The organism is Arthrobacter sp. MYb221 (assembly GCF_002979835.1).
GTDB lineage: Bacteria > Actinomycetota > Actinomycetes > Actinomycetales > Micrococcaceae > Glutamicibacter.
The window spans coordinates 1-112,897 of sequence record NZ_PCPW01000001.1; the positions used below are offsets into that span (position 1 = coordinate 1).

Annotated in this window: 113 protein-coding genes and 1 tRNA gene (1 of these 114 cut by a window edge); 83 read left to right on the forward strand and 31 right to left on the reverse strand. The window is 62.2% G+C overall.

What is annotated here, in order from left to right; translation table 11 throughout:
• The first annotated feature begins 437 nt into the window (after positions 1–437).
• Positions 438–896 carry a GatB/YqeY domain-containing protein gene (locus CQ015_RS00010; protein WP_105552232.1) on the forward strand — a complete coding sequence of 153 codons (459 nt, stop codon included), beginning with the start codon at positions 438–440 and terminating at the stop codon, positions 894–896.
• Between the two features lie 293 nt (positions 897–1,189).
• A tRNA-Ala gene (locus tag CQ015_RS00015) sits at positions 1,190–1,262 on the forward strand.
• Between the two features lie 499 nt (positions 1,263–1,761).
• Here the strand turns inward: CQ015_RS00015 and CQ015_RS00020 are convergent.
• Positions 1,762–2,304, reverse strand: coding sequence for a hypothetical protein (locus CQ015_RS00020; RefSeq protein WP_105552231.1), 543 nt, complete (start codon positions 2,302–2,304; stop codon positions 1,762–1,764).
• Positions 2,305–2,386: 82 nt separating this feature from the next.
• Between CQ015_RS00020 and CQ015_RS00025 the strand changes: the two genes are divergently transcribed.
• The gene (locus CQ015_RS00025) at positions 2,387–2,662 is read left to right on the forward strand and encodes a hypothetical protein (RefSeq protein ID WP_105649067.1); all 276 of its coding nucleotides are present in this window, start codon (positions 2,387–2,389) and stop codon (positions 2,660–2,662) included.
• A 176-nt stretch (positions 2,663–2,838) separates the two neighbouring features.
• Here CQ015_RS00025 and CQ015_RS18625 read toward each other — a convergent pair whose 3' ends face one another.
• Positions 2,839–3,072 (reverse strand): hypothetical protein, encoded by a 234-nt coding sequence (locus CQ015_RS18625; RefSeq protein WP_146112405.1) that lies wholly within the window; start codon positions 3,070–3,072, stop codon positions 2,839–2,841.
• A gap of 230 nt (positions 3,073–3,302) precedes the next feature.
• Between CQ015_RS18625 and CQ015_RS00035 the strand changes: the two genes are divergently transcribed.
• Both CQ015_RS00035 and CQ015_RS00040 read left to right on the forward strand, forming a co-directional pair.
• Complete coding sequence (locus CQ015_RS00035; protein ID WP_146112404.1) at positions 3,303–4,064, forward strand: hypothetical protein; 762 nt, start codon at positions 3,303–3,305, stop codon at positions 4,062–4,064.
• 20 nt (positions 4,065–4,084) lie between these two features.
• A complete protein-coding gene (locus tag CQ015_RS00040) occupies positions 4,085–5,191 on the forward strand; it encodes a hypothetical protein (RefSeq protein WP_105649069.1) in 1,107 nt (368 codons plus the stop codon).
• Between the two features lie 133 nt (positions 5,192–5,324).
• On the opposite strand, the gene CQ015_RS00045 is transcribed toward CQ015_RS00040, so the two are convergent.
• Both CQ015_RS00045 and CQ015_RS00050 read right to left on the reverse strand, forming a co-directional pair.
• Complete coding sequence (locus tag CQ015_RS00045) at positions 5,325–6,197, reverse strand: DUF4232 domain-containing protein (protein WP_181150318.1); 873 nt, start codon at positions 6,195–6,197, stop codon at positions 5,325–5,327.
• Between the two features lie 75 nt (positions 6,198–6,272).
• A complete protein-coding gene (locus CQ015_RS00050) occupies positions 6,273–6,668 on the reverse strand; it encodes a hypothetical protein (RefSeq protein WP_105649071.1) in 396 nt (131 codons plus the stop codon).
• Between the two features lie 190 nt (positions 6,669–6,858).
• On the opposite strand from CQ015_RS00050, the gene CQ015_RS00055 reads away from it, so the two are divergent.
• The 4 genes from CQ015_RS00055 (at position 6,859) to CQ015_RS00070 (ending at position 9,840) form a co-directional block, all read left to right on the forward strand.
• Positions 6,859–7,953, forward strand: coding sequence for a magnesium and cobalt transport protein CorA (locus CQ015_RS00055; protein WP_258133455.1), 1,095 nt, complete (start codon positions 6,859–6,861; stop codon positions 7,951–7,953).
• 16 nt (positions 7,954–7,969) lie between these two features.
• Positions 7,970–8,596, forward strand: a complete 627-nt coding sequence (locus CQ015_RS00060) for a GyrI-like domain-containing protein (protein WP_105649072.1) — start codon at positions 7,970–7,972, stop codon at positions 8,594–8,596.
• A 13-nt stretch (positions 8,597–8,609) separates the two neighbouring features.
• Entirely contained in the window at positions 8,610–9,083 is a 474-nt protein-coding gene (locus CQ015_RS00065) for a protein-tyrosine phosphatase family protein (RefSeq protein WP_258133454.1), read from the forward strand.
• 67 nt (positions 9,084–9,150) lie between these two features.
• On the forward strand, positions 9,151–9,840 hold the full coding sequence (locus tag CQ015_RS00070) for a DNA alkylation repair protein (RefSeq protein ID WP_105649073.1): 690 nt from the start codon (positions 9,151–9,153) through the stop codon (positions 9,838–9,840).
• Between the two features lie 75 nt (positions 9,841–9,915).
• On the opposite strand, the gene CQ015_RS00075 is transcribed toward CQ015_RS00070, so the two are convergent.
• The 3 genes from CQ015_RS00075 to CQ015_RS00085 form a co-directional block, all read right to left on the reverse strand.
• Positions 9,916–11,304, reverse strand: a complete 1,389-nt coding sequence (locus tag CQ015_RS00075; RefSeq protein ID WP_105649074.1) for an amino acid permease — start codon at positions 11,302–11,304, stop codon at positions 9,916–9,918.
• Complete coding sequence (gene hisC / locus CQ015_RS00080) at positions 11,301–12,368, reverse strand: histidinol-phosphate transaminase (RefSeq protein WP_105552220.1); 1,068 nt, start codon at positions 12,366–12,368, stop codon at positions 11,301–11,303. The genes CQ015_RS00075 and hisC overlap by 4 nt, the downstream gene beginning before the upstream one ends.
• A 226-nt stretch (positions 12,369–12,594) precedes the next feature.
• The gene (locus tag CQ015_RS00085; protein ID WP_146112403.1) at positions 12,595–13,104 is read right to left on the reverse strand and encodes an Lrp/AsnC family transcriptional regulator; all 510 of its coding nucleotides are present in this window, start codon (positions 13,102–13,104) and stop codon (positions 12,595–12,597) included.
• Positions 13,105–13,346: 242 nt separating this feature from the next.
• On the opposite strand from CQ015_RS00085, the gene CQ015_RS00090 reads away from it, so the two are divergent.
• From CQ015_RS00090 to CQ015_RS00105, 4 genes are all read left to right on the forward strand, one after another.
• A complete protein-coding gene (locus tag CQ015_RS00090; protein ID WP_105649075.1) occupies positions 13,347–14,216 on the forward strand; it encodes an SDR family oxidoreductase in 870 nt (289 codons plus the stop codon).
• 159 nt (positions 14,217–14,375) lie between these two features.
• The gene (locus CQ015_RS00095; RefSeq protein ID WP_105649076.1) at positions 14,376–15,275 is read left to right on the forward strand and encodes a VOC family protein; all 900 of its coding nucleotides are present in this window, start codon (positions 14,376–14,378) and stop codon (positions 15,273–15,275) included.
• A gap of 85 nt (positions 15,276–15,360) precedes the next feature.
• Positions 15,361–16,329: an epimerase gene (locus tag CQ015_RS00100; RefSeq protein ID WP_105649077.1), complete on the forward strand. Its 969-nt coding sequence runs from the start codon at positions 15,361–15,363 to the stop codon at positions 16,327–16,329.
• Between the two features lie 51 nt (positions 16,330–16,380).
• Complete coding sequence (locus CQ015_RS00105) at positions 16,381–17,046, forward strand: pentapeptide repeat-containing protein (RefSeq protein WP_105649078.1); 666 nt, start codon at positions 16,381–16,383, stop codon at positions 17,044–17,046.
• Here CQ015_RS00105 and CQ015_RS00110 read toward each other — a convergent pair.
• Positions 17,036–17,983, reverse strand: a complete 948-nt coding sequence (locus tag CQ015_RS00110) for a LysR family transcriptional regulator (protein WP_105649252.1) — start codon at positions 17,981–17,983, stop codon at positions 17,036–17,038. The two genes, CQ015_RS00105 and CQ015_RS00110, sit on opposite strands and share 11 nt — an antisense overlap.
• Positions 17,984–18,061: 78 nt before the next feature.
• Between CQ015_RS00110 and CQ015_RS00115 the strand changes: the two genes are divergently transcribed.
• Positions 18,062–19,801: an FAD-dependent oxidoreductase gene (locus CQ015_RS00115; protein ID WP_105649253.1), complete on the forward strand. Its 1,740-nt coding sequence runs from the start codon at positions 18,062–18,064 to the stop codon at positions 19,799–19,801.
• A gap of 243 nt (positions 19,802–20,044) precedes the next feature.
• Here the strand turns inward: CQ015_RS00115 and CQ015_RS00120 are convergent, their stop codons facing one another.
• Positions 20,045–21,727, reverse strand: coding sequence for an ATP-binding cassette domain-containing protein (locus CQ015_RS00120; RefSeq protein WP_105649079.1), 1,683 nt, complete (start codon positions 21,725–21,727; stop codon positions 20,045–20,047).
• Positions 21,728–21,810: 83 nt separating this feature from the next.
• Positions 21,811–22,662: a 3-hydroxyacyl-CoA dehydrogenase gene (locus CQ015_RS00125; protein ID WP_105552214.1), complete on the reverse strand. Its 852-nt coding sequence runs from the start codon at positions 22,660–22,662 to the stop codon at positions 21,811–21,813.
• A gap of 233 nt (positions 22,663–22,895) precedes the next feature.
• On the opposite strand from CQ015_RS00125, the gene CQ015_RS00130 reads away from it, so the two are divergent.
• From CQ015_RS00130 to CQ015_RS00140, 3 genes are all read left to right on the forward strand, one after another.
• The gene (locus CQ015_RS00130) at positions 22,896–25,478 is read left to right on the forward strand and encodes an esterase-like activity of phytase family protein (protein ID WP_105649080.1); all 2,583 of its coding nucleotides are present in this window, start codon (positions 22,896–22,898) and stop codon (positions 25,476–25,478) included.
• Positions 25,479–25,649: 171 nt separating this feature from the next.
• Positions 25,650–26,114, forward strand: a complete 465-nt coding sequence (locus tag CQ015_RS00135; RefSeq protein WP_105552212.1) for a hypothetical protein — start codon at positions 25,650–25,652, stop codon at positions 26,112–26,114.
• The gene (locus tag CQ015_RS00140) at positions 26,107–26,403 is read left to right on the forward strand and encodes a transcriptional regulator (protein WP_308727274.1); all 297 of its coding nucleotides are present in this window, start codon (positions 26,107–26,109) and stop codon (positions 26,401–26,403) included. Before CQ015_RS00135 ends, CQ015_RS00140 begins: the two co-directional genes overlap by 8 nt.
• A 357-nt stretch (positions 26,404–26,760) precedes the next feature.
• On the opposite strand, the gene CQ015_RS00145 is transcribed toward CQ015_RS00140, so the two are convergent.
• Positions 26,761–27,117: a hypothetical protein gene (locus CQ015_RS00145; RefSeq protein ID WP_105552210.1), complete on the reverse strand. Its 357-nt coding sequence runs from the start codon at positions 27,115–27,117 to the stop codon at positions 26,761–26,763.
• Positions 27,118–27,511: 394 nt separating this feature from the next.
• On the opposite strand from CQ015_RS00145, the gene CQ015_RS00150 reads away from it, so the two are divergent.
• Positions 27,512–28,594 (forward strand): PLP-dependent cysteine synthase family protein, encoded by a 1,083-nt coding sequence (locus CQ015_RS00150; protein WP_105552209.1) that lies wholly within the window; start codon positions 27,512–27,514, stop codon positions 28,592–28,594.
• Here CQ015_RS00150 and CQ015_RS00155 read toward each other — a convergent pair.
• Entirely contained in the window at positions 28,591–29,205 is a 615-nt protein-coding gene (locus tag CQ015_RS00155; RefSeq protein ID WP_146112402.1) for a DUF2249 domain-containing protein, read from the reverse strand. The two genes, CQ015_RS00150 and CQ015_RS00155, sit on opposite strands and share 4 nt — an antisense overlap.
• Positions 29,206–29,340: 135 nt before the next feature.
• Between CQ015_RS00155 and CQ015_RS00160 the strand changes: the two genes are divergently transcribed.
• The 10 genes from CQ015_RS00160 to CQ015_RS00210 all read left to right on the forward strand — a co-directional run bounded on the left by CQ015_RS00160 (position 29,341) and on the right by CQ015_RS00210 (position 41,202).
• Positions 29,341–30,120: a YggS family pyridoxal phosphate-dependent enzyme gene (locus tag CQ015_RS00160; RefSeq protein WP_105552207.1), complete on the forward strand. Its 780-nt coding sequence runs from the start codon at positions 29,341–29,343 to the stop codon at positions 30,118–30,120.
• A gap of 84 nt (positions 30,121–30,204) precedes the next feature.
• Positions 30,205–31,929, forward strand: coding sequence for a ubiquinone-dependent pyruvate dehydrogenase (gene poxB / locus CQ015_RS00165; protein WP_105649081.1), 1,725 nt, complete (start codon positions 30,205–30,207; stop codon positions 31,927–31,929).
• 94 nt (positions 31,930–32,023) lie between these two features.
• Positions 32,024–32,776, forward strand: coding sequence for a YggS family pyridoxal phosphate-dependent enzyme (locus CQ015_RS00170; RefSeq protein WP_308727275.1), 753 nt, complete (start codon positions 32,024–32,026; stop codon positions 32,774–32,776).
• The gene (locus CQ015_RS00175) at positions 32,773–33,588 is read left to right on the forward strand and encodes a PfkB family carbohydrate kinase (protein WP_105552205.1); all 816 of its coding nucleotides are present in this window, start codon (positions 32,773–32,775) and stop codon (positions 33,586–33,588) included. The genes CQ015_RS00170 and CQ015_RS00175 overlap by 4 nt, the downstream gene beginning before the upstream one ends.
• 450 nt (positions 33,589–34,038) lie before the next feature.
• Positions 34,039–34,269 (forward strand): glutaredoxin-like protein NrdH, encoded by a 231-nt coding sequence (gene nrdH / locus CQ015_RS00180; RefSeq protein ID WP_096284911.1) that lies wholly within the window; start codon positions 34,039–34,041, stop codon positions 34,267–34,269.
• A 67-nt stretch (positions 34,270–34,336) separates the two neighbouring features.
• Positions 34,337–34,819 (forward strand): class Ib ribonucleoside-diphosphate reductase assembly flavoprotein NrdI, encoded by a 483-nt coding sequence (nrdI, locus tag CQ015_RS00185; protein WP_096284909.1) that lies wholly within the window; start codon positions 34,337–34,339, stop codon positions 34,817–34,819.
• Between the two features lie 2 nt (positions 34,820–34,821).
• The gene (nrdE, locus tag CQ015_RS00190) at positions 34,822–36,960 is read left to right on the forward strand and encodes a class 1b ribonucleoside-diphosphate reductase subunit alpha (RefSeq protein WP_105552204.1); all 2,139 of its coding nucleotides are present in this window, start codon (positions 34,822–34,824) and stop codon (positions 36,958–36,960) included.
• Positions 36,961–37,534: 574 nt separating this feature from the next.
• Positions 37,535–38,509, forward strand: coding sequence for a class 1b ribonucleoside-diphosphate reductase subunit beta (nrdF, locus tag CQ015_RS00200; RefSeq protein WP_105649083.1), 975 nt, complete (start codon positions 37,535–37,537; stop codon positions 38,507–38,509).
• Between the two features lie 140 nt (positions 38,510–38,649).
• Complete coding sequence (locus CQ015_RS00205; protein ID WP_105649255.1) at positions 38,650–39,921, forward strand: MFS transporter; 1,272 nt, start codon at positions 38,650–38,652, stop codon at positions 39,919–39,921.
• A 51-nt stretch (positions 39,922–39,972) separates the two neighbouring features.
• Positions 39,973–41,202, forward strand: a complete 1,230-nt coding sequence (locus CQ015_RS00210) for an FAD-dependent oxidoreductase (RefSeq protein WP_105649084.1) — start codon at positions 39,973–39,975, stop codon at positions 41,200–41,202.
• A 77-nt stretch (positions 41,203–41,279) separates the two neighbouring features.
• On the opposite strand, the gene CQ015_RS00215 is transcribed toward CQ015_RS00210, so the two are convergent.
• The 3 genes from CQ015_RS00215 to CQ015_RS00225 all read right to left on the reverse strand — a co-directional run bounded on the left by CQ015_RS00215 (position 41,280) and on the right by CQ015_RS00225 (position 44,004).
• A complete protein-coding gene (locus CQ015_RS00215; RefSeq protein WP_096254701.1) occupies positions 41,280–41,483 on the reverse strand; it encodes a cold-shock protein in 204 nt (67 codons plus the stop codon).
• A 540-nt stretch (positions 41,484–42,023) separates the two neighbouring features.
• Positions 42,024–43,028 carry a helix-turn-helix domain-containing protein gene (locus CQ015_RS00220; RefSeq protein WP_105649085.1) on the reverse strand — a complete coding sequence of 335 codons (1,005 nt, stop codon included), beginning with the start codon at positions 43,026–43,028 and terminating at the stop codon, positions 42,024–42,026.
• Positions 43,029–43,074: 46 nt separating this feature from the next.
• A complete protein-coding gene (locus CQ015_RS00225; RefSeq protein WP_105649086.1) occupies positions 43,075–44,004 on the reverse strand; it encodes an NAD(P)/FAD-dependent oxidoreductase in 930 nt (309 codons plus the stop codon).
• 77 nt (positions 44,005–44,081) lie between these two features.
• Between CQ015_RS00225 and CQ015_RS00230 the strand changes: the two genes are divergently transcribed.
• On the forward strand, positions 44,082–44,657 hold the full coding sequence (locus CQ015_RS00230; RefSeq protein ID WP_105569013.1) for a helix-turn-helix domain-containing protein: 576 nt from the start codon (positions 44,082–44,084) through the stop codon (positions 44,655–44,657).
• A 78-nt stretch (positions 44,658–44,735) separates the two neighbouring features.
• Complete coding sequence (locus tag CQ015_RS00235; protein ID WP_105649087.1) at positions 44,736–45,554, forward strand: thioesterase family protein; 819 nt, start codon at positions 44,736–44,738, stop codon at positions 45,552–45,554.
• On the opposite strand, the gene CQ015_RS00240 is transcribed toward CQ015_RS00235, so the two are convergent.
• Complete coding sequence (locus CQ015_RS00240; RefSeq protein ID WP_258133848.1) at positions 45,545–46,162, reverse strand: uridine kinase; 618 nt, start codon at positions 46,160–46,162, stop codon at positions 45,545–45,547. The two genes, CQ015_RS00235 and CQ015_RS00240, sit on opposite strands and share 10 nt — an antisense overlap.
• A gap of 121 nt (positions 46,163–46,283) precedes the next feature.
• Between CQ015_RS00240 and CQ015_RS00245 the strand changes: the two genes are divergently transcribed.
• Positions 46,284–47,021, forward strand: a complete 738-nt coding sequence (locus tag CQ015_RS00245) for a lipoate--protein ligase family protein (protein WP_258133849.1) — start codon at positions 46,284–46,286, stop codon at positions 47,019–47,021.
• Positions 47,022–47,118: 97 nt separating this feature from the next.
• Here the strand turns inward: CQ015_RS00245 and CQ015_RS00250 are convergent, their stop codons facing one another.
• Positions 47,119–47,397 (reverse strand): glutaredoxin domain-containing protein, encoded by a 279-nt coding sequence (locus CQ015_RS00250; protein ID WP_105569015.1) that lies wholly within the window; start codon positions 47,395–47,397, stop codon positions 47,119–47,121.
• A 148-nt stretch (positions 47,398–47,545) separates the two neighbouring features.
• Between CQ015_RS00250 and CQ015_RS00255 the strand changes: the two genes are divergently transcribed.
• Positions 47,546–48,271 carry an SOS response-associated peptidase gene (locus CQ015_RS00255; protein WP_105569016.1) on the forward strand — a complete coding sequence of 242 codons (726 nt, stop codon included), beginning with the start codon at positions 47,546–47,548 and terminating at the stop codon, positions 48,269–48,271.
• Here CQ015_RS00255 and CQ015_RS00260 read toward each other — a convergent pair.
• From CQ015_RS00260 to CQ015_RS00275, 4 genes are all read right to left on the reverse strand, one after another.
• Positions 48,268–48,804: a hypothetical protein gene (locus tag CQ015_RS00260; RefSeq protein WP_105649088.1), complete on the reverse strand. Its 537-nt coding sequence runs from the start codon at positions 48,802–48,804 to the stop codon at positions 48,268–48,270. The two genes, CQ015_RS00255 and CQ015_RS00260, sit on opposite strands and share 4 nt — an antisense overlap.
• 102 nt (positions 48,805–48,906) lie before the next feature.
• Positions 48,907–49,536, reverse strand: coding sequence for an MBL fold metallo-hydrolase (locus tag CQ015_RS00265; protein WP_105649089.1), 630 nt, complete (start codon positions 49,534–49,536; stop codon positions 48,907–48,909).
• The gene (locus CQ015_RS00270) at positions 49,536–50,621 is read right to left on the reverse strand and encodes an S-(hydroxymethyl)mycothiol dehydrogenase (RefSeq protein ID WP_105552193.1); all 1,086 of its coding nucleotides are present in this window, start codon (positions 50,619–50,621) and stop codon (positions 49,536–49,538) included. Before CQ015_RS00270 ends, CQ015_RS00265 begins: the two co-directional genes overlap by 1 nt.
• Before the next feature lie 155 nt (positions 50,622–50,776).
• The gene (locus CQ015_RS00275; protein WP_105569019.1) at positions 50,777–51,220 is read right to left on the reverse strand and encodes a DUF1772 domain-containing protein; all 444 of its coding nucleotides are present in this window, start codon (positions 51,218–51,220) and stop codon (positions 50,777–50,779) included.
• Positions 51,221–51,357: 137 nt separating this feature from the next.
• Here CQ015_RS00275 and CQ015_RS00280 point away from each other — a divergent pair, with 137 nt between their 5' ends.
• From CQ015_RS00280 to CQ015_RS00295, 4 genes are all read left to right on the forward strand, one after another.
• Positions 51,358–52,284, forward strand: coding sequence for an AraC family transcriptional regulator (locus tag CQ015_RS00280; RefSeq protein ID WP_105649090.1), 927 nt, complete (start codon positions 51,358–51,360; stop codon positions 52,282–52,284).
• A gap of 357 nt (positions 52,285–52,641) precedes the next feature.
• The gene (locus CQ015_RS00285) at positions 52,642–52,956 is read left to right on the forward strand and encodes a DUF6504 family protein (RefSeq protein WP_096284878.1); all 315 of its coding nucleotides are present in this window, start codon (positions 52,642–52,644) and stop codon (positions 52,954–52,956) included.
• Positions 52,957–53,027: 71 nt separating this feature from the next.
• Positions 53,028–56,483, forward strand: a complete 3,456-nt coding sequence (locus CQ015_RS00290; protein WP_105649091.1) for a DNA polymerase III subunit alpha — start codon at positions 53,028–53,030, stop codon at positions 56,481–56,483.
• Between the two features lie 9 nt (positions 56,484–56,492).
• A complete protein-coding gene (locus CQ015_RS00295) occupies positions 56,493–57,101 on the forward strand; it encodes a GrpB family protein (protein ID WP_105649092.1) in 609 nt (202 codons plus the stop codon).
• Between the two features lie 31 nt (positions 57,102–57,132).
• On the opposite strand, the gene CQ015_RS00300 is transcribed toward CQ015_RS00295, so the two are convergent.
• Both CQ015_RS00300 and CQ015_RS00305 read right to left on the reverse strand, forming a co-directional pair.
• Complete coding sequence (locus CQ015_RS00300; protein ID WP_096284872.1) at positions 57,133–57,573, reverse strand: VOC family protein; 441 nt, start codon at positions 57,571–57,573, stop codon at positions 57,133–57,135.
• Positions 57,574–57,629: 56 nt separating this feature from the next.
• Positions 57,630–59,126: an MFS transporter gene (locus tag CQ015_RS00305; RefSeq protein ID WP_105649093.1), complete on the reverse strand. Its 1,497-nt coding sequence runs from the start codon at positions 59,124–59,126 to the stop codon at positions 57,630–57,632.
• 79 nt (positions 59,127–59,205) lie between these two features.
• On the opposite strand from CQ015_RS00305, the gene CQ015_RS00310 reads away from it, so the two are divergent.
• From CQ015_RS00310 to pdxS, 6 genes are all read left to right on the forward strand, one after another.
• Positions 59,206–59,841 carry a helix-turn-helix domain-containing protein gene (locus tag CQ015_RS00310; protein WP_105649094.1) on the forward strand — a complete coding sequence of 212 codons (636 nt, stop codon included), beginning with the start codon at positions 59,206–59,208 and terminating at the stop codon, positions 59,839–59,841.
• Between the two features lie 120 nt (positions 59,842–59,961).
• Entirely contained in the window at positions 59,962–61,977 is a 2,016-nt protein-coding gene (gene thrS, locus CQ015_RS00315) for a threonine--tRNA ligase (RefSeq protein ID WP_105569026.1), read from the forward strand.
• Positions 61,978–62,000: 23 nt separating this feature from the next.
• Positions 62,001–62,567 carry an HIT domain-containing protein gene (locus tag CQ015_RS00320; protein ID WP_181148243.1) on the forward strand — a complete coding sequence of 189 codons (567 nt, stop codon included), beginning with the start codon at positions 62,001–62,003 and terminating at the stop codon, positions 62,565–62,567.
• Positions 62,568–62,742: 175 nt separating this feature from the next.
• Positions 62,743–63,045 carry a hypothetical protein gene (locus tag CQ015_RS00325; RefSeq protein WP_146113986.1) on the forward strand — a complete coding sequence of 101 codons (303 nt, stop codon included), beginning with the start codon at positions 62,743–62,745 and terminating at the stop codon, positions 63,043–63,045.
• Positions 63,042–63,638 (forward strand): hypothetical protein, encoded by a 597-nt coding sequence (locus tag CQ015_RS00330; protein ID WP_105649096.1) that lies wholly within the window; start codon positions 63,042–63,044, stop codon positions 63,636–63,638. The genes CQ015_RS00325 and CQ015_RS00330 overlap by 4 nt, the downstream gene beginning before the upstream one ends.
• A gap of 165 nt (positions 63,639–63,803) precedes the next feature.
• Positions 63,804–64,712 (forward strand): pyridoxal 5'-phosphate synthase lyase subunit PdxS, encoded by a 909-nt coding sequence (pdxS, locus tag CQ015_RS00335; protein WP_096284856.1) that lies wholly within the window; start codon positions 63,804–63,806, stop codon positions 64,710–64,712.
• Positions 64,713–64,946: 234 nt separating this feature from the next.
• Here the strand turns inward: pdxS and CQ015_RS18835 are convergent, their stop codons facing one another.
• Together CQ015_RS18835 and CQ015_RS18840 are read right to left on the reverse strand one after the other, a co-directional pair.
• Entirely contained in the window at positions 64,947–65,120 is a 174-nt protein-coding gene (locus CQ015_RS18835) for a hypothetical protein (RefSeq protein ID WP_181148294.1), read from the reverse strand.
• A complete protein-coding gene (locus CQ015_RS18840) occupies positions 65,110–65,271 on the reverse strand; it encodes a hypothetical protein (protein WP_181150319.1) in 162 nt (53 codons plus the stop codon). Before CQ015_RS18840 ends, CQ015_RS18835 begins: the two co-directional genes overlap by 11 nt.
• Positions 65,272–65,522: 251 nt before the next feature.
• On the opposite strand from CQ015_RS18840, the gene CQ015_RS00340 reads away from it, so the two are divergent.
• Positions 65,523–66,083: a dihydrofolate reductase family protein gene (locus tag CQ015_RS00340; protein WP_096284852.1), complete on the forward strand. Its 561-nt coding sequence runs from the start codon at positions 65,523–65,525 to the stop codon at positions 66,081–66,083.
• A 73-nt stretch (positions 66,084–66,156) separates the two neighbouring features.
• Here CQ015_RS00340 and CQ015_RS00345 read toward each other — a convergent pair whose 3' ends face one another.
• Both CQ015_RS00345 and CQ015_RS00350 read right to left on the reverse strand, forming a co-directional pair.
• Entirely contained in the window at positions 66,157–66,921 is a 765-nt protein-coding gene (locus tag CQ015_RS00345; protein ID WP_105649097.1) for a GNAT family N-acetyltransferase, read from the reverse strand.
• Positions 66,921–68,933 (reverse strand): M3 family metallopeptidase, encoded by a 2,013-nt coding sequence (locus CQ015_RS00350; protein ID WP_105649098.1) that lies wholly within the window; start codon positions 68,931–68,933, stop codon positions 66,921–66,923. Before CQ015_RS00350 ends, CQ015_RS00345 begins: the two co-directional genes overlap by 1 nt.
• A gap of 72 nt (positions 68,934–69,005) precedes the next feature.
• On the opposite strand from CQ015_RS00350, the gene CQ015_RS00355 reads away from it, so the two are divergent.
• On the forward strand, positions 69,006–70,145 hold the full coding sequence (locus tag CQ015_RS00355; RefSeq protein ID WP_105649099.1) for a CapA family protein: 1,140 nt from the start codon (positions 69,006–69,008) through the stop codon (positions 70,143–70,145).
• A gap of 142 nt (positions 70,146–70,287) precedes the next feature.
• The gene (locus CQ015_RS00360) at positions 70,288–70,698 is read left to right on the forward strand and encodes a hypothetical protein (RefSeq protein WP_105649100.1); all 411 of its coding nucleotides are present in this window, start codon (positions 70,288–70,290) and stop codon (positions 70,696–70,698) included.
• Positions 70,699–70,800: 102 nt separating this feature from the next.
• Here the strand turns inward: CQ015_RS00360 and CQ015_RS00365 are convergent, their stop codons facing one another.
• A complete protein-coding gene (locus CQ015_RS00365) occupies positions 70,801–71,631 on the reverse strand; it encodes an aldo/keto reductase (protein WP_258133851.1) in 831 nt (276 codons plus the stop codon).
• 211 nt (positions 71,632–71,842) lie between these two features.
• Between CQ015_RS00365 and pdxT the strand changes: the two genes are divergently transcribed.
• From pdxT to CQ015_RS00410, 9 genes are all read left to right on the forward strand, one after another.
• Positions 71,843–72,454, forward strand: coding sequence for a pyridoxal 5'-phosphate synthase glutaminase subunit PdxT (gene pdxT / locus CQ015_RS00370; protein ID WP_105569034.1), 612 nt, complete (start codon positions 71,843–71,845; stop codon positions 72,452–72,454).
• Positions 72,455–72,457: 3 nt separating this feature from the next.
• Positions 72,458–73,216 carry a YebC/PmpR family DNA-binding transcriptional regulator gene (locus tag CQ015_RS00375; protein ID WP_096284838.1) on the forward strand — a complete coding sequence of 253 codons (759 nt, stop codon included), beginning with the start codon at positions 72,458–72,460 and terminating at the stop codon, positions 73,214–73,216.
• A gap of 8 nt (positions 73,217–73,224) precedes the next feature.
• Positions 73,225–73,827, forward strand: coding sequence for a crossover junction endodeoxyribonuclease RuvC (locus CQ015_RS00380; RefSeq protein WP_105569035.1), 603 nt, complete (start codon positions 73,225–73,227; stop codon positions 73,825–73,827).
• A gap of 61 nt (positions 73,828–73,888) precedes the next feature.
• Positions 73,889–74,506: a Holliday junction branch migration protein RuvA gene (gene ruvA / locus CQ015_RS00385; protein ID WP_105649102.1), complete on the forward strand. Its 618-nt coding sequence runs from the start codon at positions 73,889–73,891 to the stop codon at positions 74,504–74,506.
• A 9-nt stretch (positions 74,507–74,515) separates the two neighbouring features.
• Positions 74,516–75,565 (forward strand): Holliday junction branch migration DNA helicase RuvB, encoded by a 1,050-nt coding sequence (gene ruvB, locus CQ015_RS00390; RefSeq protein WP_105552175.1) that lies wholly within the window; start codon positions 74,516–74,518, stop codon positions 75,563–75,565.
• A 140-nt stretch (positions 75,566–75,705) separates the two neighbouring features.
• On the forward strand, positions 75,706–76,113 hold the full coding sequence (yajC, locus tag CQ015_RS00395) for a preprotein translocase subunit YajC (protein WP_096284830.1): 408 nt from the start codon (positions 75,706–75,708) through the stop codon (positions 76,111–76,113).
• Between the two features lie 57 nt (positions 76,114–76,170).
• Positions 76,171–77,868, forward strand: coding sequence for a protein translocase subunit SecD (secD, locus tag CQ015_RS00400; RefSeq protein ID WP_105649103.1), 1,698 nt, complete (start codon positions 76,171–76,173; stop codon positions 77,866–77,868).
• Positions 77,861–78,835 (forward strand): protein translocase subunit SecF, encoded by a 975-nt coding sequence (gene secF, locus CQ015_RS00405; protein WP_105552173.1) that lies wholly within the window; start codon positions 77,861–77,863, stop codon positions 78,833–78,835. Before secD ends, secF begins: the two co-directional genes overlap by 8 nt.
• A 222-nt stretch (positions 78,836–79,057) precedes the next feature.
• Entirely contained in the window at positions 79,058–81,325 is a 2,268-nt protein-coding gene (locus CQ015_RS00410) for a bifunctional (p)ppGpp synthetase/guanosine-3',5'-bis(diphosphate) 3'-pyrophosphohydrolase (RefSeq protein ID WP_105552491.1), read from the forward strand.
• Between the two features lie 57 nt (positions 81,326–81,382).
• On the opposite strand, the gene CQ015_RS00415 is transcribed toward CQ015_RS00410, so the two are convergent.
• Together CQ015_RS00415 and CQ015_RS00420 are read right to left on the reverse strand one after the other, a co-directional pair.
• Positions 81,383–81,988 (reverse strand): hypothetical protein, encoded by a 606-nt coding sequence (locus tag CQ015_RS00415; protein WP_146112400.1) that lies wholly within the window; start codon positions 81,986–81,988, stop codon positions 81,383–81,385.
• 58 nt (positions 81,989–82,046) lie between these two features.
• Positions 82,047–83,405, reverse strand: coding sequence for a DUF349 domain-containing protein (locus CQ015_RS00420; protein ID WP_105569036.1), 1,359 nt, complete (start codon positions 83,403–83,405; stop codon positions 82,047–82,049).
• A gap of 143 nt (positions 83,406–83,548) precedes the next feature.
• Here CQ015_RS00420 and hisS point away from each other — a divergent pair, with 143 nt between their 5' ends.
• From hisS to CQ015_RS00440, 4 genes are all read left to right on the forward strand, one after another.
• Complete coding sequence (hisS, locus tag CQ015_RS00425; protein ID WP_105649104.1) at positions 83,549–84,874, forward strand: histidine--tRNA ligase; 1,326 nt, start codon at positions 83,549–83,551, stop codon at positions 84,872–84,874.
• Positions 84,875–84,946: 72 nt separating this feature from the next.
• Complete coding sequence (gene aspS / locus CQ015_RS00430) at positions 84,947–86,743, forward strand: aspartate--tRNA ligase (protein ID WP_105552169.1); 1,797 nt, start codon at positions 84,947–84,949, stop codon at positions 86,741–86,743.
• Between the two features lie 172 nt (positions 86,744–86,915).
• Positions 86,916–88,034, forward strand: a complete 1,119-nt coding sequence (locus CQ015_RS00435; RefSeq protein WP_105649105.1) for a hypothetical protein — start codon at positions 86,916–86,918, stop codon at positions 88,032–88,034.
• A complete protein-coding gene (locus CQ015_RS00440) occupies positions 88,027–88,350 on the forward strand; it encodes a PadR family transcriptional regulator (protein ID WP_105569039.1) in 324 nt (107 codons plus the stop codon). Before CQ015_RS00435 ends, CQ015_RS00440 begins: the two co-directional genes overlap by 8 nt.
• Here the strand turns inward: CQ015_RS00440 and dtd are convergent.
• Positions 88,347–88,784: a D-aminoacyl-tRNA deacylase gene (gene dtd, locus CQ015_RS00445; RefSeq protein ID WP_105552166.1), complete on the reverse strand. Its 438-nt coding sequence runs from the start codon at positions 88,782–88,784 to the stop codon at positions 88,347–88,349. The genes CQ015_RS00440 and dtd overlap by 4 nt on opposite strands.
• Before the next feature lie 45 nt (positions 88,785–88,829).
• On the opposite strand from dtd, the gene CQ015_RS00450 reads away from it, so the two are divergent.
• The 25 genes from CQ015_RS00450 to coaBC all read left to right on the forward strand — a co-directional run.
• A complete protein-coding gene (locus CQ015_RS00450; protein ID WP_258133448.1) occupies positions 88,830–90,203 on the forward strand; it encodes a replication-associated recombination protein A in 1,374 nt (457 codons plus the stop codon).
• A 190-nt stretch (positions 90,204–90,393) separates the two neighbouring features.
• A complete protein-coding gene (gene rpsD / locus CQ015_RS00455; protein ID WP_096284810.1) occupies positions 90,394–91,017 on the forward strand; it encodes a 30S ribosomal protein S4 in 624 nt (207 codons plus the stop codon).
• 124 nt (positions 91,018–91,141) lie between these two features.
• Positions 91,142–91,513: a DUF948 domain-containing protein gene (locus CQ015_RS00460; protein WP_105552165.1), complete on the forward strand. Its 372-nt coding sequence runs from the start codon at positions 91,142–91,144 to the stop codon at positions 91,511–91,513.
• Between the two features lie 11 nt (positions 91,514–91,524).
• A complete protein-coding gene (locus CQ015_RS00465; protein ID WP_096257770.1) occupies positions 91,525–91,734 on the forward strand; it encodes a hypothetical protein in 210 nt (69 codons plus the stop codon).
• Positions 91,735–91,753: 19 nt separating this feature from the next.
• The gene (gene alaS / locus CQ015_RS00470; protein ID WP_105649106.1) at positions 91,754–94,444 is read left to right on the forward strand and encodes an alanine--tRNA ligase; all 2,691 of its coding nucleotides are present in this window, start codon (positions 91,754–91,756) and stop codon (positions 94,442–94,444) included.
• Positions 94,437–94,910 (forward strand): Holliday junction resolvase RuvX, encoded by a 474-nt coding sequence (gene ruvX, locus CQ015_RS00475; RefSeq protein ID WP_105552163.1) that lies wholly within the window; start codon positions 94,437–94,439, stop codon positions 94,908–94,910. The genes alaS and ruvX overlap by 8 nt, the downstream gene beginning before the upstream one ends.
• Before the next feature lie 32 nt (positions 94,911–94,942).
• The gene (gene mltG / locus CQ015_RS00480; protein WP_105649107.1) at positions 94,943–96,268 is read left to right on the forward strand and encodes an endolytic transglycosylase MltG; all 1,326 of its coding nucleotides are present in this window, start codon (positions 94,943–94,945) and stop codon (positions 96,266–96,268) included.
• The gene (locus tag CQ015_RS00485; RefSeq protein ID WP_105649108.1) at positions 96,268–97,095 is read left to right on the forward strand and encodes a shikimate dehydrogenase; all 828 of its coding nucleotides are present in this window, start codon (positions 96,268–96,270) and stop codon (positions 97,093–97,095) included. Before mltG ends, CQ015_RS00485 begins: the two co-directional genes overlap by 1 nt.
• Positions 97,096–97,124: 29 nt before the next feature.
• The gene (gene aroC, locus CQ015_RS00490) at positions 97,125–98,324 is read left to right on the forward strand and encodes a chorismate synthase (protein ID WP_105649109.1); all 1,200 of its coding nucleotides are present in this window, start codon (positions 97,125–97,127) and stop codon (positions 98,322–98,324) included.
• A gap of 7 nt (positions 98,325–98,331) precedes the next feature.
• Positions 98,332–98,826 (forward strand): shikimate kinase, encoded by a 495-nt coding sequence (locus CQ015_RS00495; protein WP_096284796.1) that lies wholly within the window; start codon positions 98,332–98,334, stop codon positions 98,824–98,826.
• A gap of 62 nt (positions 98,827–98,888) precedes the next feature.
• Complete coding sequence (gene aroB / locus CQ015_RS00500; RefSeq protein ID WP_105649110.1) at positions 98,889–99,980, forward strand: 3-dehydroquinate synthase; 1,092 nt, start codon at positions 98,889–98,891, stop codon at positions 99,978–99,980.
• Between the two features lie 2 nt (positions 99,981–99,982).
• The gene (locus CQ015_RS00505) at positions 99,983–100,513 is read left to right on the forward strand and encodes a tol-pal system YbgF family protein (protein ID WP_105552159.1); all 531 of its coding nucleotides are present in this window, start codon (positions 99,983–99,985) and stop codon (positions 100,511–100,513) included.
• A gap of 83 nt (positions 100,514–100,596) precedes the next feature.
• Positions 100,597–101,157, forward strand: coding sequence for an elongation factor P (gene efp / locus CQ015_RS00510; protein WP_105552158.1), 561 nt, complete (start codon positions 100,597–100,599; stop codon positions 101,155–101,157).
• Positions 101,157–101,567: a transcription antitermination factor NusB gene (gene nusB, locus CQ015_RS00515; RefSeq protein WP_096284788.1), complete on the forward strand. Its 411-nt coding sequence runs from the start codon at positions 101,157–101,159 to the stop codon at positions 101,565–101,567. The genes efp and nusB overlap by 1 nt, the downstream gene beginning before the upstream one ends.
• A 420-nt stretch (positions 101,568–101,987) precedes the next feature.
• Positions 101,988–102,557 carry a bifunctional pyr operon transcriptional regulator/uracil phosphoribosyltransferase PyrR gene (gene pyrR / locus CQ015_RS00520; protein WP_105552157.1) on the forward strand — a complete coding sequence of 190 codons (570 nt, stop codon included), beginning with the start codon at positions 101,988–101,990 and terminating at the stop codon, positions 102,555–102,557.
• Positions 102,554–103,516 carry an aspartate carbamoyltransferase catalytic subunit gene (locus CQ015_RS00525; protein WP_105552156.1) on the forward strand — a complete coding sequence of 321 codons (963 nt, stop codon included), beginning with the start codon at positions 102,554–102,556 and terminating at the stop codon, positions 103,514–103,516. Before pyrR ends, CQ015_RS00525 begins: the two co-directional genes overlap by 4 nt.
• Before the next feature lie 10 nt (positions 103,517–103,526).
• On the forward strand, positions 103,527–104,831 hold the full coding sequence (locus tag CQ015_RS00530; protein WP_105649111.1) for a dihydroorotase: 1,305 nt from the start codon (positions 103,527–103,529) through the stop codon (positions 104,829–104,831).
• Positions 104,824–105,333 carry a hypothetical protein gene (locus CQ015_RS00535; protein WP_105649112.1) on the forward strand — a complete coding sequence of 170 codons (510 nt, stop codon included), beginning with the start codon at positions 104,824–104,826 and terminating at the stop codon, positions 105,331–105,333. The genes CQ015_RS00530 and CQ015_RS00535 overlap by 8 nt, the downstream gene beginning before the upstream one ends.
• Positions 105,334–106,503, forward strand: coding sequence for a glutamine-hydrolyzing carbamoyl-phosphate synthase small subunit (gene carA / locus CQ015_RS00540; protein ID WP_105649113.1), 1,170 nt, complete (start codon positions 105,334–105,336; stop codon positions 106,501–106,503).
• A complete protein-coding gene (gene carB / locus CQ015_RS00545; RefSeq protein WP_105649114.1) occupies positions 106,503–109,781 on the forward strand; it encodes a carbamoyl-phosphate synthase large subunit in 3,279 nt (1,092 codons plus the stop codon). Before carA ends, carB begins: the two co-directional genes overlap by 1 nt.
• On the forward strand, positions 109,774–110,607 hold the full coding sequence (gene pyrF / locus CQ015_RS00550) for an orotidine-5'-phosphate decarboxylase (protein ID WP_096284774.1): 834 nt from the start codon (positions 109,774–109,776) through the stop codon (positions 110,605–110,607). The genes carB and pyrF overlap by 8 nt, the downstream gene beginning before the upstream one ends.
• A 133-nt stretch (positions 110,608–110,740) precedes the next feature.
• Positions 110,741–111,076, forward strand: coding sequence for an integration host factor, actinobacterial type (gene mihF / locus CQ015_RS00555; RefSeq protein WP_047119171.1), 336 nt, complete (start codon positions 110,741–110,743; stop codon positions 111,074–111,076).
• A gap of 3 nt (positions 111,077–111,079) precedes the next feature.
• Positions 111,080–111,643 carry a guanylate kinase gene (gene gmk, locus CQ015_RS00560; RefSeq protein ID WP_096284772.1) on the forward strand — a complete coding sequence of 188 codons (564 nt, stop codon included), beginning with the start codon at positions 111,080–111,082 and terminating at the stop codon, positions 111,641–111,643.
• Positions 111,636–111,914, forward strand: a complete 279-nt coding sequence (gene rpoZ, locus CQ015_RS00565) for a DNA-directed RNA polymerase subunit omega (protein ID WP_096284770.1) — start codon at positions 111,636–111,638, stop codon at positions 111,912–111,914. The genes gmk and rpoZ overlap by 8 nt, the downstream gene beginning before the upstream one ends.
• A gap of 67 nt (positions 111,915–111,981) precedes the next feature.
• On the forward strand, positions 111,982–112,897 hold the 5' portion of the coding sequence (gene coaBC, locus CQ015_RS00570) for a bifunctional phosphopantothenoylcysteine decarboxylase/phosphopantothenate--cysteine ligase CoaBC (RefSeq protein WP_105649115.1). Its footprint extends 320 nt past the window's final position; 916 of the gene's 1,236 nt are visible here — the first part of the coding sequence; the start codon lies at positions 111,982–111,984; the stop codon falls past the right edge of the window.

Genomic DNA, 112,897 nt, shown 5'->3' on the forward strand with positions numbered 1-112,897 from the left:
GACTCAGGCGCCAAGGTTTGAGTGTCAACGATGTCGCGACTCATGTGTCAAGTATGTCGTGAATCTAGACACCCTTATCTCCACCAATGTAATGTCTCGGGACATCGGTAGAACGATGTCCCGAGACATTAGTCTTTTAACTGTCACCTATTCAGGCGAGAAATTGCTTTTTGGTAGTTCTTCGATGGCTCGATTTTGAAGTACCTGATGATTTCTCCGGTTTTTCTGTTGATGACGGTTACGTCCCGATCATCAATGAGCATCCGGACCGGAACGCCTGAATAGGTGCGTCCCATTCCGAGGTGGCGAAGCTGCCCTCCGTAACGTAGCGTCAGCTTTCCGTCCTTGTCCACGGTGTCTGTTCCGATGCGCCGTATTAAACGTTGCTTGAAGATACGAGTAGAGTCGGTCTGAGTAGTTACTAGAGGAGAAAAGCCATGAGCTTAAAAGAACGCCTTCGCGATGACAGCATAATTCACCTGAAAGCAGGGAATGAGCTGGAAAAGACCACCTTGCGAAATATCTTGAGTGCCATCGGCACCAGAGAAAAATCTGGTAAGAATCCAACGGAGATGACCGACCAAGATGTCGAGAACCTTCTCCGTAAAGAGGTCGCCAATCGAGAAGAAACTGCAAAAGTTGCGGCCGCGGATAACCGCGAGGAAATGGCCGAGCGAGAATTAGCCGAAGCTGCATTCATCTCGACGTACTTGCCGAAGGTACTGACCGAGGGTGAGGCCCAGGGCATCGTGGATCGGATTATGGCGGAACTTTCCGCCGATCATGCGCTCACGATGAAAGATATGGGCACTGCGATGAAGGCGGTAGGCGCTGAGATCGCTGGACGTTTTGATGGCAAAGCTGTATCGCAAATGGTGCGCGCCAAACTCAGCTAATAACCCCCACAATCTACTTCGGCGTTCATCCAGGATGACTGCGGTAGATACACTGCCTGCAGTCTGCAATGGCAAGTGAAATTCGGGGTACCAAGCCGCGAGCGTGGCTTGGTACCCCGAATTTTCAATTTACGCATGAGCTGCAATGCTGGTTCGTGAAAATACACGTCAAGCATTGCACGGAGCTCTGCGTGCGTGGTCATTCCGTGCTCGAAATTCCTAGAGTATTCCGGAACCGCGGAGGCATTCGTCTGATCCTCGAAGATTCAGGGGAGTAGGATCATTGTTGTTGAGGGGCTATAGCTCAGTTGGTAGAGCGCTTCGTTCGCATCGAAGAGGTCAGGGGTTCGATTCCCCTTAGCTCCACCCTTAGCTCCACCGAGAATAATCCCGCTCCCACAAGGATAAACCGTCTTGTGGGAGCGGTTTATTAGTGCCCAAAACACCTATCGGACACTCTCGTCTTAGGCCTACTTAGTACCGCTTGAAACACTTTGTTCGGTCTAAACCCGCAGGCAAATCGCAAGCTCAAGCGGCCAACCCAACCGGCAACATCTCTGTCAACTTCTAGGCCAGCGAATCTAAATCCTGGTCAAACGACCCAGTGTAATCGTCCAGCGTAATGGCAGCACTAGCTTGCCCCAACAGGCATTGCACTGCTTTCACAGATGCACCTGACTGAACCAGCCACGATGCTGCAGTGCGCCGGTGTCCCATCCTCAATCGCACTTGGTGACGACAACGTTGATCGAGTCGAGTTGAAAGAGACGATGTGCCACGCGTGTGCGTCGAAGGAATCCGCGCTCAACGACAACATGGACCGTTACCCGGGATAGATGCTCTACCGAATATGGGACGAAGAGTCCTAGTAGTTGCCCCATGACACTAGACGGTCATGCAGGTCGTCGAACGCCATCGAAATGTCAAGACCAATCTTGTGGCATTCGGTGGCGCCGGGGCAGTTAGCTTCGTCCCAAGAGTCAGCTGCTATTTCGGCTTCTTCGGAGGCATCCAACGTTTTGCTCATCACCGTGTCGAGTTCATCGGGAAGATCACCAATGTAGGCGGGAACACCCGGTTTCTTTGCGCCCTCCAATGACGCGGTGACAGTTTTTGCCTTCATTCCAGCCGAGAATATGGTCGCCATGCAGAGCGTCTCTTCGTGGGGGTCGGGCAAGTTGAAGCAATGGTATTCGTCGAAAGCGTCCAGTGTCTCTTCGATGTTGCTGGCAAGGGGCAGAGCTACAGATTTGTAATCTGCGATGCTTCCGACGTTCGGGTTTTCTGCCGCAACCGGTGCCGCGCTTGACGCTGATGACTCTACCGGCTCCAGTTGTTCTGCGGCCGCGCATCCTACGAGTGCAAGCCCTATGGCAATCGTCGAAACTCCTACTGCAACTTTCCTCATGATTCCCCATTTCTAAGTGCTGGCGATGATGCTCTGACCTTATCAGCGGCACCGGACAAATAATTGAATAGGCGGTGCCGTCTTGGCTGATAAGAACATCCGGGTCGTCGTCAAAGCGGAGATCGCATCCTTCAAGCGAGACATGGATGCGGCTTTGGCTGCTGCCAAGAAAACTGCTGCTGAAACTGACAAGGCCGGCAAGGCTGCTGAGTCTGTTATCGGGCGTTTGGCTCAGACTGCTCAGCGGCAGGAGAAGGCATGGGATCAGATTTTTACTGGTCTTGTTGCTGGCGGTACGGCTATTGTGGCTGGTCTTGGATTGGCGACTAAGGGCGCGACGGAATACGCGATGGAATAGGAGTCGGCTTGGACTGGCGATCTCAAAACTAGCGATGGTTCCAGCGCCCAGCTTCAGGTGTACGGTGGCGTTGGGTGAATTGTGTGAGTTATTGAGCGGTACGCGGACTGTATATCCGGGGACGGATCGGGTGTTGCGGTACCGGGTGAAGGGCTTAGCGGCGACTCATTAATTTTCTACCGATGTCCAGAGCCCTGCGGTTGCAGGTCGGCCGGGTAGATCGGTTTACGACCTGCTCTGACGATCCGTGGCTTGGCGGGTTTCAATGCTTCTCGCAGGGCGCAGCGGGCGTAGTCGCGGTGCCAGCCAGTGATTTCGACCAATTCATCCAGGATCCGAGTTTTCCCGGCACTATCGCCGAGCCGGTAGCTGTTCGCGAGATGTTTGGTGACTTGTTTGCGTGCGCTCATTGTCAGTCCCATAGTGCTGAGCAGATACCCGCAAAGCCCAAGAAGCAAGAGGTACTTTGGCGGAGGTTTTCTTGTGACGCAACGTAGTATCCGTGCCGGAGGTTTATTACGAGTCAACGCGGACACTAGTATGTCGACCGCCTCCGCGCTTATGATTAGGCAACGTCGAATGCTGTAGCCGGACGACACCGCATAACTGGCGCAGTGCGCATTCTGGGGGATGAGGCGACATGAGTAAGCTTGCGTCGGCAGGTGAATGGTACTGCCCTGGCTGTGGAGGTTCGGGGCGCCCGTACGGCGATAGCCACCTGCAGTGGTGCACGGTGTGCAATGGGCGCGGCACGGTTCCGTGGGATCCCGACACGCGCCAAGGCACGGACGCGAATCCTCTGGATATCGCCACCGACAGACGCTTATGGGCGATGGGGTTGCGTAACCTCGCTATCGCCATCGGTATTGCCGCTTGCATTCTCGGTCTTTTCCTGACGGTGGGGATCGTGTCGACATGGCTGCAAGCTGCTACTGGGGTGCTGCGTCCGCTCCTTGAAGTGTTGCCTGAAAGCATGGTGGCGCGGTCGATCGATGGCGAGGGTGGATCCCCTTGGATAGTAGCGGCATTGAACCTCGTTGTGCCGATTGGGCTGGTCATTTGGATGTCGGTCTTGGCCCGCAGAGCGATTCAATCTTCCCAACGCCTCAAGGCGTTGGGCTTGCTGGTGCTTCGCGCTGTAGCCGCTGTCTTCTTCATAGCACTTTCGATGATGCTGGCCGCGATCGCGGCGGGATCCGATTTACGGGGCAACGGCAGTGAAGCACCAGATACATACATCGGATTGTCGGCGCAGGTGCCCAACGGGTTCGCAGGGACGGTGATCCGAACCGATACCGTGTGGGCGATGGTCTTGGTACTGGTAGTCGTCCTTCTCCTGGGGGCCTTCAGTTATTGGCGGCTCTCGCACAGGATCAACGCGAACCGTGCGCGTTCGTTTTAGACAGATGAAAGGTGAGGGTCATGAACATTGCGGTTCAGAGGTTTTTCATATCCAGTGCGGTACTCGCACTACCGGTAGCCGGGCTGGTTGCTTGCTCATCGTCAAACGGTGGCTGCCCGCTTCCCGCTGAGACCGTCGCCGGATATTTCAACGAACAGCTACCCAATCCGCGCCACGTGGAGATCATCTCTGACGAGGAGCAACCGGGGCTGTGCTTCTACCGGCTAACACTGGATTCCGCCGAGGTCGGTACCTACCAGCAGATCAGCGTAAAAGAGGGGTTCGACAAATACTTCACCGAAGAAGACTTCCGGCAGCGGATTGCAGAGTACGAAGCGGAGAATGATTCCGAGAAGTATGTACGTCGAGTGAACGACGTACCGTATGCGGTTGATGAAGAACGAGGGGTATCGGTCGTTGCCGGCGGTGAGAATTATTGGCTGTCCTCGGCTGACTACCGCAACGGGGTTATCCATCGTCCCGCATTGGCTTCGGTTACACGCGGGCGTGACGCTGAGCCACTGGCTCAGCTGTTGATCCTGACCAATGGTGGTAAGGACCTGGACGGTTGGGTCGATGCTTCCTCCAATGAGCAGAGCAGCGAAACGGCCGAGCCGTCGGAAACTGTCGGTGATTCGGTGGCGGACTTGCCGTCTGCTCCCACCGGAACCGAGGGCGGCGTCACTCAGACAATCGGTACGCAAGCTCCGGGTGAGCTGGCGCCGCCGCCTGAGATGCCGCCGCTCCCTCCTGAGCCGTCCACCTTGGAGCAAGACAATGAGATCTCCAATGAATCTACCGAGTCTGTGCCGGGAACTGACCATGAACTTGTTGGCGCACGATTGCCCTCGCCCGATGTGTTGACCGCTGTTTTCGAGCTGTGGGAGGTGCCCGGGTACCCGTTGTGCGATGCGGTGCTTGCCGGGACAAGCTGTGTGGCAGCACCTGTATTTGATGGCGATGAGGTAGCTGTTGCCGCCCTTCGCAAGAGCATCGAGGGTGCAGACGACTATACGCGGGATACTGCCATTCTTATGTCCCGTAGCGATGATGACTCGTGGACCGTCAAGGCGTACTGGGAGACCAACGACCCGCTGGAAGAGTTTCTGCCGGACTGGGCGAAATAGCTAACGGGCTAAGCCCGAGTATCGGTTTCCGACGGCAACCTGAGGTTTCTGAACTCCTTCGAGTAAACACGAGCTGTCGGCGGAGCAGGAGTCAAGTCCGTCCTCGGCCAGCCCTCTGAACGACTGGGAACGCCTAGGTTGGCTTATTCCATCCTTCGAGGGCCTGCACCCAAGGGCTAACTTGTACCTCAGCGCCGTCGAGCACATCCAGCGAGGTGTCCTGGCCGTCTATTCGTGGAATCAATTTCACCGGTTCGAGTCCGGGCAAGAGGCTGCCCTCCAGGCTTTCGGTTTCGTCGGGATCGTTGGCCGTAGACATGGCGGCCCATTTCATCGTGGACATTGCGGTTTCTCCAGCCGGTAGGAGCACCAGTTCAGGCGAAATATTAGGGGTGGCGATAATGGTGACGTCTTCTTGAGATTCACCAAGGCCATTGAAAAATTCGATAGCCGCCAGCCCCTGAACTGCACAAGGCTGCTTGGAAACGTTCGTGGCAAAGACCGAAAGATACCGCGAACCCAATGCAGCGTCCGGGGTGCTCAGGGTGAAACGGACTTCATCGGTGGTGCAATAAGAAGCATCGGGATCTCGTGTCCAGGGTTCGACGCCCTCGGGCAGCGGCGCTGGTGACGGGATAAGTGCCGCGGGAAGTACCTCGCCGATCCAACCGTCGACAATCTTCGCAAATCCGGGAGACGAGATGGAATATTTCAGCGGTTCGTTGTTTGGAGGGGTGCGCTGCTCAAGCCAACGCCGGATAGCGCGTGTCTCGACCGAGCTATCAGGAGACGTGGTGTGAATGGACAGCGACTGACTGCCGTAAATGGCGCTCCCCACGTCCGGCAGGGCTCCGGCATCGATAACGAGCTGAACTTTTTCCAGATCGATCGTTGCCTCGGGCGTATATCGCACGGAACTGTCTTCGGCTTCGAAGCTCACCAGGTAGTTTTGCTGCACCGAGAATTCGGCAAGCGTCTTCAGGCTTTGCGAATCAGCGGCGACCACAGAAGAGTTAGTAACTCGCAAGGCCCCGGCATCTCTGAATTCATAGGCCTGCTTGAGCTCCGCCCCAAGGTCTTCCTACGGAATGATGCTCAGCGGATAATATTCGCCGGTCGTCGCGCCCGTATTAATGACTTGTGGTTTACCTACAGTGAATTGCGAGTAGTGATTCAGCGTTACGCCGGGAAGCGAAATCCCTTGAGTGATCCGCTCCGCCCGAAGTGCCGCGGCAATAGCTTCGGAGGCCACCGGATCTTCCGAAAGACCTATCGTCCACGTTGCCGTGGCTTTATCACCGTCTTTTGGATCTGCGGATGTAACGTCGTACTCCAGCTCCACCGATGCCACGCCGTTCAGTTCCTGGATTTCATCAAATTTCTCGCAGACGGACGCCGGCGCATCGCATGGATCCCAAGGATTCCAAAGGACAAGCCACGCCGCGATTAAAACCAGGGCGGCGACCAGTGCGATCACTCGAGGTTTCTTCACTTGCTCACCGTACCAAAGCGATGGCATTCGATTCGGTAAAACGCGCGTGGAGCCACAGAAAACTCCGGCGGCCATATAGCTTAGAGATACGCTACTTTGAATGCGGGTCGATAAAACGGATCGTCGCGGAATTTACCTACGACCAAAGTTCGTCGGTATTGAGATAGGAGCCTAGGTGAGGGAACCTACACGCAGGGTCATAGGCCGTACGAGCCGCGAAAATGATCTGCAGAAGTACGAGCATGCCCCGGTCATGGTCAGATTCATCGAGCATGGAACGGTGCACGCTGCCCCTGCAGGCACCACCGCGGCTAGCGCCGTGGAGTACGCTGCGAGTGCCGCCGGGAGGGCTTCGCTCAGTCTGTACCCCACGCCAGATGAGCAGGACATCCACGAGCTTGCCGAAGCATGGCAACTGCACCCGGTCTTGGTTGACGACTTGATGCACGCGCAACAGCGACCAAAGCTGGAACGCTATGGCGAGATCCTCCTGCTGGTTGTCCGCTCGGCGCAGTATCTGGATGAACATGAAGAAGTTGAGCTCTCAGAGTTCCATATCCTACTTCGGCAGGGGTCTATCGCGGTGTTATGTCAAGACCATCGGTGGATCGACGGCACCCCGGGTCTAGAGCTTGAAACTACCGTCGCCGATGAATTTGTCGCTCGCGACCGCACCTTGTTGACCGACCATAAACTACTGAGCATGGGCGCCGAAGCGGTGCTCTATCGGCTACTAGATGAGATCGTCGACGGCTATGTCCCGGTTCTGCAAGGCTTGGGAATTGATAAGGAACAGATCGAACGTCAGGTGTTCAGCGGTGATGCCGCGGTCACCGAACGTATTTACCGATTGAGCCAAGAAGTCATCGATATGCAGCATTCAACGGCTTCATTGCTCGAAGTCGTTCGCTCGCTATCCGATGGCTTCACCAAATACGATGTACCGAATGAGCTGCAGACCTACCTGCAGGACGTGACTGATCACCTGACCCGCGCACACGCCCAGACGGTGGAATACCGGGACGCGCTGTCGCAGATTTTGAATGTTAATTCGACACTTGTGGCGCAACGTCAAAACGAGGATATGAAGAAAATATCAGGCTGGGCAGCGATCCTTTTCGCGCCGACCCTGATTGCAGCGATATACGGAATGAACTTTGACGTGATGCCCGAACTGCACTGGGTGCTTGGCTACCCAGCCGCCGTCGTCTTGATGATTGGATTCGCGGCATTCCTCTACATCACCTTCCGACGTCGCCGGTGGTTCTAAGGAAACGGATACTCTCATGGATGCGAAAGTGGATCTCAAGAAAACTCTCCCGAGCTATAAGGCCAAACATGAGGCGTTCGGCTTAGTCGAGGTGCCCGAACTGCCGTATCTCATGATCGATGGGCACGGGGACCCGAACACCTCGATCGAATATGCTCAAGCCCTGCAGGCGCTGTATCCGGTGGCCTACAAGCTGAAGTTCATGAGCAAACGTGAACTTGGCAGGGACTACGTTGTCATGCCCTTAGAAGGGCTCTGGTGGGCGCAAGACATGTCGGCATTTACCGAGCGCAGAGACAAATCCCAGTGGGACTGGACCATGATGATCCTGCAGCCCGAATGGATCGACCGCACCATGTTTGAAACCATCCGTGCGCAACTGGCCGAGAAGGATCCTCCAGCTGCACTGGACAAGGTGAGATTTGAGGTATTCGCTGAGGGGCTGTGTGCGCAAACCCTGCATATTGGTGCGTATGACGACGAAGCCCAAACGCTGCACCGGATGCATCGGCAATTCATCCCCGAACAAGGACTGGAGCTGACCGGCAAGCATCACGAAATTTACCTCAGCGATCCGCGCCGCGTAGCGCCGGCCAAGCTGCGCACAATCCTTCGACAGCCGGTACGAGCCAACGCCGGATAGCGGGTTACAAGCGATGATGAACGGACGCTCACCTGACGAACCAATGAAATGGACCGGGCAAGAACATCTGGTGCGGCTTCCCGATGGGGCGCTGATCCGCGGTTCGAGCCTGAAGCAAAGCAGGGTCCTGCCGCCACCTGATTTTGGCGTGTACCTGCTTGGAAAAGATCCGCGTTTCACCGACCGTGAATACCTGTGGGTGAAATGGCGTGATTTCTCCATTCCTTCATCCACCGTGGACACCTTGAAGGCGCTGCGTGAAGCGTATGGGCGAGCGCCCGCGGAACGAGTAGAAATTGCTTGTCGTGGAGGAGTGGGGAGAACCGGAACCGCGCTGGCAGTATTGGCTGTGCTCGGTGGGATCCAGGTATCAGACGCCGTGGAATGGGTTAGACACAACTATCATCCAAAGGCAGTCGAGACCTTAGGGCAGCGTCGCTGGCTACTTACCGTCTTGCCTGAACTGACGTTGAATGATGATCACTGATCCCCAAGCCAGAAGGACTTGGCCTGGTGCAGGGGCACTGCGAGAGAATTTGAGAGAAGATGAAGGTATGAGCACCGATATTGGACTGAACCCGTCGAGCACCGCAGCAGAGGTGCAAGAGGCCTTAGCTGCCTTGGAGAACCCGAAGATGCGTGCCGTTAACGAGAAGCGCGGTGATGATTTCGGCGTAAACCTGGGCAAATTGCGAGCGTTGGCCAAAGCGCTGAAGAGCAACCAGGAGCTTGCCGTCGAACTGTGGAAGACCGGGCAAACGACGCCCCGACTGGTGGCCATTCTCATCTGCAAACCGCGTGCATTCTCGCTGGATGACCTTGAAAATTGGATCCGCGAAGGCGATCGTCCGAAGGTACAGGGCTGGTTCCTGAGCAACGTAGTGAAGAAAAGCAAGCACCTCGAAGAACTGCGTCAGCGACTGATGCAGGATCCGGACCCGGTGATCGCCAGCGCCGGTTGGGAGCTGACCGCGCATCAGGTTGTCAAGGCCCCGGAAAACCTCGACCTGGACAAATTGCTCGATGCGATCGAAGCCGAGATGAAGCAGGCCCCGGAACGGCTCCAGTGGGCCATGAATAACACGCTTGCGCAGATTGGCATCGAAAACGCAGGACTGCGTGACCGGGCATTGGGAATCGGCGAGTCGCTGCAGGTCTTGGCGGACTATCCCACGTCGCCGGGATGCACCTCGCCTTTTGCTCCCATCTGGATCAATGAGATGGTCAAGCGCCAGAAAGACTAGCTGCCGGCTTTAACGGCGCAGAGGCCGGCGGAACCTGTTGGGTTCCGCCGGCCTCTGCGCGTTATGCGCTGTGCGCTAGCGCTGGTGCGTGGCGGCACCCAGACGCAGCGCCTTGGAAACCAGCCACAGCGCACCGGTCAGTCCGAGCGTGAGCAGCAACTGGGTCCGGGCCACTGCGTCGGTCATCGCGATGCACACGATAAGCACCATCATGGCGATGGTCGCCAAGGACAGGTACGGGAAGCCCCAGAGCTTCAGCGGAAGTTCCGTGCCTTCGCGCTCGGCGCGGCGGCGCAGGATGTACTGCGTCACCGCGATGAAGCACCAGATCACGATGATTGTCGAGCCAACCACGTTCAACAGGATCGGCATAACGGCATCGGGCCAGATCCAGTTCAACCCGACGGCAATGAAGGAGAAAGCAACCGAGCTGAGCACCGCCTTGGCAGGTACTCCCTTCCCGGTCACGTGAGTCACCGAACGCGGAGCCATCTTGCGGGTGCCGAGGGAGTACAGCATGCGCGAAGCGCCGTAGATGTTCGCGTTCATGGCCGAGAGCAGTGCGATCACCACGACGGCGCTCATCAGCAATTCCACACCCGGCACATTCAGCACGCCCAAGACCGCGGAGAACGGGCCGTCAACGATGGACGGGGTATTCCATGGCAGGATCGCCACGATCACGATGATGGAACCAAGGTAGAAGAACATGATCCGCATCATCACCGATTTGATCGTGCGCTTGATGTTGCCTTGCGGGTCATCGGATTCGGCTGCGGCGATGGAAACGACTTCGGTTCCGCCGAATGAGAAGATCACGATCAGCAAGGCCGCTGCAATGCCGGTGAGCCCGGCCGGGGCGAAACCGCCATGCGAGGCGAGGTTGGCCAGGCCAACCGGTGCATCGGTCGGGATGATGCCGAACAAGACCAGCGCGCCGACGGCCAGGAAGGCGATAATCGCCGCGACCTTGATGAACGCAAACCAGAATTCGAACTTGCCGTAATTGCCCACGCCCAAGAGATTCGCACCGGTGAACAGCACCACGAAGCCCAAGACCCAGGTCCATTGCGGGAAGCCGGGGAACCAGGCGGCGACAATGGCCGCCGCGCCGGTGGCTTCTGCGGCGATCACCACGACCAGCTGGATCCAGTACAGCCAGCCCACGGTGCTTCCGGCGCTGCTGCCCATCGCCTTGTGCGCGAAGGTGCTGAAGGCCCCTGAGGACGGATCGGCTGCGACCATTTCGGCGAGCATCGACATGATCACGATGACCACGGTGCCGGCGATGAGGTAGGAGAGCAGTACGGCCGGGCCGGCAATGGAAATGGCCTGGCCGGAACCTATGAACAGGCCCGCGCCAATCGCTCCGCCCAGACCCATCATTGAGATCTGGCGCTGGCTTAGCCCTGCATGGAGTTTTGGTGAGTTATCCGCCGCGCGGACCTTGGTTTGCATGCTCATGCGCTAGCTACCTCTACCTTGCTGGTGACGGCTGCCAGGACGCGGTCAACGTCCTGAGCGCTGCCGGAGGAGATGCGCAGGCCTTCGCCCGGGAAAGCGCGGACCACCACATTGCCTTCGCTCAACAGGGCTTCCAGCTCGGCGGTGCGTTCCGCCGCCGCTACCCAGACGAAGTTCGCCTCGGAAGGTACCGCCGGGTAGCCGGCTGCCAGCAGGCCTTCAAGCATACGCTCGCGCTGTTCGACGACCTCGTTGATGCGTACGCCGAGTTCGCCGGCGGCCTCAAGGGAGGCCACCGCAGCACGCTGAGCCAGATCGGTGACGCCAAAAGGCACCGCAACCTTGCGCAGGTTCTGCGCCACCGGCTTGGGGCTGACCGCATAGCCGATCCGCAATCCAGCCAAGCCGTAGGCCTTGGAGAAGGTGTGGAGCACCGCGACGTGCGGGTACTTGCGAAACAGCTTCAGGCCATCGGCGCGGATATCCGAACGGTCAAAGTGAACGTAGGCTTCGTCGATCACCACCAGAATATTCCGTGGGACGGCGGCGACGAACTCTTCCAAGGCGTCCGCCGCAACGACGGTACCCGTGGGGTTGTTCGGGTTGCAGATGAAAATGAGCCGGGTGCGCTCGGTGATCGCGTCCAGCATTGCCGGCAGGTCATGCTTGAATTCGGCATCCAGCGGAATCTCGACCGGAACCGCGCCGGCAATGCGCACCAGCGATGGGTACGCCTCAAAAGAGCGCCAGGCGAACATGACCTCGTCGTCTTCTCCGGCGACTGCATGAATGAGCTGGGAGGCGACCTCAACCGAACCGGCACCCAGGCTGATCTCTTCCGGGTCCAGATCGTACTGGTCAGCCAACGCCGTGATCAGCTCCGGTGCCGCCATATTCGGGTAGCGGTGAATGCTTTCCAGACCCTCGGCGATACTCTGCACCACCGAAGGCAGGGGAGCGTGCGGCGATTCATTCGACGAGAGCTTCGAAGCGCCCGGGGCCGCCGATTTTCCCTGGCGGTAAGCCGGCACGGCGGCAAGGGAGGGGCGTTGATTGATGTTCATTGATTCCTCTCTAAAAGTCATGAACCGCTTGGAACATTCCGGTGGTGTACGGTTTGCCCAAAAATTTGAGACGGGCTCAAGATTTCGACATTCCCTGGGCAGCTATGGCCCAAATGGAGGTGAAGCGAGTCACAAGAAAAAACTGTAGGTGGTGGCAATCACAGGGCGCAATCGATGCGCAAAGGGCTATGCACACTGCATACCGATTGGACTTCGGCAGCGAAGATTACTGGTCGATCTGTATAGCCTTTTCCTCTGGCGGTGAATTTTTTGCGTAGGCCTTAACGAGCGGCAAGGTCCTGCCCTGGAAGTGTTCGCGCAAGGCCAGCGAGGAAGAGGTGCGCGCGACTCCGGGAACTTGGTTGATCCGATCGAAGATCGCTTGAAGGTCCACCGCATTTCGAGCGACTATGCGCAACTGCAAGTCGGAGGTTCCGGTCACCGTATACATGTCCACGATCTCCGGGATCGAATCGGCCAGGGCCGTGGCCACCGGCTCGTGGCCGTATTTCTGAATTATTTCCACCGAGCAAAAGGCGACCAGCTGGTAGTCGAAGCCCGCCGGCTGAACTTGCGGGATGATGGCCCGGATTACCCCGCCTTCGTGCAGGCGGGCCAGGCGGCTGGTGACCGTGCCCCTGGCCACGCCGAGGCGGCGGGCGCATTCCATGACTGGAAGCATGGGGGACTCGGTGAGAAGCTCGATGAGGTCGGCGTCGAGACGGTCAATACGCACTGCTTAGGTCCTCTGCTGGGTGCAAACATCGGAATGGCTGCCAGAAAAGTTTCGTCTAAGGGCGATATTTCTGATCACCCTTCAAGGGTAGCGCGAAGATCTGTGACCGAATATTCCCGGCGAGCACCTGCCCGTGGGACTTGGGGTGCCGGTGCGGGGCCAATCAGCCCGATGTAATGCAGCTCACCTTGTAGGCTAAGGCTCACTTGGCCTTTATCGGCCTACCTGGGAGAGGGGAAACGATGAGTGCGAGCACGCCATTGAAATCTGTTGCGGGACTGACCGTCTTGATTACCGGAGCCGCGCAAGGCATGGGCGCTGTCTTCGCACGAACGGCCTGCCTCGAAGGTGCGCGGCGAGTGATTTTATGGGATATCTCCAGCCAGATGCTTTCTGCCGTCTCCAAGGAGTTAGAGCAGCTGGATTCCGGAAGCGTCATCGTTACCCAGGTAGTCGATTTGCGCAATCAGGCGGCGATCATTGCTGCGGCAGATCAGTCGCTGGCCGCGGGCGCGGTGGACGTGCTGGTGAACAACGCCGGGGTCGTCACCGGCACGTCCTTTGCCAAGCATCGTACTGAACAGATCAATGACACCATGGCGGTCAATGCACTGGCGCCAATGTATCTCACCCATGCGCTCCTGGGGCAAATGGGTCAAGCCGGCGGTCCTGCCCGAATCCTTACGATCGCCTCAGCAGCCGCCTTGGTTTCAAATCCGAATATGAGCGTGTATGCCGCTTCTAAGGCAGCCGCCATGAGCTGGAGCGATTCGCTGCGACTGGAACTGGAACGGGAGGCCGATTCCGATATCAAGGTCACCACATTCTGTCCCACCTACGTTTCAACCGGAATGTTCGCCGGGGCGAGAAGCATGTTGTTCACCCCAATCATGGACACCGAGTATGTGACAGCCAAAGCGTGGAGCGCGATGCTGCGCGGAACGCCGCTGGTGCTTCTGCCGTGGACGAGCAAATTCGGTCAACTGCTGCGCGGAGTCCTTCCGCGCGGCGCGTGGGACCTGGTGGCCGATAGGGTCCTGAAGATCTATAGCTCCATGGATGATTTCACCGGACGGAAGAGGCAAACGCCTGACAACGAGCCGGTTTCCTAGTTCGGTTTGCGGTTGGCGCAGAATTCACCATCTCACTGTTTACCTGCTCGCCTACGCGGAGTAGCGTAGGCGTGGTAACCCGGAATGTGACCTCAGGCGGCTCTAGGATTTCTTGGTGGTCACTGATGCGGGATTTCCGATCACCAGGAGCGACTCGCCATGCAAAAGTTCATCCCGAATCTCTGGTTCGCTGCTAACGCCGAAGAAGCAGGACAGTACTACGCAGGTGTATTCCCGAACACCTCCGCATTTGTAGAATCGCGGTACCCCACCGAAGGGTTGCTCGACTTTCAAGAACCACTGGCCGGTGCTCCGCTGACGGTCACTCTGGACTTGAATGGTACGACGCTCACCCTGATCAACGCCGGAAACGACTTCACTCCCAACCCATCGATCTCATTCATAGTCAGCTTTGATCCGGCCAATTATTCGGGAGACGCCGATGCGACACGCGCGGCGCTCGATCAAACCTGGGATCAGCTCATCGACGGCGGCAGCGTCCTGATGGGATTGGATACCTACGCATTCAGCGCCCGCTATGGCTGGGTGCAGGATCGCTATGGCATCAGCTGGCAACTCATGCAGTCCGACGCCGGCCAAAGCGAATCATTTATTGTCCCTTCATTGATGTTCGGTGGGGCCGCGCAGAACCTGGCGGTGCCTGCGGTGGATTTCTACGTTGAGCTGTTCGAAAACGCGCAGGTAGGCAGCCGATTCCCATATCCCGAACCGACCGAGGTGGCAGTCCCCGGAGCGGTGATGTTCAGCGATTTCAAACTGAACGGGCAGAACTTTGCGGCCATGGATTCCGCCGTCGCGCAACCATTCAGTTTCAGTCCGGGGATCTCTATTGAAGTCCAGTGCGAAGACCAAGCGGAGATCGACAGGTTGTGGGAGGCGCTATCCGCAGTTCCGGAGGCCGAGCAGTGCGGCTGGCTGCAGGACAAGTTCGGCGTGAGCTGGCAGGTGGTTCCGAAGAACATGGGCGACCTGATGGCTCGGCCTGGAGCCTTCGAAAAGATGCTGAATATGAAGAAACTGGTGATCGAGGACTTCTAGCCATTGGATTCGGTCGGTTCCGAGTCCAGCGATATCCTGACACCACGCTGCGGTCCAAGCCAAACTTGGTGGATGGAGATCAAGGGTGTCAAAACGTCGTGCGGTAATCGCCGGAGCCTCCGGATTCATCGGAGAGCGACTGGTTCATGAGCTGTCGGCTCAGGGGTACGAGCTGAGCGTCATCGGCCGCGGTGGGCCGATCAGCTGGGCGGACCAGGCTGCGATCGACGAGTCGGTCGATGGCGCGCAGTTACTGGTCAACTTGGCGGGAAAGAACGTGGGCTGCCGATACAGCGATGCGGCGCGCAACGAAATTCTCGGTTCCCGGGTTGAGACGACGCGGATTTTGCACAGGGCGGTAGCTTCGGCCCAGCATCCGCCTAAGCTGTGGCTGAATGCCTCGACCGCGACCATCTACCGCCATGCTGTGGACCGGCCGAATACCGAAAGCATCGGAGAAATCGGTGAAGGGTTCTCCGTTGATGTCGCACGCAACTGGGAACGCGAGTTCTTCGCGGGGGAGCTCTCGGCCACCCGCCGGGTGGCGCTGCGCATGGCGATCGTGCTCGGCGACGGACCGGCGAGCCAGAAACTTCTTGGGCTTGCCAGATGGGGCGTCGGCGGGCCGCAAATTGATGGGTGGTGGCCAGCGCACCGAAGATACCGCGGGATCGGGCCGGACCCCACGGGCCCGGAGAAAAGCGGTTTCCATCCGACCCGGGGCCAGCAGCGGTTCAGTTGGATTCACCTCGATGATGTCATGGGCGCGATCTGGTATCTGATTGAACATCCAGAAATCCGCGGACCGGTGAACCTGAGCGCTCCGCACCCGGTGACGAACGCCGAACTCATGTCGAGCCTGCGACGCGTCGCCGGGCGCAGGTTCGGACTATCGGCGTATCGTTGGATGTTGGAACCAGCGATGTTCGTGCTCCGGGTTGAACCGGAAATGCTGTTGAAGTCTCGGTGGGTGCTACCCGAGACGCTTGAACGTTCCGGCTACGAATTCAAGTGGCCCGAGCTGCATCCCGCGCTGGCTGACGTCGCAAAATGAACACCGGTGATCCCCGGTGCAAGTTTTTGCAGAATTGAAAGGAAGCTAGGCATGGCTCGTCTCAAAACAAACGGTATGGCTCCGCGCATACGAGAGTTCCGGCTTCCGGAACTGGAAGCCGGAACCGTCGAGGACCTGCTTGGCGGCGGTTATGTCGAGGTGCTTCATTTCACCGGCTATGACCGGAATCTGCTTGATCTGACCGACGGCCGCGTAGAAGATTGCCTGTTTTCTGAACTGAATATCGGTGAACTTTCCATGCGCAACGCGCGCTATATTCAATGCGAATTCAAGCAGCTAAGCGCGCCAATCGTGGAGGGCGCCGGAGCGACCTTGAATGACGTGCGGATGATCCACAGCCGCTTCGGCTCGGCCGATCTCTCGGATTCCTCGACCGACTCGGTGGTGTTTGACTATTGCAAATTCGGTTGGGTCAATCTTCGCTCCGCGCAGCTGCGGGACGTGCTCTTCCGGGATTGCACCTTTGATGAAATTGATTTGCAGCAGGCCAAGGCGCAACGAGTGAGATTTGAAAATTGTCGTACCGGGACGCTGAGCGTGGAGCGCGCAAATCTCAGCTCGGTTGATCTGACCGGGTTGGAGATGTCGCAAGTACAAGGCATCGAAGGATTGCGCGGTGCCACGATTAGCGAGCAGCAGTTGAGTTCTCTGTCGCATGAGTTCGCCGCATATCTCGGTCTGCGGATCAAGGACTAGGTTCGCTGGCGGTCAGCAGGCTTGTGATTCGAGGCTGGCGGTCGGCCAGTGCCCGAGCCGTGCTTAGAATGATCTCCTGCATGGCAGCGGCGGCACGAGTCAATGAAACATCTCGGCGATGCGCCAGACCGATGGTGCGCGTCAATTGTGGATCTTTCAGCGCGGCGGCGCTGAGCCCGGGACGATCAACCAGTACCGTCGCCGGAACAACCGCAACCCCCAACCCGACTTCGACGAAGCGCAAGACAGCGTCCATCTCGGCGCCTTCCAAGACTACGTTGGGGGTCAGGCCCTGTGCGCGGTAGGCGTTCATCGTACTTGCACGCAGGTCGTAGCTTTGCGAAAAAACAATCTGGGGAAGCCTCGACAGCGCCTTGAGATCCAAGGATTTTCTGGCCCCAAGACGTGGTTTACCAGTCGAGTCGATGACAACAAGTTCTTCGGATAACAGTGGGAGGCTGGCCAGGCTTTTCTCCGCTACGGAGTGCTCCGAGGTAACAACCAGGGCCAGATCCAGCAATCCGCCGGCCAGCTCATCCAGCAGATTCTTCGACCCGGCTTCGCTAAGGTGAAGCTCAATGCCGGGGAACCGGCGGTGAAATACTTCGAGAACTTCGGCAACCAGCGAGACGCACAGGGTTGGGGGAGCGCCTAGCCGAACCCGGCCCTTTCGCAGGCCTGCCAGCTCTGCCATTTCGGTGCGCACATTTTCTTCATCGGCGAGCATGCGGCGTGCCAGCGGCAGCAACGCTTCACCGGCGGCGGTCAGCGTGATGTTGCCCCGCGCCCGGTGGAATAGCTGGGAGCCCAGATCGTGTTCGAGGGTGGCGATCTGACGGCTCAACGACGGTTGCGTCAGATGCAGATCCTCGGCAGCTCTTGTGAAGTGCCCCACCCTGGCGATTGTCGCGAAACCCCGCAACTGCTCTAGATTCATATCCCATAGCATACGGCTATCGAAACCATGAAGATAATTCATTGGACGTATGTTTCTTGGCGGCAGATGCTTGATGTCATGAACACTTACAGCAGCAAAGAACAGCAGATTTCAACCACCGTCCTAGTTATCGGGACCGGCGGTTCGGGGCTCCGGGCGGCCATCGAACTCGCCGAACTCGGCGTAGATGTACTGGCCGTAGGAAAGCGTCCGCGTCACGATGCGCACACCTCGTTGGCGGCCGGTGGAATCAACGCGGCCCTGGGCACCATGGATGAAGAGGACAGCTGGCAGCAACACGCTGCAGACACCATCAAGGAAAGCTATTTCCTCGCCGATCCGCGCACCGTGCAGACCGTGGCCCAGGGAGCGCAACGCGGAATCGAAGATCTCGAACGGTACGGGATGAATTTTGCCCGGGAACAAGACGGCCGCATTTCCCAGCGCTTCTTCGGAGCGCACAAGTTCCGCCGCACCGCATTTGCAGGGGACTACACCGGCCTGGAAATCCAACGCACGCTGATTCGACGTGCCGAACAACTGCAGATCCCAATCCTCGACAGCGTGTATATCACCCGATTGCTCGTCAAGGACAATCAAATCTTCGGCGCCTACGGCTTCGACGTGAACAACGGAACCCGGTATCTGATCCATGCCGACTCGGTCATCCTGGCCGCCGGTGGGCACAACCGCATCTGGCGGCGCAGCTCGTCGCGACGTGACGAAAACACCGGGGATTCGTTCCGCTTGGCTGTCGAGGCCGGCGCCCGCCTCCGCGACCCGGAACTCGTGCAATTCCACCCCTCGGGAATTATCGAACCCGAATCTGCTGCAGGAACCCTGATCTCCGAAGCGGCGCGCGGGGAGGGCGGAATTTTGCGCAACCAGCTCGGTGAACGCTTCATGAAGAACTACGATCCGGAACGCATGGAGCTTTCTACCCGTGACCGAGTTGCACTCGCGGCCTATACCGAGATCCGCGAAGGACGCGGAACGGAGAAGGGCGGGGTCTGGCTCGATGTTTCGCACCTGCCGCGCCAGCTGATCATGGAGCGGCTGCCCAGGGTGTACCAGACGATGCTCGAAGAGCAGATGCTGGACATTACCCGCGAACCCATCGAGATCGCACCGACCGCTCACTATTCGATGGGCGGGGTCTGGGTGGACCCCTATGATCATTCAACCGAAGTCACCGGACTCTATGCGATAGGCGAGGCCTCAAGCGGACTGCACGGTGCAAACCGATTAGGCGGCAACTCGCTGATCGAGCTCTTGGTTTTCGGTCGAATCGTCGGACAGGCGGCAGCCGCGTATGCCAGGGCACTGGAATCCCAGCCTCGATCCGCAGAAGCTACCGCGGAGGCTAGGCGCGACATCGAGGACCTCTTGGCCGCAGATGGCGTGGAGAACGTCCGTGCATTGCAGCGCGCCATCCGCGATGTGATGACCGAGCACGCCGGAGTGGTGCGAGACGAGCAAGGATTGCTTGCCGACCTTGCGAAACTCGACGAGATCGAAAAGCGCATGGCGAATGTCGGAATTCATCCCGACATCGCGGGGTTCCAAGACCTATCCCATGCCTTTGATCTGAAATCTTCGGCGCTGGCCGCCCGGGCCACCCTGGAAGCCGCCTTGGAACGCCGCGAAACCAGGGGCTGCCACAACCGCAGCGACTTCCCAGCCATGGATCCCGGCTTGAAGGTGAATCTCGTTTGGTCGCCCAAGACCGGGATCACCCGAGAAGCCATCGTGGAAGTGCCAGCAGAAATAGCGGCATTGATCCAAGAGGTCTCCACCGCCGGCAAGCTCGTCGAATAATTTTCACGCCCAGGCAGGGGACCGGAAAACGCCTGGTATATGGTTCGCCGGTTTCCTGCGCTCTGGCCTGGCGCATCCGCTCAGCCACAATCCATCCAGTGCGTGGACGGTTCTTTGGCGTGGGAGCTTTTTGGACGCAAAGCCTGTCGCGATCAAATTTTAGTGGCTGGTTAAGCGAGAAAGTCCCGCCTGGGGAACTAGCTCCGTTCGCTAGTTCCCCAGGCGGGACCATCCGCAGTGTGTTTAGCGCTCTCGCTGCACGCGCTTTTCGTCCCACACGGGAGTATCGGACTCGTAGACCTTGCCATCTGAGCCAAAGACCAGGAAGCGGTCAAACGATTTCGCAAACCAGCGGTCGTGCGTCACGGCGAGCACGGTGCCTTCAAAGGAATCGATCGCATGCTCGAGCGCTTCGCCGGAATGCAGGTCGAGGTTATCCGTCGGCTCATCTAGCAACAGCAGGGTCGCTCCGGATAGCTGCAAGAGCAGGATCTGGAAACGGGCTTGTTGGCCGCCGGACAGCGACTCGAACTTCTGCTCAGATTGGCCAGCCAGACCGTAGCCATCCAATGCGCCGGCGGCAGCCTCACGGGCAAGCCCCGAACGGTGCTCGTCACCGCGGTGCAGAATCTCCAGCAAGGTGCGGCCGAAGAGGTCGGGGCGGGTGTGGGTCTGGGCAAAGTAGCCAGGGCGAATCCGAGCGCCGAGCTTTACCGTTCCCTCATGAGGTACTTCGGCGAGCTGCACATCGGAAACCGGCTCGTGCTCCCGTTCGGGATCGGTGCCGCCGGCAGCCAGCAGCCGCAGGAAGTGGGATTTGCCCGAGCCGTTGGAACCGAGCACGCCTACTCGGTCGCCAAACCAGATCTCATTGCTGAAGGGTTTCATAAGCCCGGTAAGTTCGAGCTTTTCGGCTACGACCGCGCGCTTGGCGGTGCGTCCACCCTTCAAGCGCATCTTCACGTTTTGCTCTAGCGGAATCGCCTGCGGCGGGCCGGCCTCCAAGAACTTATCCAAGCGTGTCTGTGCCGCGTGATACCGGTTAGCCATATCCGATCGGAATGCCGCCTTGGTCTTATACATGATGACCAATTCCTTGAGCTTGGAATGTTCTTCATCCCAGCGCTTGCGCAGTTCCTCGAAGCGTTCGTTGCGTTCCTTGCGGACCTGCACATAGGAGCCGAACGAACCACCGTGGATCCACGCGGTGGCTCCACCATGGCCGGGCTCCAGCGTGACGATGCGCGTGGCCGCGTTGTTGAGCAACTCGCGGTCGTGGCTGATGAATAGCACCGTCTTGGGGGAGCGCTCCATCATCGCTTCAAGCCAGCGCTTACCCGGTACGTCTAGGTAGTTATCGGGCTCATCCAAGAGCAGCAGGTCGTCGTTGCCTTCGAAAAGCGCCTCCAATACGAGGCGCTTCTGCTCGCCGCCGGACAAGGTGCGCGCTTGGCGGTCCTGGGCGCGATCAAACGGGATGCCCAGCGCGGCCATGCAGACCTTGTCCCAAGTGGTTTCCAGCTCGTAGCCGCCGGCGTCACCCCACTCGATAATCGCTTCGGCGTAGCGCATGTGGACCTTTTCATCCTCGCTGACCAGCATCTTCGCTTCGCACGCTGCAACCTTGGCGGCTGCAGCAACGACGGACGGGGCGGCGGTGGAAAGCAAAAGATCCTTCACCGTCGATTCGTCGCGGACCTGGCCCACGAACTGGCGCATAATGCCCATCGAGCCCGAGCGATTAATCGCGCCCTCGTCGGCTTTGAGATCACCGGAGATGATCTTGATCAGGGTGGTTTTGCCGGTGCCGTTCGGCCCGATTAATGCGGTTTTGGAGCCGGCGGTCACTTTGAAGGTGACTCCGCCCAGCAACTGGGTGCCGTCGGAAAGGAAGTATTGGATGTCGGAAACGTCGATATGTGCCACCAGCCCATCCTAACCGCGATTGCTTTCCCGGCTGCTATGAGGAACTTGCGCATGCCGGTCTGTGGCATGCGCGCGAGGAGTGCCTAGTCGTACTTGTAGAACCCTTCGCCCGTGGCAGTGCCGAGTTTTCCGTGCTCGAGGTAGTTGGTTTTGAGCAGTTCTGCGAATTTTTGGCTGGTTTCATCACCGGAACGTGAAATGTTGTACGCGGTGTTCAGCCCGACGATGTCGTAAATTTCAAAGGGGCCCTTGGGCGCTCCGGTGCCCAGTTTCCACGTCTGGTCAATGGTTGCTGCGTCAGCGACGCCATTTACGAGCAGATGGCTCGCAGACTGCAGCAAAGGTACGAGCAGCGAATTGAGCACGTATCCCGGCTGTTCCTTCAGCACCCGAATCGGGACCATCCCGGTGCGTTCGGCGAAGTTCACCACCGCTTCGTAGGCTTCGGCGCTGGTCGACGCGGTGCCCATGACTTCGCCGGTATTGTTTTGCCAAACTCGGTTGGCGTAGTGCAACGCGAGGAAGCGATCGGGCCGGCCGGTGAATCCTGCAATAGCTGAAGGAAGCAACGTCGAGGAGTTGGTGGCGAATACGGTGCGAGCCGGGGCTGATTGCGCTAGCTTCCGGTAGGTATCCTGCTTGATTTCCAGACTTTCGGGCACCGCTTCGATCACCAGGTCCGCATCTTCGACAGCCTCGGCCAATTCACTGCTCAACCGAATGGAATCGCGTGCTGCTTGAGCTTTCGTGTTGTCGCCGGCGTCAAAGTAGTCCGCGTAAACCGGGACTAATTTATCCAGCCTGGCGGCGGCGGCTTCGAGGGCAGCGTCATCGATGTCGTAGCCGACAACGGGCAGACCATGGTAGGCGGTTTGGAAGATGATCTGGGAACCAAGTACGCCGGTACCTAAGACTGTGGTGTTGTTCAGGATCATGAGCTCGTCCGTTCTTGATTTCCTTGTGAATTTATAAGCCGCGCAGGTACACCGAGATGCCTGCGCCCACATTCACTCACATTTAGTTGAGTATATTCAACTAAATGTGAGTGAAGGAACTAGCCACAACTTGTTCAACTCCCGTTGCCCGGAATTCACCTCGCGGCTGGATTGATTTGCCAATCTTAAGAGGGAATTTATGGGAAACATCAAGCTTGATGGGGATAGGGAACGTGAACCGAGTCGCAAAGAAATCTGCAGGCATTCTCGCCGCAGCCATAGTGGTGGGCGCAGTAGGCGCTGCGCCATTGACTACGGCGGGGGTCGCAACCGCCGATACCGGGAGCTACTTTGAACGGACCGCGACATACCCGGTGTATCAGAACGACCCAGACGGGGCCGCAGCCGAAACTGCCTCCGAAATCTCGACCGTTTCCGAAGATGGCAAAACCCTGATCTACTCTGACGCGCTCGCCCGCCAGGTGGGATTCGTGGATATCAGCGACCCCGCCGCACCGAAGGGTTTGGGAACGCTCCCGCTGCACCAGCTCGGTAGCCCAGAAGACGAACCAACTAGCGTTGCCGCCTATGGCGAGTACGTTTTTGTTGTAGTCAACGCCTCGGAAAGCTACTCGAACCCTTCGGGACGGGTAGACGTTGTGCGCATTGCTGACCGTACGCTGGTCCACAGCATCGAATTGACCGGACAGCCGGACTCCATCGCGATCTCCGAAGACGGAGCCTACGCGGCGATCGCCATCGAAAACGAACGTGACGAAGACGCCGGAGACGGCGGCCTGCCGCAGGCGCCCGCCGGTGCTATCGAGATCCTGGATCTCGTGGGAGAAAACCCCGAAGCCTGGAGTGTTCGCGAGGTGCCGCTGACCACGGGGACGCGCGAAGCCCCGATTGCGCTTCCGATGCTTAGCGACGCTGGATTCGACACCCCACAGGATCCGGAGCCCGAGTACGTCACCATCAATGCCAAAAACCAATTGGCGGTAACCCTCCAAGAAAACAACGGCGTAGTCCTCATCGACCTGCCCAGCGGTGACATTACCGGCGCCTTCAGCGCAGGCAGCGTTGACCTGGAAAACATAGACATCGAAGAAGACGGGAAACTGGATCCCACCGGCTCGCTGAAAGACGTTCCGCGCGAACCGGACGCGATCGGCTGGATCCAAGATCGCTACCTCGCCACCGCCAACGAAGGGGACTGGAAAGGTGGCAGCCGAGGCTTCACCATCTTCGATTCCGAAACCGGCGAAGTTGCTTGGGACGCAGGAAACACCTTCGAACGCTTGGCGCTCTCCCAGGGGCTGTTCCCGGAGAAGCGCGCTGGCAAGAAGGGGGTGGAACCCGAGGGGTTGGCGATCGACAGCTTCAACGGCGTCGACTACGCCTTCGTCGCCTCGGAACGAGGCAACTTCGTCGCGGTGTACGAACTTAGCGATCCAACCAATCCGGAATATCTGCAGACCCTGCCAACCACCAACGGGCCGGAAGGCATCCTTCCGATCCCAGGCCGGAACTTGCTGGCCGTGGCCTCGGAAACCGATGAGGCAGACAAGGGCGTACGATCGTCGATTACGCTATTCTCCTTCGGTGCAACCGAAGCGCAATTCCCCGCGTTGGCATCCAGCATCGAGAACCTGGTGCCGTTCGGAGAGTTGAGCGGGTTGAGCGACAATCCCGAAGATTCGGAGAAACTTTACGCGGTCAGCGACAACGCCTATGAACCACGCATTTACTCCATCGACACCGCGCAGCAGCCCGGGCTGATCGAGAGCTCCATGGCGGTGACCAAGGACGGTGGCCCCGCCGAATTCGATCTGGAAGGCATCGCGGCCCGTGCTGAGGGAGGGTTCTGGGCTGGGCATGAAGGCGAGGAAGGCGCAGAAAACGCGTTGCTGCGCATTGATGAAGCCGGTGCCGTCACCGAGGAAGTGCCGTTGCCTGCGGAAGTCGTCGCGGACCTCGGCGGACAGGGGCTCGAAGGTGTCAGTGTGCGTGGTGAAGGCGCAGCAGAAGAAGTCATCTTCACCCTGCAGCGTGAAGTGCCAGGCGAAGACTTCGTCCGCATCGGCAAATATGTTCCTGGCTCTGCCGAATTCACCTGGTATGGATACCAGCTTGAGCCCGCCGGTGACGATGGATCGTGGAATGGGCTTTCGGAAATCACCGAGCTTCCGGACGGATCGTTCGCCGTCATCGAGCGCGACAAGCGCAACGGTGAGAATGCCCAACTCAAGGCCCTGTATAAGTTTGAGCTTCCAGAAGGTGTGGCTGGTGAGGTCACCATGCTGGAAAAGGAACTAGCAGTCGACGTGCTTCCGGTGCTTGAAGCGACCAATGGCTGGACCCAGGAGAAGCTCGAAGGCCTGGCCATCGCCGGTAGCGGTGATGCGTATATCGTCACCGATAATGATGCGGTGGATGATGCCAGCGGCGAGACGGTGTTCGCTAATTTGGGTGCGGCCGAAGGGGTCTTTGGGTTAAACGAGCGCCCTGTTGAGTCGCAGGCTCCGGATGAGACCAATGCACCGGACGAGTCGGCATCACCGGAGGCTTCGCCCACGGCCGAGCCTTCCCAGCACCCAGAAGTGAATGAAACCCCGAACGAAGAAACCACGGAACCCAAGCAGGAACAAAGCTCCGAACCGACCACAGAACCCTCTGAGGGGGAGTCTGAGCAGCGCAAAATCGATAGGCTCGCCGACACCGGGGTAAACAGTCTCTGGCTGATTCCGGTCGGCCTAGTTGCCGCAGGATTAGGACTCGCGGCCGCAATCAAGAACTCGCGTGCTCGTCGATAGTTCTTGAAAAACCAGCGGTAGTCATTGCAAGGCATCGGGTCTGCTTGGAGATATTTCCGAGCAGGCTCGAAATCTTGTTCAGGGCAGCTCGGCTCGGTAGGCGAGGCGCGGAGAAACCTTGACTTTCCATCATGGAAAGACAAGACTTTCCTTAATGGAAAGTAGGGTGTGATGGACAGCGGAAAGCATGTGGCGGGCAACTATGAGCCGCGCGAAGCACTGGCCGAAATAGAGGATGCTTCGGAGGCGATGGTAGGTGCCACGGAGGCGCCGCGTAAAATCATGTATGCCATGCTGGCTTTCGTGGCAACGATCTGTGCATTGGCGAACTACGTGTCATGGCCGGTCTTCTGTGCGCTGCTTCTGCTGATCATTCCTCTGGGTTTCTGGTATGTCCTGCTGATGCGCAAGCGGCCCAAGGCGCGTCCGATTCTCAGGCATTCAGGCCGCTACATGGGCTATGTTCTTCTTTTTATGTTGACCTTGCAGGTCGCTAGCTTCTGGGAACCTGGGTCCTGGGGCGAGGTGGGCCTGAAATGGCTGGCGCTATTTGGTGTTCTGTGTTTGTGCATGACCGGTATGCGCACGGCAACGATCAAGAATCGGCTCAAAGACGCGAATGAGCGCGATGTCTAATCACGGGGAGTTCAATGAACTAATTCATGCCCCAATCCGTCTGCGCATCTGCGCCAGCTTGGCTCCACTCAAATATGCCGAGTTTGCTCAACTGCGTGATTCGTTGGGAATTGCCGATTCGGTACTGAGCAAGCATTTGAAGCAGCTCTCCGAGGCCGGATTTATCGACGTGGAAAAATTCTCGAAGGGTGGGCGAAGCCATATGCGGCTAATGCTCACTCCCAACGGGCGGCAGGCTTATGTCCGCCATGTCGCAGCGCTTCGGGCGCTAACGGAAGGTAGCTACTAGTCTTTGGGCGCCCGCGTGGCGGGGCTGCCGACTTGAGGCCAGGAGGCGCGTTGGCATCACGCTATTGCTTCACGAACGTGGAGCTTGAAACGTTTCCTCATCTTGCCTCAGGTGAGCCGAGCCGTAACGTGTTTTGGCTCCGGCCGGGATTGGGCATTCTGAAAGCCGATTCGGCCGTTTGCCAACGATCCTGAGGTTTGGGACTAGCCGTGATCAGAATATTGGCGTTTTCGCTAGATAGCGGCAAGCAGCCGCTGGTAGCGCAGCCAATTGCTTTTGCTCCACGCACGCGAAAACCGTGGCTCCGAAACTTTCAGAACCACGGTCTTAGACGCTGACTAGCTTGAATGCGAGAGATTAGTGAGCGGCGCTCTTCTTCGTGCTGGAGACAACGACGGCGATAATCGCCGCAACGACTGCTCCGACCAGCAACAGCTTGCCGCTCTTGCAGGACTTCTTTGGCGCGCCCAGCTTCTGCTGCGCGGTCTTCACCGCGTTCTCAACGGATGAACGGGTGCGCTGCGCGGCCTTCGAATTGCCACTGACGCTTTCGATCAGGTTGGCGCCCGCGTTGCCGATAGCTTCACCGTTCACTCCGGAGATTGCGTTATTCCACGTCTCGCGAAGATCCTTCGGGATTTCTGCCTTGGCTGACTTAGCCAACTTGTTCAGCGATTTCTCGACTTCTTTGAAAGTCTTGGCAGTCTTTGACATTTTTACCCTACTCTCGTTGAGGATCCCGTGGTTTGTTACTTTTTGGTAACTCGGGCCACTCAATCTACCCTAGCCAGCCCGAAGATAACTCTCAATAGTGGAGGGTTTAGCTCATTGCGAACTCACAGCGTACGCGAGGCTGGTCTTGAGTTCTCGCAACCAAACTGGGCATCCAGCGTATCTGAAGATTGCGGTGCAGCGTGTTGAGCCGGTCGGCCCCGGGAGCAAAGCCAACGCGCGCCTTGGAATGCAACGCAGTTTGGTGCATCCCCGGCCAGGAAGCCACTCAATGAGCCGTCCCCATGCGGTTTGCGAGATTCCTCCAGCAAGCAGCCCGACGGCCACCCGTATAGTCGTTCTGCGCCAAGTCAAGGACAAAGGATAGAGTGGGTGCGTGACTGAGCAGACTACCAAAGCAAACCATTGGGTCCGAGCCGCGATCGCCCTACTTGACGCAGATGCGAACCGCAGTGCCGACACCCACCTCCATGTCTTTCCGCTGCCAAAGCAGTGGGGAATCGACCTGTACTTGAAGGACGAATCGGTGCATCCCACCGGATCGCTCAAGCACCGTTTGGCTCGCTCATTGCTGCTCTACGGTTTGGTCAATGGCAAAATCGGTGAGCACACCACTCTTGTGGAGGCCTCTAGCGGCTCCACCGCGGTATCCGAAGCGTATTTCGCCCGCATGCTCGGCCTGCCTTTCATTGCTGTAGTACCCCGGACTACCAGCAGGGAGAAAATTGAACTCATCGAGTTCTATGGCGGACGCTGCCACCTCGTCGATGCCGCCGGCGAAGTGGATCTTGCGGCCCGGCAGCTCGCCGAGGAATCCGACGGATATTACCTGGATCAGTTCACCTACGCCGAACGAGCCACCGACTGGCGCGGGAACAACAACATTGCCGAATCCGTGTTCTCGCAGCTTTCGGCCGAACGCCACCCGATTCCTTCATGGATCGTGGTCGGCGCCGGCACCGGCGGCACCTCGGCGACTTTTGGCAGATACGTGCGTTACCGCCAGCATGACACCCAAGTTGCCGTGGCCGATCCGGAAAACTCATCCTTCTACGAGGGGTGGCGTACCGGAAATATGCAGTACTCCACCGGGCTCGGGTCGCGGATCGAGGGGATTGGCCGGCCCAGCGTCGAGCCGTCCTTCGTGCCCGGGGTCATCGACCAGATGATCCAGGTGCCCGATGCGGGCTCGCTGGCTGCCATGTACCTGCTGCGGGCGCACACCCGGCACTGGACCGGAGGGTCGACGGGAACCAACCTCTACGCGGTCTTCCAGATCATTGCAGGCATGCTCGAACGCGGGGAAAAGGGAAGCATCGTGACGCTCATTTGCGACTCCGGCGAGCGCTACGCCAACACCTATTACAACCAGCAGTGGCTGGACGCCCAAGGTTTGGACCTCGCACCGCACCGCGCGAAGCTTGAAGGATTCCTGGACTCCGGACGGTTCGAAGGCTAATCGGCGTCCGGGCGCAGCACCGGCATCAGGCCCAAGGTCTTCTTGCGTTGATGCACCGAGAAGTACTTCAGCCCGTGGACTCCGGCGACGAAGTGCCGCCTGGAACGTGCCGGAAGGTAGAGCACGTCGCCGAGCTTCAGCGAGATCGAATTCGTTTCGGTGTGCAGCGTCCCGGTGCCCTCGAACACGTGGATGAGCACGTCCAGTTCCGGGCCGCGGTGTTCGCCGATTTCCTGGCTGGGCGCCAGCGCGATGACATTCGCATCCAGGTCGCGGCTCTCCGGTTCGAGCTTCCAGATGGCACCGTCTACCGTGCTGCCTTGTTCGCCGAGCCAGGCCGTGTTCGTCATGATGCGCGGCGCCGGGGTGCTGGCGAGCTTGGTGATGATGACTTCCCAGTCTCCGCCAATCCGTTCGGTCGCCTCCCAGATATAGGTGCCGGGGAGGTTGCGTTCGAATTCCGCGTGAAGGTTCACCGGTTCATGGTCATTGAGCAGGCTCAGGTACCCGCCGGTGGGCAAGGAGTCGTAGGCCTCCATGATTTTTCCGTGGCGTTCGGGTTTCGGGATGTTCCGCGCATCGACCACGTGACTGCTTGACTGTTCCTCCACTGCAACCTCCAAGGTTTCGCTCGCCTGCCCGCTGGTTGCCTCTAGCCTAGTTGCTATGAGCCCGGGGCCGCCCGTGGCGTATTACGATGAAGCCAGATCAGCAACATCTCCGGTCAGATGCAGGAGCAATACCGTATGAACCAGGCAACCTCGGATTCAAGCGCCGCGCCCACCGCGAACACCGTGGCGCAGTTCAAGGCAAACCTCGCCTCGGTCCGCGGGCGCATCGCGGCGGCCGAACTCGCTGCCGGGCGGGCGCCGGGCAGCGTGCGACTGCTGCCGGTGACCAAAACGGTGCCCGAAGAGCGGCTGCGCCTGGCGATCGCGGCGGGCATGGACTGGCTGGGGGAGAACAAGGTGCAGGAGGCCGCGCGCAAGGCGCAGAACCTCGCCGACATTCCGGGGCTCAAATATTCGGTGATCGGCCACCTGCAATCGAATAAGGCCAAGGACGTGGCCCGCTTCGCCGACGAATTCCAGGCTTTGGACAACCTGCGCCAGGCCACCGCGCTGCAGCGTCGGCTGGAACTCGAAGACCGCACCCTGGATGTTTTCGTGCAGGTGAACACCTCGGGCGAGGAAACCAAATTCGGTTTGGACCCAGCAGCGGCCCCTGAATTCTTGCGTTCGCTGCCGGGCCTGGACCGGCTGCGGGTGAAGGGGCTGATGACCCTTGCGATCTTCTCCTCGGACCGGCAGGCGGTGCGTACCTGCTTCACCACGCTGCGGGAACTGCGCGATCGGCTGCGCGAGCAGGCGCCCGAGGGGATCGGGTTGGAAGAATTGTCCATGGGGATGAGCGGGGATTTCGAGCTGGCCATCGCCGAAGGCGCGACCGTGGTGCGGGTGGGCCAGGGGATCTTCGGTGCTCGTGCACTGCCCGATTCGCATTACTGGCCGGGCTTCGCCGGTTAGCGGTTAGCCAGCCGGCGCTTTTCTCTCGTAGGCTGAGCGTTATCAACCGGTGGAATCCGGCCCCTTGTTTGCAGGAGGAAATTAATGCCTACCGTCGCCGAACACATGATCGAACAGTTCCACACCCAGGGTGTCAAGCGCATCTACGGGGTTCCGGGAGATTCGCTGAACGGGCTGACCGATGCGCTGCGCGAAAACGGGGAGATGGAATGGATCCATCATCGCCACGAGGAGGGCGCCGCCTTCGCCGCAACCGCCGAAGCCGAACTCACCGGGGAACTGGCCGTCTGCGTCGGTTCCTGCGGGCCGGGAAACCTCCACCTGATCAATGGGCTCTACGACGCGCAACGCTCCCGGGTGCCGGTGCTGGCCATTGCCGCGCAGATCCCCACCGACGAGATCGGGTCAAACTATTTCCAGGAAACCCACCCGGTAGAAATCTTCCGCGGCTGCTCGGTCTACGCCGAACAGGTCTCGGACCCCAAGCAGTTGCCGCGGATGCTGCGCATCGCCATGCGCGAGGCGATCGAAAAGCGCGGGGTTGCGGTGCTGGTGATCTCCGGAGACGTGGCGCTCTCCCAAATGGAACGCAGCGGAACCCAAGCGATCGTCAAGACCAACCCGCGGGTGCTGCCCGATGACGCGGAGCTTGCCCGCGCCGCGCAGCTGCTTGAATCCTCGGCCAAGGTCACCATCCTGGCCGGGGCCGGCACCGCCGGGGCGCACGCGGAGGTGATGGAGCTGGCCGATCGGCTCGCCGCCCCGATCGTGCACTCGATGCGCGGCAAGGAGCATATCGAATACGAGAACCCCTTCGACGTGGGGATGACCGGGCTGCTCGGCTTCGCCTCCGGCTACCGGGCGATCGAGGAATGCGAGGTGCTGCTGATGCTCGGCACCGATTTCCCCTACCAGCAGTTCTACCCGCAGCATGCCAGCATCATCCAGGTCGATCTGCGCGGGGAACAGCTCGGCCGGCGCACCACCGTGGATGTGCCCCTGGTGGGCACGGTGAAGGACACCGCCGCGGCGCTGTCGGCGTTGCTGCCCCGGCAGGGCAAGCGCAAGCACCTGAACGACGCGCTGGAGCACTACGCGAAAACCCGCACCAAACTCGACGAGCTGGCCACCCCCTCGCGCGGCAAGGCGGCCATCCACCCGCAATACCTGGCCCGGCTGATCGACCTGGCAGCGGATCAAGACGCGATCTTCACCGCCGATGTGGGATCCCCGGTGATCTGGGCGGCCCGCTACCTGAGCATGACCGAAGACCGCCGGCTGCTCGGCTCCTTCAACCACGGCTCGATGGCCAACGCCCTCTGCCACGCCCTGGGCGCCCAGGCAATCGACCGCACGCGGCAGGTGATCGCCTTCGCCGGGGATGGCGGGCTGACGATGATGCTCGGCGAGCTGCTGACCGCCACGCAGAATAAGCTGCCGATCAAGGTGGTGGTCTTCAACAATTCCTCGCTGAACTTCGTGGAACTCGAAATGAAGGCCGCCGGCTTCGTGACCTATGCCACCGAGCTGGAGAACCCCGACTTCGGTGCGGTGGCCAACGCCGCGGGGCTCAAGGGCTTCCGGGTGGAGGACTCCGCGCAGCTCGAGGCCACGGTCAAAGAATTCCTCGCCCACGACGGGCCGGCCTTGCTGGACGTGGTCACCGACCGGCAGGAAATGTCGATGCCGCCAAGCATCAAGGTGGAGCAGGCCAAGGGCTTCGCGCTCTATGCCATCCGCACGGTGCTCTCCGGGCGCGGGGACGAATTGTTCGATCTGGCCAAGACCAATTGGCGCCAAATGTTCTAGCACCGGGATCTATGCCTATGCTTAAAGCCGGGCCCGCGTGAGCGGGGCCGGCTTTTGCAGCGAGCACCACCAAACAGAAAGAGGCGCAGGCGCTTTGATAACTTCGCAACCGGCCGCGGCCCAGGCGGCAACCACCGAGGATTTCGCCCGGAACTTGGCGAGCGTCAACCAGAAGATCGCCGCCGCTGCCGCCCGGTCCGGCCGCGAAGCCGGCGCGGTGCGCCTGTTGCCGGTCACCAAAACCATCGAGCCTGCCCGGCTGCGTCTGGCCATCGATGCCGGGGTGGACACCTTGGGGGAGAACAAGGTCCAGGAAGCGCTGGCCAAATACGAGGAATTCGCCGCCGACTACCCGGATCTGCGCTATGCGGTCATCGGACCGCTGCAGGGCAATAAGGCGAAGTTCGTGGCCCGCTTCGCCCATGAGTTCCACGCCCTGGATTCGCTGAAGCTCGCCGAAACCCTGCAGCGTCGCCTCGAAGCCGAGGACCGCAGCCTCCAGGTCTTCCTCCAGGTCAACACCTCGGGCGAAGAAACCAAATCCGGGATCGACCCCAGCCAGGCCTCCGCGCTGCTCGAAGCCATCGCCCCGTTGGACCGGCTCATCCCGCGCGGGCTGATGACCATGGCAGCGAACACCACGAACGAGTCCTCCATCCGCGCCAGCTTCGCGCTGCTGCGCACCACCGCGGCGCAGCTGCGTGCCGGAGGAGCCCCCGAAGGCTTCGACCAGCTTTCCATGGGCATGAGCGGGGACTTCGAGCTGGCCATCGAGGAAGGCGCCACCGTGGTGCGCGTGGGCCAGGGGATCTTCGGCGCCCGCCAGTACCCGCAGGCGAACGCGTGAGCGGCTTTGAGCTAGACACCCGCCCGGTCGCCGCCGTGGTGCTCAGCTCCCAGCTGGCCTACGGTTCGGTGGGCAACAACGCCATCGCCCGAATGATCGAATTGGCCGGGCATCGCACGGTGGCGGTTCCCACCGTGCTGCTCAGCAACCTGCCGCACTATCCCTCGGTGGCCGGCGGCCCCATCTCGGATCAGTGGCTTGGCGCGATTCTGGAGGACCTGCTCAACCGCGATGCGCTGCGCGATGCCAGCTATGTGGTCGTCGGCTACCTGGGGGCGGCCAGCCAGGGGCGGATCATCGCCGACTGGTTCCTCGCCGCCCGGGCTCGCTACCCGAAGCTGCGGCTGATCCTGGATACCGCCTTCGGAGATACGGACGTCGGGCTCTACGCGAGCGAGGAGGTCGCCTCCAGCTATGCCGAGCACCTGATCGAGCATGCCTGGCTGATGACGCCGAACTGCTTCGAGCTCGCGCTGCTCACCGAAACTCAGATCCACGACGAACAAGACGCGGCCAACGCGGCCTTGGACCTCATGGAGGCCGGTCCCGCGCATGTGATCGTCACCTCCGCGCCCACCGACGACGAAGATTTCATCGGCTGCCTGCTCGCGATGGACGAGGAAGAGCTCGAGCAGTTCGACACCGGCCGGATTAGCACCGAGGCCAAAGGGGCAGGGGACTGCTTCCTGGGCCAGCTCACCGGTGCGCTGCTCTCCGGCCTCGCCCTGCCCGAGGCGGTGTCCCTCGCGGTCGCCGGAACCTCCGAGGCGTTGGCCGGGGTGCACCCGGCCTTCGCGGTGCAAGCGGGCTGAAATCACTTACCCACAGTCCGCCGGCGCGCGCCTAAAATGTCGGTTCGCCGGCGGACACTGGAGCTAGGGCACATCTTGTGTCCGGGCGTCGGGCAAGACGACGCGGAACACGCCGAGGAACATCTCACATGAAGAATTTTTAAACCACATCGACCATCCTCGAGGCTGTGGACAAGTTTTGGCCGACCGCGAGAAATCGGGGTTTAAATGACCGTTAATATCCACAGCGGCTGTGGACGGCTCGGTGGATGAATGACATACTTGTAATACATCATCTTGTGGCCACTTGACCGGCCAAACACAAGATGTAGTATTGAACCCGTTGGTGAGTGAAACACCGAAAACACCCCATAGACAGCAATTTGGGGCATCCGAGAGGGTGGCCGGAAGCACCAGGAAATGGTGGAGTCCGAGCCAAAACAAGGACTTTTAAAAAGGGGAAACAGGGAAATGGCAATCACCGTTTACACGAAGCCGTCCTGCGTGCAGTGCAACGCTACATACCGCGCTTTGGACAAGCAGGGCATCGAGTACAACAAGGTAGACATCTCGCAGGATGCCGCCGCCCTGGAGCACGTCCGCGGCCTTGGCTACCAGCAGGCGCCGGTCGTTATCACCGACAACGATCACTGGTCGGGTTTCCGCCCAGACAAGATCGCTACCTTGGCCGTAGCCAACTAGTCGGCATCCGGGCCCCGCACGGGGTCCAAGGGAACTTACTCGTCGACCACCTAGCGGAGGCGAAGAAATGCCACCAGCAGCAGTTGCCGATCGACGGCAAAACGCTGAGGCTCACGAAGCCAAGGTGTACACCGATACCAACTTGATTTACTTCTCCTCGGTATCGGAGAACACCTTGCGCTTCGTAGAAAAATTGAATTTCAGTGCGGCTCGCATCCCGGTTTTTGCAACCGAACCGCAACTGATCGCAACGGCACCGTATGTATTGCTCATACCAACCTACGGCGGCGAAAGCGGGAAGCGTTCAATCCTTCCCCAGATTTTGAAATTTCTGGGTCACGAAGAGAACCGCGCAAACTTGCGTGGCGTGATTGGCGCAGGGAACACGAACTTCGGCGAGTACTACTGCATCGCGGCCAAGAAAATTGCTGCCAAATGCGACGTACCCGTTTTGTACACATTCGAACTTATGGGAACGCCGGAAGATGTTCTCAACGTCAATGAAGGGCTTGAAACCTTTTGGGCACCAGCGTCGCACAAGAAGAAGTAACGATGAATGACACCAAAGAGCTCCCCGCAAATATGCAGGGCCTGAGCTACAACGATCTGAACGCCATGCTGAACCTCTACGGTCCAGACGGCAAGATCCAATTCGAGGTGGACCGCTACGCAGCCCGCCAGTACTTCTTGGATCACGTGAACAACAACACCGTCTTCTTCCACGACCTGGACGAGAAGCTCGAATACCTGGTGAAGCACGAGTACTACGAGCGTGAAACCCTCGACCAGTACTCGATGAACTTCATCCGCGATCTGTTCAAGCGCGCCTTCGCCAAGAAGTTCCGCTTCGAAACCTTCCTCGGTGCCTTCAAGTTCTACACCTCCTACACGCTGAAGACCTTCGATGGCAAGCGTTACCTGGAGCGCTACGAGGACCGCGTGTGCATGGTTGCCCTGCATCTGGCCCGCGGCGATGAGCAGCTTGCTACGAGCCTGGTCGATGAAATCATCGCCGGCCGCTTCCAGCCCGCAACCCCAACCTTCCTCAACGCCGGCAAGGCGCAGCGCGGCGAACTCGTCTCCTGCTTCCTGCTGCGCATCGAAGACAACATGGAGTCCATCGCCCGCGCGGTGAACTCCTCGCTGCAGCTGTCCAAGCGCGGCGGCGGCGTGGCGCTGTCCCTATCGAACCTGCGTGAGCACGGTGCTCCGATCAAGCAGATCGAGAACCAGTCCTCCGGCGTCATCCCAGTGATGAAGCTTCTTGAAGATTCCTTCTCCTACGCAAACCAGCTTGGTGCACGTCAGGGCGCAGGCGCGGTATACCTCAACGCCCACCACCCGGATATCCACCGTTTCCTGGATACCAAGCGCGAAAACGCCGACGAGAAGATCCGTATCAAGACCCTCTCCCTTGGCGTGGTCATCCCGGATGTCACCTTCGAACTTGCCCGCAAGAACGAAGACATGTATCTCTTCAGCCCGTATGACGTGCAGCGCGTCTACGGCGTGCCGTTCAGCGAAATCTCGGTCTCCGAAAAGTACGAAGAGATGGTCGATGACTCGCGCATCAAGAAGACCAAGATCAGCGCCCGCGAGTTCTTCCAGACTCTGGCGGAGATCCAGTTCGAATCCGGCTACCCGTACATCATGTTCGAGGACACCGTAAACCGGGCGAACCCAATCGAGGGCCGGATCACCATGTCGAACCTCTGCTCGGAAATCCTCCAGGTTTCTTCGGCTTCGGAGTTCGGCGACGACTTGAGCTACTCGAAGGTCGGCAAGGACATCTCCTGCAACCTCGGCTCGATGAACATCGCCAAGGCCATGGACGGCAAGGATATCGCCGGCTCGGTGGACATCGCGATTCGCGCCCTGAGCGCGGTATCGGATATGTCCTACATCGCTTCGGTGCCGTCGATTGCCGATGGCAACAAGAAGTCGCACGCCATCGGCCTGGGCCAGATGAACCTGCACGGCTTCTTGGCCCGCGAGCACATCTACTATGGCTCCGAAGAAGGCATCGACTTCACCAACATCTACTTCTACACGATCCTGTTCCACGCGTTGACCGCATCGAACAAGATCGCCATCGAACGCGGCGAAACCTTCGACAACTTCGAGAACTCGCAGTATGCCTCCGGTGAATTCTTCGACAAGTACACCTCGCAGCAATGGGCTCCGGCCACCGAGCGCGTGCGCGAACTCTTCGACGGAATCCACATTCCTACCCAGGAAGACTGGAATGCGCTGAAGGCTTCGGTCATGGAGCACGGTATCTACAACCAGAACCTCCAGGCCGTTCCGCCGACCGGCTCGATCTCGTACATCAACAACTCGACTTCCTCGATCCACCCGGTCGCCGCGAAGATCGAAATCCGCAAGGAAGGTAAGATTGGCCGCGTTTACTACCCGGCTCCTTACATGAACAACGAGAACATCGATTTCTACGAGGACGCCTACGAAATCGGCTACGAGAAGATCATCGATACCTACGCCGCTGCAACCCAGCACGTGGATCAGGGCCTGTCGCTGACACTGTTCTTCAAGGACACCGTGACCACTCGTGACATCAACAAGGCGCAGATCTACGCATGGCGCAAGGGCATCAAGACCTTGTACTACATCCGCCTGCGCCAGCTTGCGCTGGAAGGTACCGAGGTCGAAGGCTGCGTTTCCTGCATGCTGTAGCAGTAACGCTCTACAATGTGACTCATTCGCTCCTTGACTTGGAAGAGATCCGCAGCAAGGGGCGAATGACCGTTAAAAGAATTTAGGAGCCGTGGTGGTACACGACTCCTAAACCGCCTCGCTTTGCGTGGCATTCCAATAGCAACTGGAGTGTCTGACGATAGCAAGTTTTGTGCATAAAGACCAAACCTTGTGAGCGAGGCGATATAGGAAGCCACTAAAAGGTGTGCTGAATTATCGCCGAGAAATCGGCAGAAAGGAGCCACTTAAATGGCTCAACGAGTGAACCGTAGTTCAAAATCCGGAAAATTTGTCTCCAAAGCCGCTGCTGCTCGCTGGCCCGCGAAAACAACCACGGAACGTGTTGGTAGTGGTACTAAGAACGAAAATACGGTTGCGCGGTCTTCGTCGACTGGCCGATTCGTGCCCAAAGTTGAGTTGAAGACTAATCCTTCTGGGACAATTGCTCAAAAGGTCTAAGATAAACTCGTTGTGGTGAGCCTCCGAGCGGAGGTTCACCACCACGTGCTGTGTATGTCGATGCCACGTGCGATGCGTGGCTTTGGAAGGAATAATGACTGAAAAGCTGAAGCTTTCCGGACACGTCGAGGCTATCAACTGGAACCGTATCCAGGATGATAAAGACGTTGAGGTTTGGAACCGTCTAGTCAATAACTTCTGGCTACCGGAAAAGATTCCGCTGTCCAATGACATTCAGTCTTGGGGAACTCTTACCGCGGCCGAGAAGTTGCTGACCATGCGCGTCTTCACCGGCCTGACCCTGCTTGACACGCTGCAGGGTACCGTCGGCGCAGTTTCGCTGATCCCGGACGCGCTGACCCCACACGAAGAAGCCGTGTACACCAATATCGCCTTCATGGAATCGGTGCACGCAAAGAGCTACTCCTCCATCTTCTCTACCTTGGCTTCCACCAAGGAGATCGATGAGGCATTCCGCTGGTCCACGGAGAATGTGAACCTGCAGAAGAAGGCTCAGATTATCGAGAGCTACTACCATGGCGAAGATCCGCTCAAGCGCAAGATCGCCTCGACGCTACTGGAATCCTTCCTGTTCTACTCGGGCTTCTACCTGCCGATGCACTGGTCCTCGCACGCGAAGCTGACCAACACCGCAGACCTGATCCGCTTGATCATCCGCGATGAGGCCGTTCACGGTTACTACATTGGCTACAAGTTCCAGAAGGGCCTGGAAGGTGCAAGCGAAGAGCGCAAGCAGGAGCTGAAGGACTACACCTTCGAACTCATGTATGAGCTGTACGAAAACGAAGTTCAGTACACCCACGATCTCTACGATCCTGTAGGCCTGTCCGAGGACGTCAAGAAGTTCTTGCACTACAACGCCAACAAGGCGCTGATGAACCTGGGCTACGAGGCAATGTTCCCGGCAACCGTCACCGACGTATCGCCAGCTATCCTGTCGGCATTGAGCCCGAATGCCGATGAGAACCACGACTTCTTCTCCGGCTCCGGATCCTCCTACGTGATCGGCAAGGCCGTGAACACCGAAGACGAGGACTGGGACTTCTAAGCGCTTAGTCTCTTCCTGGCAACGGCCCCGTTTCTCAACGGGGCCATTGCCGTACCCGAAGAAATAAGCCCGCGGCCGGCTGCATATCGTGGATACTTGGACAGTAACGGATCCAGTGATGAGCGAACGCGGGGGTGAATGTGCAGATCGAATCAGCATCCAATGATCTGGGCACATTAGACGAGCAGCAAGTGCAACGGATTCGACGCAAATCGATTTCGGTACTTGCGGCCGGACAAATCCTTGGTGGGTTAGGCGGCGGAGCCACCTTGACGCTGGGGTCCTTGCTGATCGTCAGCATCTCGGGTCTGGACTCACTGGCAGGCATGGCCGCCACGATGAATACGCTGGGCGCGGCGCTCATGGCAATTCCGCTGGCGTTGATGGCGCAGAAACACGGCCGACGGATATCCCTCTCGAGCGGTGCAATACTGGCGGCAAGCGGCATCGTGGTCATTATCGCCGCCGCATTCCTCGACTTCTGGCCGCTCTTGATGCTGGGCATGCTGATCCTTGGCACGGGTGCCGCAATGAATCTCCAATCGCGATTCGCCGCCACGGATCTTTCCACGAAGGCCACCCGTGGACGCGATCTTTCGGTAGTCGTCTGGTCAACGACCATCGGTGCGGTCATCGGTCCGAACCTCTTTGAGCCTGGCGAGGTGATTGCCCAGTACATCAACCTTCCGCCCTATACCGGCGGATTCCTGATCGCCATGTGCGCTCAGCTAGCCGGTGCACTGGTCTACTGGATTGGGCTCCGGCCCGACCCGCTGCGAATAGCACAGCGTCAGGCTTTGGGTCGGCCGGATTCCGGGCAGGTCCGCCGCCGTGGATGGCATATATTGCGTACGTCCGTAGCCGCGCGCCGGGCGGTACTCACCGTGGCCCTGTCGCATATGTATATGGTGTCGATGATGTCGATGACCCCGATTCATATGCAGCATCATGGCGCAACGCTCACCTTGATTGGTTTCACCATATCCATGCACGTGGCCGGCATGTACGCCCTGTCGCCGGTCTTCGGGTGGCTGACCGACAAATGCGGTTCACGGGTGATCATTCTGGCGGGGCAGGCGCTACTGATCTCCGCCAGCGTCTTGGTTTGGACCAACTCCGCAGATCATGTGGTTACCACCATGGCCTTGCTTTGTTTGGGCCTGGGCTGGTCCGCCGCAACGGTTGCGGGATCAACCATGATTTCCGGTGCCGTGGGAATCAACGAACGCCCGCAACTGCAAGGTACTTCAGATCTTTGCATGAGCTTGGCCGGGGTGATGGGCGGGCTCTGCGCCGGACCGATTCTAGCCGCCATCGGTTTCCAAGGACTGGCTCTAGTCCTCCTCGCCCTCGCGATGATCATGATCATGCTGAACATCAAGAGGTCCGCGCCGGAGGCTATCCATGAGTAGGAATTAGTGCGAAGGTGAAATTCACGGACACTTGCTGAAGGGATAGCTCGCATGGCACATAGAACTCGATGCATCATCGTTGGCGGTGGCCCGGCCGGCATGGTGGCCGGACTCCTCTTGGCGCGGAGCGGAGTCCCCGTGACGGTATTTGAGAAACATGGGGATTTTCTTCGTGACTTCCGTGGCGATACCATCCACCCATCCACGATGTTGCTGCTTGAGGAACTTGGATTGATGGAAGAGTTTGAAAAGATCGGCTACAGCAAGGTGTCCTGGGCGCAATTTCCCGCACGAGACGGGGCCCGCACCACGGTTCTCGACCTGTCCAAGCTCAACCATCCCTATCCGTTTATCGCGATGGCTCCACAGTGGGACTTCCTGGATCTATTGGCTCGTGCCGGTGAGTCCGAAGCGAATTTTGACCTGCGCATGAATTGCGACGTGACCGACGTGCTCACCATGGGAGAACGCATTGTGGGCGTACGTTATTCGGGGCCCGACGGAATCGGCGAAATGCACGCGCTGTTGACCATCGCGGCCGACGGAAGATGGTCGAAGATCCGCGATGCTGCGGGGATCGCCATTAAAGAGTTCGCCGTGCCAATTGACGTCTGGTGGTTCAAGATCCCCGGAGCATTGAATCTAAAGAATGTATTGTCTCCGGCCTTCACCAGGGACAGATCTTTCGTGCTTATTCCCAGGCACGGGTACGTTCAGACAGCGATGCTCTTGCCGAAGGGGAAAGACGCAGAGCTGCGTGCTCAAGGCACCGGGCCGTGGCACCGGGCGATTGTCGAGGCCGCTCCCGAACTTGAAGAAGGGGTCCCGGCGCTGACACTTCAGGACGCTAAATTACTGGATGTGAAACTCAACCGCGCGATACGGTGGTGGCGCCGCGGGCTGTTGTGCATCGGGGATTCGGCACATGCCATGAGCCCGGTTGGGGGAGTGGGCGTGAACCTGGCGGTTCAGGATGCAGTCGCGGCGGCTCGAATACTTGCCGAGCCGCTCAAAGCCGGAACGATTTCGGATCGGGATGTGGCCGCTGTCCAGAACCGGCGCATCCTCCCGACCATCGTGGTCCAGAGCACCCAGCGGCTGATGCACCTAGGATTGCGGCGGTTGATGAAAACAAGCAATGACGTGCTCTTGCCGGGACCTGTTGCGAGAATCTTGCGTACGTTTCCCAAGCTCACTTCGATTCCAGCCCGGCTTTTGGGGGTAGGAATCCTGCGCGAACGCCCGCCGGAAGCTGCAAAGCGAAATTCAGCGGAACGCTAGGACCCCTAGAAACACCAATGGTGCAGTACCATCCGAAACGGACGGTACTGCACCAAAAGTTTGGCAGTTGCTAAAGCTTAGCGAGCCTGGATGTTGGTTGCCTGTGGGCCCTTTGGACCGGCTTCCAGGGTGTACTCAACGTTCTGGCCCTCTTCGAGGCTACGGAAACCGAAGCTCTGGATTGCGGAGTAGTGTGCGAACACATCTGCCGATCCATCGGAAGGAGCGATGAAGCCGAAGCCCTTTTCAGCGTTGAACCATTTTACGGTGCCAGTAGCCATGTTTTTATTTCCTTATTTATTCATTGGCCACTACGTGACCTTGTTGCCGAGTCGAAATCCGAAACGGAAAATTAGTGGTTACCTCGAGCAGTACTATGTTGGGCGATTTCCATGCCGTCGGTATCAGCGATCGAATGCTGATTTTGCCGATACCGGCCAAAACGGAGGTCGCTACGCACGCTAAATGTCCTTGCGGTCCATAGACATGACTGTGGAATAATGGCCAGAGTCAGTGGAGTAGAATTTGGAAGCCGCATCGTGGAAACGCTGAGAAGCGCCTGGACGAGCTGTAAGCGGTGAAGAAGAGAAGATGAAAATTCGTTTCGATAGGAGTTCGCTAATTCCGAAGAATCGTTGAACCGATTTGCTGCACAGACGATTTGCTTGTCTTGCTACAAATCTAAACTGCTAACATTCGCTGGCGGATGACTCACACCTGCAAACGTCGAGGTAACAAATTAAGCGTACCATCATTTTTCGCCCTTGTCCTACAGCCGGCCTCTCATCGAGGGGTTGGCTGCAGGACAAGGGCACCCAGGGCTACATATCGGAGTACCAGTGATCGAATGGGTTGGCGGGTTCGTCTTCGTCTTCCAGGTCATCGTCTCCGTCAAAGGATCGGCGAATCGAATCGTCGCGGGCACCCCCTTGGAAGGCCGAAGATTCCCCGGGATAATCGGAGTTTTCGCCTAGCCGGACAAATAGTGGACCCGTTGGCAGGACTCCCTGCTCGTACATCTCGTGGTGCACGTGGTTGGTCATTTGCCGCCACGCTCCAGAATCAAATGCCCGGAAACCGTGTCCGGTGAAAGAAATTTGAAAATCAGGCAAATTAGTTTTCACTGCTCCTGGTGCAATCGAGGTTTCCGCGCTTGCCTCGATGCCTGCGTGCATTCTGAATAGCGTCCCCTCCTCCGGGGCGTCCATTGTCTCGATCCAGTACCAGATCTGGTCTTTGACTTCTTCGGCCTCGGCTTCTGGCAAGAGCTTCTCGGCCAGCGCCTTTGTTGCCTGCCTGAGATTCCCGACGCTTCTGGACGCGAGCGGTACCGAAATGCTGAGCAATGCCGAGCGGGGCCCATGCGTAAAGCCGGAGCCGTCAACGTGGGGCGGCATTGGACGGAGGCATCCGCTGAGCATTGGCGGTGGCACCCTGTCGCAAACGATGGTGTGCATCGCCGAATACATCTCGGCAAAACCTGAAAGCTCATCTTCTATGCCCAAGGTTGCTGCAAGCGCACCGTAGGTTTGCAGATCCTTGGTGATCCTGTCTCGCAGTGAGTCTTTCCTGTTTTCGAGGATCGCTTCGTACGAGTCGTCATCGACTTCGTCGATAATGATCCGCTTGATAGCAGCCAAGGGGAGTCCAAGATGCTGATGCTGGCGAATCTGCATCATGGTTTCAAACTGGGCCGAGCTGTACTTTCGGTACCCAGTGAACTGATCGACCCGAGCCGGATTGAGCAGGCCGAGCTTTTCATAGTGGTGAAGCGTCTTCACCGTCACGTTCATTAACGCGGCAAATTCTCCAATGCTGTACTCCATGTTGACATCGTATTGTCTGCCCTTAGGGGAGAGTTCAAGCCGAGAGTCACTTTCTTGCCAATTTTTTCTTGGCCGATTCCATAACTAGATCAGCATTGATGGCGGCGCCTGCCATAGTTCCGGCGGCGGTTGCCAAACCAATCATTGCCCCTAGGCTCGAGGCGTTGCCAGCTGCGAAAACTCCTGGCACGCTTGTGGCTCCCATCTCGTTGACCGAGATGAACTCGCCCATGGGGTTTTGGCTCAAGTGCCCGCCGAGCTGGAGGAACAGTGACGCGTTTGCTTTCATCTGGCTTGCCACCACTACGGCCTGAGCGTCCAGGGTGCTTCCGTTGTTCAAAGCCAAGGACTGCACCTGTCCTTCATCGCTGACGGCTATGTCGGTGACTTGCGCGTCGACGATTTCTATTTCCACTGCGGCGAGCAGTGCGCGGTTTTCTTTTGTCAGCGTTTGCTGCGCATGGTTAACGTAGGTGACAGCGTCGCTGAGCTGGCCAAAGAGCAGGGCCTGATGCGTGCTCATTTCACTGACACCTAAGATGGCGATGCGCTGATCGCGCACCTCCCATCCGTGGCAGTACGGGCAATGCAGGGCCGAGGTTCCCCAGGCTTTTTGCAGTCCTGGGATCTCGGGCAGGGTGTCGGTTAGTCCGGTTGCCAGGAGGATGCGTGCGGCCTGCCATTGCGAGGACTCGGTGGATACTGTGAATCCTTCTTCGAGCGAACCGCTCAGCGACTGAATGCGGGCGGACGCAAACTCGACTCCGTAGTCCCTTGCCTCCGTGCGGCCTAGCTCCAATAGCTCATGTGGGCTGATGCCTTCATGGCCAAGCACATTGTGCGCGTGCGCTGAGACGGCGTTGCGTGGTTTGCCTTCATCGACCACAAGGACTTTGCGCCGGGAACGGGCCAGCGCGATGGCTCCGGCTAGTCCTGCGTTGCCGCCTCCGATGATGATGGCGTCGTATTTTTCCATGATGCTCTCCTTCGCGGGGGTTTTGATTCACTATCCAAACTATCGATACATTGCATTGATCGTGTATGTTTTTGCGTATGACGCAAGAATTGGATTTAGACTCGGTCATTCGACAGCGCATTCGTGCCCTTCGCCAAGGCAAGGGGTGGTCCCTGGAGGCCCTTGCGAACCGGGCCGAACTCAGCGTTTCGACGCTGAGCCGGATCGAAACCGGCAACCGGAGGATCGCCCTGGACCAGCTGGTGCCGATCGCCAAGTCCCTGGGCACCACCTTGGACGAGCTGGTGGCTCCCGCCGACGGGAAAGGCGTGATCATCGGCCCCGAACCGATCGCTGTGCCGGGAATGACGATGTGGAAATTATCGGACGACGACGCGGTCAACGGGGTGGTGGTCACGAAGATCCGCTACGACCCGCAGCAGCAGGTGGTCCCAACGGAGGACAGGGTCCACCCGGGCAAGGAATGGTTCACCGTGCTCTCCGGCGAAGTGCAGCTCCGGCTCGGCGAACGAGTCTTTCACGTGAAAGCCGGGCAGGCGGCACAATTCGACACCATGACGCCGCACTCGATTCGTGCCCTCGGCGGTATCGCCGAGGTGCTGAGCATGATGGACAGCGCCGGCACCCGCGCGCACCATCACGACGGGCATTGAGTCTAAGCCGCATCGCGGACCAAGTTTGGCTAGGCTGTGATCAAGAACCATTTAGCTTGCAGATCGGGAGATCGATTCATGACACACCAGCTCGAAGAAGAACTGGACAAGATTCTTGCCAACGGCGACTTCTACTTTGAAGAGCTGGGAGAAGGGCACTATCGGTCTTCCTGGCATACCCAGGGAGCGTGGAATCCTCACGAACAGCATATGGCGCCGGCTTCGGGGATCTTGACGCATGCCTTGGAGAACTTCCAGCCTCGCGATGACATGCGCATCGCCCGGTTGAGCTTCGAAATTCACGGGCTGATCCACGCCGGTGAATTCGAGGTCACCACGCGGATGATTCGCCCAGGCCGAACCATCGAACTGATCGAAGCCGAAATGACGGCCAAGGGGCGCACCAGCATCGTCGCCAGAGCCTGGCGAGTGATCACCGCAGACTCAACCGCGGTTGCGGGAACTGAAGATGCCGAAGTACCGGGTCCCGAGGACAGCGAACCGCAGAACATTTCCGCGCAGTGGCCCGGTGGGTACATTCGTTCCATCGAATTCCGCGCCGCTCCCGGCCGCCGCCCGGGTAAGGGCATCGCCTGGTTGCGGACCCCTTATGCGCTGCTAGATGGTGTGCGGGCCTCGCGATTGGCAAGTTTGATCGGGCTGGTGGATACCGCGAATGGCGTGGTGCCCCGCGTCGAGCCCGGCGATGGCAGCTGGATGTTCCCGAACCTGGATCTGCAGATCCACATGTACCGTGCGCCCGAAGGAGAATGGCTCGGCCTCGAGGTGCAGCAGAGCTACGGCACCGACGGCATTGGCCTGACCTCCACCGTGCTGCACGATGCCAGCGGACCCTTTGGCCGCGCCGAACAGATACTGACCGTGCGTCAGCTCTGATCTTGGATAGCCGCTAATTCGGCCAATAGCTTCTTCAGCTGCGCCTTGGGCATGATGGTGAAGCCCTTGGCACGGTAGGTTTCGCGATCTGCACCGTGGGCGCGGAACAGCGCATAGCCGCGCTTGACCAAAAACAGCACCGGCTTGCGGCGCTCGGATACGTCGCGGATGAAGCGGCGGACCGTGGTCAGCAGCGCTGGTTCGTCCACATAGTAGGCCTGAACATTGATTCCCTCGGCGCGCAATGGTTCCAGCACCTCGGAGAGGAAAATTCCTTCGGCGATAATCGGCCCGCCGGTTCCATGCACTTCGCGATGCCCGCTGTAGCTGGAGGTAGCGATCGAATAATTCGGTACCTGCGTGCGGCCTTGGCGCAGCAGCTCATCGACCGCGTTCAGGGCAGCGTGCTGATTCCATGTATGCGGATGGTCCCAATCGATTTCGCCGTATCCGGTGCGCGGGAACGACTCTGGGTGCCCGTCTTCGCTGATCTGCCGGTAGAACTCGTCCAGCGGAAGGTGCGGATTGCCGAAACGGTTGGCAAGGTATGACTTGCCAGAACCGGATGGACCGCCGAGCAGGATCACTGGGGTGGAAGAATTAGGCACCAGATTATTATCACGCAGAACCTCGCGGAACCCGAATTCTGAGCCTCTCATCACAGCCCCCGAGGGATCTTTTGAGGCATGGTGAACCGGCGTACGAAGCGGACTGAATTAGACTCTGAACATGACCCTTTGGAATCCCGAATCGAGCGCGCCGCTGTCCTACCAGTTTGAGGAAGCCAGCGGGGATCCCGAAGCTGACTTGGAACGCGGGGTTCAGCTGCTACGCGAGGTGCAGGCCGGTACGCGCGGCCCGCTGCTGCGTTTCTATCGGCCGGATCCAACGCTGGCCTTTGGCCAACGCGACGTCCGCCTGCCCGGGTTTCAGCGTGCGGCCGAGGCGGCCGAGGCGCGCGGCTTTGCCCCCTTGGTGCGCAAGGCCGGGGGACGGGCAGCGGCCTATCACCGCGGCACGTTGATCGTGGATCATATCGAACCGCATGCCGAAGCGATTATCGGACAGCAGCAACGCTTTAAGGTTTTTGCCGACCTCTACGCCCGAGCCTTCCGCCGGCTCAAGATTGACGCGCACGTGGGGCCGATCCCGGGCGAATACTGCCCCGGGGACTACTCGGTCCACGGGCTGCCCACCGCTGGGTCACGCAGCGAGGTCCCGGTAAAACTTATCGGTACCGCGCAACGGGTGATCTCCGGGGCCTGGCTGTTCAGCAGCGTCTTTGTCATCGAGGATTCCGCCCCGCTGCGTGCGGTGCTCGACACCGTGTACCGGGCGATGGAAATCCCCATGGAGCCCTCCACCGTGGGCGCCGGCGACGATCTGGTCTCCTCGGTCACCGTCGAAAGCTTTATCGAGGCATTGCTCGCCGTCTACCGGGAGCACACCGAATTGCTGGAATCCTAGCCGCCAAGGGAGCGGAGCAACAAGTGAAGCCCGGCGCTTTTTCCCAAGAGGGAAAAGCGCCGGGCTTCGAATGTTCAGTGCGGTCTACCGCAGGGCTTTAGACGCCGACGCGCTCGACGACTTCTTCGATGCGCGGGTTGGTGGCCGCAGTGCCATCGGGGAAGATCAGAGTCGGCACGGTCTGGTTGCCGCCGTTGAAGGACTCCACGATCTCGGCGGTGCCTTCGACATCTTCGATATTTACCTCCGTGTACGCCACGCCCTTCTGATCCATCAGCCGCTTGAGGTTGCGGCAGTAGCCGCACCAGCTGGTGGTGAACATGGTGACCCCGCCCGCAGCAGGAACATACTTCTCAAGATTTAATTCGTTGCTCATACCTCATGCAACCACGTGAGCTATCGATTTGTTCCACATTTCGCCCGCGGACCAGAAGAATTCTATGACGCACTAGTTGTCCGCACCGAAGCGCCGGGCGCGGACTACACTGGTGCCCACCGGATAGGTTCGAAGAGAGGCGAAAATCATGTGCGGACGCTACGTCATGGCCAAGGCGATCGGCGACCTCGTCGCGGAGGCCGAAGCCGAGGCGGATGACAACCTCCAGCTGCGCCACTCATGGAACGTCGCCCCCACCACGGATGTGCCGATCGTGCTCGAGCGGCTGATCGACGATGCCCTGCACCGCCAGGTCCACGTGGCCCGGTGGGGACTGGTTCCCGGCTGGGCCAAGGAACTCTCGGTGGGGGTGCGCGCCTTCAATGCCCGCAGCGAGACCGCGGCCAGCAAACCGACCTTCCGGGCGGCGGTCAAAAAGCGTCGCGCAGCCGTCCCGATGCAGGGGTACTACGAGTGGAAGAAGGAAGGCAGCAAGAAGCGGCCATTCTTTGTGCACCGCGAGGATGGGAAATTGATGTTCTTCGCCGGACTCTACGAATGGTGGAAGGACGAAAACGGGGACTGGATTCTCTCCACCTCGATCCTCACCATGGATTCACCCTCCGCCGAGGAACCCGGGGTGCTCGGCGAGCTTGCCGGGCTGCATGACCGGCTGCCGATCCCGCTGGACCCGGAGATGCTTTCCCGCTGGCTGAACCCGAGCGAAGCCGACGGCGAGGGGCTGATCGAAGAGGTCCGCGCTCAGGCCTACGATGTGGCCTCCACCTGGAGCCTGTACGAGGTGGACCCCGCGGTAGGCAACGTGCGCAACGATTCGGCAGAGCTCATCGAAGAGCACAAGTCGCTGTTCTAGCCCTGGCCCCGCCGCGCGGCACGCCGACCGAGCGACAGCCCGGCACCGGCACCCAGCATCGCGAAGCCGAACCCCAAGGCGAACTTTCCGAAAATCGCTGCGGCGCTCGCCGAGATCTGCCCATGGAGCTCGGCGGTGCTCAGCGGAGCGTAGGCGAACCAGCCAAAGGTTTTCACCTGGACGCTATCCCACCACAGCAGGCCACCGCCGGCGAGCAGCAGCAGCACACCGAGGCCGAGCGGGATCCAGGGTGCCATCCGGCCGAGCAGGGTGCCCCGGGAGAGCAGAAAGCCGCAGCCCACTCCGCAACCGGCGAGCCCGAGGCCAAGCAGCAGCTGTCCCAGCAGCATGGTGGGGCTGGGCCCGAAGTAAAACGTATCCTCGCGCAACGACACATAGGACCCGGAATAGATCGTCACCATCTGCTGGCCGTCCCACCAGAGCAGCGCGCCGCCCGCGAGCAGCAGGAGAATTCCGAGGCCGAAGGATAGCGCGGGGATCTTGCGCGGTGTCGGAGCTGTAGATTCTGGCATGGGAACCATCTTTCCACGTCCAGCCATTTACCGCTTGTCTCTGGAGTTAAAAACTGCCGGCCAGCTTGGAAGCTGGCCGGCAGTCAAGGAAGGCTGCGTGGTTTAGTGCCCGCGCGCGATCCATTCTTCAAGATTCGGCGCCTCGGCGCCGATGGTGGTGGCATCTCCGTGGCCGGTGTGCACCACGGTCTGCTCGGGCAAGACGAACAGCTTGCTGCGGATCGACTCGATAATCGTCTCGAAGCTGGAGTAGCTGCGCCCGGTAGCCCCCGGACCGCCGTGGAACAGCGTGTCGCCGCTGAACAGCACCCCCAGGTCTTCCGCGTAGAAGCAGGTGGAACCCGGGGAGTGGCCCGGGGTATGCAGCGCGGTCAGCGTCGTTTCACCGATGGTGAAGGTATCGCCCTCCTGGATTTCGGCATCGACCTTGCGCTCGGGATAAACGTTCTCCCAGAGCATCGTATCGGCCGGGTTCAGGTACAGCGGCGCCTCGACCGCATCGGAGAATTCGACCGCGGCGCGGATGTGGTCGTCGTGCCCGTGGGTGAGCAAGACGGCCATCACCTCGCGGTCGCCAACCTGCTCGAGGATCTTCTCCACGTCATGCGCCGGGTCGATGACCATGACCTCGGACTCATTGCCGATGATCCAGACGTTGTTATCGACCTCCCAGGTGCCGCCGTCCAGGGAGAAGGTGCCCGAGGTGACGACGTTCTCGATCTGCGCGCTCATTAAAGCTCCACCACCGAACGCAGCACGGTGCCTTCGTGCATCTTGTCGAAGGCCGCCTCGATCTCGTCCAGCTTGATGCGCTCGGTGACGAAGGCATCCAGATCCAACCGGCCCTGCTTGTACTGCTCAACGAGCATCGGGAAGTCGCGCGAAGGCAGGCAGTCGCCGTACCAGGAGGACTTCAGCGAGCCGCCGTGGCCGAAGACGTCCAGCAGCGGCAGTTCCAGCTTCATCTCCGGGGTCGGCACCCCGACCAGCACCACGCGGCCGGCAAGGTCGCGGGCGTAGAAGGCCTGCTTGTAGGTTTCCGGGCGGCCCACCGCGTCGATGACCACGTCGGCGCCGAAGCCGCCGGTCAGTTCCTTGATCGCTTCGATCGGATCGACCTTCGAGGAATCGACGGTGTGGGTGGCGCCGAGCTGCGTGGCGGTCTCCAGCTTCGTCGGGTTCAAATCCACGGCGATGATGGTGGTCGCTCCGGCCAGCTTGGCGCCGGCGATCGCCGCCACGCCCACGCCGCCGCAGCCGATAACCGCTACGGACTCGCCGCGCTTGACCTCACCGGTGTTCATGGCCGCACCGATGCCGGCCATCACGCCGCAGCCGAGCAGGCCCACGGCGGCGGCGTCTGCGTCCTCGTCCACCTTGGTGCACTGCCCGGCGGCGACCAGGGTCTTCTGGGCGAAGGACCCGATGCCCAGCGCGGGGGAAAGCTCGGTGCCGTCCTCCAAAGTCATCTTCTGGGTGGCGTTCGCGGTATTGAAGCAGTACTGCGCCTGCCCCTTGGCGCAGGCGCGGCACTGGCCGCAGACCGCACGCCAGTTCAGGATTACCCGGTCGCCTACGACCACATTGGTGACGTTCTCACCGATCTGGCTGACTACCGCGGTGGACTCGTGGCCCAGCAGGTACGGGTAGTCGTTGCCGATGCCGCCGAGCTTGTAGTGCAGATCGGTGTGGCAGACGCCGGCGGTCAGTACATCGACGATGACCTCTCCGGGTCCCGGGTCCGGAACGATGATATCGACGACCTCTACCGGGGCGTCTTTGGCGCGGGAAATAACGGCTTTGACCTTATGCGGCATGGATTTGCTCCTGAGTTTAATTGTTCGTGTGTCTTGATGCTATCGGTGTGCTCCAAGCTAATCGAGTATTCGGGACACAGTGACGTGAGAAGTTTCGCGCGCGGCGTAGTCGGGGGCACCGACCGCGCTGCGCTCGGCCATGGCCATGCGGCGGATCAGGCCGTAATGAGGAGCAGAAGTGACCCGGCCGCGGAGCCTGCTGCACGCAGCACATTAACCCGGTGCCAGCGGGGCCGATAGCGCGCCCACGGTAGCGTTGCGCGCTGCAGGGCACGGTTCAAGGGAACACTGAGGAAGATGGTGAGCAGGGCGCCGGACAGCACCAGTGCCGAGCCCAGTGCAGGGACCAGGAGGCCTTGCGCTAAGGCGTATGCGGTGTAGCCGAGACTGCCGACGAGGCTAAGGAAAAATAAGCTGAGAAACGCGGGCCGTTCGGCGTGCTGGTTCACCGAGATCATGAAGTCTCCGGCTGCCGAATCCTGGACCGAGGCCAAGGCCGGGAGGACCGTCAGCGCGAAGGCGGCATAAAAACCTGCAACAATCCCGGAGCTGGTAATAGTTGTTATGAGCAATGTGGCCGCTAGCCATTCGGGGATCATGCCACCGCCCCTGGCCGGGGTGTGAGAGCTGAGAAGGGAGCCGTTTTCCTGTGCATGGTACTCATTCAAGCGCACGGATCGCAGATGCAGAATGTTTGAAACTCGACAAAACATGCGTCATCGTCCAATCTGAGGGAGTGACCGCTCAACATCCCTTTCCTGCGGGGCCGCGTGCCCGTGACGGCTTCATCCTGCGCATGAGCATGGCAGGGAACTGGCAAGTCGAAGTCCAAGATCGCTGCGCGTTGACAATCCTGGCGGTGCGTACCGGATCTTGCGCGGTGCAGCGAGGCGAAGCAACGATCCAAGCTGAACCGGGAAACCTAGTGGTCATTCACGGGACGGCGCCTTATCGGGTGCTTGCGGACAGCACGCAGCCGCGTGCCGCCGCCGTTGAAACATACCTCATTGGACCAGGCCAGCAATGCCTCGGCCCTGCGGCGCAGCCGGTCACTGAGACGCTGCGCCACGGCGTCCGCTCGTGGGGTAACGCCCGCGACGGGGCGGACCAATTGCTGGTCTGCACCTTCACCACAACCAGTGCGATTACCGACCTGATCTGCGAGGGGCGAGCGCTACGCCTGATAGATGATGCAGCGCTCTGGAATTGGGTTGAGCTGCTGCACCTTGAAGCCGAGCGGCAAGGACCTGTGCAGCCGTTGGTCTTGGATCGGCTTTTGGATATCCTCGCGCTCCAAGTGCTGCAGCAAATGCCGGGGGCCGGCATGGTCCCAGGTGCAAAACCGGGGATTTCAGCCGCGGTGGGGGCAATGTGGTCCGCTCCGGCGGAGCCCTGGAGTGTGGCACTGCTCGCCGGGATCGCTGCCATGTCCCGTTCGGCCTTTTCTGCGGCGTTTCATGAAGCCATGGGAATGCCACCGGTTGGATACCTCACCCGGTTGCGTCTGGCGCTGGCCTGGGATGCCCTGCAGAACACCAATTCTCCATTGGGGCAGATAGCCGGTGAGGTCGGCTATTCCTCCGCTTTTGCCCTGAGCGCTGCCATTCGTCGAGTCTATTCGGCAAGTCCCTCTGAAATTCGGATGCTCCGAAGGAACGGTTGAACCCTCCGCCGGCTCAACCGTTCCTCACGCTGTGCAACGTCAAGGTACGCCACTTGGCGGCGTGAGCCACGGGCCAACGAACGTGGAGTTCCATCCCGGTCGGCCGGGTCTCATTTTTAGGTAATAGGCCAGCGGCCGCAAATGGGTTCGGTCCGGTAGCCAACTTCGTCTCAGAGCTTTCCTTGCCCTTGATTTGCGTGCTTCAGGGCGCGGACCCGCGTAGCGCCAGAGCCCTAGGCATGGACGGGGCTGTGATTACTTGCCCGGCGCTAAACTGTCCGTCGAGCTGACTAGCGTAACTGTTGTTCGAATACGTATTCGAATAAGATTGAGTTAGTAGGGTTGAAGGAGTTGCACGTGGGCATTTTTACCGAGTCGATCCAGGTTTCCTGCGCCCCAAGCGGTGTGCCGTTGCGGGTTTCCTGGCAGGGGTGCGAGTATCGGCTGGTCGCCGAGCCGCAACGGTGGTTCGAACGCCGCAAATGGTGGGACGAAAACCTGCGCATACCCCGCGGAATCGGCGCCGGACTAGCGGATTACGAGATCTGGCGGCTGGAGATCACCCAAGCGGCGGGCCGCGGCCCCACGCGGAGCATCGACGTCAGCTTCGACCCGCAATCCACGCGCTGGCGGCTGATCAGGGTGAATCAGGAGTTGCCAATCAGCGCCTGACCGGGCATAAATGCACATCTTTCGAAACTTTGTTCTAATGGTATTCCTACGCTGTTTCGAAGGATCCGCCCATGAGCTTCACCCACCTGAACGTCACCTCCTCCTATAGCGCGCACTATGGCGTCTCCAGCCCGCCCCAGCTGGCGGCCGCCGCCCGCGCGCAGGGAGCCGAGGCGCTGGCGCTCACCGACCGAGACGGGCTCTTCGGCGCGGTCAAGCATGTCGGAGCCTGCCTCACTGAGGGGCTGCGCCCGATCCTCGGAGTGAACCTCGCGGTGCTTGACGGCCAGGGACAACCCGCCGGACGCATCATCCTGCTCGCCCGCGGAAACACCCAAGGACGCGGGTACGCCGCGCTGTGCCGCGCGGTCTCCGCGGCGCACCAGAACCCGCGCGGAATCATCGGGCTGAGCCAAGCCGACCTGGCGCAGCGGCTGGCCGGCGGGCAACTGGTGCTGCTGCTCGGTGCCGAATCCGACGTGTCGCGGGCCATCGAGCGCGGCAAGTACTCCCAGGCCCGCGCGCTGATGGCCCACTGGAAGAAGCTGGCCGGCGGGCAGCTGCGCGCAGAAATCACCACCCACCTCTCCGCTCCCGGTAAGCGCTACAGCCTGGGCTTCGCCAGCAAGCTGCTGCGCTTCGCCGCGGAGCTCGGCGTCGCCCCGGTGCTCAGCAACGCGGTGCGCTATGCCGACGCCGACGGGGCGGTCACCGCCGACATCCTCGACTCGGCCCGGGTGCTTGGCAGGCTCAGCGCCTTGGAAGAGCTGCAGCCCACCGGGCAGGGGTGGCTGAAAGCCCCGGCCCAGATGCACCAGCTGGCCCAGGACCTCTCCCGGGTGACCGAACGCGCCTGGGCCTACAAGCTCCTGCGCAATACCGAGCAGCTCGCCGACTGGGCGGCGCTGGATGCGTATACGGATCTTGGCTGGAAGCGGCCGGTGATCCCCGAAGCGACAATCATCGGCTTGCACCGTCCGGCCCAGCAGGAACTGACCGAACGAGTTTTCGCCGCCGCGCCGCGTCTGCTGCCGAACACCAAGTGCAGCGAGATCGAAAAGCAGCTGGCCCTGGAGCTGGGGGTGATCGAAAGGCTGGACTTCGCCGGCTACTTCCTCACCGTCGCCGAAACCGTCAACCTGATCACCGGCATGGGCGTGCGGGTGGCTGCCCGCGGCTCCGGCGCCTCCTCCCTGGTCAACTACCTGCTGGGGATCAGCCAGGTCAACCCGCTGCAGCACGACCTGGTCTTCGAACGCTTCCTCTCCGATACCCGCACCACCTTGCCGGATATCGACATCGACGTGGAATCCGCGCGCCGCCACGAGATCTACCACAAGATCTTCGACACCTATGGGGAGGAGCGCGTGAGCCTGATGAGCATGCAAAACGCCTACCGGGCACGCGGCGCCGTCCGCGACGCCGGAGCCGCCCTCGGCCTGGAGCAGGAACAGGTCGACGAGATCGCCAAGCAGCTCTGGCGCTTCTCCGCCTCCTCCTTCCGCGAGGCGCTGGAGGAAAAGCCGGAACTCGCCCCCTTGGCCAAGCGCATCACCTCCGACGGGCAACTGGACATCCTCATCGACGCGACCGAACGCCTGGACCGGCTGCCGCGGCATATCTCCATGCACCCCTGCGGGGTGATCCTCTCCGACGCGAGCCTGCTGGACCGCACCCCGGTGCAACCCTCCGGGATGGGGCTGCCCATGAGCCAGTACGACAAGCACGACATGGACCTGATGGGGCTGATCAAGCTCGACGTGCTCGGGGTGCGCATGCAATCGGCCATCGCCTACACGCTAGCGGAGATCAAGCGCCTGCATCCCTCCCGGCAGTCGGTCGCCCGCGCCGGGGGACACCGGCAGCCGGAGTACATCGAAGCGGACGGGCAGATCGACTTCGCCCGCGTTCCGCTGGATGACCCGATCACCTATGAGCTGATCCGCTCCACCCACACCCTGGGCTGCTTCCAAATCGAATCCCCGGGCCAACGCGAACTGATCGGCAAGCTCGCCCCCACCGAATTCAACGACCTCATCATCGACATCTCGCTCTTCCGCCCCGGACCCATGCAATCGAATATGGTCAAGCCCTACCTGGAGCACCGCCACGGCTTCGCTCCCGAGCAGTTCCTGCACCCGGATCTGAAGCCCGCGCTCGCCGAAACCCATGGGGTCACCGTCTTCCACGAACAGGTGCTGCGCATGCTCCACGTGATGACCGGCTGCACCCTGGGGATGGCAGATGTCTACCGGCGGCATCTGGGCAACCCGGCCCAGGAACCCGCGGTCGAAAAATTCTTCCGCACCAGCGCTGCGCGAAAGGGCTACGCTCCGGAGATCATCGACAAGGTCTGGAAGGTGCTCGCCGGCTTCGGCTCCTTCGGCTTCTGCAAGGCCCACGGGGCGGCCTTCGCCGTACCCACCTACCATTCGGCCTGGCTGAAGGCGCACCACCCCGAGGCGTTCCTCGCCGGCATCTGGGAGCACGACCCGGGCATGTACCCCAAACGCCTGCTGGTCTCCGAGGCGCGCCGGATGAACATCCCCATCCTCCCGCTGGACGTCAACCGCTCCACCGGCCATTATCGAGTCGAACGCGTCTTCGAACATGCCATGCGCGGCACCCCGATCGTCCCGCGCGCCGCCGGAACCATCCGCCCCGGCCAATACGGCATCCGCCTGGCCTTCCGCGACATCCACCAGCTGAGCGAACGCGAGGTCACCCGGCTGGTCGCCGGGCAACCCTATGACAGCCTCGCAGACGTCCGCCAACGCGCCGGCCTGTCCCGGCGCAGCTACCAGAACCTCGCGGCGCTCGGCGTCTTCGACTCACTCCTTGCCGGTACCAGCAGGGCGGACACCATCGCCCACACCCAATCCATGGCGCACGCCAGCATCCCGGCCAAATACCGGCCCGGCCCCGGACAGCTCGCCCTGCCGCTGGGCGCCATTGAGCACATCAAGGCCACCGGCGCGCAGCTGAGCACCGAAGAGGTAGTGCGCACCGAACTGGACCTGCTGCACCTGGACGTGAGCGAACACCTGATCACCTCCTACCGCACACGCCTGGCCCACCTGCCCATCACCCAGGCGGTCGAACTGCTGCACCTGCGCAACGGCGCCGAAGTGCTGGTGGCCGGGGTGCGCATCGCCACGCAGACCCCGCCGATGCGCGGAGGCAAGCGGGTGGTCTTCATCTCGATCGACGACGGGTCAGGCTGCGTGGATGCCACCTTCTTCGACGACACCCAGCAGCGCACCGGACCGCTGCTCTTCTCCACGCGCATGCTGCTGATCCACGGCATCACCCGGCGCACCGGCCCGCGCGGCATCTCCCTGCAGGCGCTGAACGCCTGGGACCTGCACGCCCCGGAGACGCTGCCGGGCGCCGGGTACCTGGAATCGGCGGCCCGCCCGAAACCCAGCTACCGGCCCAAGCTCGGCCAAGGCATCGCGGAAGGGCAGAGCGTGGGCGAACTGGCCAAGCGCATGGACGCCGAGGGGCTGGACCAGCGCGGGGCTTAGGATCATTGCATGAGCACCAGTCCAGACAACCGCCCGCGGCGCCTGCGAACGGAAATTCCCAAGCCGCTGGATCCGGCCCTGGTGGCAAGCCTGAGCGCGGCAGACCTCGGGCTGCGCCGCGGAGTCGTTGCCCTGGCTGCGCCGTCGCCGCGCTGGGCCGAGGCCTTCACCGGCGTGGCGAACGTCTTGAACGCGACCCGGCCCGCAGGTATCGGGGCCATCGAGCATATTGGCTCGACCGCCGTTCCCGGGCTCGCCGCCAAGCCGATCCTCGACCTCGCCATCGGGTTCGCGGCGGAGGCAAATCTAGACCGCATCCATCCGTGGTTGCTGGGCCTGGGCTTTCTCTGCCTCGGCGAAAAGGACGCCAGCCGTCCGGATTTGATGTATGGATTCGAAATCGAACCGGGAATCCGGCTGGTCAACGCACACGTCATCGAGCACGGATCACCCGAATGGACCGGCTACCTGGCCTTCCGGAACTATCTGCGAACGCACGCAACCGAACGCGACGCCTATGGCGCGCTCAAGCGGAGCGTGGCGTTGCAGAACCCCGGGGACCGCATCGGCTACCTCGCCGGCAAAGCGGAGTTCATCCATACGCGGCGCTCGCACTGAAGAAAACGGGCCAGCAAGCAAACCGCAGCCGCTATACCGAAGTCACATGCCCGTCTGCACCAATGACGAACGACGGATTATGCACAAAATCCCAGCGGAACCCGTCCGGATCGGCCACGCAGGCACTCATCCCGCCCCACGGCTGCACCGTCGGCTCGGACACCGAGCTAGCCCCGGCATCCAGCGCTCGCCGGTAGTGATGTTCGACCTCGGTATCGGAGCGCACATTGTGGCCCAGGGATACCGGGGGAGCCTTCTCGCCGTGGCCGATGTTGCCGTATTCGCTGGGCATCTGCGAGACATCCCACAGCGCGAGCATCAGTCCGTGTCCGGCGCGGACGAACGCGATCTCCGGGTGGGCCGGCTGGACCAGCTCGAACCCCAGTCCCTCGGTATAGAACCTTGTTGAAGCACCGACATCGCGCACGCCGAGGGTGATTGCGCTGATGGTCGGTGGGGCCGACTTGTTCATGGCTCAAGCCTAGGTCCAGAAGGATCCAAACGGTAGAGGTTCTGCACCCCTGGCGCCTACAGGTAGTTCCACTGCTCGGTCGGCGGCAGCGGGCGATGGGTGGTATGCGGCTGCTGGCCGTAGGGATCGGGGAAACGTCCATGGTGTGCGCGGGCCAGTCGCTTGCCGCCGTGCGCCGCACCGGTGCCGCGGGACCCGTCGCCTGGGTTGGCGTCCACCGGCGCCTCGGCGCTGCGCTGCCGCTTATCCTCCGTCGTTGCCAGCTGGACTTCATTCCACTGCCCGGTGCCGGGGATGCCGCGAATCAGCGGGGAGCACCACGCGCCCAGTGCGGCGAGCATCACCAGCGTGCCGAAGAAGATCAGCGTGGGTCCCATGCCCAGCCACTGGATGCCGATACCGGCGCACAATGGCGCCAGCGGCAGGGCCGAGAGCGCCATGAAGGTCACCAGCGCGCTGGCCCGACCGGCCATCTCTGCCGGGATCACCGCCATGAAGTACCCTCCGGCTCCGGCATTCAGCGCCGGCACGCTGAGGAAGGACAGCGCCAGCATCGCTCCCATCCACCACAGGCTGGAGCCGAACCCCATGAGCAGGCTGCCCAGCCCCAGGGTTGTGAGGCAGAGGCAGGTCAATGGGCCGGTGCGGAAACGGTCGATCAGCCCGGTAGCCAGCAACGAGCCGAGCAGCATGCCCACGCCCATGCACGTGGAGACCAGTCCAATCACCCACGGCGCCTCGCCGCGCTGCTGCAAACCATAAATCAGCGTGGTGGCAATGCCGTTGGTGCCCAGGTTGACCACGACGATCAATAAGAGCAGGGTCCGCAGCTGGGGCCGGGCGAAGCACCAGCGCATCCCCGGCAGCACTCCGCCGGCGATGCGCTCGGCGGGTTGCTTCGAGGCGCCGGGCATGCTGCGGGCGCTGCGCAGCGGGGCGGCGAGCATCCGCCCGGCCACCGCCGAGATGAGCTGCAGGACGCTGACCAGAAGCAAGGTGAGGCCCGCGCCGAAGCTCAGGAGCATCCCGGCCAGCGGCGCCGAGGCCAGGGTCAGCGTCGCATCGCGGCCCTGGTTTGCCGCCATCGCACGGCCCAATTGCCCGGGGTGCACCGCATCCTTCAACGCGGCGTTGCTGGCGCTCGAGAAGTATCCCGAGCGCAGCTCCATCAGCACATGAGCCACGCAGAGGAGCAATGCTCCGAGGGTTCCGGTCCAGGCCGCCACCGCCAACGCCCCGGAGAGCGCCGCGCCGGTCAATCCGCCGAGCACGATCATCCGCGTCCGCTCGGCCCGGTCCGCCATCGCTCCGCCGGCCATGGTCAGGCTCGTGCGGGCGAGCAGCCCCAGCGCCGCCAGCGCTCCGGCTTGGGCGGGGGAGCCGGTGGCCGCGAGCAGCAGCAGGGGGAGGGCGAATTGGTAGATGCCGCCGGCCAGCAGGGCCAAGGTGTCCGCGGCCCACCAGCGCCGGTAGGCAGGTTGGGAGGAAAGCCGGGGAAGCCTAGTAGCCTCGGGCGCAACGGCGGGTAGATCCGGAGCTGGGGTGAGCGTCATGAATCAACCATAAGTCCGCAAATAATATTGCGCAATAGAACTTGCGCAATTTAAATTGGGGAATTGCTATGCTGTGCTCATGAGCCACAACGAGCCGCCGGTCACATTCACTACGCCCATGCTCAAAGCCATCGCCAACCCCCTGCGGCGGCAGATTCTCGACACGCTTTCTGCCATGGAAACTGCTCGTGCGGCAGATCTGGCGCTCACCCTGGGGATTCCAGCAAATAAGGTCAGCTTCCACCTGCGCGAGTTGGCCAAAGCCGAGATGATCGTCGAAGTCCCCGAGCTGGCTCGCGACAAGCGGGATCGCGTGTGGAAGCCCGCGGCGCGCGGGTACACCACCGGCGAGGTAGGGGAGCGGCCGGAAGATCAAACCGGAACCGCCATGGATGCATATCTGGGGCAGGTCATCCATGATGAGCAGCGGCGCCTCCAGGCTGCCTTGCGCCATGCTGAACAGCACTATCGGGGGCAGCAGCCCGTGCCGGTCAAGGCGCAGATGCAAACGAGCAATCTCATGCTCACCCAGGATGAAATGCAAGAGCTCATCCACCGGATGGAAGAAGTGGTCCCGGCCTTCCGCGAAGACTTGAAGAGCGGCAAGATCGCCAGCGCCCAGCCGGCGGAATCACGCCAGGTGTGGCATGTCATGAGCCTGTTCACCGAGGAGTCCTTGTTGAATGAATCATATGGCGAGGATCAAACGCCGTAAAACCTGTAGTGAACGCACGCTATGGCGGAGTCCTGAACTAAACTGGACTCTGGCTGGCTGTGGCCAAGGTATGCCACAAGCTATGAAGCCATCACAGATTGAAAGGCAGAACCCGATCTCATGAGCGAGCAGCGCACTCTCACCATCGATGGCGAGCAGGTCCAGGTGGACGCGGGAACAACCGGTTTGCAGTTCTATGCCAAGGATAAAGACGTGGTTGTTATGCACGTTGACGGCGTATTGCGCGACCTGGCCCGCGAACTCGAAGCAGACACCACCGTCACCCGTGTCACCATCAGCGATCCGGAAGGGTTGGAGGTGCTGCGCCACTCGACCGCTCACGTCATGGCCCAGGCCGTGCAGCAGCTGCGCCCGGACTCCAAGCTCGGCATCGGCCCCTACATCACCGACGGCTTCTACTTCGACTTCGATGTCGAAGAGCCGTTCACCCCGGAAGATTTGAAGCAGCTGGAAAAGATGATGCAGAAGATCATCAACCAGAACCAGCTCTTCGCGCGCCGCGAGGTCACCCCCGATGAGGCCAAGGCCGAAATGGTCGACGAGCCCTACAAGTGCGAGCTGCTGGCCAAGGCGGACTCCGATGACACCTCCGGCGAGGGCGTCAATGTTGAGGTCGGCGCCGGCGAAACCACCATCTATGACAATGTCGACCGCAAGTCCGGAGAGACCGTCTGGAAGGACCTGTGCCGCGGCCCGCACCTGCCGAACACCAAGCTGATCAAGAACGCCTTCGCGCTGACCCGTTCGGCCGCTGCCTACTGGCTGGGCAGCGAGAAGAACAAGCAGCTGCAGCGCATCTACGGCACCGCCTGGCCCACCAAGGAAGACCTCAAGGCCTACCAGGAGCGTCTGGCCGAGGCCGAGCGCCGCGACCACCGCAAGCTCGGCGCGGAACTTGACCTGTTCTCCTTCCCGGACGAGCTCGGAAGCGGCCTGCCGGTGTTCCACCCCAAGGGCGGCATCATCAAGCGCGAGATGGAAGATTACGTGCGCGATCGCCACGTCGAAGAGGGCTTCCAGTACGTGGGCACCCCGCACATCTCCAAGGACGGGCTCTTCCACACCTCGGGCCACCTGCCGTACTACGCGGACACCATGTTCCCGGCGCTGCATATCGATGAGGAGCGCGACGAGGACGGCAACATCACCAAGCAGGGCCAGGAATACCGGCTGAAGGCAATGAACTGCCCGATGCACAACCTGATCTTCCGCGGCCGTGGCCGCTCCTACCGCGAACTGCCGCTGCGCCTCTTCGAATTCGGCCACGTCTACCGCTACGAGAAGTCCGGCGTGGTCCACGGCCTCACCCGTGTGCGCGGCTTCTCCCAGGACGACAGCCACTCCTACGTCACCAAGGAGCAGGCACCGGCCGAGGTTGAGCACCTGCTGAACTTCATGCTCTCGCTGCTGCGCGACTTCGGCATGGACGACTTCTACCTGGAGCTATCCACCCGCGATCCGGAATCCGATAAGTTCATCGGCACCGCCGAGCAGTGGGAGGAAGCCACCGAGGTGCTCGAGCGCGTGGCCACCGAATCCGGCGTCGAGCTGGTCGCCGATCCGGGCGGCGCGGCCTTCTACGGCCCGAAGATCTCGGTGCAGGCCAAGGACGCCATCGGCCGCACCTGGCAGATGGGCACCGTGCAGTACGACTTCAACCAGCCGGCCCGCTTCGGCCTGGAGTACCAGGCGGCCGACGGCTCCCGCCAAGAGCCGGTGATGATCCACGCGGCGAAGTTCGGTTCCATCGAACGCTTCCTGGGTGTGCTCACCGAGCACTACGCCGGCGCCTTCCCGGCCTGGCTCTCCCCGGTGCAGGTTCGCGCCATTCCGGTGGCCGAGGCCTTCAACGACTACCTGGCCGAAGTGGTGGCCAAGCTGAAGGCCCAGGGCGTGCGCGTGGAGCTGGATGACTCCTCGGATCGCTTCCCGAAGAAGATCCGCAACGCTTCCAAGGACAAGATCCCGTTTGTGCTCATCGCCGGTGGCGAGGATGCCGACGCGAATGCGGTCTCCTTCCGCTTCCGCGATGGCAGCCAGGAGAATCAGGTTCCGGTCGATGACGCGGTAGCCCGCATCGTCGAGGCCATCAAGAGTCGCGACAACAGCAACTAGTACGGGCAAGGGAGTCCATGGGTATGCAACACCACGCAGATCGGTCCGTCACCGACGATTTTGAACTCGCCGGCGTGCCGGATTCGTTCCAGCGCCTGTGGACTCCCTACCGCATGGCCTACATCAAGGGCGGGCAGGACCAGGTCAAGGACGAGGCCAGCTGCCCGTTCTGCGCCGGTCCGAAGCGCACAGATGAAGAAGCGCTGATCGTGCACCGCGGGAAAACCTGCTACGTGATCCTGAACCTGTTCCCGTACAACCCGGGCCACCTGCTGGTCTGCCCCTACCGCCACGTGCCGAACTATACGGACATCACGCTGGAGGAGACCGCGGAGATGGCGGCCCTGGCCCAGCAATCGATGCGCGTGCTGCGCCAGGTCTCCAACCCTGCCGGTTTCAACCTGGGCATGAACCAGGGCGAGGCCGGCGGCGCCGGGATCGCCGCGCACCTGCACCAGCACATCGTGCCGCGCTGGAGCGGGGACGGAAATTTCTTCCCGATCATCGCGCAGACCAAGGCCATCCCGCAGACCCTCTCCGAGGTCCGCGAAGCCATTGCCGGCGCCTGGGATAGCGAAAACCCAGCCTAGGAATCGCCAGTGCTTGAGCCGGGGCGGCAAGAATGTTGAATCGTTCTTGCCGCCCCGCGGCTTTTAATGCCTTTCTGCCCCGCCTGATCTGGTGACTTGAAGGATCACATCCGAAGCCACGTAGCTAGACTGATGCTGTCCGATCAAGATCCACCCGCAGTGCCGGAGGCAATCCATGAACCCTAGCGCAGGCCACGGTCTTATGCCCTTGTCCCCGCCCATGGCGCTGCCAAGTGCCGCAGAGCCACGCGAAACGCCGGGGGCGTCCTGCGGGCCAAAAACGGCCAAGCACGAGCTGGCGAACCTCGCGGCCAAGCTGCCGGTGCCGAAGATTTCTACCGGTGAGGCCAAGGCCCGGAAGTGGGAAGCGGTGCATGCCGCGGACTCCGGCTTCGGCGATTGCGCGGCCCTGTCCTGGAGCGAGAACGCCGGATCCGCCAAGCATCGCGGCGACTTCCCGCCCGGTTGCGCGCCATGACATCGACCGGAACCCTTGAGGAGCTCCGTGCCTGGATCATCGGCGGGACAGAGCATGAAATCCGTTTCGCGGTCCAAGGCGCCGCGCGGTATTCGATCGGCACCCTGGTCGAGTTGCTCGAAGAGCTGCATTTTGACTACGACGAGGCCTGCGACAAGTTCCTGCTCGGCTGGCTGGAAACACTCAGCCCGATGGAGCGCCTAGCGGCCGCGCTGCGAACCGAGCACTTCTACCAGCTGGGTCTGTGCGCGATCCCGCAGGCGGCGGATCGCGCATTGCTGCAGGTGCTGGACTCGGTGGAGCCAGCCGTCGAGGAGCTGGCCGAAAACTTCGAATCGACCCATCGCCGCGCCAGCGATCCGGATCCCTCTTTCACCAAGCGCTACACCTCGCGCCTTCTGGCCTACGCAGGGCAACTGCGTTCGGTGGCAGCGGATATTGGCAACGATGCGCCGCTGCTGCGACATATCTCCGCTGAGGTGGCGCGCCTGGAGCAGGCAAATCCGGAAGGGAGCGGACAGCCGGAAAAATACCGGGTTGCGGACGCCCTGGAGGCCGAGCCTGAAATCCCATTCAAAAAACGTGTTGACTAGTGATTTGACGTGAAATCTCAATGTTACGCACTAACCGATAACTAGGGGATGAATCTACCTGTAGTCATTTGTGACGCAACACGGGAGGTAATAAAGCAAAGCGCTCCTACGATTACTGGCATAGCACCATTGTGCAATCACGTGTTCGAAAGGAATTTCCCGAAAATGTCATCAGCAGATCAGCGTCGCGATACCGTCGTCGGCTCCCAGCGCGTCAAGCGCGGCATGGCCGAAATGCTTAAGGGCGGCGTCATCATGGACGTTGTCACTCCAGAACAAGCACGCATCGCCGAAGATGCCGGTGCGGTGGCAGTGATGGCACTTGAACGCGTTCCTGCCGACATCCGCGCCCAGGGCGGCGTCTCGCGGATGAGCGACCCGGACATGATCGACTCGATCATCGCCGAGGTCTCCATTCCGGTGATGGCCAAGGCCCGCATCGGCCACTTCGTCGAGGCGCAGATCCTGCAGTCCCTCGGCGTGGACTACATCGACGAGTCCGAGGTGCTTTCCCCGGCGGACTTCGAGCACCACATCGACAAGTGGCCATTCACCGTGCCGTTCGTCTGCGGCGCCACCAACTTGGGCGAAGCCCTGCGCCGCATCAACGAGGGCGCGGCCATGATCCGCTCCAAGGGCGAAGCAGGCACCGGCGATGTCTCGAACGCCACCGGGCACATGCGCAAGATCCGCGCCGAGATCGCCAAGCTGGCGGCCCTGCCCGAGGACGAGCTCTACGTGGCGGCCAAGGAACTGCAGGCCCCGTACGAACTGGTCAAGGAAATCGCGCACACCGGCAAGCTTCCCGTGGTGCTGTTCACCGCCGGTGGCATCGCCACCCCGGCCGACGCTGCGATGATGATGCAGCTGGGCGCCGATGGCGTATTCGTCGGCTCGGGCATCTTCAAGTCGGGCAACCCGGAGCAGCGCGCCGCTGCCGTCGTGAAGGCCACCACCTTCTACGACAACCCGGATGAACTGGCCAAGATCTCCCGCGGTCTGGGCGAAGCGATGGTCGGCATCAACGTCAACGAGCTGCCAGAGCCGCACCGCCTCTCCGAGCGCGGCTGGTAATAGCTGCCAACCGACACTCTCCGGGGTCACGCTGCCTGTAATTGGTGGCGTGGCCCCGGTTCGTTAAGCCCGTCGCTGCAGGGAGATGCGTCGATCAACGGATAATTGCGGTTGGCAGATGGTGAACTTCCGACGAGTACGAGACGCAATATGAATCTGCACTGGAGGCGGGCACAGCTTGGCACGACCCGCCCGCACAGTGGCGAGTCCACGTAGTTCATTCGAAAAAAGGGGCTACTTCGTTTCATTCGGGTGGCTCGTGTCAACCTGTTCCAGGAAGACCGTGCGCTCGTGGACATAGAACCAGATGCGGGCCGCGCCCTTCGCTGTCCGCTTATGTTGCCACCGCTCGTGCGACGTCTCCCCGCGGGAGATCATGCCGAGCTCGTCCTTGAGCCTATAGTTCAACCGCCAAGGCATTTTCGTCACGCGAGTGGTCGAGCGCGAGGACTAACCCGACGTTGCGCTGGCCCGGTGCGTTCTGCGGATTCCCGTAGTGCCCAATGAGTCGATCAATCTGTTCCTCGACGGATAGCCACGGCTTCATGTACACCGCCATGGGCCTGCCAACAAAGAAAATCAGCCCGCGCCTTGCGGCAACGGGCTGATCATGATGACTAGAAGTCTAGCGCAATGAGCTTGAGCACCTGCCTCTTCTGGAGGCGAATGCGCCGTTGCCAATGCGAACGACGATCAGTTCTTGCCAGTCGACAGCCGGCAACCGCCGAGGGTTTTCGGCCTTCGCGAAGAGTTCCGTTCAGGCGCCGGTGCCGAGCTTGCAGTAGCTCCGAAAAATGGCAGACTGAGCCCATGACACAGATCATTTTCGACGCGGCCGTCACCCTGAATGGCTTCTTGGCCGATGAGAACCACAGCCTGCAATGGCTCTTCGACGTGCCCGGTGCCGGCGAACCCGATCCGGGACTGCTGCCGCAGAACGTGGGCGTGCACGTGGAGGGCGCCAACACCTACCTATGGGTGCTGGAACACGAAAATCTGCTGGCCGAACCGGCCAAGTGGCAAAAGCTCTACGGGGACAAGCCCACCTACGTCTTCACCCATCGGCAGCTGCCGATCCCCGAGGGGGCGAACGTGAAACTAGTCAGCGGCTCGGCCTCCGAGCAGCTGCCGGAGCTCCGCCGCGCGGCGGGCGAAGCTGATATCTGGGTGCTCGGCGGAGGGGAACTGCTCGGCCAGTTCCTCGATATCGATGCGCTCGATCGACTCGCGCTGACCATTGCTCCGGCGACGGTGGCCGGGGGAGCGGCCCTGCTACCGCGCAGCATCGGCAGCGAGCGGCTGGAGCTGGCCGAGGCGCGCCAGGCTGGCCCCTTTGCCCGGCTGGTCTACCGGGTCAAAACCCTGGCCTAGGGCAAAGCAGGAGTTAAACGGCTGTGGCGGGACCCGGTGAAAACCGGTGTCCCGCCACAGCCGCAAGCCCAATCTAGTTCCAGGAACGCAGAATCATATGCCTTCCGCGGCCGAGCAGACGCAACCCATTGGAGCTGAAGAATTCGGCACTGCCCGGGGTGCACGCGGCCAGCAGCTCCTGGGTTTTTTCCTCATCGGGCGGATCCAGCGGGTTGATCAGCGAACGCGACAGCCCGTGCAAGAGCGCGGTCCCCACGCCCTGGCGCCGATAGCCGGTGCCCACCGCCAGGGAATGCACCATCAGCTGCCCGCCCAGACCCTGCTGCACGAATCCGCGTCCGACGATATCCCCCTCCTCGGTGCGCGCCACCGCGTGCTCCACGCGGCGCAGCGCCGGGTGGCCGCTGGAGAGCTGTGTGGAGGTCTCGCGCCACAGATTCGTCACCTTCAGCTCGGCGGCATCCGGGCCGGTGGCCTCGGGAACGTTGTTGCCTAAACGGATTTTTCCCTCCCAGCGATTCATCGGGATCGCCAGCCGTCCGGCATGCCAAGCGATCTGCGCGCTGTCGGTGAAGCCGGCTTCCTTCAGCCCCTTGGTATCGGACCCGGAGTTCACCCAGGCCTCCACCCGTTGGGCACCCAGCCGCATTCCCTCGGCCAGCGCCGGACGCAGGCCCGCGGGCTCGGCCTGCTCGGGGAAGAGCAGCACCAGGCGCTTGCGCACCGGCTGCCAGGCCCAAGAACAGCCGTGGGTGGTAAAGATCTTGCCGCCGGTGGCTACCGCGAGGGCCTGCTGCCAATGGCTGAGAGCTTCCTGCGCGGAGGCAATTGTCGTCATTATTCTGCGTTCACCAATCCTCGACGGCGCAACAGCGGTTCGACCCGTGCGCTGCGACCGCGGAACATTTCGTAAGACTCAAGTGGATCGCGCGTATTTCCACGCGCGAGCAATTCCTCACGGAACCGCATTCCATTTTCGCGCATTAAACCCCCGTTTTCCTCGAACCACTGCACAGTGTCGGCATCCAGTACTTCGGACCAGATGTAGGAGTAGTACCCGGCCGAGTAGCCGTTGGCGAAAATATGCTGGAAATACGCGGTCCGATAGCGCGGCGGGATCAACTCTGGAGTGAACCCGAAGTTGGTTAATGTCTCACGCTCGAATTCTTCCGGGTCGGTGATGCGCGTTCCGGGCTCCAAGGTATGCCAGGCCCAATCGAGCACGCTGGCCGCCAGGTATTCGGTGGTCGCGAACCCCTGGCCCCACAGCTCGGCCGCGCGGATCTTCTCAATCAGCTCATCCGCCAGCGCCTCGCCGCTCTCATGGTGCCGCGCATAGCCGCCGACTACCTCGGGATGCAGCACCCACATCTCGTTGACCTGCGAGGGGAATTCGACGAAGTCCCGCGGCACCGAGGTCCCCGAGAGCGTCGCATACTTCCCGTCGGAAAGCAGACCGTGCAGGGCATGGCCGAACTCGTGGAAGAGCGTATTGGTCTCATCCAGGGTCAGCAGGATCGGCTGCCCGGGCCCCGGAGCCGGGATATTGAGCGTATTGGTGACGATAGGGCGTTCGTGAAGATCCGCGGCGGAGTCGCGGATCGAGGTCATCCAGGCCCCGCCCTTCTTCGTTTCGCGTGCCAAGAAGTCTCCGCTGTACAGGCCCAGCGGGCTCCCGTCGGCATCGAATACCTCCCACACCCGCACCTGCGGATGGTAGGTCGGCAAATCGAAGCGTTCGCTGAAGCTGAGCCCATAGAGTTTTCCGGCGGTGGCGAACACGCCCTGGTGCAGCACCGAGTCCAGCTCGAAGTAGGGGCGCAGGGCCGCCGAATCCACCGCATAGCGCTCGCGCAACACCTGATTGGAATAGTAGGACCAGTCCCAGGCGTTCAGCTGACCGCCGGCCAATTCGCGCAGCGTTTCCGCTTCTGCATCCGCGTTCCGCACCGCGGCCAGGGTCAGCTCCTTCAGGCGCGTGGCCACCGCCTGCGTGGAGGGTGCCGTCGCGTCGGCCAGCACGGTTTCGGCATGGTTGGCATAGCCAAGCAGTGCCGCCCGATCGGCCCGCAGCGCGGCCATCTCCGCGGCCAGTGGCAGCGTTGAATTTTCGTTCAAGCCGCGGCTGAGCGACGCTTCGAATACCTTGCGCCGGGACTCCGACCGAGCCAAGGATGCCAGCACCGGCTGCCCGGTGGGGGAGACCAGCGGCAAGAGCCATCCGGACTCGTGCCCGGCGGCTGCGGCCGCGGCGCGGGCGGAGTCCAGCTGGGCCGGTTCCAGACCTTCAAGCTCTTGGGCATCGGCAAAGTAGACCGCGTGAGCGTTCTGGCTTTCCAGCGCCTTGCTGGAGAACTCGGTGGACAGTTGGGAAAGCCGCGCATTCAGCGACTTGAGCTCTTCCTTGGCTTGCGCGTCCAATCGGGCGCCAGCAAGCTCGAAGGATTTGAGCGTCTCTCCGGCCAGCCGGGCATCTTCGCCCTGCAGTGTTTCCAGGTCTACACCGCGCAGCCGCGCATAGAGATCCGGGTTCAGCTGGATCTCGTCGCGCTGTGCGGTCAGGATGCCGTTGAGTTCGGACTGGATCTCGCGCAGCTCTTCGGTGCCGTGCGCCGAAAGCACGCTGAAATAGGCCATGAGCGTGCGGCGCAGCAACTGCCCGCTGCGTTCCAGCGCGAGGAAGGTGTTCTCGAAGCTCGCCGGGGCAGAGTCGGCCACGATGGCCGCTATCTGTCCAAGGTGCTCCTCGGCACCGACATGGGCGGCCTGCAGGTAATCTTCGGCAGTGATATTCGCGAAATCTGGCCACTGATAGGGCAGCTGGCTGGGGTTCAGAAGCGGGTTTGGCATAGTGCCAGATAACCACAGGACACGTGATTTAGCTTGCATTAACACGGTCGCCCAGCCGCTAGGCTGGAGCCCATGAAGCAACGCGCGCTCCCGGTGTTCCTCGCATTCCTCCTGCTCACGAGCTGTTCTGCGAACACCTCCGGTGAGCCGACGCCGACGGCCAACGCACCGCAAAGCAAGCCAGCGCCCGTCCCAAGCACCCCCAGCCCTCCTCCCGAGCCGCAGGAGCTCTCGCTGATGGCCACCGGGGATGTGCTGCTGCACCCGCAGCTGCTTGACGAGGCGGAAACGGGCGATGGCCATGATTTCGCTCCGCTGTTGGCCGGGCTGGAGCCCTATGCGCAGGACGCGGACGTGGCCTTGTGCAACCTGGAGACGCCGATCGGCACCGCGCCGTACACCGGCTACCCGATGTTCAGCGTCCCGGCGCAGATCGTCACGGACCTGGCCAAGCTCGGCTACGACGGCTGCACCACCGCCACCAACCACACCGTGGACAAGGGCACCGCCGGGGTCAACCGCACCCTGGACACCCTGGAGCAGCAGGACCTGTTCGCCACCGGCTCCTACCGCACCGCCAAGGAGGCCGCGGCGCCGCCGATCATGACGGTGGATGGGGTCAAGCTCGGGATCATCGCCAGCACCTATTCGCTGAACGGGATGCGCGCGGACGCCGACTGGCAGGTGGATACCGGGGTGGGCGCGGCCAAACTCATCCAGCGGGCCAAGCAAGCGGCCAAAGATGGGGCCGAAATCGTTGTCGCCGCAATCCACGACGGCGCCGAATACAGCAGCAAACCCACCGAAGCGCAACGCCGGCTCGGGCGCGCCCTGGCTGAATCCGGCGCCTTCGACTTCATCTACATGCACCACACCCATTCGGTGCTGCCCATCGAGAAGCACGCCGGGACGTGGATCGTCTACGGCCTGGGCAACTCGGTGGCCAAGCATGCCACCCCCACGATCCTGAACCGCGAGGGGATCAGCATCAAGGCCACCTTCACCCGCGATCCGAAGGAGGACTGGGGGCTCAGTGAGCTGGCCTGGGTCCCGCATCAATTGAGCGAGTCCCCGGTGCGCTGGTGCCAGGTCGCCACCGCCGATGACTGCCTGCCGGCCGCCGACGCCAAGGCTTCGCTTGCGCGCACCACACAAACCGTGAACGCCTTTGATGCCTTCGACGACGGACTGGTGCCCTGGGAAGTCGATTAGCCAGTTGCCCCGCGCCCAGATCTACGGTGGCCTCCAAGGGGCGCTCGGCTATGGAACCGCCCAGGCCAGCGCAACAGCTGTCCGAGGCGTACTGCGGTTACTCTTGCAATTTTTTGGCAGCCTCAACTTATAGGATCGAAATATGGCCGAAGACCGCATCGCGAAATTGGAAGAAGAAATCTCGGAACTGCGAGATCTGCTGACTTCTCTCACGCTCAGCGTGCAGTACCGGGAAGATATGGCATTCGAGGCCGCGCTTGCCTATAACCAAGTCGCCGGGCAAACACGAGCCGCCTTGATTCTGGTGTTGGGCTCCATCCAGAGTCGCGCGCTAGGAGAAGCACCGCGGCAGGTCAGCCAGCCATCGATGCTGGAGCCGTTCCCTGTTCTCGCCGAAGCCCAGGAGCCCGGGAGCATTGACTTGGCCGAAGCGATCCGGCTGGTTGCCCGGCTCGTCGGAAACCAGGAGCAGGCCTTCAACGTGCTCAAAGCGCATCAGGCCAGCGGCTTCGGAGCCGAGGCGTACAGGCGCCTGGGCTTGGGACTGCGCTGATTGAAGGCGATGGGGCCAACCCTGCTTATCCAGGAGTCCCTGGGTCGCAATCCGCAGTCGAAGACCGTCTTTTAATGAAGTCCACCGCCTTTTGATGCGGGACTAGTGCCCGAAGCTGTCCGAGTCCATCTTCGGGCCGTCCCCGGAATCCAGCGCATCAATCGCGCGCATTTGCGCATCCGTCAGCTCGAAATCGAAGATGTCCAGATTCTCCGCCTGCCGCCGCGGATCCGCCGACTTCGGCGCGGCCCCGCGACCGGACTGCACATGCCAGCGCAAGGTGATCTGCGCCGGGGTTTTCCCGTAGTGCGCCGCCGGGGCGCTAATCGCCTCGGCCTGCAGGAATGCACCCATCCGGCCCAGCGGGGTATAGGCCACCGTGCGCACCCCGTGCGCGTCATTGGCCGCCAGCGTCTCGGCGTTCAGGTGCTCGGGGTCGATCATGATCTGGTTCACCGCCGGCAGCAGCCCGGCCTCGCGTACCGCCTGCAGATGCGCCGGCTTGAAGTTCGAGACGCCGGCCGCGCGGATCTTTCCCTGTTCGCGCAATTCGATGAGCCCGGCCAGCGCGTCGGTGAAGGTGCCCTGGTCCGGGTTCGGCCAGTGGATCAGAAACAGGTCCAGGTAGTCCACACCCAGGCGCTGCGCGGAATTCTCGAACGCCTGGCCTACCCCGGAGAACGAATGCCAGCGCTTGTTGAATTTGCTGGTCAAGAACACCTGGTCGCGCGGCAGCCCGCTGGCGCGCAGCCCGGCGCCCACCGCCTCTTCATTCTCGTAGTTTTCGGCGGTGTCTACATGCCGGTAGCCCAGGTGCAGGGCGCTGGCGACGGCGTCGCGCGCTTCGTTCCCGCGCATTGGCCAGGTGCCTAGGGCCAGCGCGGGCATATCCACTCCGCCTGGCAGTTCGAGGGTTTTGTGCTGGGCATCCAACGGGTAGCTCCTTGGTGAATCGGGTGGCGTCAACGGCCGGCGGATTTCGCGCCGAACCTCAAGGCAAGCTATCAACATTGCCCGCCGGCGGCCAACGTATCCACGACACACCGGGAAACATGCGCCGCGTCACGTGCCACCAGGCACTACCGTTGATCCGTCGCTAATTTTCCGGCGCCACTTCAGCCAAGCAATATTCGAAGGTAGATTCATGACGGTTATCGGCGTGCTCGCGCTCCAAGGCGACTTCCGCGAACATCTCAACGCCCTGTCCGGGCTCGGGGTCAAGGCCAGCGCGGTGCGTACCGTCCAGGAGCTGGCGGCGGTCGATGCGCTGATCATCCCGGGCGGTGAATCCTCGGTGATCGACCGGCTGACGCGCAGCTACGGGCTGGCCGAACCGATCAAGGCGCGCCTGGCCGCAGGAATGCCCGCCTATGGCTCTTGCGCGGGCATGATCATGCTTGCGGACCGGCTGGACAACCCGGCGGTTTCAAGTATCGGGTTGCAGCAGCAGACCCTGGGCGGGATCGACATGCTAGTGCGCCGCAACGCCTTCGGACGACAGGTCGACTCCTTCGAATACCCGCTGGAATTCGCCGGGCACAGCCTCGATGCGGTGTTCATCCGCGCACCCGAAGCCCTCGAAGTCGGGCCCGACGTGCAGGTGCTCAGCACGGTTCCGGCCCCCGAAAGCCGCGCACAAGGTAGAATCGTTGCAGTACGCCAGGGGAATTTGTTGGCCACCAGCTTCCATCCGGAAGTTACCGGTAGCCGCGCTATCCACGAATTTTTCATTAATATCACGCGAGGAGACGCTTAAAGCATGTCAGGCCACTCCAAATGGGCAACCACTAAGCATAAGAAGGCCGCGATCGACGCCAAGCGCGCCAAGGCCTTCGCTAAGTACATCAAGGGCATCGAAGTCGCCGCTCGTGTCGGCGGCGCCGATATGGCCGGCAACCCGGCCCTGGAACTTGCGGTCAGCAAGGCGAAGAAGAATTCGGTCCCGATCAACAACATCGACCGTGCCGTCAAGCGCGGCGCCGGGCTGACCGGCGAGGTCGTCGACTACACCGAGATCATCTATGAGGCACGCGGCCCGCAGGGCTCGGCGCTGCTGATCGAGTGCCTGACCGACAACAAGAACCGCGCGGCCTCCGAGGTCCGCGTGGGCATCAACCGCAACGGCGGCTCCGTGGCCGACCCCGGCTCGGTTTCCTACCTGTTCGCCCGCAAGGGCGTCGTCCGCCTGCCCAAGGGCGAGCTGACCGAGGATGACCTGCTGATGGTGGTGCTCGATGCCGGCGCCGACGAGATCCTGGACGAAGAGGAGAACTTCGCCATCGTCTGCGATCCCTCGGATCTGCGTGCCGTGGCCGCGGCTTTGGACGAAGCCGAGATCGCCTACGAAACCGACGAGATGGAATTCATCCCGTCGATGAAGGTGGACCTGGACGTCGAAGGGGCGCGCAAGTTCCTGCACCTGTACGACGCGCTGGAAGAGCTCGATGACGTGCAGAGCGTCTACACCAACGCCGATCTCTCCGACGAGGTCCGCGCGGCCCTCGACGAAGAGAACTAAGCACCGGCTTGGCCCTGCGCATCGTAGGCGTCGACCCCGGCCTGACCCGTTGCGGGCTGGCCGCGGTCGACGTCGCCGCCAACCGGCAGGTTGAACTGGTTGGCTTCACCGTGGCCGGCACCCCGACGGGCACTCCGCTGGACGCGCGCCTGCTGGCCATCGCCGAGGCGATCGACGCCTGGCTCGAACTGCACCAGCCCGACGTGCTCGCCTTGGAACGCGTCTTCGCTTCGGCGAACGTGTCCACGGTGATAGGTACCGCCCAGGTGACCGGCATCGTGATTCTCGCCGCGGCTCGCCGCGGCATTCCCGTGGCTCTGCACACCCCGACCGAGGTGAAGGCCGCGGTCACCGGCAGCGGCCAGGCCACCAAGGTTGCCATCGGCAAGATGGTCGCAAAGATCTGCCGGCTCGACGAGCCGCCCAAGCCCGCCGATGCCGCCGATGCGGTGGCCCTGGCCATCGCCCACGGGTGGCGTGGTGCGGCGGTCGGGTCCAACGCCTCGGCCTCGGCCACCGCCGGGCGGGTCGGTTCGAACCAGCTCACCGCCGCCCAGCAGGCGTGGATCGCCGCCGAAGCCTCTTCGAAGCGCCGGGCAACCCGCCGCTAATCGCCATTCGTAGGTATCTTCGATAAGCTGGGATCGTTCGAACATATTTTTGAGGAGTGGCATGATCAGCTCACTGACCGGCACGGTCCAGGCGGCAACCCTGAATTCCGCGGTTATCAACGTCAACGGCTTCGGCATGCTCGTGCACGCCACCCCCGCCACGCTGTCCACCCTGCACCTGGGCCGCGAGGCCACCGTGCACACCTCGATGGTGGTGCGCGAGGACTCGATGACCCTTTTCGGTTTTGCCACGCCCGATGAACGCGAGGTCTTCGAGGTGCTCATCGGCATCTCGGGCATCGGCCCGCGCACCGGATTGGCGATCCTGGCGGTTCACACCCCCGAAGAGGTCCGCATCGCGGCGAACACCAAGGACACCGCCGCCTTCACCAAGGTCTCCGGCATCGGACCGAAGGGCGCCAGCCGCATCGTGCTGGAGCTGAACGGAAAACTCGTACCCACCGGAGTGGATGCCGCTCTGGGCCGCCCGGGCACCGCCTCGGTGTGGGAGCCGCAGGTTATCGAGGCACTCACCGGCTTGGGCTGGACCGAAAAGGATGCCCAGTCCACGCTCACGGCGCTGGGCAAGGCGAACCCAGAGGTTGTCGAAACCGGCAACGTCTCCGAAATTCTGCGTGCGGCCCTGCGCAGCATGTCCACCGGCGCCCGCGCCCGATAGGATGGCCCCGTGAATGAGTCCACGCAGCTGACAAACGCCGGAAGCGAACCGGAAGAACGGGTGATCGAGGCCGCCCTGCGCCCGCGGAACCTGGATGACTTCGTCGGCCAGGGGCGGGTGCGCCAGCAGCTGTCGCTGGTGTTGGAAGCGGCAAAAATCCGCGAGCGAACCGCCGACCACGTGCTGCTCTCCGGACCTCCGGGGCTGGGCAAGACCACGCTGTCGATGATCATCGCCGCCGAAATGAACGCCCCGCTGCGCATTTCCTCCGGCCCTGCCATCCAGCACGCCGGCGACCTCGCCGCGATCCTCTCCTCGCTCACCGAGGGGGAGGTGCTCTTCCTGGATGAAATCCACCGCATGTCCCGTCCGGCCGAAGAGATGCTCTACATGGCGATGGAAGATTTCCGTGTGGACATCATCGTCGGCAAGGGGGCCGGAGCCACCGCGATCCCGCTGGAAATTCCACCGTTCACCCTCGTGGGTGCGACCACGCGCGCCGGGCTGCTGCCCGGGCCGTTGCGTGACCGCTTCGGCTTCACCGGGCATCTGGAATTTTATGCGGTCGAAGAATTGGAGCTGGTGCTGCGCCGCTCGGCGATGATGCTTGACCTGCGCGTGACCTCCTCCGCATTCAGCGAGATCGCTAGCCGTTCGCGCGGTACCCCGCGTATTGCCAACCGCCTGCTGCGCCGCGTGCGCGACTGGGCGCTGGTCAACAAGCTCGAGCAGATCGATGCCAGCGCCGCCGCCGCGGCTCTGGAAATGTATGAGGTTGACCCGATGGGGCTGGACCGGCTGGACCGTTCGGTGCTTGAAGCGCTGTGCAAGAAGTTCGGCGGCGGCCCGGTGGGGCTATCCACCTTGGCGATCGCCGTCGGAGAGGAAAGCGAGACGGTGGAAACCGTCGCCGAGCCCTTTCTGGTCCGCGAAGGCTTGATGGGGCGCACCCCGCGTGGCCGTATCGCGATGCCCGCGGCGTGGGAGCACCTGGGCCTAGTGATGCCCAAGGACGCGATTTTTGCCGGAGCCCAAAACTATGAAACCGATGTGGATTAGGTGAATAACTCTACTCTGCCCGCGTAAATGGCTAGGCGATTTGCTTTCAGCCATTAGACTGGAGACGCCCGACACATGCCCCGATTTTGGCATGCCCGGGCGTCTTAATTCTTTTAACGAATCGTTAGCAGGTATTACACGTGAATTCCCTCGTCCTTGCCCAGGCAGCCGGTGGCGGCTTCAACCCATCCATAATCCTGATGGTGGCGCTGTTCGCAGTGCTGATCATCATGATGATCCGCGGCCGCAAGAAGGTCTCCAAGCAGCAGGAAGCCCTGAAGACCAAGTCGGTTCCGGGCGCCAAGGTGATGACCAACTCGGGGATCTTCGGCACCATCATCAGCATCGATGAGCAGGATCGCGTGCTCGTCGAGGTCGCCAACGGCGTCGTGCTCACCTTGCACCGCCAGGCCATCTCCACCTTCCTGGACGCCGATGCCCCGGCCGCCCCGGCCGAAGACGCCGAGCAGGCTCCTGCCGTCGCCGAATCCCCAGAGGAAAGCCTGCGTCGTTTGAACGGCGAAGGCAAGGACGACCGCAACGCCTAAGGCAGGCACCATCGCGGTGGTAAACCATCACGCCACCAGTTCAAGAAAGCACAATAGATGTCATCAATTGGACCTGTAAAACAGGCACGCAAGGCGTTGCTGTGGTTACTGGTCGTCTTCATCATCGCAACCGGAGTCCTAGTTGCTGGTGTATCGACGGGCCAGACCAGTGCCGCCCCGAAGCTTGCGCTAGACCTTGAAGGCGGCACCCAGATGATCCTGGCCCCGCAGGTCAAGGGGGATGAAAGCATCAGCCAGGAGCAGCTGGACCAGGCGGTGGAGATCATCCGCCAGCGTGTAGCCGGCTCGGGTGTCTCCGAAACGGAAATCACCACCCAGTCCGGGCGCAACGTCGTCGTTTCGATGCCCGGTACCCCGGACGCCGAAACCCGCGAGCTGATCCAGGCTTCGGCCAATATGGAATTCCGCCCGGTGTTGATCACCGGTTCCTTCGAGGCTACGCCCGAGGAGCAGCGCACCGCCGAGGCGGACGTGCCAGAACCAAATGGCGATCCGGAGAACCCTTCGGACACCAACTGGATCAGCAAAGAGATCTACAAAGAGTTCGAAGCCTATGACTGCCCCACGGTGCTCGCGGAGCGTGAAACCACCGAGCAGGATCCTACTAAGCCCACGATCTCCTGCGACCCGCGCCAGGGTGTGAAGTACATCCTCGGCCCGCAGGAAATTCCGGGTGACCAGATTTCCGATGCCTACGCCAATCTGGCGCGCGGCGTGCAGGGTGCGGTCACCGGCGAATGGGTCGTGGTCATCGAGTTCAACAAGCAGGGTGCCGAAACCTTCGCGGAAACCACCCAGCGCCTGATTGCATTGCAGGGTTCGCAGAACCAGTTCGCGATCGTGCTCGATGGAACGGTGATCTCCGCTCCGACCACCAACGCGGTGATCTCCGATGGCCGCCCGCAGATTTCCGGCGGCTTCACCGAAGAATCCTCCCAGGCGCTGGCTCAGCAGCTGAAGTACGGCGCACTGCCGATCAGCTTCGAGATCCAGTCCGAGCAGCAGGTTTCCGCCACCCTCGGTAGCGACCAGCTCAAGGCCGGCCTCATCGCCGGCGTCATCGGCCTGGTCCTGGTGTTCATCTACTCGCTCTTCCAATACCGCGCACTGGGCCTGGTGACGATCTTGTCGCTGCTGGTTTCCGGCGTGCTCACCTATCTGGCGATCGTGCTGCTTGGCTGGGCGATGAATTATCGCCTGTCGCTGGCCGGTGTGGCGGGTCTGATCGTCGCGATCGGTTTGATCGCGGACTCCTTCATCGTGTACTTCGAACGTGTGCGCGATGAGTTGCGCGATGGCCGTTCGCTGGCCAGCGCCGTGGACGTGGGCTGGTCCCGCGCCAAGCAGACCATCCTGGCCTCCAAGGCGGTCAACGTGCTGGCCGCCGTCGTGCTCTACGTGGTGGCGGTGGGCAACGTGCGAGGCTTCGCCTTCACGCTGGGCCTGACCGCAATCATCGACCTCGTCGTCGTCTACGGTTTGACCCACCCGACGCTGATGCTGCTGGCGCGCACGAAGTTCTTCGCCGATGGGCACCGCCTCTCCGGGCTGGACCCATCCTTGCTCGGCGTGGTGCCGCTGTACCGCGGCGCCGGCCAGGTTCGCCGCTTCAACGAGAACGTTGATGCGAACCGGGGCAAGAAGAACTCCAAGGCGAGCGGCGAGGCGGCCAAGCGCATGACCATCGCCGAACGCCGCCGCGCCGAAGCAAACCGGGAGGAGAACAATGAATAAGCTCGCAGAGTGGGGCAACCAGCTCTACACCGGGAAAACGTCCTACCCGTTCACCCAGAAGCACCGCCTGTGGTTCCTGATCGCCGCGATCCTGGTGATCGCCTCGATTCTGGTCCCGGTGGCCAAGGGCGGCTTCAACCTGGGCATCGATTTCCGCGGCGGCTCGGAATTCATGGTTTCCGGAGTGCAGAATACCGACATCAGCCTCGGTGAGGAGGTGGTGAAATCCGCCGCCTCCGGTGCCGAAGCCACCGTCACCAATATCGCTCCGGGCACCATGCGCGTGCAGACCGAACGGCTCAGCGACGACCAGACCATCACGGTGGCCGGCGAGCTGGCCGAAACCTATGGTGTGGATGCCAGCGAGGTGACCAGCAACTTCATCGGCCCGACCTGGGGACAGGACGTCTCACGCCAGGCGATGCTGGGCCTGCTGGCCTTCGTGGTACTCGTCGGGTTGCTGATGGCCGCGTACTTCCGCACCTGGAAGATGTCGGTCGCCGCCATCGGGGGCCTGTTCGTGGTCATCATCATCACCGCGGGCATCTATTCGCTCTCCGGTTTTGAGATCACGCCCAGCGCGATCATCGGCTTCTTGACGATTCTGAGCTACTCGCTCTACGACACCGTGGTGGTCTTCGACAAGGTCCGCGAGAACACCAAGGACTATGACCAGCAGCAGAAGCGCACCTACCAGCAGCTGGTGAACCTCGCGGTGAACCAGACGCTGGTGCGTTCGATCAACACCTCGGTGGTGGCGGTGCTTCCGGTGGCGTCGATTCTGTTCATCGGCTCCTACCTGTTGGGTGCCGGTACGCTCAAGGACCTGTCCTTGGCGCTGTTCATCGGCATCATCATCTCCAACTTGTCCACGTTGTTCGTCCAGGCGCCGCTGTACAACTGGCTGCGCCACCGCGACGAGGACGTGCGCAAGCACACCCAGAAGCTGGAAGCGCTCGACGCTTAATCGTCCGGTCGCTTCCACCGCAGATTCCCTGCGGATCGGCTGAACGACTAGTGCCTCGGATCCACCGATCCGAGGCACTTTTTCGTCGCCGAAAAGTTCGCGTAATTAGTTGTCACCGCGCGAACGTGCTATAACGAATGAACTAAAACAATGCATGGAGCCGGCATCACGAGCTTGGCACCTAGCACCGTTATGACCGGCGACGGTGGGAAGGAGCGAGGCATGGCAAACACGCCGAACCTGAACAATTCGAAGCGGCGCTCGATCTCACGCCTAGTACGTTTTGCGGGCCGAGGAAGCACACCGAGCACCTCGCCGACATTGGAGCCGCTGCTGCGCACGGTGAAGTCCAAGCATCCCAAGGCGGATCTGGACCTGCTGATCCACGCCTACGAGGTGGCCGAGAAGCATCACGAGGGGCAGAAGCGCAAGAGCGGAGACCCCTACATCACCCACCCGGTGGCCGTAGCGACGATCCTCGCCGAAATGGGGATGACCGGTTCGATCCTCGCCGCGGCGCTGCTGCACGACACCGTGGAAGACACCGACTATTCGCTGGAATCGGTCACCAAGGAATTCTCCGAAGAGATCGCGATGCTCGTGGACGGCGTCACCAAGCTCGACAAGGTGACCTACGGGGACGCGGCCCCGGCCGAAACCGTCCGCAAAATGGTGGTCGCGATGTCCCGCGACATCCGCGTGCTGCTGATCAAACTCGCCGACCGGCTGCACAACGCGCGCACCTGGCGCTACGTGTCCCCGGAGTCCAGCTCCCGCAAGGCGAAGGAAACGCTGGAGATCTTCGCGCCGCTGGCGCATCGCCTGGGCATGAACGCGGTGAAATGGGAGCTGGAAGACCTCTCCTTCGCCGCCTTGCATCCCAAGGTGTACCAGGAGATCGTGCGCATGGTGGGGGACCGCACCCCGGAGCGCGAAAAGTACCTGGCCAGCCTCCGCGAACGGCTGAACAGCAAACTCGGCGAGCTGAACGTGCACGCCGCGGTGAGCGGGCGCCCGAAGCACTACTACTCGATCTACCAGAAGATGATCGTGCGCGGCAAGGATTTCGACGACATCCATGACCTGATGGGCGTGCGCATCACCGTCGACTCGGTGAAGGACTGCTACGGGGCGCTGGGCGTGGTGCACGCCGAATGGAATCCGCTGCCTGGACGGTTCAAGGACTACATCGCGCTGCCGAAGCTGAACCTCTACCAGTCGCTACACACCACGGTGATGGGTCCCGAGGGCAAGCCGGTAGAGATCCAGATCCGCACCCACGAGATGCATCTGCACGCCGAAAACGGGGTGGCCGCGCACTTCCAGTACAAGCACGGCGAACGCGGCGATTCGATGCTCTCCGCGGAGAAGAACATGGAATGGCTGCGCTCGTTGATGGAGTGGCAGGAAGACACCACCGACTCCGAGGAATTCCTCGACGGGTTGCGCTACACCATCAACTCCGCCGAGGTGTACGTGTTCACCCCGAAGGGCGACATCATGTCGCTGCCGGTCGGGGCCACGCCGATCGACTTCGCCTACTCCATCCACACCGATGTCGGCCACCGCACCATCGGCTCGCGGGTCAATGGCAAGCTCGTTCCGCTGCATACCGAATTGAAGCAGGGCGACGTGGTGGAGGTCTTCACCTCCAAGGCCGAGGATGCCGGTCCTTCGCAGGACTGGCAGCACTTCGTGAAGTCCCCGCGCGCCAAGGCGAAGATCCGCGCCTACTTCAGCAAGGAGCGCCGCGAAGAGGCGATCGAAAAGGGCAAGGAGCTGCTCACCAAGGAGCTGCGCCGCAATCAGCTGCCGCTGCAGCGGCTGATGACCCACGAGCTGCTGACCACGGTGGCCACGAACCTGCACCACGTGGACATCTCGGCGCTCTACCAGTCAGTGGGCGACGGGCATACCAGTGCGCAGAACGTCATCGAGCATCTGGTGGCGCTCACCGGCCCGCCAGCGGGCGAACAGGTCGACGAGGAAGCCACGGTCACTCCGAGCCTCGCCAAGCCCACCACGGGCAACGACGCGGGCGTCATCGTCCAGGGCGTGGGCGACGTGCTGGTCAAGCTGGCCCGTTGCTGCACCCCGGTGCCTCCGGATGACATCGAAGGCTTCGTCACCCGAGGTGCCGGCGTCTCGGTGCACCGCACCGACTGCCTGAACCTGGCTCAGCTGGCCCAGCAACCGGACCGGCTGGTTTCGGTCGCCTGGGCGGAGAAGCACCATGGGGTGTTCGTTGTCGAAATCCAGGTGGAGGCGCTGGACCGCAAGCAGCTGCTTTCGGATGTCACCCGGATCCTGTCCGAAAGCCACCTGAATATCCTCTCGGCCAGCGTGCAGACCAGCCGCGAACGCGTGGCGATCTCGCGCTTCTCCTTCGAGATGGGCGATCCGAAGTTCCTGAGCCACGTGCTCAACCAGGTCCGCCGCATCGATGGCGTGTACGACGTCTACCGCACCACCGCCGGCAGCCGCCGGTAAGCAGCATAAAGCGAACCCCGCCACCGCGACGCGACGTCAGCGGTGGCGGGGTTCGCTTTATGCCGCGCGCGCCTGGTAGGACTGCACCAGCCGCAACGCGCGTTCCACCGCAGGGGCGGAATCGAGCCGGGAGAGCCGTTCGCCCACGGCGGCCAGGTTCAAGAACGGATCCTCGAGCCGCTGAATCTGGTTGAACACGCTCGTCGCGATCGGCAACGGGTCGAAGCAGGCCACATCGCACACGGTGCGCAGCAATCCGGTGAGCTTCACCCGCTTGCGGTTCACCAGATCAGCCTCCTCGATCGGCAACTGCACAAATTCGAAGCTCAGCGAATTTCCGGGGCGGTAGGGCCGATGGTAGGCATTCGAAGAGATGCAGATCGTATTCACATGGGGCAGCAGCCCATGGATCCAGGCCGCTGTCTGCTGGCAGAACACGTCGGTCCTGCCCAGTTGGCGGCCGGCGAGGAACGCGGCGATAGCGGCGCGCGCGCTCGAATCATAACGGAACCTGGTCTCCACAAAGCACCCGCCAATGGATTCGCGCAGCAGCCCATGGGTTTCCATGGCGCCGAGCTCATTGCGGGTGAAGGGTTCGCCGACGATGAACAGGTCTTCGGGGATACGCAACGCGGCGACGCGCTGTCTCGTAGCTTTCTCCATGAAGCTACTGAACCAGCAAGCGCCGCCGCGTAGGGGGTGTTCTGCCGAACTGTGGATTCTAGTCCAGGTCGGCTGCCGACTTCTCCAGGGTGTTCAACCACATCTGGCGGGCGTCCAAGGCCTCCTGGGCCTTGGCAATGCGCTTGGCATTGCCCTGCTTCTTCGCCGCTTCAAGATCCGCTTCGAGAGCCGCGATGGTCTCCTGCAGCTGGGTGAGCATCGAATTCGAGCGGGCCTTGGTCTCCGGGTTGGAACGGCGCCACTGCTCGTCTTCGGCGCCCTTGACGCCCTCTTCGACCTGGCGCAGCGCCGATTCGACACGCTGCAGATCCGCGCGCGGAACCTTGCCTGCCTCTTCCCAGCGGCCGCGGATGACGTCGAGCTTCTGCTTGGTGATGGCCAGATCCTTCACCGGCAGCAGCGCGCGGGCCTCTTCGAGCAGGGCCTCCTTCACCACGAGGTTCTGCGCGTATTCGGCGTCGACCTTCGCGTTTTCGGCGGCGCGGGCCTGGAAGAACACATCCTGTGCGGCTCGGAAGCGGCTCCAGAGCGCGTCGTCGTCCTTGCGCGAGGCGCGGCGGGACTTCTTCCACTCGTCCATCAGCTTGCGGTACTCGGCGGCGGTTCCCGCCCAGTCGGTGGAGCTCGCGAGCGCCTCGGCGCGCGCGATCAGCTCTTCCTTAACGGTTTTGGCCTGCGCGTTGGTCGCGTCCAGCTGGGAGAAGTAGGCGCGGCGGTGCCGGTCGAAGGTGGTGCGGGCGGCGCGGAAACGCTTCCACAGGGCATCTTCGGTGGCGCGCGGCAACCGCACGGAAGAACGCTGGGTTTCCTTCCACGTGTCGAACAGCTCGTTCATCTCGGAGGACGCGGTCTTCCACTGGATCTGCTCGGGACGCTTCCCGGCCAGTGCCTCGGCCTGCTCGACGAGTCCTTCGCGGACCTTGAGCTGCTCGGCGCGAGCGGCCTCATTTGCCTGGCGCTGCGCGGCGGACAGGGTGCTCACCGCACCGCGCAAAGACTCGATGCGGGCCTCGATGGCGCGGATGTCGCCGACCAGGTGGCGTTCGGCCACGGTCGCTGCGAGGGTGTCGAGGGTTTTGGGCATGTCGCCGCTGGGCGCCTTGGCCGCGACGCGCTGTTCGAGCAGCATCAGCTGCGAGACGACGTCATCGTACTTGCGCACGAAGTAGGCCAAGGCCTCTTCTTCGCTGGCGTCCGGGTACTGCCCGACCGGATGCTCGGTGCCGTCGATGATGACAAACACGTGGCCATCGTCGGTCACACGGGCAAATTTGGCCGCTTCTTCGAGGGGAGTGCTGTGGTCGACGGGCTGAGCCACTACCGGCTTTGCCACTGGCTTATGGGCCTGTGGCAAGGGGATGTTCGGGCTGTCGTCGGATTTCTGACTGGTGGTCACCGCTGAAACTCTTTCGCTTTACTGTTCGCTTGCTAGAGGTAACTCTACCTGTGACCTCCGTTTCTTAGTAAGCCGACGTGCACAGTATTCCAATGTGTTGCGTCGTAGGATAGATGGGCAACCATTTTGTACTAAGGAGTTTCATGGCACGCAAGGCCTCATTATCAGGTTTCCCCGAATGGCTTCCGGCCGAGCGGGCCGTCGAACAGCATGTGCTGGACACCTTGCGTCGCACCTTCGAACTCCATGGCTTCGCCAATATCGAAACGCGCGCGGTGGAAACCCGCGGGCAGCTGCTGCGCAAGGGCGAAATCGACAAGGAAGTCTACGGGCTTTCCCGGCTGGCCGCCGAAGCCGAGGACAAGAACGACCCCAACGCGCTGGCGCTGCACTTCGATCTGACCGTGCCCTTCGCCCGCTACGTGGTGGAAAACGCCGGGCACCTGGCCTTCCCGTTCCGCCGCTACCAGATGCAGAAGGTCTGGCGCGGCGAGCGTCCGCAGGACGGGCGCTTCCGCGAATTCACCCAGGCGGATATCGACGTCGTCGGCGAGGGCAGCTTGCCCTTCAGCTACGATGTGGAGCTCGCGCTGACCATTGCGGACGCGCTCTCCGCCTTGCCCATCGGCGACTTCCGGCTGCGCGTGAACAACCGCAAGCTGGCCGAGGGCTTCTACCGCGGGCTGGGCCTGGCAGACCCGGACGCGGTGCTGCGCGCCATCGACAAGCTGGAGAAGATCGGCGAAGACGGCGTCGCGAAGATCCTGGTCACCGAGGTCGGGGCCAGCGAAGAGCAGGCCCGTGCCGCGCTGGCGCTGGCGGCGATCCGCACCCTGGACACCGGCTTCGTCGCCCAGGTGCGCGCGCTGGGCGTGGAGCACGAATTGCTGGACACCGGGCTCGATGAGCTCGCCCAGGTCATCGACGCCGCCTCGAAGCGTGCCCCGGGCAAGGTGCTGGCGGACCTGTCCATCGCCCGCGGCCTGGATTACTACACCGGCACCGTCTATGAGACGGTGCTCGTCGGGCACGAGTCCCTCGGCTCGATCTGCTCCGGCGGACGCTACGAGTCGCTGGCCTCGAAGGGCAAGAAGAACTACCCGGGGGTGGGCCTGTCCATCGGCGTCACCCGGCTGATCTCGCGCATCCTCGCCGAGGAGCTGGCCAGCGCCGCGCGCGCCGTGCCCTCGGTGGTATATGTCACCTTGGCCAACGCCGATTCCTGGCACCAGGCCCAAGACGTCGCCTCCGCGCTGCGTGCCCGCGGCATTGCCTGCGAGGTCGCCTCCAGCGCCGAGAAGTTCGGCAAGCAGATCAAGTACGCTGACCGCCGCGGGATTCCGTTCGTCTGGTTCACCCAGGAGGACGGCACCCACGAGGTGAAGGACATCCGCTCCGGCGAGCAGCTCAGCGCGGATGCCGCCAGCTGGACGCCGCCGGCCGAAGATCTGCACAACACCGTCAACTAGCAACGGTGCACTAAACTCGTCATCGAGAAGAACTGAAGAGATTTCACGTCTCAACCGACCGAAAGGATCGTAGTGCTACGCACTCATCAGCTGGGCGAACTCCGCGCCGAGCACATTGGACAGCAGGTCACCCTCACCGGTTGGGTCGCGCGTCGACGCGACCACGGTGGTGTGGCGTTCCTCGATTTGCGCGACGCCTCCGGCTTCGCCCAGATTGTGGTGCGCGACGAAGAGGACTTCCACCCGCTGCGCAATGAATTCGTGCTGCAGGTCAAGGGCAAGGTTGAGCGTCGCCCGGAAGGCAACGAGAACCCGAACCTGCCAAGCGGTGAGATCGAGGTGATTGCCGATGAGGTCATCGTGTTGAACACCGCCGCGGCGCTGCCTTTCCAGATCGATGAGCACGTCGAGGTCGGCGAGGAGGCGCGGCTGCGCCACCGCTACCTGGATTTGCGCCGTCCGACCCCGTCGCGCAACCTGCGTCTGCGTTCCGAGGTCAACCGTGCCGCGCGCAACCTGCTGCACGACGAGGGCTTCGTCGAGATCGAAACCCCGACGCTGACCCGCTCCACTCCGGAAGGCGCCCGCGACTTCGTCGTGCCCGCCCGCCTGAGCCCGGGCGCCTGGTACGCGCTGCCGCAGTCCCCGCAGCTGTTCAAGCAGCTCTTGCAGGTCGGCGGCTTCGAGAAGTACTACCAGATCGCGCGCTGCTACCGCGATGAGGACTTCCGTGCGGACCGCCAGCCGGAATTCACCCAGCTGGATATCGAGGCTTCCTTCGTCGAGGAAGATGACATCATCGAGCTCGGCGAGAAGCTGGTCAAGGAAATCTGGTCGTTGATCGACGTTGAGATCCCGACCCCGATCCGCCGCATGACCTACGCCGACGCGATGTCCAACTACGGTTCGGACAAGCCGGATCTGCGCTTCGGCCTGGAACTGACCGAGATGACCGAGTACTTCGCGAACACTTCCTTCAAGGTGTTCCAGTCCGCCTACGTCGGCTCCGTGGTCATGCCAGGTGGCGCCGCGCAGCCGCGCCGCACCCTGGATGCCTGGCAGGAATTCGCCAAGCAGCGCGGCGCGAAGGGACTTGCCTACGTGCTGCTGAAGGAAGACGGCGAGCTGGCCGGCCCGGTGGCGAAGAACCTCTCCGATGAGGAGAAGGCCGGACTGGCCGAGGCCACCGGCGCGAAGCCCGGTGACTGCATCTTCTTCTCCGCCGGCGACAAGGCCGAGTCCCGGGCGCTGCTCGGTGCGGTGCGCGTGGAGATCGGGCACCGCACCGGGTTGATCAAGGACGGCGACTGGGCGTTTGTGTGGATCGTTGATGCGCCGATGTTCGAGCCAGCCTCCGCGGCCGTCGCTTCCGGCGACGTGGCGGTGGGCGCCGGCGCCTGGACCGCAGTGCACCACGCCTTCACCAGCCCGAAGCCAGAGTTCATGGACACCTTCGATACGGATCCGGGCTCGGCCCTATCCTACGCCTACGACATCGTCTGCAACGGCAACGAAATCGGCGGCGGCTCGATCCGTATCCACCAGCGCGACGTGCAGGAACGTGTCTTCAAGCTGATGGGCGTGTCCGACGAGCAGGCGCAGACCCAGTTCGGCTTCCTGCTGGAGGGCTTCAAATTCGGCGCCCCACCGCATGGCGGCATCGCCCTGGGCTGGGACCGCGTGCTGCAGCTGCTCACCGGTTCCGAGTCGATCCGCGACGTCATCGCCTTCCCGAAGACCGGTGGCGGTTTCGATCCGCTGACTGCCGCTCCTGCACCGATCACCCCGGCGCAGCGCAAGGAAGCCGGCATCGACTTCAAGCCGGAGAAGAAGAAGGCCGAGGCCCCGGTGGCCGAAGCCGCTAAATAGGTTCATAGCTCAAGTTCGCGGCCGCTAACCGCAAGGAGCAGGTTGAAGCGATTATTCGTTTCATCCTGCTCCTTTCTTGTTTTCGAACAGCCGCAACGTCATTGGACACGGGATAATTTTTGAACTAGGTTGAATTTTGACCTAGTTATCTGAAGGCAGTTCGGAGCAGCCAATGTCCCCGGAATCTCCCAGTGGAGTCATCGAAGAGTACCCAGAAGCAGACCGCTCATGGGCCCAAACTTTCCTGGTTTCCATCGCTTGGAACGACCTCTCCAACGAGCAATGCCGCAACGAGCTGCGCAATCAGCTTGCTGCCGTGCACGATAGCGGTACCGGTGCCGACGAACTGTTTGGCGATCCGTGGAAATACGGCGTGCAACGTGCCCAAGCAATGCTTACGCCCCAGCAGCGGGCCAACGCAGAGCTCACGGTGCAGACCGGCACCGCGCTGCTGACCGTCGTTGGCATGCTGGCCGGGCTGATCTGCGTGGGCTTCGGCCTATGGATTGGCTTCCGCGACGGATGGGCGAATTATTCATGGCACTACTGGCAGCTGGCGGCCCTGGCCGGAGGGGTTGGCATTGCCGCTTCGGCCCACCTTTGGTGGTTCTACCGCTTGAAGGGGCGTTTCGAAGCTTCCTGGCTGATCGGTATTTCCGGGTGCCTGGCAAGCATCGCCGCGGCTATCGGGATCGCCGTCCTTGGCGGCGAAGGCCACCTGCCGGTGCCAAATTGGCTGGCGCCGCTCCTTGGGGCGGCGGCAACGCTCGGCTCCTGGTTCCTGCCCTTCACCAGGGATGAGGAAAAACCCTCGACCGGCACGGCGGAAGCCCTTGATCCGAGCCTCTGGTTCGACGAGGTAGCGCGATTGCTGCGTGGCCGCTACGGAATGAACGCGAAGGAAGCCCGGGAGGCACTGGCCGCGGCACGCCAGCATGGTTCCGATCTCGGTGCGGCAGGCAACAGCGTGGACATGCTCGAAGAATTCGGGTCACCCAGCACCTTTGCCATCGGGCTAGCGGTGAACACCGAAAGTGCGCTCAAGCGGCGCTGGCTGCTCCGTCGCCTGCTGCCGCTGGCCGTCGCATGCGTCTATGGCATCAGCCTCATTCCGGAGCTGCTGGAAGCAGGGATCAGCGGTTGGAATATTTTCATCGCGATAGCATTCATGGTGTTCATCGGCATCTCGCTCTACCAGCTGCGCCGCGCCGATCGGGCGGACTACGTGCAAGCCAAGCTTGCCGAACGCCGGGCGCATGCCCAGGCGCTGCAGGAAGGCCGCGATGAGTAGCGAATTTCCCGGCTCCTGGCAGCGCGCGATGCTGCCGATGCTATTGCTTGCCGAACTGTCCGGCGGCCAAGCGCATGGCTATGCGCTGTCCAAATCCTTGCAGGAACGCGGATTCGGGCCGATCAAGGGCGCGACGCTCTATCCCGCACTGGCCAAGCTGGAAGCCTCCGGATTGCTCGGAACACGGTGGGAGGAAGGCCAAGGCGGACCGGGGCGAAAAGTCTACGAGCTCTCCGCCGCCGGCCGCTCCGAACTGCAGGCACAGCGCGCCAGCTTCGACCGGCTCGTGCACTTGGTCCGGGGCACGGGCCGCTAGGCCAGCTCTGCCGAATCCACGATCACCGTGAACGGGCCGGAATTTGTGAGGTTGACCTCCATCATCGCGCCGAACACCCCGGTCTCCACGCGGGCGCCAAGCTCACGCAGGTAGTCCACGAAGTATTCGTAGAGCGGTTCGCTGTGCGCGCCGGGCGCCGCCGCCGACCAGGAGGGGCGCCGTCCCTTGCGCACCGAGGCGTAGAGCGTGAACTGGCTGATCACCAGCAACGGAGCGCCAAGCGATTCGCAGCTGGCCTCATCCTCCAAGATGCGCAGCCCGTAGATCTTCTGCGCCACCTTGCGGGCGGCAGCCTCGTTATCCTCGTGCGTGATGCCCAAGAGCACCACGAGCCCCGGGCCAGGCAGCTGCCCGACGATCGAACCGTCGACTTCGACGCTGGCCCGGCTGGCTCGTTGTAATACTGCGCGCATGTGATCCTTTCTTCGCAGCTACCAGAGTATCGGTAGGCTGGGGGAGTGAACGATTTGCTGGATGCCCTGGACGACGGTTCGATCAAGCGCCCGCGCCCGCCGCTGGCGGTGCGCATGCGCCCCAAGACGCTCGATGAGCTGGTCGGCCAGCAGCACCTGCTGGGCCCCGGTTCCCCGCTGCGGCAGCTCGCCGAGCACCCGGAAACCGGGTTGGCCGGCCCGGCCAGCGTGATTCTCTACGGCCCGCCGGGCATCGGCAAGACCACCATCGCGCATGTGATCGCCCGCGCCACGGACCGCAAGTTCGTCGAGCTCTCGGCGATCACCGCCGGGGTGAAGGATGTGCGCCGGGTGATCGACCAGGCCAAGGACGACCGCGACCTGCGCGGGATGACCACGGTGCTGTTCCTCGACGAGATCCACCGCTTCAACAAGGCCCAGCAAGATGCGCTGCTGCCCGGGGTGGAGAACCGGGTGGTGGTGCTCGTCGCGGCCACCACCGAAAACCCGTCCTTCTCGGTGATCTCGCCGCTGCTCTCGCGCTCGCTGCTGCTGACCCTGCGCCCGCTGACCGACGTGGATGTGGCGGAGCTGCTGGAGCGGGCGGTTGACGATGAGCGCGGCTTCGATGCGCAGGTGATCCTGCCGGCCGAGCAGCGCGACGCGATCGTGCGCCTGGCCCAGGGCGACGCCCGCCGTTCGCTCACCGTGCTGGAAGCCGCCGGCGCGGTGGCCTGGAACGCCGCCGGAACCGCGGCGCAGCCGCCGATACAAATTGCGGACGAGCATGTGCAGCTGGCCATGGACCAGGCGGTGCAGCGCTACGACAAGGACGGGGACCAGCACTACGACATCATCTCCGCGTTCATCAAGTCGATCCGCGGCTCGGATGTGGATGCGGCCCTGCACTATCTGGCGCGCATGCTTTCGGCCGGGGAGGACCCGCGGTTCATCGCCCGCCGGCTGATGATCAGCGCCTCGGAGGATATCGGCATGGCCGATCCCACCGCGCTGCCGCTGGCGGTGGCCGCCGCGCAGTCGGTGGCGCTGACCGGGATGCCGGAGGCGCGGATCATGCTCGGGCACGCCACCGTGCACCTGGCCACGGCGCCGAAGTCCAACGCCGCCTATAACGCGATCAACGAGGCGTTGGCCGACGTGGCCGCCGGCAAGGGCGCGCTGGTCCCGGACCATCTGCGCGACGCGCACTACCCGGGGGCCAAGGCGCTGGGCCACGGGGTGGGCTACATCTACTCCCACGATGCCCCGCATTCGATCGCCAGCCAGCAGTACCTGCCCGATGACCTGATCGGCACCGACTACTACCGCCCCAACGCCAACGGGACCGAACGCTCGCTGAGCGATCGGCTGGCGCGGCTGCGCGAGATCATTCGGCGCAAGGACAAGAAGAAACGTTAGCGAGCTTCGTTACAGCTCACCTGCTGGCCGGGGTGCATCGTGTAGACTTGATCTTTGGCTGGCAAGCCATGCCGCCCGTGCGAGTCATCGTTCGGGAGGCGAGGTTGCAGTGGTCGAGGGCCGCGACGCCCCAACACTCTCCGTCCCGGAGGCCAGTAGATCCCGTCGCTAAATCGAAAAGGACACACATATGGCTAACGCCCGTGCCCGCCGTACCGTGCGCCTCTCGCGCGCACTCGGCCTTGCCCTGACTCCAAAAGCTGAAAAGTACATGGAGCGTCGTCCCTACGGTCCCGGCCAGCATGGCCGTGCCCGCAAGAAGCAGGACAGCGATTACGCGGTTCGTCTGCGCGAAAAGCAGCGTTTGCGTGCCCAGTACGGCATCCGCGAAGTTCAGATGCTGAACGCATTCAAGGAAGCCAAGCGCCTCGGCGGCCAGACCGGTGACAACCTGTTGGCACTGCTCGAGTCCCGCCTGGATGCCCTGGTGCTGCGTGCAGGCTTCGCCCGCACCATCCAGCAGGCCCGTCAGCTGGTTGTGCACCGCCACATCCTGGTTAACGGCCAGCGCGTGGACCGCCCATCGTTCAAGGTGCAGCCGGGTCAGCTGATCCACGTGCACGAACGCAGCGAGAAGATGGTTCCATTCCAGATGGCAGCAGCAGGTGAGCACTCACAGGTGCTGCCAGCAGCTCCTGCTTACCTGGACGTGAAGCTGGAAGCCTTGCAGGCTACCTACCTGCGCGCTCCTGAGCGTGCAGAGATCCCAGTGACCTGCGAAGAGAACCTCGTGGTCGAGTACTACGCACGCTAAATCTAGCGCGTGTTCAATGGCCCGCAACCGACTCGGTTGCGGGCCATTGGCTTAACTACCTATATCAGCTCGCGGTTCGCTAAGCTGGACTGGCAGCAAACACCCAAAGCAGAAGAGGAAGCACATGTCGGGTTCGGATATTGCAGGGCTCATCGCAGCCGGCGTCTTTGCCATCCTGGTGGCACTGTTGGCGGTGCCGATCATCAAGTTGGGCAAGGTGTTTGATGAGCTTCGCAACTCGATCAAGGACCTCTCGGACGGGACGACCCCGCTGATTGGCGAGGTTGCCAATACCGTCGCCACGACCAATGACCAGCTCAAGAAGGTCGACGCGATCACCTCGAACGTCTCCGATGCGAGCGCCAACGTCTCCGCGCTGTCCTCCTTGGTGGCAGCCACCGTGGGCAAGCCACTGATCAAGATCGCCGCATTCACCTCGGGTGTGCAGGCAGCGATCAATGCGAACACCAGCGGCAAGGGCCGCCGCAGCCGTTAGGGGAGACTAGAATGAAAAAGCTTTTGTGGGTTGTTATCGGCGTGGGCGTCGGAGTCCTCGCCACCAAGAAATACACCGAAGTATCCTCCGGGGCGGCCCTGAACCGTCAGGTCGGCAAGTACGCCGACCGCATCTCGGAGGTAGTGGGGGCATTCCGCGAAGGAATGAACTCCCGCGAAGTAGAATTACGTTCCGCCTTGGGCGTGGACACCGCTAAGTGAAGGGATCATCCGTAACACGATGAAAACGCAGGAAATTGCACGCCGCTGGGTCGACTTCTTCGTCGCGAAGGGGCACACAGCGGTACCCAGCGCCTCGCTGGTCTCATCTGACCCGTCGCTGTTGTTCACGGTGGCCGGCATGGTCCCATTCATCCCTTACCTGACCGCCCAGGAGGAGGCGCCGTACGCGCGCGCCACTTCGGTGCAGAAGTGCATCCGCACCGGCGACATCGAAGAGGTCGGCAAGACCGTACGCCACGGCACCTTCTTCCAGATGTGCGGCAACTTCTCCTTCGGCGACTACTTCAAGAAGGAAGCGATCCACTTCGCCTGGGAGCTGCTGACCGGTTCGCTTGCGGACGGCGGCTACGGCCTGGATCCCGAACGCCTCTGGGTCACCGTCTACGAAGACGGCGCGGAGAAGGACGAAGAAGCCCGGCGCATCTGGGAAGAGCAGATCGGCATCCCGCGCGAACGCGTGGTGGGCACCGGCAAGGAAGACAACTACTGGAACACCGGCCAGCCCGGCCCCGGCGGTCCCTGCTCGGAGATCTACTACGACCGTGGCGCGGAGTACGGCCTGGACGGGGGGCCGGCGGTCGACGAAACCCGTTTCATCGAAATCTGGAACCTGGTCTTCATGCAGTACCGGCTCTCCGCGGTGCGTTCCAAAACCGATTTCGACGTCGCCGGCGAACTGCCCAAGCGCAATATCGACACCGGCCTGGGACTCGAACGCCTGGCGATGATCCTGCAGGGCGTGGAGAACATGTACGAGACCGACCAGCTGCGTCCGGTGCTCGACAAGGCCGCCGAACTTGCCGGCATCGTTTACACCTCCACCGAGGACCCGGAAGATCCGAACCACGCCAACGACGTGCGCCTGCGCATGATCGCGGACCACATCCGCTCCTCGCTGATGCTCATCTCCGATGGCGTCACCCCCGGCAACGAGGGCCGCGGCTACGTGCTGCGCCGGCTGATCCGCCGCGCGGTGCGCGCCATGCGCCTGATGGGCGTGGACTCCGAGGTGCTCCCCGAGCTGCTGCCGGTCTCGCGTGACGCGATGAAGGGCGTCTACCCGATCGTCGAAGAGGACTTCGCCCGCATCGGGCGCATCGCCTACGCCGAGGAGCGCGCCTTCCGCCGCACCATCGCCTCGGGCACCACCCGGCTGGACGACGCGCTGAAGCAGGCCAAAACCGCGGGCCGCGAGCTGACCGGCGACGACGCCTTCGCGCTGCACGACACCTTCGGCTTCCCGATCGACCTGACCCTGGAGATCGCCGCCGAGGCGGGCCTGGCGGTGGACGAAAAGCGCTTCCGCGAACTGATGACCGAACAGCGCACCCGGGCGCAGAAGGACGCGAAGTCCAAGAAGGCCGGGCATGCGGACCTGTCGGTGTTCACCAAGCTCGCCGAGGCGGGCAAGGTGGAGTTCACCGGCTACGACACGCTGGTGGGCGAATCGAAGATCCGCGGCATCGTCGCCGACGGCCAGGTGGTGAACTTCGCCGAACAGGGCCAGGAAATCGAGCTGGTGCTCGACGAGACCCCGTTCTACGCCGAGGCCGGCGGCCAGGCCGGCGACATCGGCCTGATCACCGGCGACGGCTTCGTGCTGGAGGTCACCGACGTGCAGGCCCCAATCAAGGGGCTGAACGTGCACAAGGTGATCGTGCGCGAAGGCGAACTTCCCGCCGAGGCGCTGGTGCGCACCCAGGTTGACGCGGCGCGCCGCCACTCCGGGGAGCAGGCCCACTCGGCCACGCACCTGGTGCACGCGGCCCTGCGCGAGCTGCTCGGGGACACCGCCACTCAGGCCGGTTCCTTCAACAAGGCCGGATACCTGCGCTTTGACTTCTCCTGGGCCGAGGCGCTTTCCGCACAGGCCCGCACCGAGGTCGAAGAGGTGGTGAACCTGGCGATCGCCTCGAACCACCAGGTGATCACCAACGAGATGGCCATGGCCGAGGCGCAGAAGCTGGGCGCGATGAGCCTCTTCGGCGAAAAGTACGGCAACGCCGTGCGCGTGGTGGAGATGAACGGGGCCTGGTCGCGCGAGCTGTGCGGTGGCACCCACGTGCCGTCCACCTCCCGCATCGGGCAGCTGACCCTGCTCTCCGAGGCTTCGGTGGGTTCGGGCAACCGCCGCGTCGAAGCGCTGGTGGGCATGGAGGCGTTCCGCCACGGGGCCGCCGAGCGTGCGCTGGTTTCCGAGCTCTCGGGCCTGTTCCGCGTGCCGTCCAACCAGGTTTCCGAGCGCGTGAACGACACGGTGGCGAAGCTGAAGGCCGCCGAGAAGCAGATCGCGGAGCTCAAGAGCGCCGCGATGCTCGCCCAGTCGGCCAGCCTGCTGGAGCAGGTGCAGACCATCGGCAACACCCGGCTGCTGGCGCACAACGCCGGGCAGATCGATTCGGCCGACGCGCTGCGCACCATGGCCCTTGACCTGCGCGGCAAGCTCGGCGCGCAGGCCGCGGTGATCGTGCTGATCGGCGTGTCGAACTCCCGTCCGCTGGTGCTCGCGGTGACCAACGACGAGGCGCGCGCCAACGGCTTCAAGGCCGGCGCGCTGGTGCGCACCGCAACCGGGGTGCTCGGCGGCGGCGGCGGCGGCAAGGACGATATGGCCCAGGGCGGCGGCGCGGACGTCTCGAAGATCGACGACGCGCTGGCCGCAATCCGGGCGGCCCTTGCCAATGGCTAAGCTAGCGTTCGGCGTCGACGTGGGCCTGGCCCGCGTCGGCGTCGCCGTCTCCGATCCGTCGGGAATCCTCGCCACCCCGGTGATGACCCTGCGCCGCGATGTGAAGAAGAACTCCGATCGCCGCCTGCTCTTGCGCATGATCGTTGACCGTGAGGTCTCCGAGGTGTTCATCGGGGAACCGAAATCCCTGGCCGGGAATTCCACGGAATCCACGAAAATGGCTCGTGACTACGCGATAGCCTTGGCCGAGGAGGCAAATGCGGCTAGCATCGAGGTTGAGATTTTCTTGGTTGACGAGCGTTTGAGCACGGTCAGCGCGCACCGCTCGTTGCACGCCTCGGGGCGCCGCATGCAAGACCATCGTCAGGTCGTTGACCAGGCGGCCGCCATTGAAATCCTGCAACAGGTGCTTGAAATGCGACGTAATGGTGTGCGCGTTCAAGCCAGCCGCATCGTGCTGAAGTAACAGCGCGCCGCGAGAATCCACAGGGAGAATTGATGCGAGAAGAAGCCCGCCGCGAACGGCAGCGTGAAACCTTTTCCGAGCTTTACGCGCGTTTTGCAGCCGGCGAGCCGAAAGGCCTCGCAACACCAACTACCCCGGAACTGACCGGTGAGCAGCTCTACGGCGGTGCAGATTCGGCCGCGGCCGAGCTGCACCGCGAGCCGGAACCGGCCATGGCAGACGCCGAGCCGCAGCCGGCGCCCGAATCCTTGCTCGGCACGGTGCCGGCCAGCGGCGCGGCGAAGGCGCGCAAGAAGCGCAGCAAACGCCGCCGCAACCTGGTGATGCTCGCAACCTTCTTGATCTTCGCCGTCGTGGTCGCCGGGTCCTTCTATTTCATCCGTTCGCTGGTCAAGCAGTTCAACCCGGATGACTACCCGGGCCCGGGCGGCCAAGCGGTCGAATTCACCGTGGAGGACGGCTGGGGTCCGGCGCTGATCTCGCGCAAGCTCGAGGAACTCGACGTGGTGGCCAGCGACAAGCTGTTCATGGACGCGCTGGAGGACTCGAAGGCGGACAATGTGGTCATTCACCCCGGAACCTATCCGCTGAAGCTGCAGATGCCAGCCGCGGACGCGACCGAGGTGCTGGTCGATAATCGTCCGGACAAGGTCTTCTACATCGGGTTGAAGGCGAATCTGCGGCTGCAGGCCTCGCTGGCCGAGATCGCCAAGGGCTCCGGGCTCGACGAGAAGAAATTGGGCGAGCTGGCGAACCAGCCCGAGAAGTTCGGGCTGCCCGAGTCGGTGAAGAACCTCGAAGGCTGGCTGCACCCGGGCGAATACCGTTTTGCCCTGGATACCAGCGCCGAGAAGGTGCTCACCGAATTGGTGGATTCGACCAAGACCGCCTTGCAAGATGCCGGAGTCAATGACCTGGGCGAAGGCTACCGGGCGTTGAAGGTCGCCTCGATTCTGCAGGCCGAAGCCACCCCGAAGGACTATGCCACGGTGGCCGGAGCCATCGAAAACCGGTTGAACCCGAACAACGTGGAGACCCATGGCCTGCTGCAGACCGACTCCACGGTGATCTACGGGCTTGACCGGTACTCCTTGCAGTTCACCGCGACCGAGAAAAGGGACGCAGGCAACCAGTACAACACCTATGTGCACACCGGGCTGCCGCCGACCCCGATCGGCTCCCCGGCAACCTCCGCGATCGATGCGGCGGTCAACCCGGCGGATAACGGCTTCTACTACTGGGTGACGGTCAATACGCAGAGCGGCGAGACGAAATTCGCCTCGAACTATGCCGAGCACCAGGTGAACCAGAACGAATTCCGCGCCTGGTGCGCCGCGAATGCGGAGGTCTGCAAGTAATGCGCGCCGCCGTCTTGGGCCAACCCATCAAGCATTCCAAATCCCCGGTGCTGCATCGAGCGGCCTATGAGCTGCTCGGCGCCGACATCGACTATCGGGCCATCGAGCTGGACCCGTCCCAGGCCCCGGAGCAGGCGGCCAAAATGCGTGCCGGCGGGTGGGCCGGATGTTCGGTGACCATGCCGTTGAAGGATGTCTTCGTTCCGCTGATGGATGAGGTTTCACCGCGCGTGGCGCGCCTGGGCGCGCTGAACACCATCGTGGTGCGCCCCGACGGCGCCCTCTATGGGCAGAATACCGACGTGGACGGGATCGTGCTGGCGCTGGCCGACGCGCGGCTGCGCCAAGCATCGAGGGCCACCGTGCTGGGCGCCGGCAATACGGCCTTGGCGGCCATCGAAGCGGCCGCGGAACTTGGCGTCAAGGAACTCAAGCTGGTGGTGCGCGACGCCACCCGTGCGCAGCGGGCCACCGCACTGGCCGGCCAGCTGGGCCTGCGCGTGCAGCTGGTGCAGGTGCAGGATCTGGGTGCCGGCGGCATCGCCGCGGACCACCTGGTGATCAGCACGCTGCCGCCGCGCGCCGCCGACAGCTGGGTGCCGTATCTGGGCCGCGGCCAGGGGCTGCTGCTGGATGTCGCCTATGACCCGTGGCCGAGCAAACTGGCCGAGTCCTGGGCCGGCACGGTGATCTCCGGGCTTCATATGCTGGTGCACCAGGCGGTGGAGCAAGCCCGTTATTTCAGCGCCGCAGACTTCGACACGCACACCCGCGAAAACGTCACAAATGCGATGTATCGCTCACTGGGGCTTCATCGACGCGGTTAATGAGGCCATGTCATGGCAAAATAGAATCCATGTTGCGTTGGTTGACGGCGGGCGAATCACACGGCCCGGCACTAGTTGGAATTCTTGAAGGCCTACCCGCCGGAGTCTCGGTGGACAGCGAAGCGGTGCGCGATGCACTGGCTCGGCGGCGCCTGGGCTACGGCCGAGGCGCGCGCATGAAGTTTGAAAAGGACCAGGTCACCTTCCTCGGTGGCGTGCGCCACGGAAAGACCCAGGGCGGACCGGTAGCCATCGAAATCGGGAACACCGAATGGCCCAAATGGGAACGCGTGATGAACTCGGACCCGGTTGACCTGGACGAACTGGCCTCGATGGCGCGCAACGCGCCGCTGACCCGCCCGCGTCCGGGGCACGCGGACTTCACCGGCATGCAGAAGTACGGTTTCGACGATGCCCGTCCGGTGCTCGAGCGCGCCAGCGCCCGCGAAACCGCGGCCCGGGTGGCCCTCGGCTCGGTAGCCCAGGCCTTTCTGGCCGATCTGGGCATCGAACTCGTCTCGCATACCACCGCCATCGGCGCCGTCGCGGCGCCCCTCGACGCACCGCTGCCCACCCTGGGGGACGTTGCGGCGTTGGACGCGGATCCACTGCGCTGCTTCCACGGGGAAACCTCGGCCGCCATGGTCGCCGAGGTCGATGACGCGCACAAGGCGGGGGAGACCCTGGGCGGCGTCGTGGAGGTGCTGGCCTACAACCTGCCTCCGGGCATCGGCTCCTACGTGCATTGGGACCGCCGGCTGGACTCCCGGCTGGCCGGCGCGCTGATGGGCATTCAGGCCATCAAGGGTGTTGAGGTCGGCGACGGCTTCCTCACCGCTGCCCGACGCGGTTCGGCCGCCCACGACGCGATCGTGCCGGCCACCGCGGGCGGAATCAAGCGCGAAACCAATCGAGCCGGCGGCATCGAGGGCGGCATGAGCATCGGCGAGGTGCTGCGCGTGCGTGCGGCGATGAAACCGATCGCCACCGTGCCGCGCGCCCTGGCCACCATCGACACGGCCACCGGCGAGGAAACCACCGCCCACCACCAGCGTTCGGATGTGTGCGCGGTGCCCGCCGCCGGCGTTGTCGCCGAGGCGATGGTCGCGCTGGTCCTGGCCCAGTCGCTGCTGGAGAAGTTCGGCGGAGACTCGGTCACCGAAACCAAGCGCAATATCCAAAGCTACCTGGCCAGCATTCCCGTCAATCTAGGGTCGACCGGAGTCTAACCGGCAGATGATTTACCTCATTGGGCCGATGGCCAGCGGCAAGTCAACTGTGGGCAAGGCGCTGGCCAAGGCGCTGGGCACCGATTTCGCCGATTCCGACGCGCACATCGTCGCCGCCCATGGTTCGATTCCGCAGATCTTTGCCGAACACGACGAAGCCTACTTCCGTGATCTGGAGGTCGCCGCACTGGCCGAACTGCGGGCCGGGGTGATCGCCACCGGCGGCGGGGCCGTGCTGCGCGAAGAAAACCAGGCGGTGCTGCGCGGCGGGACCGTGATCTACTTGGCGATGACCCTCGCCACGGCCAAACGCCGCCTGGCAGGGGATACAAACCGCCCGCTGCTGGCCGGTGACCAAAGCCTCACCACCTGGACCAGGCTCTACGAAGCCCGCCACGATATTTATGAAACCCTTGCTGATCTGACCTTACAGGTGGACAATCTGAGCGTTGCGCAGCTTGTCGAAGCCATCGAGAGCCATGTGATTCACAGCACGAGATAGCGAATCCCGGTACGCTCCCGCGTAGGCTTTACAGATCAGCACCATCAGGAGGATCTTCTCGGATGCCACTAGCACCCACCACACTTCAAGTCACCGGAACCACCCCCGCGGAGTCTTACCCGGTTCTGGTCGGCAACGGACTATTAGGACACCTGCCCGAACTGCTGGGCTCGGCGGTTAAGAAGGTCCTGGTGATCCACCCGCGGGCCTTGCGCGCCACCGGAGACGTGGTCCGCGACGATCTGGAAAAGACCGGCTTCACCTCGCTGACCGCGGAAATCCCGGATGCCGAAGAGGGCAAGCACATTCAGGTTGCCGGGTTCTGCTGGGAAGTCCTGGGCAAGAACGACTTCACCCGCACCGACGCCGTGGTTGCCGTGGGCGGCGGAGCCGTCACCGACGTGGCAGGCTTCGTGGCGGCCACCTGGCTGCGCGGGGTCAAGGTCATCCACATTCCCACCTCGCTGCTGGGCATGGTCGACGCGGCCGTGGGCGGCAAGACCGGCATCAACACCGCCGAGGGCAAGAACCTGGTCGGTGCCTTCCACCCACCGGCCGGCGTGCTCGCGGATCTCGACGCTTTGGCAACGCTGCCGAAGAACGAACTGGTCACCGGGCTGGCCGAAGCGGTCAAGTGCGGGTTCATCGCCGATGAGCGCATTCTGGAACTGATCGAAGAGGATCCAGAAGACGCCATCCGCCCCGACAGCGCACGGCTGCGCGAAATCATCGAACGCACCATCGCGGTGAAGGTCGAGGTGGTCTCCAAGGACCTGAAGGAATCGGGTCCGCGCGAATTCTTGAACTACGGCCACACCCTGGGCCACGCGATCGAGCTTTCCGAGCGCTATGCGATGCGCCACGGGGCCGCGGTCTCCATCGGGCTGTGCTTTGCCGCGGAACTAGGCCGTTCGGTGGGCTACACCTCCGATGCGGTGACCGATCGGCACTTCAGCATCCTGAAGTCCCTTGGCTTGCCCACCAGCTACCGCAACGACAAGTGGATGGCCTTGCTGGACGGCATGAAGCGCGACAAAAAAACCCGTGGCGACCAGCTGCGCTTCGTGGTACTCGAAGCCATCGGCAAGCCGCGTATCTACGAGGTGCCGGATAACTCGCTGTTATTCGCCGCCTACCAAGAAATCGGAGAGTAAGCATGAGCGAATTCACCGCATACGCCATCGACGTCGCATCGGTGAACCACGACGGCGTGGGCACCTCCATCGACGGAGTATTGATCGACCCGAGCAACCTGCGGCCATTCATCACCGATGAACAAGCCGCGGACCGTTCGATGCGCTCTGGCACCCCGACCGACCAGGTGGTCATCCACATGGCCCGCGGGGAACTGGCCCAGGCCGGCAACCTGATCGCCGAGTCGCGGTTAAGCGACCCGACCAACGCGCACCTGCGCGTGCTGGATACCGAATTGACCCGCCTGCAAGGTGATTTCGATCGCGCGATCAATCGCCTGCGCAAGCTGGTGGACGAATTCTCCGGCACCTACTACGAGCCGCTGATGCAGCACCACCTGGCGATGTCCTTCTTCGAAAAGGGCGACTACAAGGCCGCGGCTACCCGCTTCCGTGCGGCCCTGGAGCAGCGCCAGCAGATGGGTTCGGCCGAGCACCTGGTCAACGCGTCGGCCGCATGCCTGGCGCTTGCCGAGGAACGCGCGCGAAATTAGCTCTCACCGCGGTTTGCTATAGTAATAAATGGATTTTTGATAATGCCAGTGCACGCTGGCGAAAATAGAGGATTTGAGGACCCGTGGCGGATACAACTGACATCAAGAATGGTCAGGTCATTAAGATCGATGGCCAACTGTGGACCATCATCGACTTCCAGCACGTCAAGCCGGGCAAGGGCGGCGCATTCGTGCGCACCAAGATGCGCAATGTGCTCTCGGGCAAGGTTCTGGACAAGACCTACAATGCCGGCACCAAGATCGAGCTGGCCAACGTTGACCGCCGCGACTACCAGTACCTCTACCAGGACGGCGAAGACTACGTCTTCATGAACCTGGAAGACTACGACCAGATCACCGTTCCCGGCCAGACCGTGGGCGACTCGGCCGGATTCCTGTTGGAAAATCAGGAACTGACCATTGCCATGTATGACGGCAGCCCACTGTACCTGGAGCTTCCGGCCTCGGTCATCCTGGAAATCACCTACACCGAACCGGGCCTTCAGGGCGACCGCTCCTCGGCAGGCACCAAGTCGGCAACCCTGGAAACCGGCAAGGAAATCCAGGTTCCGCTGTTCGTCGATCAGAACACCAAGGTGAAGGTTGATACCCGCACCGGCGATTACCTGGGACGTGTCTCCTAGTGAGGGCCCGCGCCAAGGCGCGTCGTCGTGCACTTGAGTTTCTTTTCGAAGCCGAGGCCCGCGACGTCGATGCGCTCAGCGTAGCCATCGCGCGCCGCGAAAATTCTGACATCGTGCTCAACGAGTATTCGTTGACGATCCTCGAGGGCGTCACCGCCCACCTGGACCGCATCGACGAGGTGCTCGAAAGCTATGTCAAGGGCTGGACCATCGAGCGGATGCCCGCCGTGGACCGCATGGCGCTGCGCATCGGGGTGTGGGAGCTGCTGTACAACGACGAAGTTCCGGACGCGGTTGCCGTGGCCGAAGCCGTCGTGAATGTGCGCGAGCTGTCCACCGACGAGTCTCCCGAGTTCGTCAACGGCGTGCTCGGACGCATTCAAAGCGTCAAGGACACCCTGGTCGACTAATCCTCGATTCTCCTGAACTACCGCAAGCCGGAACCTGCTGGGTTCCGGCTTGCGGTATTTAACCCGCAGGGTCCCGGCCCCGCGCGTTGCCCCGGAGGCAGCACCCGCCCAAGCCTAGGCGATTCTGCGCCGCGAGCGGTTGCCACGTGAAAAACTCAACATTATTTCATCGACGTTTCCGACGACCCGCTGTGGCGAAGCCAACAATTCAGGCCCCTCGAAGCTCGGCGCTGCGGTACTTTCCCGCCAATAGCGGGGCTGGCCGCGCGAGCCCGCATGACGCCGTGAGAGAGATCACCGCCCATTCAGTGTCATGCATAGCTTTCCGCTAGGGAATGGCGGCCGGATCGTGATAATTTGAACTAGCAATATTCCTTTAAATCCCGTCCCGTGAGGCGGAGAAGGGAGAGGTGCACACCGATGAATGAAAATTCACAGCCCGATGTGGCTCGCACGGTATTGACCGGCGAGGATATCGAACGTGTACTGACCCGTGTGGCCTTCGAGATTATCGAAGCCAACAAGGGCACCGAAGATCTGGTGCTATTAGGCATTCCAAGCCGCGGATATCCGCTGGCCCAACGCCTCGCACGGCGCATCGCCGCTTCCGCGCCGACCCAGCTTGACCCCGCGTCGCTGGTCGGACAGCTGGACATCACCATGTACCGCGACGACCTGCGGCACACCACCACCCGCACCCCGGCGCCAACCCGCCTGCCGGCAGGCGGCATCGACGGCAAGGTCGTCGTGCTGGTGGACGACGTGCTCTACTCCGGACGCACCATCCGCGCAGCCCTGGATGCACTCTCCGATTGGGGACGCCCGCGCATCGTGCGGCTGGCGGTCCTGGTGGACCGCGGGCACCGCGAACTTCCCATCCGCGCGGACCACGTGGGCAAGAACCTGCCCACGGCAAAAAGCGAAAAGGTGCGCGTGCACCTGGCCGAAGTCGATTCAAGCAACGAAGTAGTCATCGAGGCCAGCGCATGAAGCACCTGCTCTCCACCGCGGATCTAAGCCGCGCCGAAGCCATTGCCATCCTTGATATCGCCGAGGAAATGCGCGAAACCGGCACCCGCGAGGTCAAGAAACTTCCGGCCTTGCGCGGACGCACCGTGGTGAACCTGTTCTTCGAGGACTCCACCCGTACGCGCATCTCCTTCGAGGCCGCCGCCAAGCGGCTGAGCGCGGACGTGATCAACTTCTCCGCCAAGGGCTCGAGCGTGTCCAAGGGCGAATCACTGAAGGACACCGCCCAGACGCTGCTGGCCATCGGCGCCGACGCGGTAGTCATCCGCCACCCGGACTCCGGGGCGCCGGCCCGGCTGGCGGCCACCGACTGGATCGGGCTGCCGATCGTGAACGCCGGAGACGGCACCCACGAGCACCCCACCCAGGCGCTGCTCGACGCCTTCACCCTGCGCCGCCAGCTGGCCCTGCGCGAGGGAGTCAGCCCGGCCGGCCGCGGACTGGACGGATTGAAGGTCGCGATCGTGGGCGACGTCCTGCATAGCCGCGTGGCCCGTTCGAACCTCTGGCTGCTGAACACCCTGGGCGCCTCGGTGACCATGGTCGCCCCGCCGACCCTGCTGCCGGTGGGCGCGAGCGCCTGGCCGTGCACCATCAGCTACAACCTCGACGAGGTCATCGCCTCCGGGGTGGACGCGGTGATGATGCTGCGCGTGCAGGGCGAACGCATGCGAGACGCCTTCTTCCCCAACCCGCGCGAATACTCGCGCTACTGGGGACTGGACGACACCCGGCTGAAGGCCCTGGAAGCCAACGGGGACGAAACCCTCATCCTGCACCCGGGCCCGATGAACCGCGGCCTGGAAATTTCTTCGGCTGCCGCCGACTCGCCGCGTTCGATGGTCCTGGAACAGGTCACCAACGGCGTCGCGGTGCGCATGGCAAGCCTGTATATGCTCCTCTCCGGCGACCTGATCTAAGGAACTGATTATGACGTATTTGATTCGACAGGCCTCCGTGCTCGGTGGCGAACGCGCCGACGTGCTGATCAGTGACGGCAAGATCGCCGAGATCGGCACCATCACCGCGGCCGAAGGCGCCACGGTGATCGACGCCGCCGGCATGGTGCTGCTGCCGGGCCTCGTGGACCCGCACACCCACCTGCGCGAACCGGGCCGCGAAGACGCCGAAACGGTGGAGACCGGATCGAAGGCCGCCGCCAAGGGCGGCTACACCGCGGTGCACGCGATGGCCAACTCCACCCCGGTGGCCGATACCGCCGGCGTCGTGGAGCAGGTCTACGAACTGGGCCGCAAGGCCGGCTGGGTGGACGTCCGCCCGGTAGGTGCGGTCACCGTGGGCCTCGGCGGCGCGCAGCTGAGCGAAATCGGCGCGATGGCCGACTCGCGCGCCAAGGTGCGCATGTTCTCCGATGACGGCATCTGCGTCTCGGACCCGCTGCTGATGCGCCGCGCGCTGGAATACGTGAAGGCCTTCGACGGGGTGATCGCCCAGCACGCCCAGGAGCCACGGCTCACCGAGGGTGCGCAGATGAACGAGGGCGAGGTCTCCGCGGTGCTCGGCATGGCCGGCTGGCCGGCGGTGGCCGAAGAGTCGATCATCGCCCGCGACGTGCTGCTGGCCGAGCATGTCGGCGCGCGCCTGCACGTATGCCACATCTCCACCGCCGGCTCGGTGGAGATCATCCGCTGGGCCAAGGCCCGCGGCATCCAGGTCACCGCCGAGGTCACCCCGCACCACCTGCTGCTGACCGATGAGAAGGTCAAGACCTTCGACCCGGTGTTCAAGGTCAACCCGCCGCTGCGCCGCGAAGAGGACGTGCTGGCGCTGCGCGCCGGCGTCGCCGACGGCACCATCGACGTGATCGGCACCGACCACGCACCGCACCCCTCCGAGGCCAAGGACTGCGAATGGGGAGCCGCCGCGATGGGCATGACAGGGCTGGAAACCGCCCTGTCGATCGTGCAGCATACGCTGGTGGAGACCGGACAGCTTTCCTGGGCCGACGTCGCCCGGATCACTTCCGAGACCCCGGCGAAGATCGGCAGCCTGAGCGATCAGGGCCGTCCGATCGCCGTGGGGGAGCCGGCCAACCTGACCCTGGTCGATCCGGCAGCGCGCTGGATCGTCGACCCTTATGCAATGGCCACCAAGGGGCGCAACTCGCCGTTCGCCGGCATGGAACTGCCCGGGGCCGTGAACGCCACCTTCTACCACGGCCACGCCACGGTGCTCGATGGCGCGCTGGCCAGTCCGCGGGTTGCCAATGACTAGCGGCGAACTCACCTCGGCGCTGGTCACCATCGGGATCGTCGTACTGTTCTGTGCGCTGATCCTGATCGGCTGGCGCAATATGAAACGCCGGCAGTCCGGCATTCCGGCGCCCTACGCCGGGTTCGCGGACCGGCGCGAGCACAGCTTCGAGGGCATGTACGTGGCCACCACCCGGTTCGAGGACTGGCTTGACCGGATCGCCGTGCACCAGCTCGGGGTCCGCGCCAACGCCAGCCTGGAGCTCGGCGAGGCCGGCATCCACCTGATGCGCCCGGGCACCAGCGATGTGCACATTCCCTGGACCGCCTACGTGAAGGTGACCCGCTCCTCGGGCATGGTAGGAAAGTTCGTCGAAAAAGACGGGCTGATCGTGATCACATGGGTGAAGGATGATTTCACCTTCGACACCGGATTCCGTCCTCGCTACCACGAGGACACCGCCAAGATTTATCAGTTGCTGGCGTCGCACCAAGCCGACGCGGCCGAGCAGGAGACAAACTAAGTGAATTCCCTGAGCAACCTACCAGCAGTGTTGGTACTCGAAGATGGCCGCATCTTCCGTGGACGCAGCTACGGCGCCGTGGGCACGACCCTCGGCGAAGCAGTGTTCACCACCGGAATGACCGGGTACCAGGAAACCCTGACCGACCCGTCCTACGCGCACCAGATCGTCGTCCAGACCTTCCCGCACGTGGGCAACACCGGCGTGAACAGCGAAGACCCGGAGTCCAAGCGCATGTGGCCCTCGGGCTATGTGGTCCGCGACGCGGCCCGCCGTCCGAGCAACTGGCGCAGCGAGCGCACCCTGGACGAGGACCTGGTCGGCTACGGCATCGTGGGCATCCGCAACGTGGACACCCGGGCGCTGACCCGCCACCTGCGCGACGCGGGCGCCATGAAGTCCGGCATCTTCTCCGGCGAGGAGGCCAACCGCTCCGACGCGGAGCTCGTCGCGCTGGTCAAGGCGCAGCCGGCAATGGCCGGGCGGAACATCTCCGCGGAGGTCTCCGTGGACAAGGCCTACACCGTGGAACCTGCCGAGCACGGCTTCACCGGCGAACCGCTGCACACCGTCGCCGCCGTGGACCTGGGCATGAAGTCGATGACCCCGCGCCGCCTGGCCGAGCGCGGACTGCGCGTGCACGTGCTGCCGCACGATGCGACCTTGGAGGATATCAAGGCCACCGGCGCCACCGGCGTGTTCTTCTCCAACGGCCCCGGCGACCCGGCCACCGCCACCAAGCAGGTGGAATTGGTCCGCTCCGTGCTGGACGCCGGCATGCCGTACTTCGGCATCTGCTTCGGCAACCAGATCCTGGGCCGCGCGCTGGGCTTCGACACCTACAAGCTGCGCTTCGGGCACCGCGGGATCAACCAGCCGGTGATGGACAAAGCCACCGGGCGGGTGGAGATCACCAGCCAGAACCACGGCTTCGCCGTCGACGCGCCGCTGGAGGGAGCCGTCACCGCACCGGTGGCCCGCTTCGGCCAGGTGGAGGTCTCGCACTTCTCGCTGAACGACCGCGTGGTCGAGGGCCTGTCCTGCCTGGACATCCCGGCGTTCTCCGTGCAGTACCACCCGGAGGCAGCATCCGGCCCCCACGATGCCGCCTACCTATTCGACCGTTTCGTTTCCGCGATGAATTCCGCCGCAGATAAGGACAGCAAGTAATGCCTAAGCGCACCGATCTCAACTCAGTACTCGTCATCGGTTCGGGTCCGATCGTCATCGGCCAGGCGGCCGAATTCGACTACTCCGGCACCCAGGCCCTGCGCGTGCTCAAGGAGGAGGGCCTGCGGGTCATCCTGGTCAACTCCAACCCGGCCACCATCATGACCGACCCGGAATTCGCCGACGCCACCTACGTGGAGCCGATCACCCCGGAGGTCGTGGAGAAGATCATCGCCAAGGAGCGCCCGGACGCGATCCTTCCCACCCTGGGCGGCCAGACCGCGCTGAACACCGCCATCGCGCTGGACAAGTCCGGTGCCTTGGAGAAGTACAACGTCGAGCTGATCGGCGCGAATATCGAAGCCATCGAGCTGGGCGAGGACCGCGAGAAGTTCAAGGGCGTTGTCGAGCGCTGCGGCGCCGAGTCCGCCAAGTCGGTCATCGTGCACACCCTGGAGGAGGCCTTCGCCGCCGTCGAGATCCTGAACTACCCGGTGGTGGTGCGCCCTTCGTTCACCATGGGCGGGCTGGGCTCGGGCATGGCCTACAACGCCGAGGACCTGCGCCGCATCGCCGGCGCCGGGCTGCAGTACTCGCCGACCACCGAGGTGCTCCTGGAGGAGTCCATCCTGGGCTGGAAGGAATACGAGCTGGAGATGATGCGCGACAAGAACGACAACGTCGTGGTCGTCTGCTCCATCGAGAACTTCGATCCGGTCGGCGTGCACACCGGCGACTCGATCACCGTCGCCCCGGCGATGACGCTGACCGACCGCGAATACCAGAACCTGCGCGACATCTCCATCGCGGTCATCCGCGAGGTGGGCGTGGACACCGGCGGCTGCAACATCCAGTTCGCCATCGAGCCGGACACCGGCCGCGTGGTGGTCATCGAGATGAACCCGCGCGTCTCGCGTTCCTCCGCGCTGGCCTCCAAGGCCACCGGCTTCGCGATCGCCAAGATCGCCACCAAGCTGGCCGTGGGCTACACCCTGGATGAGATCCCGAACGACATCACGAAGAAGACCCCGGCCTCCTTCGAGCCGGCCCTGGACTACGTGGTCGTCAAGGTCCCGCGCTTCGCCTTCGAGAAGTTCCCGGCCGCCGACAAGACGCTGACCACCACGATGAAGTCCGTCGGCGAGGCGATGGCCCTGGGCCGCAACTTCACCGAGGCGCTGCAGAAGGCCCTGCGCTCGCTGGAGCAGAAGGGCTCCGAGCTGTCCTTCGAGCCGATCCCGGAAGCGGAGCACGAGGCCGTGCTGGCCTCGATCGTCAAGGGCTCGACCGAGCGCCTGTCGCTGGTCCAGCGCCTGCTGTTCTCCGGGGTATCCATCGAGCGCCTGTTCGAAACCACCGCCATCGATCCGTGGTACCTGGATCAGCTGGCGCTGATCAACGAGACCGCGCAGCTGATCGCCGCGAACAAGGACCTGTCCGAGGAGCTGCTGCGCGAGGCCAAGCGCCACGGCTTCTCCGACGCGCAGATCGCGGCCTTGACCGGCAAGTCCGAGGCGGTCATCCGCGGGATCCGCCACGCGCTGGGCGTGCGCCCGGTCTACAAGACCGTGGACACCTGCGCGGCCGAGTTCGAGGCGTTCACCCCGTACATGTACTCGACCTATGACGAGGAAACCGAGGTGCTCGCGCATCAGAAGCCTTCGGTGATCATCCTCGGCTCCGGGCCGAACCGCATCGGCCAGGGCATCGAATTCGACTACTCCTGCGTGCACGCGGTGATGGCATTGCGCGCCGCCGGGCACGACACCGTGATGATCAACTGCAACCCGGAAACCGTGTCCACCGACTACGACATCTCCGACCGCCTGTACTTCGAGCCGCTGACCCTGGAAGACGTGCTGGAAATCATCCACGCCGAGGAGCAGTCCGGCGGGGTACTCGGCGTCTTCGTGCAGCTGGGCGGGCAGACCCCGCTGAAGCTCGCCGCCGAGCTGAAGGCCGCCGGCGTGCCGATCCTGGGCACCTCCCCGGAGGCCATCGACCTGGCCGAGCACCGCGGCGCCTTCCAGCAGGTGCTGGACAACGCCGGGCTGATCGCCCCGAAGAACGGCACCGCGGTGTCCTTCTCCGATGCGAAGACCATCGCGGACTCCATCGGCTACCCGGTGCTGGTGCGCCCGAGCTACGTGCTCGGCGGACGCGGCATGGAAATCGTGTATGACGAGGCGCATCTGGAGCGCTACATCGCCAACGCCACCGAGATCACCGTGGACCACCCGGTGCTGGTGGACCGCTTCCTGGAAGACGCCATCGAGATCGACGTGGACGCCCTGTTCGACGGCACCGATCTGTACATCGGCGGCATCATGGAGCACATCGAAGAGGCCGGCATCCACTCCGGCGACTCTTCGTGCACCCTGCCTCCGATCACCTTGGGCCCGGATGTGCGCGACCGCGTGGCGGCAGCCACCCGGGCCATCGCCGAGGGCGTGGGCGTGCGCGGGCTGATCAACATCCAGTTCGCGCTGGCAAGCGACATCCTCTACGTGATCGAGGCGAACCCGCGTGCCTCGCGCACCGTGCCGTTCACCTCGAAGGCCACCGGCGTGCAGCTGGCCAAGGTCGCCGCCCTGATCGGCGTCGGGCACAGCATCGCCGAAATGCGCGGCACTTCGCTGCCGGCCACCGGCGACGGCACCCACCTGCCGGATTCGGCACCGATCGCGGTGAAGGAAGCGGTGCTTCCGTTCGCTCGCTTCCGCACCCCGGAGGGCAAGGTCGTCGACTCGCTGCTGGGCCCTGAGATGCGCTCCACCGGCGAGGTGATGGGCATCGACAAGTACTTCGACACCGCCTTCGCCAAGTCCCAGGCGGCGGCGAACAACCCGCTGCCTACCGGCGGCAAGGTCTTCGTCTCGGTCGCCAACCGCGACAAGCGCTCCATCGTGATCCCGGTCAAGCACCTGGCCGACATCGGGTTCGAGATCCTGTCCACCGGCGGCACCGCCGAGGTGCTGCGCCGCAACGGCATCCCGACCCAGGTGGTGGGCAAGGTCCACGAAGGCGGCGAGTCGATCGTGGACTTGATCAACGCCGGCCAGATCGGCCTGATCCTGAATACTCCGACGGGCTCCGAAGCCCGCGGGGACGGCTACGAGATCCGTGCCGCCGCCGTTTCGGTGGGCACCCCGATCATCACCACCGTGGCCGAGTTCGGCGCCTGCGTGCAGGCCATCGACGCGCTGCGCGAATACGAGTGGGACGTCACCAGCTTGCAGGAGCACGACAAGAACCTGCGCGGGGCCCGCAATGCCTAACTTCGGAACCCGCCTTCGGGCGGCGATGGAGGCCTCGGGGCCCCTGTGTGTGGGCATCGACCCGCACCCGGGGCTGCTCCGGGCGTGGGGGCTGGAGGACAGCGCCGCCGGAGTGCGATCTTTCTCACTGACCGTGGTGGAAGCCATGGCCGGGGCGGCCGCAATTCTCAAGCCGCAGGTCGCTTTATATGAGCGATTTGGCTCGGCCGGATTCGCCGCCCTGGAAGAAACTCTGCGCGCAGCAAAATCCGCGGGAATTTTAACCCTCGCGGATGCCAAGCGTGGCGACATCGGATCGACCATGGCAGCCTATGCGACCGCGTGGTTGGACGATGCCTCGCCACTGGCCAGCGACGCGGTGACGCTGAGCCCATACCTGGGCTACGAGTCCCTGCGCCCGGCCATAGACCTGGCCGCGCAGACCGGTCGCGGAGTGTTCGTCTTGGGGCTGACTTCGAACCCGGAGGGGCCCTCCGTGCAGCATGTAGGCGGGGAAAAGTCGGTTGCAAAATCGATTATTGACCAAGTCAGTGCCGAAAATGCGGATGCTGAAGATATGGGCCATGTGGGCCTGGTGGTCGGCGCAACGATCGGAGATGCCCCCAAGAAATTGGGCATCGACCTGAGTCTGACCAAGGCTCCCTTGCTCACCCCGGGTCTCGGCGCCCAAGGGGCTACAGCACAGGATATCGCCACCGCTTTCGCCGGCAGCTACCGCCAGGTGCTAGGCACGAGCAGCCGCGACATCCTCCAGGCGGGGCCTAGTGTAAACGCATTGCGCGCAAAAGCGTTGCAAGTACGCGATGAATTATTGGCCGCCGGCTAAATAAATAGCAGAATCGCGTTGTGGCTATTACAGTTTCTGGTAGCCACAACGCGATTACTCTTGCAAAAACCGCGTTTGATCGCTATGTTCACAACATAGCCATAGTCCACTACACATTAAGGATGGCTGAACGATGGTACTGCGAGAACTCTCAGACGAAGACCGCATCCGGGCTCGCGCCAAGGCATTGGCCGCCCGCACCCGCCGTGCGGAAATTAAAGCCCAGTTCAGTGCCGGCAAAATCTCCATCACGGAGGTACTAGACTTGGTATACGAAGATGAGGCTGTGGGACGCATGCGTGTCATGGACCTCTTGGAGTCGGTGCCGGGTGTCGGCGAAGTGCGCGCAGCGAATCTGCTGGAGCGTCTTGGCATTTCCCCTTCGCGTCGCTTGCGCGGATTGGGACGCAAGCAGCGCACGGCAATCACCGAACACTTCAAACAATCTCCGCCAAAAACGAAAGTGTAGTCAATGACCGCTGCGTCGGTAACCGTTCTAGCCGGCCCTACGGCCGTAGGCAAGGGCACCGTCTCTACCTACATCCGTGACAATTATCCTGATGTCTGGCTCTCGGTGTCGGCAACGACACGGGAGCCTCGGCCGGGGGAACAAGATGGAGTCCACTACTTCTTTGTGGGCCCGGAAAAGTTCCATCAGCTGGTGGACAACGACGACATGCTGGAATGGGCGGTGGTGCACGGGCGCAATAGCTACGGCACCATTCGCTCAACGGTTAATGACGCGGTGGCCAACGGCAAGAAAGTACTGCTGGAAATAGATTTGCAGGGCGCGAGGCAGGTTAAAGAGACGCTGCCCGATGCGAAGTTCGTCTTTTTGGCCCCGCCATCCTGGGACGAATTGGTGCGCCGGCTGATCGGGCGCGGTACCGAAACCGCCGAAGAGCAGCAGCGCCGGCTAGAAACCGCTAAACTGGAACTTGCGGCCGAATCGGAATTCGATGTAACCATCGTTAATGACGATGTTCCACGTGCCGCCGAAGAGCTTGTTGCCCTCATGGGGCTGAAGAATGACTAAAGGGAGTCCTGTGTCCAATCTAGAGGGAATCATTAACCCATCGATCGACTCGTTGCTTGAGACCAACGACTCGAAGTACGCGCTGGTGCTGAATTCGGCCAAGCGCGCACGCCAGATCAACGCTTACTACGCACAGCTGAACGAAGGCCTGTTCGAGTATGTTGGTCCATTGGTTGAGACCAAGTTGAATGAGAAGCCATTGACCATCGCACTTCGCGAACTGGACAATCAGCTGCTCAAGGTCTCGCGGGCCGAGGCCACCGAAGACTAATAGCAAAGATGGCGTCCCGAGCGGACGCCATCTTTTTCTTTAACCACCAGGTTATAAATCACCAAGGATGAACTGCGTGAAGCGTATCGTTTTGGGCGTCTCGGCCGGGATCGCCGCCTATAAGTCAGTGTTGTTGCTTCGCCTGCTGCGCGAGGCCGGACATCACGTGGACGTAATTCCCACCGAGAATGTGGCTAACTTCGTAGGCAACGCCACCTGGGAGGCCCTGTCCGGCAATCCGGTGACCTCCAATGTCTTCGACGCCGTCGAATCGGTGAACCACGTGCGCTTGGGCCAGCAGGCAGATCTGGTGCTCGTCGTCCCGGCTACCGCCGATATCATGGCCAAGGCCGCCGCCGGGATCGCCGATGATCTGTTGACCGGCACGCTGCTTGCCACGCGTGCCCCGGTGGTGATGGCCCCGGCCATGCATACCGAAATGTGGCAGCACCAGGCCACACGCGCAAATGTCGACACGCTGCGCGGCCGCGGAGTGAAGGTTATCGAACCGGCCAGCGGGCGCCTGACCGGCAAGGACACCGGCCCCGGAAGGCTTCCGGAGCCCGAAGAGATCTTCGCCGAGATCGCGCCATTGCTGAGCACCCCCATGCTGGCCGGACAGCGCGTCCTGATCACCGCCGGGGGCACCCGCGAGCCGCTGGACCCGGTGCGCTTCCTGGGCAACCGTTCCTCGGGACGCCAAGGCGTCGCTCTGGCGCAGGCCGCCCGTGATGCCGGTGCGCAGGTGACGCTGCTCGCGACGCACCTTGAGGTTCCGGCCCCGCATGGGGTCCGCCTGGTCCACGCCTCCAGCGCACTGGAACTGCGTGCGGCCGTTTTTGCCGAAGCGCCGGGAAACGATGTGCTGATCATGAACGCGGCCGTCGCCGACTTCCGACCGGCTTCCATCGAGAATTCGAAGATCAAGAAACGCGACGAGCACTCCGCCCCGGTGATCACCCTGGTGCGCAATCCGGACATCC

Excerpts from the sequence above, each read along its gene's own strand:
- pyrF (WP_096284774.1), top strand. The coding sequence starts at position 109,774 with ATGCCTAACTTCGGAACCCGCCTTCGGGCGGCGATGGAGGCCTCGGGG.
- CQ015_RS00035 (WP_146112404.1), top strand. The coding sequence starts at position 3,303 with ATGAGTAAGCTTGCGTCGGCAGGTGAATGGTACTGCCCTGGCTGTGGA.
- thrS (WP_105569026.1), top strand. The coding sequence starts at position 59,962 with ATGAGCGAGCAGCGCACTCTCACCATCGATGGCGAGCAGGTCCAGGTG.
- CQ015_RS00530 (WP_105649111.1), top strand. The coding sequence starts at position 103,527 with ATGACGTATTTGATTCGACAGGCCTCCGTGCTCGGTGGCGAACGCGCC.
- poxB (WP_105649081.1), top strand. The coding sequence starts at position 30,205 with ATGCCTACCGTCGCCGAACACATGATCGAACAGTTCCACACCCAGGGT.
- dtd (WP_105552166.1), bottom strand. The coding sequence starts at position 88,784 with ATGCGCGCAGTATTACAACGAGCCAGCCGGGCCAGCGTCGAAGTCGAC.
- CQ015_RS18840 (WP_181150319.1), bottom strand. The coding sequence starts at position 65,271 with ATGGCGGTGTACATGAAGCCGTGGCTATCCGTCGAGGAACAGATTGAT.
- CQ015_RS00325 (WP_146113986.1), top strand. The coding sequence starts at position 62,743 with ATGAACCCTAGCGCAGGCCACGGTCTTATGCCCTTGTCCCCGCCCATG.
- CQ015_RS00305 (WP_105649093.1), bottom strand. The coding sequence starts at position 59,126 with ATGACGCTCACCCCAGCTCCGGATCTACCCGCCGTTGCGCCCGAGGCT.
- CQ015_RS00260 (WP_105649088.1), bottom strand. The coding sequence starts at position 48,804 with ATGCCAGAATCTACAGCTCCGACACCGCGCAAGATCCCCGCGCTATCC.
- CQ015_RS00075 (WP_105649074.1), bottom strand. The coding sequence starts at position 11,304 with ATGAGCATGCAAACCAAGGTCCGCGCGGCGGATAACTCACCAAAACTC.
- CQ015_RS00225 (WP_105649086.1), bottom strand. The coding sequence starts at position 44,004 with ATGGAAAAATACGACGCCATCATCATCGGAGGCGGCAACGCAGGACTA.
- mihF (WP_047119171.1), top strand. The coding sequence starts at position 110,741 with ATGGTACTGCGAGAACTCTCAGACGAAGACCGCATCCGGGCTCGCGCC.
- CQ015_RS00330 (WP_105649096.1), top strand. The coding sequence starts at position 63,042 with ATGACATCGACCGGAACCCTTGAGGAGCTCCGTGCCTGGATCATCGGC.
- nrdE (WP_105552204.1), top strand. The coding sequence starts at position 34,822 with ATGAATGACACCAAAGAGCTCCCCGCAAATATGCAGGGCCTGAGCTAC.
- CQ015_RS00245 (WP_258133849.1), top strand. The coding sequence starts at position 46,284 with ATGACCCTTTGGAATCCCGAATCGAGCGCGCCGCTGTCCTACCAGTTT.
- CQ015_RS00535 (WP_105649112.1), top strand. The coding sequence starts at position 104,824 with ATGACTAGCGGCGAACTCACCTCGGCGCTGGTCACCATCGGGATCGTC.
- CQ015_RS00355 (WP_105649099.1), top strand. The coding sequence starts at position 69,006 with ATGAAGCAACGCGCGCTCCCGGTGTTCCTCGCATTCCTCCTGCTCACG.
- CQ015_RS00110 (WP_105649252.1), bottom strand. The coding sequence starts at position 17,983 with ATGAATCTAGAGCAGTTGCGGGGTTTCGCGACAATCGCCAGGGTGGGG.
- hisC (WP_105552220.1), bottom strand. The coding sequence starts at position 12,368 with ATGAACATCAATCAACGCCCCTCCCTTGCCGCCGTGCCGGCTTACCGC.
- CQ015_RS00350 (WP_105649098.1), bottom strand. The coding sequence starts at position 68,933 with ATGCCAAACCCGCTTCTGAACCCCAGCCAGCTGCCCTATCAGTGGCCA.
- CQ015_RS00275 (WP_105569019.1), bottom strand. The coding sequence starts at position 51,220 with ATGATCCCCGAATGGCTAGCGGCCACATTGCTCATAACAACTATTACC.
- CQ015_RS00140 (WP_308727274.1), top strand. The coding sequence starts at position 26,107 with ATGTCTAATCACGGGGAGTTCAATGAACTAATTCATGCCCCAATCCGT.
- CQ015_RS00115 (WP_105649253.1), top strand. The coding sequence starts at position 18,062 with ATGAACACTTACAGCAGCAAAGAACAGCAGATTTCAACCACCGTCCTA.
- nrdI (WP_096284909.1), top strand. The coding sequence starts at position 34,337 with ATGCCACCAGCAGCAGTTGCCGATCGACGGCAAAACGCTGAGGCTCAC.
- CQ015_RS00265 (WP_105649089.1), bottom strand. The coding sequence starts at position 49,536 with ATGAGCGCGCAGATCGAGAACGTCGTCACCTCGGGCACCTTCTCCCTG.
- mltG (WP_105649107.1), top strand. The coding sequence starts at position 94,943 with ATGCGAGAAGAAGCCCGCCGCGAACGGCAGCGTGAAACCTTTTCCGAG.
- rpsD (WP_096284810.1), top strand. The coding sequence starts at position 90,394 with ATGGCTAACGCCCGTGCCCGCCGTACCGTGCGCCTCTCGCGCGCACTC.
- rpoZ (WP_096284770.1), top strand. The coding sequence starts at position 111,636 with ATGACTAAAGGGAGTCCTGTGTCCAATCTAGAGGGAATCATTAACCCA.
- CQ015_RS00230 (WP_105569013.1), top strand. The coding sequence starts at position 44,082 with ATGACGCAAGAATTGGATTTAGACTCGGTCATTCGACAGCGCATTCGT.
- CQ015_RS00270 (WP_105552193.1), bottom strand. The coding sequence starts at position 50,621 with ATGCCGCATAAGGTCAAAGCCGTTATTTCCCGCGCCAAAGACGCCCCG.
- CQ015_RS00065 (WP_258133454.1), top strand. The coding sequence starts at position 8,610 with ATGATGAACGGACGCTCACCTGACGAACCAATGAAATGGACCGGGCAA.
- CQ015_RS00295 (WP_105649092.1), top strand. The coding sequence starts at position 56,493 with ATGAGCACCAGTCCAGACAACCGCCCGCGGCGCCTGCGAACGGAAATT.
- CQ015_RS00095 (WP_105649076.1), top strand. The coding sequence starts at position 14,376 with ATGCAAAAGTTCATCCCGAATCTCTGGTTCGCTGCTAACGCCGAAGAA.
- CQ015_RS00220 (WP_105649085.1), bottom strand. The coding sequence starts at position 43,028 with ATGGAGTACAGCATTGGAGAATTTGCCGCGTTAATGAACGTGACGGTG.
- CQ015_RS00310 (WP_105649094.1), top strand. The coding sequence starts at position 59,206 with ATGAGCCACAACGAGCCGCCGGTCACATTCACTACGCCCATGCTCAAA.
- CQ015_RS00505 (WP_105552159.1), top strand. The coding sequence starts at position 99,983 with ATGAGCGAATTCACCGCATACGCCATCGACGTCGCATCGGTGAACCAC.
- CQ015_RS00105 (WP_105649078.1), top strand. The coding sequence starts at position 16,381 with ATGGCTCGTCTCAAAACAAACGGTATGGCTCCGCGCATACGAGAGTTC.
- hisS (WP_105649104.1), top strand. The coding sequence starts at position 83,549 with ATGGCACGCAAGGCCTCATTATCAGGTTTCCCCGAATGGCTTCCGGCC.
- CQ015_RS00020 (WP_105552231.1), bottom strand. The coding sequence starts at position 2,304 with ATGAGGAAAGTTGCAGTAGGAGTTTCGACGATTGCCATAGGGCTTGCA.
- CQ015_RS00375 (WP_096284838.1), top strand. The coding sequence starts at position 72,458 with ATGTCAGGCCACTCCAAATGGGCAACCACTAAGCATAAGAAGGCCGCG.
- CQ015_RS00125 (WP_105552214.1), bottom strand. The coding sequence starts at position 22,662 with ATGATCCTGAACAACACCACAGTCTTAGGTACCGGCGTACTTGGTTCC.
- CQ015_RS00360 (WP_105649100.1), top strand. The coding sequence starts at position 70,288 with ATGGCCGAAGACCGCATCGCGAAATTGGAAGAAGAAATCTCGGAACTG.
- CQ015_RS00415 (WP_146112400.1), bottom strand. The coding sequence starts at position 81,988 with ATGGAGAAAGCTACGAGACAGCGCGTCGCCGCGTTGCGTATCCCCGAA.
- CQ015_RS00010 (WP_105552232.1), top strand. The coding sequence starts at position 438 with ATGAGCTTAAAAGAACGCCTTCGCGATGACAGCATAATTCACCTGAAA.
- CQ015_RS00235 (WP_105649087.1), top strand. The coding sequence starts at position 44,736 with ATGACACACCAGCTCGAAGAAGAACTGGACAAGATTCTTGCCAACGGC.
- CQ015_RS00465 (WP_096257770.1), top strand. The coding sequence starts at position 91,525 with ATGAAAAAGCTTTTGTGGGTTGTTATCGGCGTGGGCGTCGGAGTCCTC.
- secF (WP_105552173.1), top strand. The coding sequence starts at position 77,861 with ATGAATAAGCTCGCAGAGTGGGGCAACCAGCTCTACACCGGGAAAACG.
- pdxS (WP_096284856.1), top strand. The coding sequence starts at position 63,804 with ATGTCATCAGCAGATCAGCGTCGCGATACCGTCGTCGGCTCCCAGCGC.
- CQ015_RS00090 (WP_105649075.1), top strand. The coding sequence starts at position 13,347 with ATGAGTGCGAGCACGCCATTGAAATCTGTTGCGGGACTGACCGTCTTG.
- CQ015_RS00160 (WP_105552207.1), top strand. The coding sequence starts at position 29,341 with ATGAACCAGGCAACCTCGGATTCAAGCGCCGCGCCCACCGCGAACACC.
- CQ015_RS00040 (WP_105649069.1), top strand. The coding sequence starts at position 4,085 with ATGAACATTGCGGTTCAGAGGTTTTTCATATCCAGTGCGGTACTCGCA.
- CQ015_RS00300 (WP_096284872.1), bottom strand. The coding sequence starts at position 57,573 with ATGAACAAGTCGGCCCCACCGACCATCAGCGCAATCACCCTCGGCGTG.
- CQ015_RS00210 (WP_105649084.1), top strand. The coding sequence starts at position 39,973 with ATGGCACATAGAACTCGATGCATCATCGTTGGCGGTGGCCCGGCCGGC.
- CQ015_RS00290 (WP_105649091.1), top strand. The coding sequence starts at position 53,028 with ATGAGCTTCACCCACCTGAACGTCACCTCCTCCTATAGCGCGCACTAT.
- CQ015_RS00060 (WP_105649072.1), top strand. The coding sequence starts at position 7,970 with ATGGATGCGAAAGTGGATCTCAAGAAAACTCTCCCGAGCTATAAGGCC.
- CQ015_RS00435 (WP_105649105.1), top strand. The coding sequence starts at position 86,916 with ATGTCCCCGGAATCTCCCAGTGGAGTCATCGAAGAGTACCCAGAAGCA.
- CQ015_RS00250 (WP_105569015.1), bottom strand. The coding sequence starts at position 47,397 with ATGAGCAACGAATTAAATCTTGAGAAGTATGTTCCTGCTGCGGGCGGG.
- ruvA (WP_105649102.1), top strand. The coding sequence starts at position 73,889 with ATGATCAGCTCACTGACCGGCACGGTCCAGGCGGCAACCCTGAATTCC.
- pdxT (WP_105569034.1), top strand. The coding sequence starts at position 71,843 with ATGACGGTTATCGGCGTGCTCGCGCTCCAAGGCGACTTCCGCGAACAT.
- aroB (WP_105649110.1), top strand. The coding sequence starts at position 98,889 with ATGCCACTAGCACCCACCACACTTCAAGTCACCGGAACCACCCCCGCG.
- CQ015_RS00440 (WP_105569039.1), top strand. The coding sequence starts at position 88,027 with ATGAGTAGCGAATTTCCCGGCTCCTGGCAGCGCGCGATGCTGCCGATG.
- gmk (WP_096284772.1), top strand. The coding sequence starts at position 111,080 with ATGACCGCTGCGTCGGTAACCGTTCTAGCCGGCCCTACGGCCGTAGGC.
- aroC (WP_105649109.1), top strand. The coding sequence starts at position 97,125 with ATGTTGCGTTGGTTGACGGCGGGCGAATCACACGGCCCGGCACTAGTT.
- CQ015_RS00460 (WP_105552165.1), top strand. The coding sequence starts at position 91,142 with ATGTCGGGTTCGGATATTGCAGGGCTCATCGCAGCCGGCGTCTTTGCC.
- CQ015_RS00215 (WP_096254701.1), bottom strand. The coding sequence starts at position 41,483 with ATGGCTACTGGCACCGTAAAATGGTTCAACGCTGAAAAGGGCTTCGGC.
- CQ015_RS00495 (WP_096284796.1), top strand. The coding sequence starts at position 98,332 with ATGATTTACCTCATTGGGCCGATGGCCAGCGGCAAGTCAACTGTGGGC.
- CQ015_RS18625 (WP_146112405.1), bottom strand. The coding sequence starts at position 3,072 with ATGAGCGCACGCAAACAAGTCACCAAACATCTCGCGAACAGCTACCGG.
- CQ015_RS00145 (WP_105552210.1), bottom strand. The coding sequence starts at position 27,117 with ATGTCAAAGACTGCCAAGACTTTCAAAGAAGTCGAGAAATCGCTGAAC.
- CQ015_RS00135 (WP_105552212.1), top strand. The coding sequence starts at position 25,650 with ATGGACAGCGGAAAGCATGTGGCGGGCAACTATGAGCCGCGCGAAGCA.
- nrdF (WP_105649083.1), top strand. The coding sequence starts at position 37,535 with ATGACTGAAAAGCTGAAGCTTTCCGGACACGTCGAGGCTATCAACTGG.
- carB (WP_105649114.1), top strand. The coding sequence starts at position 106,503 with ATGCCTAAGCGCACCGATCTCAACTCAGTACTCGTCATCGGTTCGGGT.
- CQ015_RS00410 (WP_105552491.1), top strand. The coding sequence starts at position 79,058 with ATGGCAAACACGCCGAACCTGAACAATTCGAAGCGGCGCTCGATCTCA.
- CQ015_RS00070 (WP_105649073.1), top strand. The coding sequence starts at position 9,151 with ATGAGCACCGATATTGGACTGAACCCGTCGAGCACCGCAGCAGAGGTG.
- nrdH (WP_096284911.1), top strand. The coding sequence starts at position 34,039 with ATGGCAATCACCGTTTACACGAAGCCGTCCTGCGTGCAGTGCAACGCT.
- CQ015_RS00525 (WP_105552156.1), top strand. The coding sequence starts at position 102,554 with ATGAAGCACCTGCTCTCCACCGCGGATCTAAGCCGCGCCGAAGCCATT.
- CQ015_RS00345 (WP_105649097.1), bottom strand. The coding sequence starts at position 66,921 with ATGACGACAATTGCCTCCGCGCAGGAAGCTCTCAGCCATTGGCAGCAG.
- alaS (WP_105649106.1), top strand. The coding sequence starts at position 91,754 with ATGAAAACGCAGGAAATTGCACGCCGCTGGGTCGACTTCTTCGTCGCG.
- CQ015_RS00255 (WP_105569016.1), top strand. The coding sequence starts at position 47,546 with ATGTGCGGACGCTACGTCATGGCCAAGGCGATCGGCGACCTCGTCGCG.
- pyrR (WP_105552157.1), top strand. The coding sequence starts at position 101,988 with ATGAATGAAAATTCACAGCCCGATGTGGCTCGCACGGTATTGACCGGC.
- CQ015_RS00320 (WP_181148243.1), top strand. The coding sequence starts at position 62,001 with ATGCAACACCACGCAGATCGGTCCGTCACCGACGATTTTGAACTCGCC.
- CQ015_RS00485 (WP_105649108.1), top strand. The coding sequence starts at position 96,268 with ATGCGCGCCGCCGTCTTGGGCCAACCCATCAAGCATTCCAAATCCCCG.
- CQ015_RS00340 (WP_096284852.1), top strand. The coding sequence starts at position 65,523 with ATGACACAGATCATTTTCGACGCGGCCGTCACCCTGAATGGCTTCTTG.
- secD (WP_105649103.1), top strand. The coding sequence starts at position 76,171 with ATGTCATCAATTGGACCTGTAAAACAGGCACGCAAGGCGTTGCTGTGG.
- ruvX (WP_105552163.1), top strand. The coding sequence starts at position 94,437 with ATGGCTAAGCTAGCGTTCGGCGTCGACGTGGGCCTGGCCCGCGTCGGC.